Origin of the sequence: Salipiger mangrovisoli (genome assembly GCF_015223355.1) — a bacterium.
Taxonomy (GTDB): Bacteria; Pseudomonadota; Alphaproteobacteria; order Rhodobacterales; family Rhodobacteraceae; genus Salipiger; species Salipiger mangrovisoli.
In genome coordinates this window covers 1-111,415 of the sequence record NZ_JADFFK010000017.1, presented here as the reverse complement: position 1 = coordinate 111,415, position 111,415 = coordinate 1, and the positions used below count along the sequence as shown (strand labels likewise).

The following is a 111,415-nucleotide window of genomic DNA, read 5'->3' as shown; positions in this document are numbered from 1 at the left end:
GTCTGGATGGACCGGTAGAACGTCGCTTGAGGGATCGCGCCAACCAAAGGATGTCGTCGAAGGCCGTCGGATTTCACCGTGTTGCCGGTGCGCTGGCACAGGGCGTGGGCGGCGAGCAAGACATCCCGCTCGGTTCTTCGCAGCCCGTCAATGCCCACGTCAATCTCAAGAACACGCAGCATATCTCGCAACTTGAGTATCGCGCGAAGCTTCTGGTCCTTTGCGGAACGCGGCTTGGGTTGAATTTGTGGCATCTAGATCAAATTGTTAGAAGAATGCTGCGTAAAACTTATCACTTTGAGAACTTCTTGTCGCCTTGATTGAGATTTGCTACGGTCCGATTGGCTTCTTCCGTGAGTGGTGTAGCCGTCTTCTATTTGAGCAGCTTCTTCCCTGGTGGTGAGAGCCGCCAGGGAAATTTCTCAACGACGCGCCTGTGTTGGCAAAGAAATGAGGCGGAGGCTGAGAGGAGACCGGCGCGCGCTGCTGGTTCTAACATTCCTTGATCACCCTAGTCCTCCTGTGTGGCGGCGCTGAGGGCGACGTGGACCCTGACAGTCATTTGCCCGGGCGCGATCTCCCGATGAAAGGTTCCCCCGAGTGCCGCAAGCATGCGCTCGCACATCCGGGAGCCAAAGCCGGCCTCCCCCTCACTGGGTGTTGCCCCGAAGCTCCCGCTTTCCCGCCACGTGATTTCGAAACGGGGGCCGTCGATCTTAGACATCACCTGCAGTGTGCCGTCTTCCTGGCCGAGGGCGCCGTATTTCACTGAGTTTGTGCAAAGCTCGTAGAACACGAAGGCAAGAGGCGTCAGGGCCCTGTCGGACAGTGGGATGTCGTCGCCCTCAAGAACCACGAGGTCCGCCCGGAATGGCAGGAGGATGTCTCGCAGCAGGTCGCTTAACGGGACGCCGGACCGCATAGGCGCAAGGGGGTCGGTGACCGCGAGCGATTGTGCAGAGGAGAGTGCAACAAGGCGATTTTTCATCATCGCAGCCAACTCCTGTGCCGTGTCGACCCCGCGAGCAAAGACGCTGATCAGCCCGCTTGCTATGGCAAAACTGTTGCCCACGCGATGGCGCATTTCGGCCAGAAGGATGCGCTGCTGCTCCTCGAGCTGTTTTTGCAAGGTGATGTCACGGGCGATCTTGGAGGCTGCGACGATGTTTCCTGCCGTGTCCCTGACAGGGGAGATGGTCAGCGAAAGGTCGACGAGCTGGCCGTTCTTGCGGCAGCGGACGGTTTCGAAGTGTTCGATCCGCTCGCCGCGCGTCAGCCGCCGAATGATGTCGGCCTCCTCCTCCATGTGATCGTGGGGGATGATCATGGTGATCGATTGGCCAATCGCTTCCGCGGCGGTATAGCCTAGGAGGCGCTCGGCACTCGGGTTCCAACTCATGATGCGGCCATCAAGATGCTTGGTGATGATGGCGTCGTTCGAGCCCTCAACGATCGCCGCGAAGTGGCTTTCGAGCGCGCCTTTGATCTGCAAATTGAGTATGCCCTGCTTGGTCATCGCCCGGTCACCCTCATGCCTCCCGGTGTGGACTGTCGTCCCCGCTTACATGGTGGAGTATCGCGGCGCGCAGACCAAGGCAAATGGTCCATTTTTCGCTACGCTGGCGGATGCCTGCAGGGTTATCAGCGTCGTAAGATCGCCGATCAGACGCTCTCGACGCTCAAGACTGAATTCGCGCCAGGGATCGAAAAGCTGCCATCGGCGTTCGCGGTGACCTCTTGACCATTGCCGAGTACATAGCGTTCTTGCCTTCCGGAAGATTGCCGGAAGATCGTAATCGTTGAGCCGTCACCAGCTTCACACTCAATGATTTGAATGTTCTTCCAGTCCTTTGACATCGTTCCCTCCAGATCAACTTAGGGCTCGATCGATCTCTCACCTGTAGGTCTTGCGGCCTCGGTACTGAGCATGGTGGCGAGCAGACACATTTCAACAGTGGAATGAAATACACAGTACCATTGGCCAGATCTTGCCACCGAGCTCTCGTTGCTGGCAGCCTGACGCATTTGCCCACCTCTACCTCGGTAATCGCTTGGGGCGACGTATTTTTTCTGGCCATTGGAAAGCCGAAAAGACCGCGACGTTGGTGTATCGCTCACGTCAAGCAGCGCAGGTCCAAAACCCGCGATAGATCGCTTCGGGGCCAGGGTCGAGCCGGAAGGTGAGTTCGCTGTCGGAGCGTAGTGCGTCCACCGGCTCGACCGTCATCTCCAAACCGTCTGTCCCGTAGTGCCCCTCCCCGAGACCCTCGAGTTGCAGGATGATGCCGTTGAGGCGGGTTACTGCCGTGCTGCCATTGGCGGCAGCGATCAGCACCGGCTCCTCGGTGCGGGTGCGGCGGAAGGCGCAGGTCTCGCCCTCGGGCAACGCATCCCCTGCCTCTTCGGGGGTCAGCGGTGCCGGATCGAGCGTCGACAGGAGCGTGTTGCTGAGCGCGTCCTGCAGCGTGCCCTGCCGTACGGGCGGGTCTTCGTAGATCGAGGTCACCATGTTGCCGGCAGCGACATCGGCGATCAGCGCGCGCATCTCGGCGATCTCCTTCTTCTGGGCCGTGGCGATGCCGCCAGCGAGTTTACGCACCCTTGCGTCCTCGATGCCGGCCCGCTCGGAGGTCATGATGGCGATCGAATGGTGGGGGATCATCGCCCGCATGTAGCTTTCATCATCCACGGTCACCTGGCTGCGCACCAGCCAGAGCGCGCCGGCGAAGACGACGATGCTGCCCGCGAAGATGGCGATATTGACTGCCCGACTGGGATACATCGCGGCCATGAAGGCGAGCATCACGAACGCCATGGTCGCGCCCATGACGATCGCCATATAGACGCGGGTCTCGCTGAAGAAGACGTGCTCGAATGCGTAGGTGTTGAGATACATCAGCCCGAACATGATCACCGTTGAGGCGAGGATCATGAGGGCGAAGCGGGAGTAGGTCATCGGAATCTCCTTGTCGCTGAGATGGCTCAAGTTTCCACCGGGTAGCCCTGCGCTTGCCAGGCGCCGAAGCTGCCAGGCACATTGGTGATCTGCGAAAACCCGGCGCGATGCAGCAGGCTCGCGGCGATGCTGGCGCGAAAGCCGCTCTGGCAATAGGTGGCGTAGTCGGCATCCCGATCGAGTTGGTCCAGCTCGCCTTCGAGCGTACCGAGGAAGGCGTGGCGCGCCTTGGGGATGTGGCCGCTCTGCCATTCCTCATTCTTGCGTACGTCGAGCGGAAGGACATCGCTCTTCTGAAGTTCCTGCACCGTCAACTGGTGAATGTGTTCGAGCGGTCGGCCGCCTTCGCGCCACGCACCGATGCCGCCCGCGAGATAACCGGCGAAGCGCGTATATCCGACCCGCCAAAGCAACTGGACCGCCTCGGCCGCCTGTTCGTCGGTCTCGGTGACGAGCGCAATGGGGGCCTCGGGGTCGAGCAGCCAGCCGGCCCAGACCGAAAGCTCGGGCTGAAGGCCGATGTTCAGCGCGCCCTTGATGAAGCCGCCGCCGAAGGCGAGCATGTCGCGCACGTCCAAAAGCTGTACGTCTCCCGCCTCGAGCAGCGCCTCGAAAGCGTCAGGCGTCTTGCCAACGCAGCGAGGCAGCCCGTGCATGATCTCGGGCCCTGCGGCGTTGACCTTTTTCAGACGCGGGTAGTGCGTTGGGACGGGTGGTGCGTCCTGCGTCATCTCCGCCTTGAAGGACTCAAGATCGGTGATCTGCACATACTTGTTGTGCGCCTTCTCGTAGCCCATCGTGGTGGACATGCGGTCGCCGATGTCCGGCCCGCAGGCTGAGCCCGCGCCGTGGCAGGGGTAGACGATGACCCCCTCGGGCAGCGCCATGTAGAATTCCTGCGTGGTGCGGAACAGCGCCTCGGTCAGCTCGTCGGTCTTGTCGTCGCCCAGCAGGTCCGGTCGGCCCACTGAATCCACGAAGAAGGCGTCGCCACTGAGCACACCCCAAGGGTCGTCGTGACCCTCCTCGAACAGGAGAAACGAGACATGCTCGGGCGTGTGGCCGGGCGTGTGGCGAACCTCCAAGCGGAGTTTGCCGAACTCGAAACTGTCGCCATCTCGGATGCCCAAGTGGTCGAAGGCGTATTCGGCGCCGCCCTCGACGCTGACGCAAAGCGCGGGTGCGCCGTCAAGCCGGGCCACCAGCTCGCGGGCGCCCGAAAGGAAGTCGGCGTGGATATGGGTCTCAAACACATGGGTGATCGTCAGGCCGTGCGCCTTGGCGCGTTCGATGTAGATCTCGCAATCTGGTCTGGGGTCAACGATGGCTGCCGTCCCGCTGCCGGTATCACCCAAGAGGTAGGAGCATTGGGCGACCCCTTCGGCGAGGATCTGTTCGAAACGCATGGTCATGGCATCTTCCTCCGGTGGTTGAGCGGGCGCCGCGTTTCTGCAGCGCCTCATTGTGGAGTGAATGCACTCCGATGCTTTTGCGTTCCGAATTTTGAATATGATTTCTGCCCCTCGGGTGAAATCTTCAGGTCTTTACCCGCAGGCGATCGCTGGGAAGAGGGACGGTCGCGACCGCAGCGTTTCCCGTGCCAGAGGCGACCGACGCACCGTGCGCCAAATCTTGTCTCGTCCGTGGACCTTATGAAAACTTTAAGAATTTTCTAAGCGGGTCTTAAGAATCACCATTCAGACCGCTCGGCATGGGACGATCTCCGCTCTTCAGGCTTACTGCCTTTCTATGTCTGCTCGGCGCGATTGTGCCGGGTGTTTCGTTCGCGTCTGCGCCCGGCGCTCTGGAGCCAAGCGCAGCCTTTGACCTTTCGATCTCGCAGGGTGCCGAGGACACCTTGGTTCTGAATTGGAAGGTGGCCGAGGGGTACTATCTGTATCGCAGCCGCTTCGCTGCCAAGACCCAAGTCGGTCGATCACTTCCGCTGAATCTGCCGGACGGCGAGCCCTATGACGATCCAAATTTCGGTGATGAGCAAATATTCCGTGAAGACGTGTCCATCGCCATTGCGCCCGTGGTGCAGCCTTTGACCCTGACCTGGCAGGGATGCCAGCAGGATGGCATCTGCTATGCGCCGCAGACTGCCACACTCACGGCCCAAGGGACGCTGGAATGGCCGCAGCCCCCAATTGCGAAAGATCGCCTTGGATTTCTCCAAGCCCAAGCAACGCCTGAAACGGTCGCACGATCGGCTCCGGTGTCCACCGGGATTACAGTGAGCGAAGAGACCGGACTCATCGAGAGTCTTGCCAGCCGAGGTGGTTCAGCGTTCGCTATCCTTGCTTTCTTTGGATTCGGCCTGCTTCTGGCCTTCACACCTTGCGTCTTGCCGATGTTGCCGATCCTCACAGGGATGTTGGCCGGGCAGGGTGCCCCAATTAGAGCGCGCCGTGGCTTGGTGCTCACCGGCACCTACGTGTTGGCGATGGCGTCGGCTTTTGGGCTGCTCGGAGTGGTTGCGGCATGGTCCGGAGCGAACCTTCAGGTGGCGCTGCAATCGCCGGCTGCCATTGGTCTAGTATCAGCGCTTTTCTGTCTGCTCGCACTGTCTATGTTCGGAGCATTCGAACTGCAGATGCCTGCAGCGCTCCAGGCAAGACTCGGCCGGGCGCGAAGGCGCGACGGCTCTGTCGGTGCCGCCGCGGTGCTCGGCTTGACGTCGGCCCTTATCATCGGGCCGTGCGTGACCGCGCCACTTGCAGGGGCACTTCTCTACATAGCGCAAACCGGGGATGTCGCCCTTGGCGCGACGGCGCTCTTCGCATTGGGGCTTGGGCAGGGAATGCCGCTGCTTGCCGTTGGCATGTTCGGCCCGCGCATCCTGCCGCGCAGCGGCGCGTGGATGAAAGTGACCAAGCGGGTCTTCGGTGTCGTTTTCCTCGGCTTTGCCATCTGGCTGGCGGGGCGCGTCTTGCCGGGGCAAATAATTTTGACGCTATGGGCAGCGCTCTTAATCGGTACGGGCGTGGCAGTCTGGACAGCGGCTTGCATGCCCGCAATGCTTTACCGAAGTGCCACATTCACGTTGTCGATCCTGTTGGTGGTCACTGGTATACTTGAAGGTGTCGGGGCCGCCCTCGGTGGTAGTGACCCCACTCGCCCACTTGCTCCTTTGCGTGTCGCGGCCGACGTGGTCACGCGATCGTCAGAGGTGAATTTCAGCACGGTGACATCAGCCGCTGAGCTGAAGCGAACGCTTAGCGAAGACGGGAAAAGGCCTGCGCTCGTGTATGTCACGGCGGAATGGTGCGTGACGTGCCGCGTTATCGAGCGCGGGCCGCTTAGCGACCCGGGAGTGATCGCGGAGTTGGTAGAGATGAACTCTGTCAAGTTCGACGTGACCGAAATGACACCGAGCGCACGCGACACCCTGCGAGAGCTCGCGGTCGCCGGGCCGCCGACCATGCTGTTTCTCGATGCCTCCAGGACTGAAGTCGCGAGCAGTCGGCTGGTGGGGGACATCGACAGCGCCGAATTGCTGCGATCTCTCAGGATCGTTGGTCAATGAATGCAATCTCCCTTGGCCCTATTGCGTTCGACGGAGCGCGGTTTGCCGCCGTGTTGGCGATCGGCGTTTTTCTCGCGGCGACGAGGCTGATCGGAAGGAGCGCCTCAAAAAGGAACGAGCGATGGGCGACCTTGGTGGTACTGGCTTGGATTCTCGGTGCGCGAGCCGGCTTTGTTCTCAAGCACTGGGCCGATTATGAAACTGTGCCGCTCGATATATTCCGCGTCTGGCAGGGCGGCTTTCTCGCATCCGCTGGCTGGGGTGCCGCTGCGCTCGTGGTGGCTTCGATCGCGTTGCACATAGGGCTCAAAGCATCGCTACCGCTTTTCACCAGTGCCGCGCTGGCCTCTGCGGCGCAACTTGCGGCTCTCTCCCTTCATTCGGAAGGAGCCCCCGACCTGCCATCCGAATCCTTGCTGGCACTAGATGGCGACGTCCTGGAACTCGTCCCAGGACCGCCGTTGGTACTTAACCTCTGGGCGTCGTGGTGCCCGCCCTGCAGACGCGAGATGCCTATGATGCAGGATCTCGCCGCCACGCAGCCTGGGGTCGATTTCATCTTCGCCAATCAGGGCGAGTCCGCGTCTGAGATCGCCCGCTTCATCAAACGCGCCGGCCTCGACGCGGACGATATTTTTCGCGATCCATCCAGCGCGCTGATGCAGGAACTCAAAGCGGTGGGGCTGCCCAGTACCTTGGTTTTCAACACCCACGGGCAACTCGTCGCTTCACATACCGGAGAAATCTCGCGGGCCGGACTGCGGGGCATGATCCTCAAGGTAAAGAAAGGACTTCCATGATCCTAAATGATTTGAGACTGCCTTCAGCATTGCTGGCTGTGGCGGTCCTCTCGGCCTGTGTAAGGCCGCCTGACACAAATGCGCTGCCGAACCGGTTTGGTGAGGGCGCTGCGGATGTGGAGGCGGTTCCTGCGGCGGTTGAACAGTCTTCCGTCACGGCAGAGCAGCGCGCCATGTACAATGCGGTCGAAGACGATGGGATTCCCATTCCTGCGGTGCCAGCGCGGTTCCTGAACTCAGAGACGGTGCGACAGGAGGTCAACTACTGGAGCAGCGAAGCTCCGGGGACCATTATCGTCGATCCGCACGCCCGCTACCTCTATCAAATCAAACCAGATAATCGTGCGATGCGGTATACGGTAGCCGTCGGTGCGGCGGGCTATGGTTGGACGGGTGAGGCGCATGTGCCTTACAAGCGCGATTGGCCGCACTGGACGCCGACGCAGAATATGATCAAGCGCGAGCCCGATCTCTACGGGCCCATTCGCGACGGTCTGGACGGCGGCATAGAAAACCCGCTCGGCGCGCGCGCGCTCTATCTCCACGACGAAAGTGGCGACACCCTCTATCGCATCCACGGTACGCCGGAGCCTGAGTCCATCGGGCACGGCACGTCGTCGGGCTGCATCCGGCTCTTCAACCAGGACATCATCCACCTCGCGAGCAAGACGGACAGCATGACCAAGGTGATGGTCCTCACCGAGGCCCAGTCGGGTCGGGGCACTGTACCGCCGCTCGCGGAGGCGGCTGATGTGCGAAAACAATCGAAAGGAGAAGCAACATGACCATCACTCGGCGCAATCTTCTCACCGGCGGTGCGGGCGTAGCCCTTATTGCAAGTTCAAACGCGAGCCTGGCGCGGGCACAGGAGATTTCAGTCAACGATGTCCTGAACGATCCGGTCGGACCCGTCGAGGGCAATCCCTCAGGGGACGTGACGATCGTGGAGTATTTTGATTACCAGTGCCCGTTCTGCAAGAAAACGCACCCAACGGTCACGGACATCGTCGCCTCCGACGGCAATCTGCGGCTCGTGATGAAGGACTGGCCAATCTTCGGCGCACCTTCGGTCTATGCCAGTCAGCTTGCACTTGGCGCTGTCGAGCTCGGCCTCCATACAAGGGCGAAGGAGGCATTGATGGCGACCGAGGGGCGCTTTGACCATGCGCAGGTGGACGAGACATTGCGCGCCGCGGCGATCGATGTCGAAGCGGTGCAGAACGCCTATCTGGAAAACCGAGCAAAGTGGGATGGCCTTCTGGACCGCAACTCAATGCAGGCAGCGGCGATGGGCCTGAATGGCACGCCGGTCTTCATCATTGGGAGGACTCTCTATCCAGGCGCGTTGGACCGGGCTGGATTGGAGAAGGCGGTCGAACAGGCACGACAGGAGGGTTAAAAAGAAGGAGTTTCCCTCACGGTGTCGACCACCGTGGAATAGCCTGCCATAGGTGGTTCCCAAGGCAGGCCCTTGGTGCACTGGGAAATGCGCTGGTCAGTCTCAAGACTGATGCGGAATTCGATATCAAATTTGGTTCTGATGCCTTTATATGCATCATATAAGGGGCAGGCCCTCGATCAACTGAGCGGCCACGCCCTGATGATTGCCCTCAAGGCGCTTGGCTTTTCGGGCAGAGCACTTGTCGCTGGATGCGCAAAAGGCATCATGTTCACTTCTGGTTCCGGACCATTCCTGCGACCGAGCCAGCCAGCACTGCAATGCCACCAATGAGCACCGCCGCGATGCCGAGGGGGAAGAGGAGGGTTCTGGAGGAAACGAAGGTTCCGGTGATTTCGGCGCCGAAGGCCAGATGGTCGGTCGCGAGAATCGCGATACCGACGCCTACTAGAACGAACCCACCGAAGAAGACGATTTTCTCCATACCTACACTTCAACTCATGCTTTATTTGACCAAATATTCTTTTCAGCAGATACGAGGTAAAAAATGGCAACCAACAGCATCTGCTAAAGTCCGGTCTAAACCTCACGTCAAGTAGCTCACCATCCGCGCAAATGCTCGTAAAACGTGCAGGTCTGCACAATACTCGCCAATCTACCCGAAGGGGTGGCCGAGCGGTAGTAAATTTCTTCCTTGAACTCCTGCTGTCACGATGCGTGCGCCCCCGGCAGAAAAATCTCCGCAATCCCCCTTTTCCCATCCTCCCTTCCCAGCTGGATCACGACATCGATGCTGTGCGCGCAGTAGCGGCGCACCTCTTCGAAACTCATGTTGAGCCCGGTGCCGAGCACCATCATGGCCAGCCGATCGATGGCCTTGAGCGCGGTGTCCGCGTGGATGGTGGTGAAGGACCCACCATGGCCAGTGTTGATGGCCTCGAGGAAGGTGAGGGCCTCAAAGCCGCGAAGCTCGCCGAGAATGATCCGGTCGGGACGCATCCTCAGGCTGGATTCCAGGAGCTTTGCGGGGGATTTTTCAGACCCCGGCATCCGGTCCGATTTCATGGAGACAGTATTGGCGTGGCTCGGGAAGAGCTCGAAGGCATCCTCGATGGTGACCAGCCGTTCGCGCGTGTCGACCATCTCAAGGAGCGCGCGGGCGAAAGTGGTTTTGCCGGTGGAGGTGCCGCCGGAGATCACCACGTTCAGGCGGTCCTCGATGCAAAGCTGCATGGCCTCGTTGACCTGGCCCGCGCCAGTCAACTCGCGCACCTGCTGTGCCCGATCCCGACGCCGCTTGTCGAGATCGACGAGCTGACCATGCAGAAGCGTCATGTCTCCGATCTCGAGCTTGGACTGCGCATACCGCCGGAAGCAGATCGAGGGCGCGCCTTCGATCACCGGGGCCGCCACGACCTGCGCCCGCAGCGGCGAACCGCCATGTGCGATCTTGCCCGACACGATCGGCTTTTTCGCCGAGAGCGGCACGTCTACCTCAGAAGCGATCGCCTTGGCGAGGTCCGCGGCTTGCGCCGGCGCGACGCTCAGCCCTTCGGCCCGCTGCATGTGACTGTCACCCTGTCGCTCGATCCAGACGCCGCCATCGGGGTTGATCGCCACCTCCACCACGTGTGGATCACCAAGCCAGGGGCTCAGGGGCGCAAGGTAGCTTGCAAGGAAGGACGCGCGCGGCGGTGCTGCGGTCATCAGAAGAATTCCAGATCGCGGTCGACCATGACGGTGATGGCGCTGCCTTGCTCGACTGTGATGATCGGGGGCAGGGTGGCGTAGTCTGCCGCGGCCGATCTGGTGGAATCGCCAAGATCCTCGGTGATATCGCGGGCAATGTCGGAGGTGGTGTCATCGTCGATCTGCGCAGCGGCAATGCTCGGGCCCGCGCCGATGAGCGAGATCAGCGCTGCATTGCCGAAGCGCGTGCCAAAGCGCGTGTCGACCTGTCCGCTGATGCCCGAGCGGCCCATCTGATCCCCGCCAAACGCCGAGAGCTGCACCGATTGACCGTCGGGGGTCACGAGGCGGGTCCAGCCGATGAGGATGCGGCCCTGACCGATGTTGATGTCCGAGCTGTAGGAGCCGAAGAGGCGCGAGCCGGAAGGGATCAGCACCTGGCTCTGATCGAAGGACCAGACCGGGTAGTTGACCACGGCCGAGACGGCGCCGGGCAGGGAGGAGTCGACGGCGTTCTCGAGGCTCGCCTGGATCATCGTACCCTGAAGGACCGTGTAGGAGGGATTGGCAATCTCCGTCGCCTGCTCGGTCGGCGTGGCACCAGTGCTGCCGGTGACAAAGGCGCGCAGCGCGCTGTCGCGCGACTGCCCGCGCGGGCTCAGCTGCCCGGCTGTGTCCCCGGGTCCGCCGCTCGCCGGTTCTGCGCTGCCTGAGCTTGCGCCGCTGTCGTAGACCACTGCCTCGGACTCGACGCGGGCCTGCAGTTCCTCCTGCTGCTGGCGCCGACGTTCGGCCAGCTCGGCCTCGCGCTCAGCTTGACGCCGCCGCTCGGCTTCGGCGTCCTGGGCCTCCTGCGCGGCGTTATTGCTGGCGGTGGTGATTTCGGTCTGCAGCGCCAGGTTTTCGCGGCGCAGCGACTCCAGCGTCTCTTCCTGCTGGGTCATGCGCTCTTCATTGGCCGCCTGCAGCGATTTCAGCTGGTTGGCGAACTCCTCGCGCATCTGCTGCGCGATTTGCGCGTTCTGCTCCTGCGTCTCCTGCAGGGCACGGGAGAGGTCTGCGACGACGGCGCTGTCTTCGCTGCCCGCACGACCGGACAGATCGGCGAGGCTGCTCTGCAGTTGCTGCACCTGTTCCTGCAGGGAGGCATTGCGCGCCTCTAAGGCGCTGCGCTGACTGTCGAGCTGGTCCTGGATGAGACCGAAGTCAAAGCCCTCGTCCTCGGGCTCGGGCGTCGCGGCGGGGGCGATGTTGCCGAAGCCGCTGCCGCTCGCCCCGTCCTGGAACTCGGTGACGTTGGAGGTCTCAATGGGCGCGCTCTCGTCTTCGCCCGCGACCATAGCGTAGGCCAGCACCACGAGCAGGCAGCCCGCGATGAGGCCGGAGGCCAGTTTGCCGGCGAGCGAGTTCAGCCCCAGCGCCGCGCGGCGGGGCTTGCGCTCGACGTGGTAGGCTTTCTCCTGCGCGGTGCCGTCAGCCTCGAAGTCAGTCTCCTCGAAACCCTGATCGTCGGTGCCCTTGTGCTCGGCCATCTCAGAACTCCTTCCCGGCAAGGCTGCGGAGGATGAAGGGATCCACGGTCTTGCCGCCCGCCACGCGGCGAACGCAGATCACCTCGTCGCCGATCCGGATGGTGAAAGCCTCGGCTACGCCGCCGACGCGCACGACCCGGCCGCGGGTCTGCGAATTCACCGTCAGCTCAAAACCCTCGCCATCGACGGCGAAGATCGAGGGGCGGACCCCTTGGCGGAACTCGAAATACGTCGCCTGCCCGTCGTTCCAAACCGCCGTGGGCCGGGCCTGTCCGCCGCCGGCGTATTCATAGCCGGTGTCGCGGGTGCCGATCGCCTTGGGCGTGCTGGATGCCCGGGCCGGCTGGTCTTCAGGGTATTTGACCGCGACGCGGTAGGTCGGGGTCTTGCTGCGGCCTTCGGTCAGGACAAAGGCGATGGCGCGGCGGGAGGTGTAAATGGTCATGTTGCTGTGGGCACTGCCGATGACCGGTTTCACCGAGACCGTGTTGCGGTTCGACAGAACCTCGACATCGAAAGCCTCGGAATCCCCGAGAAGCACCTGCTCGATCCGCTCGCCACGGCCAAGTTCGAGCGCGGTGTTGGTCCGCAGGTTGGTGTCGACGCGGATCACATCCGAAGGGTTGTACCAAACCGAGCGCACGCGGGCGTCCTGACCCATGGTTTGCGGCGCGCGTTCGGCAAGCGCGGGCAGGGGAAGGAGGAGAAGGGCGGAAACCGTGAGAGCTTTGGCGTGTCGCATGATCAGCCTCCCAGCGTCTCGGCCGAGACATTGAAACTGGTCACCGTAAAGCCGAGCGGATTTTCCCAGACCCGCTCGAGGGCGCGTTCCTCGCGCGGCTGGAACTCGAAACCGATGACGGCGACGAAGGGACGGGTGACGCTGTCCTGGCGCGGCGTGCGCAGGGTCTTTTCATAGCGGACCTGGGCAACGGTCGGCTCGAGGAAGGTGATGGTTTTCACCCGCACTGTCACCTCCGCCCCCTGCCCATAGAGGCGGGGCGGGTAGGTCTCATTGTCGCTGTCATTGCTCCAGAGGGAAACCAGCGAGCGCCGGGCGCCGCCGGCCGAGCGGCGCTGCACGCTTTCGAGCCGCTCCTGGATGCCGGCCATGAGGAAGGACTCGCGATCCGAGACGTAGGAGACCAGCAGGCTTTCCTTCACCGCCTGCTCGTCTTCGATGCCGGTGGGCTGCACCTGCATGATGCGCTCGGCTGCGCCGGTGTCGCGATCCACCAACACGGTGAAGACCTCGGTTGTCTTGAGCGGCATCATCGTGGCGATGGAGAGGGCCATGAGGACCGAGACGCCGGTGGCAACGCACGCGACGATCCAGGCGCGCTTTTCGCTGCGGCGCGGGGCCATGATGATGTCGGTATCGAAACTGTGATCTTTCACCAAAATCTCCTTCACGGGCCGATTACTTGCCGCCCTTGGCGACGGATTTCTGCGCCAGGGACACGGCGAGCCGGGCGGCGGCGGCCGCGCTGCCAGGCGCGCCGCCCGCCGCACTTGCGATTGCCGAGCCGACCGCATGGCCCTCCCGGCGGGCGCCGGAGCTGATCCCGTATTTGGGTTCCTTGCGCCCGGTCATGCCCTCGGCCATGCCGCGGGCGCCGGCCACGGCGCCATAGCTATGGGACTTGGCCTGCTGGTAGGTGCCGGAGGCAGCCTGCCCGAGGCCGATGGCTGTCGAGCCGAGGGACTGCGCGATGGTCGGAACCATGAACATGAGCCCGGTGCCGAGCATCATGACCACCACAAAGCCGATGATGTCCCCGATGGTCTCGGCGCTCGCCGGATCGGGCGCGAGCATCTTGCTGGTGGCGATGGTGAAGCCGGCCATCGCGGCGGTCAGCAGGGGCACGAAGGCGAACCCCAGGGCCAGCTTGGTGTAGGTCTCGAAGATCGGCGCGGATTGCTTGAAGAGCGTGCAGGCAATCGCCAGCGGCCCCACCACGATCAGCACCGCGATCATCAGCTTCGCGGCACAAATGACGACGATGGAGATGGTCGCCATCAGGGCTGCGATGAGGAACATGAGCAGGCTGGCGAGAGCGCCGGAGATGTAGGAGCCGTTTTCCGAGACCGCTTGGCCCAGATCAAGCGCATCGCCATAGAGTTCGTCCAGCCCGCGATACAGGTCTGTCACGGTCGACCCTGTCGCTGCCGACAGTACGGTCCCGCCCAACTCGCTCGGGGTTTCTGTCAGAACGCCATAGACCGCGTCGAAGTTGGCGAAGGAGGACAGGAAGATCATGACCAGGGCGATCCGCGTGATGAGGCTGAGCCCATTGCGGACCGTCATCGGTACGGCCTGGATGGCAAGGTTGATCCCCGTCATCGCCACGAGGAGCACCGCGCCGATGCGGAGCACCGGGATGACCGAGCCAGCCACTTCGTTGTAGGCGGCGGCCCCGACAGACGCGGCCGTGGTATCCACCGCCGAGAGGACATCTGCAATGATGGCCATCAGGGCGCGTCCCGGCAGGTCTTATTGCGGAAGGACCGGTAGGCGTCGGACACGTCGTATTCGTTCGCGATGTTGTACTCGCGCAGCTTCTGCATCTCGGTCTCGGTGATGTCCTCGGGCATCACGCCAAGGAATTCGACCGAAAACTCCTCGAAGGACCGCGCCGCTTGCGGGCAGGTGCAGGTCTGCTCCTCGAGGCGTTGCACCTTGTTGAAGGTCTGATAGGCGGTGCGCGCCGTGCTGAAGTTGAACCCGGGCTTGGCGAGCAGGCCGACCTTCGGCGGCTCCCGGCGGCAGAGTGCCTCGTCGCCTTCGAAAAAATACATGCTGCGGCTCTGCATCTCCTGCATGATCGCCAGCAGCCCATCGGCATCTTCGGCGTCCACCGCCGCGATGGCCGCGGCGCTCAGCTCCGGTGCCGAGGCGGCGCTGTAGTCCACGGCCCAGGCGACACCGCCCGCACTGCACAGGACGAGGCTCGCCGTCAGGCCCGTGATCATCTTCGCAAACATGTGGGTCTCCTCTTTCAAATCGCGTGGGGGCGCCGCTCAGTCGGCGGTGCCCGAGTAATCAAAGAAGCTGCGTTCCTTGGCCTGCTCGGCGGCCCAGTTCACGCCGGTCTGGCCCTGAGCGAGGCCGGCAGCGGCGTTGAGCCGCCACATCTGGCCGAGCATGAAGTTGGTCTCGGCCGCCATGCGGGTGTTGAGATCGACGCTCTCCTTGAGCGTCTCCTGGTTGGCGATCTCACCCACCAGCCCGTTGACCCGCTCGAGGCTGGATTCCGCCTCCTCGTAGGACAGCTGCGCCGCGGCAATCGCCGTCGCGCTGGTGCCGGCGGTCTGGGCGATAACCTTGTCTTGGGGGTTCTCCGAGGAGGAGAGCTGCGAGAGCCGATCGGAGGTCAGCCCGGCCGAGGCTAGGGTCTCGCGCATCTGCTCGGCAGCGTGCTTTTCACCCATGGTGACATCGCCATCGAGGAGATTGTCCAGAAGGGCGTCAAAGTCCCCCATGGCCAGGTCATCGGCAAAGCCGCTGAGATCGGTGATCTTGGCGGCGCGGTCCCGCAGGTCTTCGGCGCTGTTGTAGAGCGTGGCGATGTCATTGAAGCCGGTCAGCGAGTCCCCGATGAACTCGAGGCTGGTGATCTGCTCCATCTGCAGCTCGATCTGTTTTTTCAGCTGCTGGATTTGCTCGATCTGGTTCTCGGCATCCTGCAGCGCCTGCTGCAGCTGCTCGACGTTCTTGGCAAGGTTCGACCCGTCGATGACCGGCACGCCCTGTGCGAGGGCGGGCGCAGCCAACGAGATCGCGGCCGCGCTGGCCGTGCCGAGGCGGATGGCAAAGCGGCGCAGGGCTGTCTGAGCGGTCTTTTCACTCATCGCGATACTCCCAGAAATTCGTGGCCTGCAGCCCCTGTGCGGCGTCCGACATGCCGCGGGCGGCTGCAACCTTCACCTGCGCGGCGCGCAGGCGCAGGGTCAGCGCCATGAGCCGGGCCCGCTCGGCCATCATGTAGGTGTTGTGATCGACGGCCTGCTTTTCGGTCTCGGGCCTGGCCTGCTGCAGGAGGCCATAGATGCGCTGCATCGCTTGATCGATCTGGCTGTTCACCTCCCCGGCGTAGCCCACGGAGGCATCCGACCAGTTGCCCCATTGCGCCGAGGCGCCATCGACCCCGGCGAGGGTGCCGGTCTGATCCTTGCCGGTGATGAGCGAGAGGTAGCTCTGGTAGTAGCCGCGGATCCGGCGGACGTAGTTTTGCGTCTCCTCGAAAGGCGGCACCCCGCCGTATTTGTCGACATTACCGGGCCCGGCGTTATAGGCGGCGAGGGCAAAATCGATCCGTCCGTAGGACTTGAGCTGGGCGAGGATGTAGCGCGCGCCGCCGTCGAGGTTCTGCCAGGGATCGCGTGGATCGACGCCAAGATCGGCGGCAGTGCCGGGCATCAGCTGGCAAAAGCCCATGGCGCCCACATGCGAGACCGCGGCGTTGTTGAAGCGGCTCTCCTGCTTGATGAGCGACTGGAAGAGGACGCGCCAGGTCAGCGGGGTCAGGCCCGCCGCGCCGACACCTGCGTGGGTTTCGTATTTCGCCGCCGTCTCGATGATCATCTGCTCGACACTGGCATCCTCGCCAAAGAGCTGCTGCGCATCGGCGCTGTCGTCTTCGGTGACCGGGTAGGTCTCAGCTGCGCTCGGAAAACCGCCCGCGCCGTCTTCGAAGCCGGAGACATCGGTCGCGCCCGTCGTCTGCTCGAGGAAGCGCGCGTAGGCCTCCAGCTGCTCCTGGTGCAGGTCCTGCTGCGCCTCGCGGCGGCCGAGCTTGTCCTGCTGCTTGGCAAAGTCACGCTCGCCTTCGGAGAGCCGAGAGATCGCATTGGCGAGGTTCGAGCCGTCGACGATCGGCACGCCCTGGGCCAGGGCGCAAGGGGCGGAGGCCGCAGCCAGCATCAGCCCGGCCACGCCCAGCCCTGCCGCTCCGGCGAGCGATGTCGTTGTCATCGGCATGCGCTCAGAGCGGGGCGAACTGACAATCATCCGCGCTCTCCGCAGCAAAACTCAACTGGGAAGGGGACGCGGCGCCCCGGCTCACGACGGCGCCGCGCGTTGCCGTGGCCGGGATGACCGCGTAGCTGCCCTCGGTCCGGAACATGCCGGCGCAGGGCGACTTGCGCCCGGTCGAGACGCCGGCGGCGCAGCCGGCGAGAGCCAGCATCAGGGCTGCGGTGGAGAGGAGCTTTGTCATGCCATGTCCTTCCAGAAGTCAGGGTTGCGGCGCCACTCGAAGGGCGCGCGGTCCTCGCCCTTGGCCCCGCCGCCGAGCACGGTGACGAGATCCGGGCCGAGGCCGGAGAGGTCGAAGTTGACGAAGAGGCTGTCGCCGGCCGAGCGCAGCAGCGCGAGACGCAGACCGCCGGTGCTTTGCGAGACAAACTCCGCCTCGCGGTCATTGAGCTTGAGGATGCGGTAATCCTCGGGATGGGCGGCAGGGTTCGGAAACAGGATCTGCGTCGAGACCATCTCGGAGATGATCGAGCCGACGCTGGATTGCGCGAGATGCCCCGGCGTCTGCGTCAGCATCATCACCACGCAGTTCTTCTTGCGCATGGTAACGAGCCATTCCTGCAGGCGCTTTACGAACATCTCGTCGTTCAGCATCTTCCAGGCTTCGTCGATGACCAGAATGGTGGGCCGCCGGTCCTCGATGACCCGCTCGATCCGGCGGAAGAGATAGGCCAGGAGGGCGGTGCGCTCGGTCCCGAGATCCAGAAGCTCGCTCATGTCGATGCCGACGACATCCTCGCCGATCTGAATGCCGGTCTCGGCCTCTTCATCAAAGAGCCACCCAAAACGGCCCGCCGCGGTCCACTCGCGTACCCGGGCGACGAGATCACCATCATCGTCGGTCTGGTTCACCGCCGAGGCCAGGGCCGAGAAGCTGCGCAGCTCGGGCTCGGCCGCCACCACGCGGCGGATGGCGTCATTCAGCGCCACGGTCTGGAAGGTCTCGAGCGGGCGGCCGCTCCGCGAGAGAATGTCGGCAGTCCAATCGGTGAGCCAGGCGGCGCCCCGGCTGTCCATCTCAGTGAGGAAGGGATTGAAGCCCGTGGGCTGTCCGATCCGCACCGTGCTGTAGGTGCCGCCCAAAGCGCGCACCGCCATCTCGAGGCCGAGGTCCTTGTCGAAGACCACGATGCGCGCTCCGACGCGGCGGGCCTGCGCCATCAGAAACGCGGTGCCGAGCGTCTTGCCCGAGCCCGGGCGCCCCAGCACCAGCGTGTGCCCGCCCGAGGGCTCGGCGGTCCGCGAGCCCGGTTCGTGGAAATTGAACCGGTACTGGCAGGAGGACACCGAGGGCAGGACGGTGATGGTCTCACCCCAGGGGGACTGCTCCTTGTCGCGCCCGGGCGCGCCGGCGTGGAAGGCGGCAAAATCGGCGAAATTGGTCGAGGTGGTCAGCGCCGCCCGGTGGCGGTAGCGCCAGTTGCCCGGCGCCTGGCTGAAGAACATGGCGCGGGCGGCAAAGCTCTCGCGCACCAGCGTGGCGCCGGATTCCTGCCCCGCGCGCCAAACCTCGGAGGCGGCCTCTTCCAGGGCCTTTTCGCTATTTGCCGTCACCATGACGGTGAGCTGGTGCTTGCCGAGAACGCCGTGCCCGGAGGCGATGTCGTCGAGCAACTCGTAGAGCCCCGCGCGCAGCGATTGCGCAGCATCCTCGGTCGCCCCCATCTGCCGCGCGGTGCGGGCGATCTTTTCTTCGGCCTCGTTGTTGCGGATCGGCGTGAAGCTGTTGGTGACGACGATGTCGTAGGGCAGCTCCAGCGCGTCGAGCACGGTCGGCAGCGATTTGTTCGGCCAGGCCTTCACCCCGAAGATCGCGCCGAAGCGGCGGCTCATGCCGTTGTCGATGGCAAAGCGCTTTCCCTTGAAGAGGTGTTGGGCGTTGGTCATGGAGGCCGAGAGAAACTGGCCGGGCTGGCCGTGCATCGGCTGGAACTCCTGGCCCTGCACCGTGCCGAGATAGCCCAGCCAATCGCCGTCCGAGACACGCAGGCGGCGGAACCCCACCGCGTGATACATCGCCTGCAGCAGACCCATGGCCTCGGCTATGCGCTCCTTGCGTACTGCGAGGTCGGCCTCGAAGGTGGATTTCACGGCCCGGCCCAGCCCCATCTTCTGGCTGGCGCTCGGGCGCATGGCGAGCGTGAGCAGCAGGACCCGACGCTTGAGGGATTTGGCCGCGATCGTCTCGCGCCAGCGCCGGTCAATCTCCGCGGCAAAACCGCCGTCGTCCATGGGGGCGAGGTCGAGATCCGCGGGGATGGTGATCTTGTTCACATAAAAGCCGAAGCGCTCGCCAAGCTGGCCGACAAGGCGGGCAAAGCCCTGCGTCAGCGCCTCGATCTCCGGGGCCTCGGCGGTGAAGCTGTCGATGCCGCCGATGACGGCCGAGGCCAGAAGATCGCCCTGTCGGGTCAGGATGAGATCATCCTCGGGGGCCGAGAGATAGGGCAGGTGGCGCGCCACCGGCTCTTCGGCAAAGAGGCTCTCCGGCAGCACCGAGCGCAGCAGGGCGCTGTCCTCGAAGAGGGCGGAGAGGCGGTTAAGAGACATAGTAATCGCCCCCGTTGCGCTTGTAGGTCCGGGTGCGGGGAGTGGTGGAGAGAACGCCCGCGACGATCTGGAAGAGATGTGGGTTCCGGTCGGCCACGAGCCAGAGGATTGGGTAGGCGACGAGGGCGATGCCGAGGAACCGCACATCATCAAAAGCGACAAAGGGGATCACCGAGCCGAGCGCCAGGCTGATGAAATAGCCCAGCGGCAGCCCGAAGAACTTGGGAGGACGTGTCAGCCCGAGAAACAGGGGGTGCTCTTGCATCGTCATGCGCTCCAACGAAGACAGCCTCCCGGCCCGAAGGGGGCGGGGAGGCTCATGGCGTCAGGTGGCCGTGAAACCGTCGATGATGGTTTCGGCGGAGAAGACGATGACAACGCCGACGAGGATGACGAGAAAGAGCGGCCAGTTGAGGCGGCCGGTGAACATCATATAGCCGGACCCCACGAGCGCGAGGATGGCGATCAGACGGCCGATCGGGCCGGTCAGCGCATCGACGATCGTGCCGAGCATGTTCTCGAGCGGGTCGAGGTTCTGCGCCAGCGCGGGCTCGGCGATGAGCGCGAAGATGGGCAAGAGGTAGAGCAGCCCCTTCCAGTTGAGGGAGGTGAGGCGGCCTATAAGCCCTTTCGTGATCGTGGTCATATGCGGTCCTTACCGATGGTTGCCAGGTAGACGTCGAGCACCTTGCGAACGTGCCCTTGTGTCTCCCGGTAGGGAGGAATGCCCTGGTACCGGGCGACGGCATCCGGACCGGCGTTGTAGGCGGCAAGCGCCAGGGGCACCGATCCAAATTCTTCGAGCTGCATGAGGAGGTAGCGGGCCGACCCGTCGAGGTTCTCGCGCGGGTCGTGCGGATCGACCCCGAGGACCTGCGCGGTCCCGGGCATGAGCTGGCCAAGACCGATCGCGCCCACATGCGAGCGGGCCGATTGCCGGAAATTGCTCTCGATGGCGATATTGGCCCTGAAGAGGGCGATCCATTCCACCGGGGAAATGCCCGCACGGCGCAGCCCCGGATGGCGGGCGTGGGCCTGCGCGATGCTCGAGATCAGGCGCTCGACCTCAGCAGTGCCGTGACGGCGGGCGCGGCCGGGACGGGAGGGGGCAACGGAAGCAGAGATCGCCTGCGTGCCCCCGGCTTCAGCAGAAAAATCCCTCGGCTTGCCGAAGTCGAGAACCGAGGCGGTGACCCGCCCCGCGTCTCGTGGGCCCCCGAGGTCGATGACCTCGGCCTGGGCCCAGGGTGCCATCGCCGCGAGTGCGGCGGAGGCACAAAACCGTCTAGTCTTTTGACGTGTCCTCATAGGTTTTCCAAACCGCGCGCTCTCCTACGTGACGCGGAACGGAAATGGGGGAGACGCCGAGATCCATGCCGAAGGACAGGAGACCTGTCAGGGTTCGGATGGTCCTCGTCTTGATATCCCTACCGTGGACAAGAAGCAGTCGGTGCGTTTGACCGTCAACCTCGGCAACAGCGTAGAACTTCCACGCGGCCTGGAATTGGTTGCTCACGCGCGCTGGCGCTTCGATGCACTCGACTTCAACTGTCCCACCGGCTTCCAGGGTTTCCCTCACTCCCGCAAGCGTAATCACTGGTGAAACTTCTCTCATTTTTCTGCCTCGTTCCTGGGGTCGTTCGATGTGTCGAGTGACATGGAGGAGGCATACACATTTTTTGGGTAGCGTGAAACAGAAGATGGTGCAATACGTAATTGCAAGATACTACAAACGGAAAAAGTGCCACATAGTGATGCCCAAGACATGATGCGGATGTTTGTGCATACCACCCGGTGCGCCGGAGGTGCTGCCTCCGGGGCGGCCTTGGTCGCGGCGAGCCTTGCAAACTCGGCCGTAGCGCAAGTGACGGCGCTGGACTGTGTGCCGCCGCCGGTCCCCAGTGCCGACCTGCCGCAGGACGTCATCGAGGAGTACCGCGATGAGCTTGGACTGGAGTTCTCGAATTACTTCACCGAGGCGCAGCACTACCTGCAGTGCCTGGAGATGGCGGGGGAGACGGCGCGGCAGGACATCGACGCCGCGCTCGAGGCCTACGCGCGCCTGCAAGTCCTTCATTCAGATGAGAAACATATTCAAGAATGATGGATCGAGCGCAAAACTCGCTGGACATCCAAAGAAGTGATGTGATTGGTTGCCGGCACACTTTTAACGGGAGTTCGGCGATGAAGCATCTCCTCGGCGCTGCCGCCACGGCAGTCCTGGCGTTCACAGGAAGCCTGACCGTGACATCACAGCCAGCGCGGGCCTATCAGATCGATTGTGCCATCCTGCTCTGTCTCTCCGGAGGCTGGCCCGCCTCGGTGCCCTGCGTTGCGGCGAAGACGGAGTTTATCCGCCGGATCACGCCGTCGCCGATCGAGCCGCCGCTGCAAATCTGGCGCTGCCCGATGCATGCCACCTATCCGGGAGCATTGGACCGAACGCCGGAGCAGCGCCTCTACGATGTGGCCTTTGACCGTGGCACGCACCCGGTCCCGTCGCCGTTGGCATCCAGCGGCAACAACGCTGGCATGGGTGAAGGTGCGGTGCCGCTGGACACGCTCATCTCTGCGGTGCTGAAAGAGGCTGCGGTAAGTGGCGCACCGAGGAGCGCCCTTGTGCAGCAGATCGCCGACTACACCTCCGAGAATGGCGTGGCCGACATCGACATCAGCGATCCGGTCTTCGATTTCGTGCGCTCGATCCGGGTCTACAGCGTCGAGGTCATGCGCCAGCGCGAGCGGGGCAGCGACAACGACCACTGTGAGCGGAAGAGCCGCGTGCGTGTCGGCCGCTATGGCCTCCAGGGAGATTTCTACTGGCGTGACAGCAGTCCCTCGGCGCTACCGGCTGCCTTTGTCGGCGATGAGGGCTGGGGTGAAAGCTGCCCTTACATCTCGCGCCGATCGGTCTTCGTGGACTGGTCGGACTACCAGGGCAACTACGGCTACGAGCAGGTGAATTACTAGCGGCCCGTATGCCGCGCGAGACCGCGGCTTGCAGGGCGGACCAAAAGAGGCAGGCGCGTCGCCGCACGCGGCGCTTGGAAAGAAAGGAGCAGATTCCCCACCCCCCAAATAAGAAACCCCGCGAAGGCGGCAACCTTCACGGGGGAGCTCTTAGAACAAGGGTCTGCAATCCCTTGGAAGCAAGCCTCATCACTTGCGACTCTATCAGCCTCCCCCATTGGCAGACAAGGAAAAACGCACCTGTGCGAACGGGTAAATCTTGTCTGGCGCCGCCTCGCCAATACCGGACGAGGAATACAGACCGATGCATATGGCTGAAGCCATTTTAGAGGCCCGACAACACATCTCCTTCCCCTCTTTGCCGCAGGGTATGGAGCGCGACGGCTTCGTTGCGCTGATTGACGCCGTGGCGCCGCTGCTCGGGGTCAGAAGCGCTGCGCTTGCGACCTTCCGCACCATGATCGGCGCCACCCGCCCCAGCGCCTTCAAGAGCGGCGAGGAGGAGCCCTGCTGTTATCTCGCGCAATCCGAGATCGCCAAGAAGCGGAAGGTCTCGCCGAGCCGGATCCGGGCGGACGAGGTGCAGTTGGTCGCGGCCGGGCTGATCGAGAAGCGCACCATGGGAAACGGCGCGCGCTCGGGCTTTGTCGGATGCGGCGTGTACTTCTCCGTGGCCATCAAGAGGTGCCAGGAGTTCCTGGCGCTCCGCGAGGGGATCGAAGAGGGGCGCCAGCAGCACGCGAAGCTGCGCGGGCTTCGCAGCATCCACAAGAAGCACCTGAAGAGTTGCCTCGCCGAGCTGATCGCGGAACACGGGCTGGCGGCCGAGGTTCAGGACATTGCCGACGCCTTCGAGGCCTGGCCAAGCGCGGACAAGCTGCACCGGATGTCGCTCGAGGAGCTGGAGGCGCATGTCGCCGAGGCCGACGCGCTCTGCACTGCGGCGCTGGATCTGCTGCAGGCGATGTCAGAAACGCACGGTGGACCGCACGAAAACGAGCGGTCCTATATACAAGATACAACTCAAGATTTTAACGAAGTACCTTGTAACGCCAGCGTTGATCAGCAGAGCGCGGGCAAGCCCGCGCCCTCGAATGTAGAGGACGCCGCGCCTAGCGGCGCGCCGTCTTGCCGAGAAGAAAAGGCTGGGGCGGGGGACGCCGAGCACAAGTCCAAAATCCTCACAAACATCCCGATCCAGACATTCATCCCACTCGCCTCCGAGGAGATGCGGTTCTACCTCGATGCCCGCCGGCTGGGCCGGGGCGGCTGGTCGAGTCTGCACCTCCATGATTTCACCGTCGCCGCGCTTTGCCGCCTGCCGGAGCTCGGCATCAACCGATCCGCCTGGGACGATGCGGTGCGAAAGATGGGCGTGGAAGGCGCGACCTGGTGCGTGTTCATCCTCGATGCCAAGGCCGGCGATCCCGACACGCCGATCGTCAGCCCCGGTGGATATCTGCGGGCCATGACACGGCGCCACGAGGAAGGCACGCTTAACATCGTTGGTGGGCTCATCGGGCTGTCGATGCGCCAGAATGCCGAGTAGCGGTGGGGCCGGTGCAATCCGACAGGTCGATTGTGGCGCCGTCCTTCCGAAAGGTTAGTGTCCGAGGAACTGGTGTAATTTCGACGCCGCTGACGGTGTGATCCCGGGTGGCCATCGAGGTGTAGGATTGAGGTGGAGTTTCGACGCTTCAACCCCAAGCCATACGGAGACCCCGATGACCACAGATGAGATTGACCAGCTATTTTTTCGTTTTCGTGATATTCTCCGCGAGCGGGTGACCACGCGGTGAAGGGCGGGGCGTGAGGTTCAAGCCCTGTCGCGCAGCCTGATCATAGTCGTTCCTCAGTTGTGGCGCCCGCACTCTTCTGTCGGCTCTTTCTTCGCCAACCCTCCATCATGCGCCGATACGCGATTTCTGACAGTTCTGCTCCAGCGCGGTCGGCACGTCGGCGATGTGGCAGATTGTAGTCTGCCGAGGCACCCTTCTTTCCGCGCTCAGAAGGCATCCCGGCAGCGAGTTCCATGGATCGACGCTTGCGCGCCATGAGCGCCGGGCTTGCCCAGGCGTAGTCCTCCTCCTTCGTCAGCAGGTGCCAAACGAGCACCGCCAGTTTGCGCGCGACCGCGACGGCGGCGATGTGGTTGCCGCGCCGTCCACGGACGCGTTCATAAAAGGCGCGTAGAGGACCGGGCGAACGGACGGTCTGCCAAGCGGCCTCGACCAAAAGGAAGCGCGCGTGAGAACGCCCGCGCTTGGTGATACGGCCATGGCGGGCGGGTCCGTCTCCCGACTGGAAGACGCTGGGATTGAGGCCGATATAGGCCACCAAGGCGTCTGGTGACCGGAATCGATCGATGCGGCCGATTGCCGCCATCACACCCACGGCAACGATCATGTCGATGCCCGGAATCGTCATCAGACGTGTGACGTTTCCATCTCCCAGCGCCGACTTGGCGATGTCCCGTTCGATGTCCTTCAAGGCAACGCTCAGACGGTCGTATTCGGCGACATGGCGTTCTACCGAGACGCGTTCATCGTCCGGCAATTGCTGAACTCCCAACCAAGTGCGCCCCTTGCCACCGAAGAGATCGGCATGAGGGCACCGCGGGACAAGATGCGCGTGCAGGATCGACTGAACGTAGGCTTTTAGCCGAACACGATGCTTTACCAGCTGTGTCCGACGCGCGACCTGCCGCCGCCGCGCCAGTGTCGCTTCGTCCGGGGTCCAGACCTCGGGCAAGAATCCCGCGCCGTAGAGTTTCGCCAGAACGCCTGCATCGATCTTGTCGGTCTTGGTCTTGGCCTTCGCGATCAGATGCACCTGAAGCGGGTTGGCTACCGCAACCCGGGCTACGTGGGGCGACAGGATTTCGACCACTGCCGTCGTGTTGCCCGTCGATTCCAACACGACATGGTCCGTGGCCTCCAGTTTCACGGCAAAGGCCGCGAGATTGTCGCGGGTCATTTTAACACGGCCCAGATGTGTCAACTCGGCGCCGTCCAGCGTCACGACCTCGGCAAACTCCCTGTGAATGTCCATTCCAATGATCCGCATGGGCTCTCCTTTTGTTGGCGTTCAAACCACAGGAGCCGGCGGGCACGCGGCAACTACAGATCCGCGCTCGCAGCGCATCCGGGCAAGCCGCAGGGGCAACCAGATAAAACCTCGGGCTCGCAGCCCATGTCATTAGCTCGGTCTGCCCGCACTCTCGTGCTCCCGGCGCCCCAAATCCCGGATGCTGCCATCCTAACCCCGATCCGCGCAGACCGGCAGGGTTTCAAGGCGCCGCCTTTAACATGCCGGATAAGACCAACATGGACCTGTCCGAGCTGCTGTCCAAGCACGATCAGGGTGACTTCCTGCGCACGATCGCCGAGGCCGTGCTGCAACTGATCATGGAGACCGATGTCGAGGGCCTGATCGGTGCCGGGCGTCATGAGCGCAGCGGCGAACGCACGACCTGGCGGAACGGCTACCGCGATCGCGCTCTCGATACCCGTCTCGGCACATTGAACCTTCGGGTGCCGAAGCTGCGGCAGGGCAGCTATTTCCCGGGCTTCCTCGAGGCTCGGAAGACGTCAGAGCAAGCCCTGGTCGCCGTCATCCAGGAAGCGTGGATCGGGGGCGTCTCGACCCGGCGCGTCGATGATCTGGTGCAGGCAATGGGGCTCAGCGGCATCTCCAAGAGCACGGTGTCCAAGCTCTGCAAGGACATAGACGAGCGCGTCGGCGAGTTCCTGAATCGCCCGCTCACCGGAGAGTGGCCCTATGTCTGGCTCGACGCCACCTACCTGAAGGTCCGCCAAGGCGGGCGCATCGTGCCCGTCGCGGCTATAATCGCCGTCGCAGCGAACACGGAGGGGCGGCGCGAGATCATCGGCCTCGGCATCGGCCCCTCGGAAGCCGAGACCTTCTGGACCGAGTTTCTGCGGTCCCTGAAGGCCCGGGGCCTCGGAGGCGTTCGGCTGGTGATCAGTGACGCGCATACCGGCCTCCGGGCGGCCATCTCGCGTGTGTTCGAGGCGACCTGGCAGCGCTGTCGCGTTCACTGGATGAGGAACGCCTTGGCACATGTCTCGCGCGGCCAGCATACCGTCGTCGCCGCCGCGATCCGGCAGGCTTTCGATCAGCCCGATCGCTCCCATGCCGGCGAGACCTGGCGCAAGGTGGCAGAGCAACTCCGCCCGCGGTGGCCCAAGCTGGCCGATCTCATGGATGCCAGCGAGCACGACGTGCTGGCCTACATGTCATTCCCTCGGCAACACCGCACCAAGTTGCACTCCACAAACCCTATTGAACGTCTGAACAAGGAGGTGAAGCGCCGCGCCGATGTCGTCGGCATCTTCCCGAACGAACCGTCGATCATGCGCCTGATCGGCGCTGTCCTGTTCGAGCAGAACGACGAATGGCAGACGGCAAGTCGCTACATGATGGTCGAGGCCTTCGCCCAGATCGACAAGGAGGAGATCGACCCCATTCTCAGCATCACAACGAAAGTCGCCTGATCATGCCCTCAGGCCATCCGGGAAATTACACCAGCTTGACGGACGCAACCTCCGAAAGGACCGCTCGCGCTCGAGAGAGTGGGCTCCGCGCACAGGGAAAAGGCGCGTAAGTGGCGGAAAACGCGCGCAATTGCGCCCGAGACGTGGAGGGGACAGTCGCACAATCGTCAAACTTCCCTAGGGTTAAGCAAATTCCCGCTCAGGTTGAGCTATTCGCATTGCAGTCAACGTGTAAGCTCCTGTTACTTCCCGTCATGGCGCGACCAGGTGCGCCGCAGAAGACGGTGGGCCGCGTGTTGGTGGGGTCCGCCGGGAAAGGGAAAGCAATGAACCAATTCAACCACTCCGCCTATGAACAGGAGATTGGATCGGTCGAGGAGGAACCTCGACAACGGACGCGACTTGAGACCCTCGGCAAGGCGGGCCTCCTATGGGCCGACCCCTTGGTGCCGAAGAAACAGGTGATCGCAGAGACCGGCCTCGACGCGCGGGAGTTGCGCCGCCTCTTCGGCAGGAGACGCCGCCCGCCTGTGTGCGACCTTTAGCCTGGCCTGCGTCCTCGATGCAGCTCCCTCGCGCGCCAGCTCGTCGCCAGAGCGCGCGAACGGTTTGCGAAACAGCGCTTCGAAAACCCTTCGGCTGTCGTCGATGTGGGGCGGGCCGGCAGGAGATAGCGGATTTTCCAAGGGGTCGGATTTTGGCACCCCCCTCTGGGGCTTCCAGGGTCGTGGCATCTGGGGAACATGCGACATGCAAAGAGTGATTTTGCCATGACTACCGAAACTCAGGACCTGCTGCGCGAGCTGGCCCAGAACGCCGAAAGCGTGTGCCGGCACTATCTCTCCGCCGGGAGGCGCGAAGGCGGGTATTGGCTGGTCGGGGACCTGCAGAACACGCCCGGACGCTCGCTCTACGTGCGCCTCACCGGTCCCGACGAAGGCAAGGGCGCCCGCGGTCGCTGGACCGATGGCGCGACCGGCGAATACGGCGACCTGCTCGACATCATCAAGGCGCGGACCGGGATCGCCCGGTTTCCTGACCTGCTGGCGGAGGTCCGGGCACATCTCGGGCGCCCCATGCCGGTGGCGCATCCTAGTAAATCTCGGACGCGCAAGACCACATCCGGCAAACGGACGTCCGCAAAGCGTCTCTATGAGGGGTCCCTTCCACTTCCCGGGACTCTCGCAGAAACTTACCTCCGGAGCCGCGGCATCACCCGCGCAGCATCCGCATCGGCGCTGCGCTTTCATCCTCGTTGCTGGCATCGCGATCACGACGAGGCCGCGTCCAAGCCGCGTCCCGCGCTGATCGCGGCGGTGACCGACAGGGCAGGGCGCCTGCGCGGCATACACCGCACCTGGTTGGCAGAGGATGGGTCGGACAAAGCGCCGGTCGAGGTGCAACGCCGGGCCATGGGCGAGCTTCTGGGCAATGCCGTGAAGATCGACGCCGCCAGCGAGTGCCTTGCGATCGGGGAAGGTCTCGAGACCATGCTGTCGCTGCGCGAGGCCCTCCCGGTCCTTCCGGTCTGGGCTGCGCTTTCGGCTGCGCACCTCGGCGCCGTCGATCTGCCCGAAGGGATCCGCCAGCTCTATGTTGCGCGAGATCTCGACAATGCCGGGCAGGCCGCGGCAGACAAGCTGAGCGCGCGAGCCAGGGACGCAGGCATCTCGGTTACGGTGATCGAGCCCCGCCGCGGGGATTTCAACGATGACCTGAGGGAGGATGGTGCAGCCGCGCTGCGGCAGCGGCTTCTTGGCCAGCTCGAACGCGCCGATCTGGTGCGGATGGCGCTCAAGAGTTGAGGACGTTCCCTCATGCCCCACACCTTATCTGTCGCCGGACATATGAAAATTGGTGGCGGGGCGATCTCCGGGGCGCGCGAGCGCACTGGGCAGTACAACGACGGAGAGCTCTTCGCCTCGGGGGCAGGTGTCGCCTAGCCAGGCATTGGCTGGCACCCGAGGGTGAGCGCGACGCGGGCATACGAGGTATGGGGCCCCTCCTCTCGGGCAACGGGTGCAAAGATCGCCTTGAGATTATGCTCCGAGCCGCGCTCGTGGGTATGTTGCGCAGGTTTTGACGCCATGTCGATGTCTACGAAGGGCGCGGGTCACGAGCTTGCCAGAGACCGCTGGGTTTCCTGCGCAGGCGAGCCCGAATACAGGGACACGCCTACGCACGCGGGTCGCCAAGCAGCCCCCGGTCGTTCAGGACCTCTTGCGCGGTAAATAGGCGGCCGGGAAGGGCGCTCACGACCATTCGCGGCGTCGAGCCGATCAACGCGCGACAATCCCACCATCGCATGGCGATGCCCATCACGGTGATTAGAGGGGTAACGCCGGGCCGAGCGCGTGGGCCGATGTCCGAAATATGCGGTAGTCTTCGGACATGATGGAATCGGGATCTCCTGCGACCTTGCCCAATCAGATCCTTGATCGGATCGGTGCCGAACCTGCCAAGACGTGGGTGACGTCCCGGGAGATTTCGTTGGAGCAATCCGGCTTTCTTAAAATGACGCCGGGCACGACGCCGGCGCTGTTCTAATCCTTCAGATCAGATCGTCCACGGTGACGGACAGCGCAGCGGCAAGCCTTTTGAGAGCATCTAGAGAGCCGTTCTTTCGGCCAGTTTCGATCTCGGCTACGGTCACGCGATGCACTTCCGCGCGAGACGCGAGCTCAGCTTGAGTCAGGCCACGGAGTTCGCGGAACACGCGCAAAGGGCTTTCGCCTTCGATGATGCGAGCAACAGCATCCGAAGGGATGCTCTCTCCGCCATCGGCCTTCGCGCGATCAAACGCCGCGATATCTTCAAGGTCGTCTCTGGCTTCGATGAGCGCTTCGTATTCTGCGCGGGGGATGGTGATCATCTCATTCATGTTAACCTCCGTCAGTCATACACGCCGCCGCGCGGCCCAATTTTTAGGACGTCTAGCACCTCGCCCTGATCGTCCAGGATCACTCTCCAGTCGCCCACCCGCAGCCGGATGCCTTCGCGGCCTTTCAGGGACTTGACGTTGTTCGACAACGCTTCGGGATCGGTCGCGTAGAGTTCCACCTTTTCGGTGATCCGCTTCGCCTCGTTGCGCGGCATTTTGCGGAGCGTGCGAAGGGCGGCGGTCCTGTAGGTGATCGTCTTCATGGATGTAGCTGTACGCTACATTTCGCCTTATTGCAAGGAGCATTGTAGCGCAAGGCTACAAGGGGATTCAGACCAACCCAGAAAATGGATCCAGCGCACTAGTCAGGGCGAAAGCTGGTATACGTCTAAGACCGCGAAATCGCAGCCCTCTTGGAGGCCGTGCTAGCTCGAATGTGCTCCGAGGGCAGCTCGCGGGCGGCCGGTCTTCTTCCAGAGGCAGCGCGGGCCGGCGCGGCTGACAGCGCAGATCGACGTCCCACGAGTTGGGGCCAGGGTGAGCACGGCACGCTGAAGGGCTCTGGGGAAAGCCGATATTGGACCGGCTTGCGGGACGGCTGCTGATCCAACCATTCGGTGCACGCCGTGCTCAAGAGCGACCTAGAGGCCAAATGTCGCAGCCTCCATGACGTATGGTGAGTGGGGTCCCGGGTGATGCGAGAATGCGACATATGTGGCGCATAATTGACACTCTCAACTCGCTTGGCCGGGATGGCCATTTGTGCTAGAAGCTTTCTTCCGCCGGCCGCTTCGCCGGCACCCCACACATGCAGAATGCTTTGCAGGACGATGATTTCGCCCCTGTGCGGAGCTTTGCGTGGGCGAACAAATAGGAGAACACCAACATGGGCATTTTTACCCGCGAACAATCTCAGGTGGTCGAAAAGCTTCTCGAGTGCGGCCTGTCCGATTTCGACATCGCTCGGAAGGTCTCTGCTAGAGGCGAAGACCCAGAAATCCTCATTGATGCGGTCGGCACTGTCCGTGAACGTCGACGGGCAAGCGCCTCTCTCTGAGTCTTCTCGCAAGACATCCGAAAGCCCGCCAGGTCTCGTCTGGCGGGCTTCTTTGTGTCTGCAGAGATGCGTGAATGCAGCCTTTATCTGATTGAAGGGTTCGGAAACTAGATAGTGCCCCCGCGCGTGGTGTAGGAGCGTCGACCTTCGGAGAGGTCCGGGTCTTATCAGGCCAGTGATCCAGCCGGACGCTTCTTCATGGTTAACACCGCCAGAAACGCCTCTCGTTCCTTGAACATGCTCAGGTTATACTTGGCGCACGCATGGCTATGTTGCTGCATGAAGGCGGAGAAACCCGCGGAGACCTGCACCACCTGACCCTCGGCGGTTGGGTCGGTCGAGCCCATCTCCTCCAGGAACGTCACGCCGAGTTCGAGAGGCATGCGCACACGTAGCGTCGTCCCAGGTTTGACTTTATCGAACCGCGCCCCGATCTTGTCGAAAACCCCCTCCTCATCGACTTCTGTTAGGGTCAGGATTTCTTCTGCCACGCGCCTCTCCATTGTTCTGCGGCACAACCTATAGGCGAATATCTCCCTGTCGTCGAAGTGCTGCTGGGAACCTTCGGCGGAAACCCGCAACATACCGGGATCAGAAGCTGGATCGCTCGATCTGGCTGCTGATCCCGCGATGTCGATTGGCAAGAATGAACTGGCTCAGCCCTGATCGAAGATGTTGGGATCGAGATGACGCCCTACAAGCGGGGCGATAGGCTGGTCTACCCGGATGCGGTGCACATCGCGTGGGGATACAGGTAGCCGGCAAGGTGCCGCGGATATCGACGGCCGTTTTGGGCTGCTACCGACGTTCGCCGCCACCCGCCCGAGCGGCTCATGTGCAGGACAAAACGGTCGTCCGTCACGCGCCAACTCTGAGCCCAACAAACGGTCAATGTCGGGCAATGCTAGGGCCATAGCTGACGGAATGTTCATTAAAGACAACGTGACCACGTCTTTTTAACTCATCAACTAACGCTTCCAGATTATCTTGGTCCAAGGTCTTCATGAAAAGCGCGTTCACGGTTCCTTTGAGGGTTTTGATCTTTCTTGGACGCGCAGTTCCTCTGGACCTCAAGCTGTCAACAATCGCTTCGATTTTTTGGTCCAGCGAGCTGGCGTTAGAGATTTTGACGAATGGGATCTCGAATAGGTCAACATGACGGAGAGCGTGGATCTTTCTTTCTCGCAAATGTTCAATCAGTGGGTCGAAGCCTTTGTCACGGGAAATCACGTGAAAGTATGCATTGGCATCCTTGGCTGCGATTTCTCCCATATAGAACGCGATATGAAAATCTAAGGCGTTAGCGCCAATCCCTGTTACCTTCTGATAACCAGCGTTTTCTCCCAAATCTTGGAGTGACTTGGCAAAGTCAAAAGGCACACTCTTTTGGTTGGCCCCTACGAATACCATCAATTTGAGGGGATGCCCTCGAAGTAACCCGAGGTTCTTGGGCTGAACATTCTCAAAGTCGACTAGGATGTAGTTGTTTTTCAAGGGGTATGCTCCAATTCGAACCCGATGCAAAACAGAACACGGGATTAAGTCAAGTCGGCTAGATCCTCTGCTAATTTATATGAAGCCGCTGTGCCGCTATGGGCTCGGTGCCGTCATGCGGCAGTGCAGCAGTCTGGGAAAACCTCCACGACAGGGCACATGGGGCGACCGGCCCGAAACAGCCATTCGCTTTATCCTATCGAACGCGCCGTTCCTCAATCGGCGGCAAGAACCAAACGGCAAGTCCCGCCAGCGGCAGAAACGCACAGAGCCGATAAACCGCTTCAACCCCGTAGCTGTCCGCCAGCATGCCGAGCAGCGCCGCCGCGATACCTCCGAGGCCGAAGTTCAGGCCGTAGAAGAGTCCTCCGATCAGCCCGATGCGGTTCGGCAGCAGGTCCATCGCGTAGATCAGGATCGAGGCAAAGGCGCTGGCCATGATCAGGTTGATCGCTATCGTCAGCACGCCGGTCCAGAACAGGTCGGCGTAAGGCAGGATCAGTGTCAGGGGCAGCGGTCCCAGCACCGAGATCCAGATGATCTGCCGCCGTCCGATTGCGTCGCCGACGACGCCGCCGATCAGCACGCCCACTGCTGCGGCCATGAGAAAGAGGAACAACATCATCTGCGAGGCGGGAATCGACAGGCCGAACTTTTCGATGAGGTAGAAGGTGTAGAAGGACCGGAAGCTCTCGCCATAAGTGTTCTTGGTGAACATCAGGAATGTGAGGACGAACAATCCCAAGGCGACTGTCGCGGCGCTTCGCTTCGATGCGGGGACTTCGGCCTGCCTGCGGGCCGAGCGGTGGGTGAACTCTGCCCGGATCCGGTGCTGCTGGCTGCCGATCCAGGTCAAGAGCAGCATCGCGAGCAGCGCGAGCACCGCAAACCAAGCGAGGCTTGGCTGCCCCCAGGGTACGATGATCAGTGCGGCAAGGACCGGTCCCAGTGCGCCGCCCGCCTGACCTCCCACCTGGAAAATCCCCTGCGCCAACCCCTGCCGGTCGCCCGCGGCATAGCGCGCTGTCCGGGTTGCCTCCGGGTGGAAGATCGAGGAGCCGATGCCGATCAGCGCGACCGCTACAAGGATCCCACAATAGCTTCCCGCGAAGGCGAGGCAGATCAGCCCCGAAAGGGTGAAGACCATGCCGACGACCGGCGAGTAGGGCGCCGGATAACGGTCGGTCACCATCCCCATGACCGGCTGCAGCAATGATCCGGCGATCTGGAAGGTCATCGTGATCAGCCCGATCTGCACGAAGTCGAGGCCGTATGCCTCCTTCAGGATCGGATAGGCCGCCGGGATCAGCGACTGCATCAGGTCGTTCAGAAGATGTGTGGCGCCGAGCGCGGTGAGGACGACGAGGTAGGTGCGGGCGGGTGTGGTGGTCACGGCAATCACTTGGTACTGGTGGCGGCGGAGTATGGCCCTAATTGCGAGCGCGACAAGGGTGGCGATGAAACGGCGGCCCTACGCAGTGTCGCTATCAGGATGTTCCGGCGTCCGCATTCGTCAGAAGATTGCTGAGTTTCAGAAAGCAGTAGCGGGCGCTGAGCCGGTGATCGAGACTTCGGCAATCGAGCACACCGCCGAGGTGCTGCAGGTAGACGAGACCTACCGTGTCGGCGGGCCGGAGGACTGGGCCTGGGCTCCTGGGCGCAGCGACCAGCGCGGCATCGCCCCGCCGAAGACCGTGGCGTGCACGAGGGCACATCTGGCGGTGCCGGTCCTCTGAGCATTTCTACAAGACGCCGACCCCGCAAGAGCTCCGGCAGTCTTGGCACCAAGAGAGAGGTCCAACGAAATAGCGCTTATGCGAATGCGAGAAACGTCGGGCGACCGCAAGGAGTACCACGCAACTGGCGGCCGGGTCTGCCCACGAGTGTGCTCGGCACAGGTAACGGTCGATCACCGCGCTGCACTGTTAAGGGAGAAAAGCGCAGATCGGTGACATCGACAGCGGCCACAGGCATGATCCATGCCGAGCAGGACATCCGGACAGTCTCTTCATCCGCCTGCCCCGGCAGGAAACGCTCCCGGCTAACAACGATGCCTTTTTAGCCCACAAAGCGTCAAGCATGTGGCTCCACTTCGATGCACCTGCGACATAGGTCCGCGTTCCGTCATCTGGCGGTCCTTGATAAGAAGAGCCTTGAGCAAATCTTCCCACTCACGGAACCGCTCATCGCCGGGGTTAGGCTCTTCAATTTTGGGAGGCGAGCCCCGGTCTCACCGCCATCTCCCGCAAAGCCCTTCGTCGATGAGCACGCGGCCCAAATCACGTCCGTCAGCCAGAGCACAGGTCCCGACTTCACGGTCATAGGACTGCCGGCCGCTCAGGCGGCAGCTCACGGCTTGGCCGCGAACCAATTCGCGCATCCGCTCGGTCGCGCGACTGCCAGCCGCCGTGCCGAGCTCCGCGCAGTCGAGGTTTGCGATCCGAACGGGAACGCGCGTCACCTCGATTGTGTCGCCATCCCGGACATGGGTCACTGTGCCCGAGAGCGGCCCCGCGCTCGCGTTGCTGCTTTCACCGCCATGGCGGATCACGCGCGGCAACTGAACGCCGCCGCCTTCCATGAGCTGCTCACCGAAATAAGCGATGCTCACGGCAACCGCCACGATGAGGAACGGCGCGATCGAGCGACCGCGCCTCGGGCGGCGGGACTTGGGTGTCCTCGCGGGGCGCCGCCGCCGCCCCTTGCCGATGTCGACAACATTCGAGCGGCCCCCCGACCGGCGACCTCGGCGGGTCATGCCGACTCCTGCACAAGCGCGCCGTCGGTCAGGGGGCGCTGCAGCGCCTTGGCGTCAGACCAATCCGCCGTCAGCCAGGCTTCCCACTCGTCCGGGTCAGTAAGGATCACCGGCATTGCCTTGGGATGGATCTCGGCGACCTCGGCATTCGGCTCGGTGGTCAGGAAGCCGTAGAGATCATCAGTGGTCTCTCCATCCTTGAGCTTCCGGATGCTGCTCCAGGCATGGACCCAAAGCCCGGCGAACATCGCGGGCCGATCCTCGGCGAGCCGGAACCAGGCGTTGCCCTTTCCAGTGCCTGCTGGCTCGGCGAAGGCGCTCAGTGGCACCAGGCAACGGTGCTCGGGCTTCAGCCAGCGCCGCCAGTGCGGCGAGCCGATGTTTCGGATGTTCGTCACGCCACGATCAATCCCGGACTTGCTGTGGAACTGCGGCGGGCTCGGCATGCCCCATCGGGCCATCTGTAGCACCGCGTCCTTGCCCTCGTTGCGCAGAATCATGCCCGTCTGGTCCGGGTAAATCCCGTCCCGCGGCTCGAAGTTCCCGATCCGGTCGATGACGGTCCTGTCGGGAAAGAGCCCCTTGATCAGGTCCTGAGGGGTTCGATTGGCATAGAGGTTGCACATGACAGGTCCCGTAGAGCTATGTCCATGCGCATGATGAGAGGGGACGGCGACCAGGACAAGCTTATCGCCAAACTCAAAAGCCGAACGTGGCACTCGCGGTGCGCAGTTCCGCCGCACTGAGGGCGCAATGCCCACGATCATGAACAGTTGATGTTGTGCCCTTGGCGCGTGTCGCGCATGCGTTTGGCCGTCTCCATCGCGAGATAGAAGGCGACGATCGAGAAGATCAGCAGCAGGTCGGCCGGCCCGTCGGTCAATTTCGCCGGCGATCCTCCCAGGCCCAACAGCCTGGGGGGTGGAGGAGAGCAAGGTCATCGCCAGAGCGGCATCGAAAATCTGGTCGAAACCGTATTCCGGCTCCCCGTTCGCCCCTTGCTGGCTGACCACCGCAACAACATCATGCCGGTCGAACATCGTGCGCCACAAAGGCTCTTTTGCTTCAACCGCTCCCAAGTGGTTGATTGGCGCCATGGTCAAGTCTGCTCTGCTTCCGGGTCCTCCTCAATGTGGAAGGCAGGGTCAGTCTCGAGGCGGAGTGTGCCGTAGCGGTCGCGTCTGAAGGTGCCGAGACTTGTCACGACATGGTTTTGGGCCCTTTCTGTTACCAGGATGTGAGCACCATGCCAAACATGCCCCTTCGGGCCGCAGACAAGGACAAAATCACCCATTGAGCCATGCCCTCAAGTCGTTCCGCGAAAATCTGCAGGCAGCAAAGGGACTGCTTCACCGTCGCGGCCGCCATTCATAATGACGCTGGACTTCGCTAAGGCGATGGTGAGACAGTGAAGGCGTCCCGGAAAGTGGCTGGTTCTTCACCGATGCCCCTGCTGCGGGCGGTCTTTCTATCACCATTGCGCTGCACTGCATCAATTACACGAAAAATGTTTTTCAGGTACTTATTCGACATCCTCCGAAAGCCGATTGCCTGGTTGCGAAGATATCCAGCTTCCATGGGTGCGGAAACTTCGGAGCTTATCGCGACCGGCCGCATTGCGGATGCGAAAACCGCTCCATTGCGCGCCTCTCACACGCACTCAGACGCGGCCTCAGTGTTCCCTGCGCGGCTGACTGCGTCACAGGGAGAAGACGGCGCACCCCGTGTTGGTGTGGTTGCCAGTGGCTCTGTTCGGGCCCATCGCAAAGCGGAGTCGCCAAGTCTCGACGTGTCCGTGGTCGCCTCCAAAGAGCTTGTGTCGCCACTGCGGGCTTGGCGCCGGGATCTCGCCATCGTCGATGGCATGGATGTGATGTGCAGGGAGGGTGGGGCCCCAAATCTGGAGGCACTGCGCACCGTGATCGATATGCTGCACGCGCAGCGGGTCACGCCGCATATCGTTCTGGCCCCTGACGCCTGCCGGACGTCGTTGGGCGAAGAGGGTGATCTCCGCGCATTCCGTCGGCTTCTGGACCGTGACGTGAATATCGACATCTGCCCGTCGGACAAGTTGGTCGCGGCGTGGATGATCGAGCTGGCGGACGATTTGGGGGCGCCGATCGTGTCGAAAGATCCTTACCACGCTTGGCCAAACGCTCGCGATTTTCCACGGCTATAGGCTATGTCGTAAAATCGCAATGAACGTGCGCCTACCTACTCCACTTGGGGCCTGAGAAGAGCGGCACCAGAGGATTCAACCCTATACCGATACCCTCAGTTCCACCGCGTTGGTGCGTGAACCGCGTTGCGCGCCGGATTGCCACTATACGGCCGAAAATTCGGCAAGAAATAGCGTCTTCGGTGCTAAGGTGAACAAACAGCAAGAAGCCAGCCGAACCATCTCCTGCAAAGACTTGTTGATCTGTCAGGAGGACCAAGACCATGAAAAAGTATTTTTATATCACTGCTATCGCTCTTCCCATCGTGACAGGTTCGGGCTGGGCTCAGGAAACGACCATCCAGCCAACGGACCAAGCCCCTGCCGAACAGACGGAGGGCGAAACTCCGGACGCTGGGATGGCGGGGCGCGCGCCCGCAGCCGGTGACATGGCGACCGAGTCCGCTCCGGCCGAAGGCATGGCCGCCGAAAGCGCAGACAGCGAAACAACGGTGCCACCCTCGGACGCTGTCGTACCGCAACAGGATAGCGCCGAGATGCTCGGCGATTGGCTGCTCAGCACGTCGGTGACCTCACCGGACGGGGAGACCATCGGCAGCATCAAGGATTTCATCATCACCGAGGACGGACAGATCACAGCCGTGATCCTAGGTGTCGGCGGCTTCCTGGGCATTGGCGAAAAGGACATCGCGGTCGACTATAGCCAGTTGGACATCCAGTACGACGGCAACGCCATTCAGCTCGCCATGACGCGAGAGGAAGCAGACGCCGCGCCCGAATACCAGTACCGTGACAAGGAGACCCCGCCCCCGGCAACGGGTGATGCGATGGGTGCAACCGGAACCGACATGAACAGCGAGACAGGTATGACGGGTGGCGAAGCCGGGACGATGGGCGCCGCACCTACAGAATGACGCGCTTCGCACGCCATTGAGATGCGGAACTTTGTCAGCGCCCGGCTGAAATCTCAGCCGGGCGCTTCGCCAATCTTCCACGGTTGGATCGTCCCGAGCCGGTAAGATGGCTGCATGTTCATGCGCTTGGTCTTCTCTTCCTGCGCTACTGATGGAGTCAACAGACGAGCCCTATACGGTCATGTTCCTGGTGGACGAGTTCGACCAGCTCGGCCGCCAGCCGCTGGTCGAGAGCAGCATCAAGACCATCCGCTCCTTCGGGGGGACGCTTCTTCATCATCACCCAGTCGATCGCCGGTCTCGACAACGCCTCGCTCTATGGCGAGGACGGACGCCGCGCGCTCATGGCGGGCGCTGCTCTCACCGGGAAAGCTGCTGCAGTTCCCGATCGACCAGGGGCTCATCCTGCCGGAAGGGCAATATCCCATCACAACGGATGCTCAGCTCGCTCAGGCAAAGCCTTTCACTGAAGCATTTCCGGCTGCGGCGCGACAAACAGGATGAGATTCCGCGTCAATCAGGATGAGACGCAGCGGGGTGTGACCGGTGGAGGACGGGCGTAGCCCGGCCGGAAGCGGTCACACCCCGCTGCGCAAATTCTTCGGTCTGTGATCGCGGCCGACCCGGTAGGCTGGGGGTTTTCATGATGGAGAACCACCTTTGTGCCGGGGCGCCATGTAACCGATCATCAAGCGAGGCTTTTTATGAAGCTGAGACGAGACCACCCGATTGATGTCGCCGCCGCAAAAGCCGGCATGAGCCGCGCGACGGGCTATTGCATTTCCGAAGACCCCACCCCGCCTTCTCAAAAGAAAGGGCCGCGCGGCCGTCGCAGACCCGATCCGCTCGAGGCGATCTTTGACAGCGAAGTGGTTCCGCTGTTGAGGACTGCCCCGGGCCTCCGGCCTGTCGCCATCTTTGAAGAGCTGTTGCGCCGGCACCCCGAGCTGTCATCCGGCATCCGGCGCACGTTGGAGCGGCGGATCCGTTCATGGCGGGCTCTGCACGGCGAAGAACAGGAAGTTATCTTCCGGCAGAGCCATGAGCCCGGTCGGATGGGGCTGTCTGACTTCACCAACATGGGAGCAGCGGGCGTCACGGTCCTTGGCCAGCCTCTACCGCATTTGCTCTACCACTTCCGCCTGCCATGGTCTGGCTTCGAGCACGCCCATGTCATTTTGGGTGGTGAGAGCTTCGTTGCACTGGCGGAGGGTTTGCAGAACGCACTGTGGTCCGTGGGCGGAGCCCCGGCCTTCCACCGCAGCGACAGCCTGTCGGCCGCCTTCCGCAATCTTGATGCCGAGGCCCGAACCGATCTCACCAAACGCTACGACGGGCTCTGCGCGCACTACCGGATGACCCCCACGCGGAACAACAAGGGAGTGGCGCATGAGAACGGCTCCATAGAAAGTGCTCACGGCCATCTCAAGAACGCGATCCGGGACGCGCTGCTGATGCGCGGGAGTGCCGACTTCGAAGACCTTGGCGCTTACCGCGCCTTCATCGATGAGATCGTCGGCCGTCACAATGCCGCCCGCGGCAAACGCATCGAGGCTGAGCGCGCGTATCTGCAGGAGTTGCCCGAGCGCCGGACCACGGACTACGAGGAAGTCATCGTCACCGTGACCAGCGCCGGCGGGTTCACCCTGCGCAAGGTATTCTACACAGTCCCCTCCCGCTTGATTGGGCACCGCCTGCGCGTGCGCCTCTATGACGAGCGGCTGGAGCTGTTCGTCGGCGGCACTCATCTGCTCAACCTGCCCAGGGGCCGCGGCCACCCGGACGGCAAGCATGACCAGGTGGTCAACTACCACCATGTCATCCACTCCCTACGCAAGAAGCCGATGGCCCTTCTGCACCTCGTCTATCGTGACAAACTCTTCCCCCGAGGCGAGTACCGACGCGCCTTCGAAGCCCTTACGGCGCGGCTGCCTGAGCGGCAGGCCTGCAAGGCGACCGTCGAGCTTTTGGCCTTGGCCCACGAGCGCAACTGCGAAGTGGCCCTGGCTGAAGACCTTGCCGCTCTGCTGGACGTGGGCGACCTGCCGGACCTTGCGGTCCTGCGGCGGAAGTTCTCGCCAGACCCCGCCAGCCTGCCGGTGGTCACGGTGCGCGCCACCTCCCTCAACAGCTACGAAGACCTTCTTGGGGCTGGCACAGATACGGGAGCATACGCATGAAGCGGATTTACTCCACCGACGAAGCACGTCTGGGCATCATGCTTGGCGAACTGCGCCTGCCAACCATAAAGACCCTGTGGCCCCAGTTCGCCGAACAGGCGGACAAGGAAGGCTGGCCGGCAGCGAGGTTCCTTGCCGCGATCGCAGAGCATGAACTCGCCGAGCGAGCACACCGCCGTACTGCCCGCCACCTGGCCGAAGCCCATATCCCGCCCGGCAAGACGCCGGACAGCTTTGACTTCGATGTCGTGCCGATGATCTCGAAGGCTCAGGTCATGGCGATGGCTGCCGGCGACAGCTGGCTGGCGAAAGGCGCGAATGTGCTCATGTTCGGCCCGCCGGGAGGCGGAAAGAGCCATCTGGCGGCAGCCATTGGCCTTGCCTTGATCGAGAACGGCTGGCGGGTCCTGTTCACGAGGACAACCGACCTCGTCCAAAAGCTTCAGGTCGCACGCCGGGAACTGCAGCTCGAGGCGGCCATCTCCAAGCTCGACAAGTACGACCTGCTCATCCTTGATGACCTCGCCTACGTCACCAAGGACCAGGCGGAAACAAGCGTTCTGTTCGAGCTCATCTCGGGCCGATACGAGCGGCGCTCGATCATGATCACGGCCAATCAGCCCTTCGGAGAATGGAACAAGGTCTTCCCCGATCCCGCGATGACGCTCGCGGCTGTGGACCGGCTCGTCCACCACGCGACCATCTTCGAAATGAACGTGGAGAGCTATCGACGGCGTTCGGCGCTTGAAGCCAAACGCAGGCGCGGACGCCCAGCATCATACGCGACAATCAAAAGCACTGGCCTGATTGACGCGGAGCGACAATCACCCGCCGACGAAAACCTTGCCAGCGGCAATCAAGGTGATACCGTCACCGATGTCGCGACATAGAATCTCATCTTGATTGTCGCTGCCGTCTCTCCCTGATTGTCGCGCTATATCCGGCGCTGGCCGAGAAGATGTGCAAGAGCGCAGGCGGGCGTCAGAAGTTAGAAAATCCGAAGGTCGCGGTCTCCTTGCGCCTGGATCCTGAAGTTGTGGCGCGCTTCAAGGCAGACAGCCCCGGGTGGCAGACGCGTATAAACGAGGCATTGCGGCACGCTGCTGGGCTGAGCTGAGCGTCGATATACCAACATAGGCATCCTTCTTGCCCCCCGGGACTGGAAGATACCGATCGCGCACGTCTCTGAACATGCACTCGTATACCATTGTGGGGGCCATGTGGATCAATACGGAAGAGGTCGAGCTCTCCGAGGTCGGCAATCCAGAAACGCGGATTGCTGACCGCCGCCGCGGTGTCGCGGATATTGTCGCTTTGGGCGATTCCGATCCGCCAATGTCGATTGCTTGCAGAGCGCAAAGCGGAGACAAGCCAACTCGCCATTTATCGTCACTTTGGGACGGGCTGTTGCCTTGCATCTACGCGTTCACGGCCTTCGGGCGAGGTGTTCGGGTCCACGCGTTCAAGAAAGTACAGCCGGGCCTTCTCGGAGAGCCCGTACCGGCTGATGTAATCCGCGAGCACGTCGCTCAAGGAGACTGCATTGTCCATACCGTTTGTCCTCCCTTTCGGTTGAGCATGCAGTAGAGGGATGAACAGAGAATTAAATGCCCGATAGGTGTCGAGGCATTTATGTGCCGTCTTCAGCGAGGCAACCCAAGATCACTCTCGTCGGCGTGCGCATCTGAGGCAGAACGGCGCTATTGAAACGGCGCGACTGTCAATGTGGAGATAGTAGCTGGATGCGGGAGTGCGGCACACGCATGGTGCTTGTTGTTGAGAAGTTTACATTTCGCCCATAGATAGGGCGCAGGGTTCGGATTTGAGCTGAAAAGCTCATCTTTCCCTACCTCCCTGTTGGACTTCGGCCGAGCTTGTCTCGGCCATTTTTTTGTCCGCACGTCTCTTCAGCGGTTTCTCAGGTCTCGCGGAGCGCCTGCCGCGCCAGCGCGGCGATCAGATCCGTGCGCGTGACGATGCCGACGATGCGTCCGCGCTCGAGCACCGGGATGGCCTCAACGTCGCCATCCGCCATCATCGGCAGCAGCGCGGCGACCGGCGAGGCGCGCGTGGCGCGCGGGCCGGCGACCTTCATGATGTCCGAGGCACTCACCGGGGTCTCGCGCCCCAGATCGACGAGCCGCCGGAAGGCGGGCAGGAAGCCGCGTTCAAGCCGCTCTGCATCCTCGCGGGCGCGGGTGATCAGATGGATCTGGAAGATCACCCCGAGAAACCTCTGCCCCGGCCCGACCACCGGCAGCGAGGCGAAGCGATGCCGCCGGAACAGCTCGGCGACCTCGGCGAGCGGGGTGTCGCTGCCGACGGTGACCAGATCGCGCGACATGATGTCTTCGGCCGTGAGCGGGCCTGCATGCTGGCTCGCGGCTTGCAGTTCGGCGGCGCCGATGAGCCGGGCGAGATCCTCGACCCCGAGGTTGAAGGACTGCCGGTAACGCTCCAGCAGCCCGGAAAGCTCTGTCTCCGAAAGCCCGAGACGCTCAGAGGGGCTGCGGTCCCCGGTGCCGTGCTGGCCGGGGGCATCGAACTGCCGGAACGGGTAGTGCCGCCCGGTCAGCCGGGCGTAGAGCGCGGCGAGCACGACCAGTGCGGCGGTGCCCGCGGCGATCGGGGTCAGGGCGAACCAGAAGCCGAGATGGTCGATCGCCTCGGGGCTCATGGCGGCGGTCATCGCCACCGCCCCCGCCGGCGGATGCACCGCGCGGCACAGGATCGTCGCGGTGATCGCCAGCCCCACGGCGAGCGCGATGCGCAGCGCCGGATCGGCGACCAGCAGGCAGGTCGCAACGCCCACCAGCGCCGCGACGGTATTGCCGACGATGGCGGACCAGGGCTGGGCAAGGGGGCTGTTGGGCACCGCGAAGAGCAGCACCGAGGTGGCGCCGAAGGGCGCGACGAGATAGAGCCCGAGGCTCAGGTCGATCTGCGGCGAGAGCAGGACCAGCCCGGTGACGCCGAGGCCGAGCAGCGCGCCGAAACCGGCCCGGAGCGCCTCGCCGAGGGAGACTCGCGCCACGGCTGGCCCGAGAGAACGGAGAATGTGCATGTTGGACTGCCTTCTGTGCCTGCCGCGCAAAAATTCAGCATTTTGCGAAAAATTCAACCATAGGCTTGAGTGAAGAAGACGATGGTGGTGACCAGCCCAACGGTGACGATGAAGGTCCGCAGCAGCGCGATGTCCTGCACCTTGCGGGCCATATGCGCCCCGACGTATCCGCCCGCAGTGCAGCCAAGGCCGGTCACGATCAGCGCGCTCCAGTCGATCAGCCCGGCAAGGCTGTAGGTGGCGACCGAGACAGCCGAGAGCACCAGCGAGGCCAACGTCTTCAGCCCGTTCATCCGGTGCAGGTCGCTCATGCCGATGAGCCCGAAGGCGGCCAGCAGCAGGATCCCGAGCCCGCCGTTGAAATAGCCGCCGTAGATCGAGACGAGCAGCAGCAGCGCTAGCGAGACGGCATCGGGTAGGCTGCGCCCCGAGGCGAGCAGCCCGCGCAGGAGCGCGGGACCGGCAGCAAAGGCCAGAGTGGCGATCAGCAGCAGCCAGGGAATGACGCCGGAAAACAGGTCCTCGGGGGTGACCAACAGCAGCAGCGCACCGAGGATCCCGCCAAGCAGCGCGGTGACGACGAGCGCGCGCAGGCTTGGCCCTTCGCCTGCCTGGATGTCTCGGCGATAGGCCCAGCTGCTTCCGGCATAGCCGGGCAGGGCGGCGAAAGTGGCGGTGGCATTGGCCATGATCGGCGGCACGCCGAGCCAGACCAGCGCGGGAAAGGTCAGGAATGTGCCTCCGCCCGCGATGGCGTTGAGCGCCCCTGCGCCGAAACCGGCAAGGGCAAGGATGGTCGTGGTCAGCATATGAGTCCTCCTCGAGAGAAGCGCGGTGTTGCATAGCATGGGATTGGTCTGCAAATTGGTCTGGGTTTGGCCCGGAGCGGGAGGCGCGGCATGACTTCGAAGCGGGGGCAGGTGGTCCTGTCGGAACTCCGCGGGCTGGTGGCCGATCTGGCCACCGAGGTTGGCGCGCGGCTGCCGCCCGAGCGCGAGCTTGCCCGCCTGCTCGGCTGCAGCCGCGAGACGCTGCGCGGCGCGTTGCAGGTGCTCGAGCGCGAGGGCGAGCTCTGGCGGCATGTTGGGCAGGGCACCTTCTGCGGCCCGCGGCCGCTCGGCTATCCGATCCGCGAGCAGATCCTCGTGCAGGGTGCGTCGCCGATGCAGCTCATGCAGGCGAGGCAGACCATCGAGCCCTCGGTGGCCGCCGAGGCAGCGCGGCTCGCCACCCCGGAGCAGGCGGCCTATCTGGCGGAGCTGGCGCAGCGCGGCCGCAGGGCGCGCACGCGGCCCGAAAGCGAGCAGCTCGACGCGGCCTTTCACCGCGGCATCGCCGAGGTGACCGGCAACCCGATCCTGCTGGGACTGCTTGACTATCTTGCGGGTGTGCGGCGTCACGCGGCCTGGCAGCGAGAGTGGGAGCTGACCTACCGGAGGCTCGGCGTCAGCGCGTTCACCGAGCGCCACAGCGCCCAGCACGAGGCCATTGCGTCGGCGATCTCGGGGTGCGACCCGGAGCGCGCGGCGGCGGCGATGCGGGGGCATCTCGAGACCATCTCGGAGGCGATGCGCGCGGCCGGGCTGCCGGGGGCGGGACAGTAGGGTTGGGCGCGTAGGTTCTGAGAATGCAGAAGCGCTGGCGGTGCGCTGGCGCCTTGGGGCGGCGCGCCTAGAGACCCGAAAGGCTTCAGGTATCGGGCGCGGTCAGACCGAACTCTGCGGGCGCGAGGGCAATGTCGGCGACGGAATACCGCGCGAGCGCGGCAAGGAAGGCGCGGCGTGCCTCCTCAAGGGGGGAGATCAGGCGGCAGTGCCGCGTGATTGTGCAGGCGTTGCCCGGGCGCATGCATTCCGCCAGGGCGAAATCGGTCTCCATATGCTCGACCAAGGCGCTCACGGGAATGTCGCCCGCGTCCCGTGCTAGCGTCAGTCCGCCTGAACGGCCGCGCTGCGCGCTGAGAAATCCCCCCTGTGTCAACGCATTGACCACCTTCATGACCGTGCTGCGCGGCAGGTGGTAGTGGGCGACGATCTGGTCGATCGTGATGCGGTGGCCGCCGGTCGAGGCGGCGTGGATCATGATCCGCAGCGCAATGTCGGTGCTGTCGTTGAGCCGCATGTTCCGGTCCTTTCCGTCGCGCCAGGAGTCTGCACCGGTCCGCTCAGGCCGGGACGCAATGACGCAGGGCTTTAAGATACGAACGGGTGGCATGTTTTTGAAGGGCGTGTATAGATGCCGATTATCGGAACCTTTTAGGAGAGCGTCATGTCGAGCCCGCTCAGCGAAGCAACCCTGCAGATCATCGAAGCGACCGCGCCGGTCGTGGCCCAGCATGTCGATCAGATCGTCCCTGCGATGTACCGGCGCCTGCTTGCGGACGAAGAAATCCGCGCGCTCTTCAACATGTCCAATCAGGAGGGCCAGGCACCACAGCACAAGGCCCTTGCGAATGCGCTGGTGGCCTATGCAACCCATATCCGCACGCCGAACGTATTGGCCGAGGCCGTCGAACGGATCGCACAGAAGCACGCGGGCTTGCAGATTCTCCCGGAGCATTATCCGCATGTCGCAGATGCGCTTCTGGGAGCGATCTCGGAGGTGCTGGGTGAGGCTGCAACGCCGGAGATCCTGAGTGCCTGGGGCGAGGCCTATTGGCAGCTCGCGCACATCTTGATCGGACGCGAAGAGGACATCTACCAGGGCACGGCAGAGGCGTCCGGTGGCTGGCGCGGCTGGCGCTCCTTCGAAATCGCGGAGAAGCGGCGCGAAGCGACGGATATCGTCTCCTTCGTTCTGCGTCCCGTGGACGGCGGCGCAGTCGTCCAGCACCTACCTGGCCAGTATCTCAGCTTCCGCTTCCATCTTGCCGATGGCGAGGAGCAGCGGCGGAACTATTCGATCTCCTCGGCGCCAAACGGTCAGACCTACCGCATCACCGTGAAGCGGGAGCCGCACGGGCGCGTGTCGAACTGGCTGCACGAGGTGGCCGAGGTGGGCCAGCGGATCGACGTCGCGCCGCCCGCGGGTGACTTCTTCCTCGACCCCCGTGACAAGCGGGAAGTGGTGCTGCTCTCGGGCGGTGTCGGACTGACGCCGATGATCTCGATGCTCGAAGCCTGTGGCGGGAAAGGTCTGCGCATGATCCATGTCCACGCGGCGCAGGATCCGGAGCGCCACGCCATGACCGGGATCTCTGGTAGGCTCGCCGACGCGACCTTTGCGTTTTATGAGGATCTTGGCGGGCGGGAGCGCAAGGAGGGGGTCTTGGAGGGACGCATCGACCCTGTCTGGCTGACCGAGAACACCGACATCGAGCAGGCCGACTATTTCATCTGCGGCCCGGTTGGTTTCATGCAGGCGATGGTGCGTGGGCTCAAGGCGGCGAATGTGCCCAATGCGCGCATTCACCATGAGTTCTTCGGACCAGCAGCGGAGGTATTGGGCTGAACGCTCCGGGCACCCGCCGCAGCAGACCATCGCGAGGAGAAAGGCCAATGGACCACGACTTCGGATTGCATGCGGGCACGGTCCAGCCCTGCGCTGTCATGCTACGGTGTCCGAACGTTCATCCAGGGGGGCGGGTCTCGCGTCGTCTGTGGACCAATTCGTCCCCCTGATTCCAAAGCTACTAAGGTTGCGCGGAGTTGCGCCCGGAGCTTTTTCTACCCAAGCGAGAACGCTCCGCTCTGCATTCTTTCTTTTGGCTGCGCTTTGCTCCGCGTTGAGGCTGAAAGATGCGAGTTCTCGGCTGAATCGAACCTGAACCTTGTGCTTGCGCAAAGTGACAAGGGTCCAATCGCAGTGTCCTCCTTCCGAACAACAATCATACCGGAAAGGAGACAAGAAATGCTGACGCGAAGAGCCGCCCTGATGGGCGCCGCAGGGATCGCCGCGACCCCCGTTCTGGCGAAGGCCGCCAAGGCCGAGGAAATCATGGATACGTCGATGGCGGAGCCTGTCGACCTCTCCAGCCTTCAGCGTATCAAGCGCCGGCTGGTCCGTCCGCCGATGGTGCACGAACACGAGCAGACCGCCCCAGGAGGGCCGCGTATCGTGGAATTCGAGATGCAGATCATCGAAAAGGAGGTCGAGGTCGACAGTGGCGCCTACCTGCAGGCGATGACCTTCAATGGCTCGATCCCTGGCCCGCTCATGGTGGTGCATGAGGGCGATTACGTCGAGCTGACGCTCTACAATTCGCCCGAAAACCTGATGCAGCACAATATTGACTTCCACTCCTCCACTGGGGCTCTGGGCGGCGGGTCACTGACCCTGGTGAACCCGGGTGAGAAGACCACGCTGCGGTGGAAGGCGACGCGCCCAGGCACCTTCGTTTATCACTGTGCTCCAGGCGGTCCCATGATCCCGTGGCACGTCGTCAGCGGCATGTCCGGTGCCATCATGGTTCTGCCGCGAGCCGGTCTGACGGATCACAAGGGCGATCCGGTGAAATATGACCGTGTATTTTACATCGGCGAGAACGATTTCTACATTCCGAAGGACGAGAAGGGCGAATACAAGCGCTTCGAGGATGTGGGCGAAAGCTATCCCGATACGCTCGAAGTCATGAACGGCTTGATCCCGACCCACGTCGTGTTCAACGGCAAGGTTGGTGCGTTGACGGGCGACAACGCGCTGCATGCGAGCCAGGGCGAGAAGGTTTTGTTCGTGCACAGCCAGGCCAACCGCGACACCCGTCCGCACCTGATTGGCGGTCACGGCGACCTTGTCTGGGAGACTGGTAAGTTCAACAACCCGCCAGAGCGGGATCTTGAAACTTGGTTCATCCGCGGCGGCTCTGCCGGGGCGATGCTCTACGAATTCCTGCAGCCAGGGGTCTACGCCTACGTGAACCATAATCTGATCGAGGCGGTGAACCTGGGCGCGACGGCCCACGTGGTCGTCGAGGGCGACTGGAACAATGACCTGATGGAACAAGTGCAGGCTCCGATCGAGTACGACGCGGTCTACGAGGGCAAGACCGCTCTGCCGTAAGCTCCGGTCGCGGCCCGGCAGAGGGCTGCCCAAACCGAGAGAAAAGTGGGGCGGTGGGGTCAGGCCGGCCGCCCCTTCTGGCTCAGGAGCCTCGCCATGAAACCTTCCCGCCTTGTTGCAGGTGTCGCCGCACTGACTTTTGCAACCGTTCCCTTGTTGCTGACCAAGCGTGACACGCCGAACGCGCCGTTCGACCCGGCCGCACTTGTCGAAGTGCCGGGTGGCACGGTTGAATACCGTCCGTTCGGAAGTTTTTCCCGAGGCGGCAGGGTTGGTGCTCCCGACCCGGTCTCGCTCGAGGTCCGGGCGTTCGAGATCATGAAGTACCAGGTCAGTCGGGAACAATACGGGGCCTGCGTCTCAGCCTCGGCCTGCTCGGAGGTTCCGGCGGCCGGCACTGGGGTGCCTCAGACCCAGGTAAACTGGCAGGATGCCACGGACTTCGCGCTTTGGTATTCCGGGGTCACCGGGCAGACTTGGCGCCTGCCGACAGCGATGGAATGGCAGCACGCCGCGGCCGAACGCTATGCCGATGCAAACGTCGATCCGGGCGACCTTGATCCTGGCGAGCGGATGCTGGCCAATTACAAAGCTGGTGTCCTGCTGCGTGGAACCGCCAGCCCGACCCTTCGACCAACGGGCAGTTTCGGCGTCAATTCCCGGGGGGTGGTCGACATGGCAGGCAATGTCTGGGAATGGACGGACAGTTGCATGGAACGCGGCTCGTTGAACGACGACGGCTCGATTGCCGAAAGCGAACCCTATTGCTGGGTGCGGATCGCTGGCGGGATGCACCGGGCCGCAATCGTGGACATTGTGCGTGACGCCAGTGTCGGCGGCTGCGCTGTCGGACTGCCGCCTGACCATCTGGGCTTCCGGCTGGTACGTTCCCTGGACTAGCAGTTCGGCGCTGACAGCGCCGGAATGGCCAACCCCGGGATGTGCAACCAGCTCGGCACCCGCGTATGTGTCACGATGCCTGGCTGTAGCGCGCACCTTCGGGCACGTGGGCATCAAAATGGCTGGCGATGATGCGGGTCAGGGCCCGCGCCTCGGGCCGGATCGACATTGTCGCGCCGCGGCCCTCGACCATCTCGCCGAAGCGGTCGCGCAGCAGGGCAATTTCGGAGCGCAGCTGGTCCACCGCGTCTCCATGGGCGTCCCGCAGGGTTTCCAGGTCCAATTTGAACGTGCACATGATCATCTCGATCGCGCGGGCGCGCATGAGGTCGTCATCGCTCATCATATGGCCCCGCGCGCCGGCCAGATGGCCGGCCTCGATCCGCTGGACGTAGGCAGGCGTGACGGCGGCGTTCTGGATGTAGCCCGTGGGAAGGCGTGAGATCGACGAGGCGCCAAGGCCGATGAGCGTTGCGCAGGCGTCATCAACATAGCCTTGGAAATTGCGGCGCAGGCGGCCGCTACTTGCGGCCAGAGCGAGCGCGTCGCCGGGGCGGGCGAAATGGTCGATGCCGATGCTTTCCAGCCCCGCTTCACCGAAGCGACGCGCTGCCAACTCGGACAACTGGTAGCGTTCCAACTCTTTCGGCAGCGCGTCCTCGTCGATCAGCTGCTGCCGCTTCGACATCCACGGCACATGGGCGTAGCCGAACAGGGCGATGCGGTCGGGCTTCAGGTCCAGCACCTTGCTCACGGTGTCATCCAGCCGCGCGAGGTCCTGATGCGGCAGGCCGTAGACGAGGTCCGCGTTTAGTGAACGGATGCCAGCGGCTCTAAGACCCTCAACGCAGGCGCGCGTGACGCCGAAGGGCTGCAGGCGGCCGATGGCCTTTTGCACGACGGGGTCGAAATCCTGGATGCCGATGCTAGCACGGTTCAAGCCTTCGTCGGCCAGAGCGGCGATCTTGTCGCGGTCCACCATGGTCGGGTCGATCTCGACCGAAAATTCCCAGTCGTCAGTATGCGGGATGACCGCCTTCACCGCCCGTGCCAGCCGGCGGATCAGTGCAGGCGGCAGGATTGTCGGTGTGCCGCCACCCCAGTGCATCCGGCCCATGCGCAGCCCCTCGGGAAGCGTGTCTGCGAGCAGGGCGAGTTCCTGTTCCAGAGTGCTGATATAGCTTTCCACAGGGCTCAGCGTTTTCGTGCCCTGGGTCCGGCATGCGCAGAACCAGCACAGCCGCTCGCAGAATGGTATGTGGATATAGACCGATACCGGTTCTGCCGGGTCCAGCGCCGCGAGGGCGCTCGCCTGCTGGGGCGCGCAGACGTCGGTCGAGAACACTGGTGCTGTCGGGTACGAGGTATAGCGGGGCACCCGGGCGTCGAAGAGGCCGAGGGTTCTGAGGCGGTCGATCTGTTTCATGTGCCCTGTATGAAGGTTTCCGGCGCGACGTTCTTTGCGCCGAAACAAGTTCAAATCGGGAAGGGCGAAACGCCGATGATCACCGAGTGAAGATGCAAGAGTGCGATCCAGAGGACAAGCCCGACACCTGCCCGGATCGCCGTCCCGCGCGCATTGGCGCGCATCCAGTCGCCGCGCACCAGAGGAGAGAGGGACAGGATAGCGGTATTTGCAAAGAATGCGCCGGAGTTGCCGTTAAGTGAGTGGCGGGCCCGCGCGTCGAAAGCGGGGATTGCGGCCAGTGCCATGACAAGGAAGCTGCCGAAAAGGATCACCATGGCCAAATCTCCGTTCGGCACCAGGTGCGCACCGGACCACAGTGCCAGTGCCAGAAACAGCGGATGGCGCGAGATGGCGGCGAATCCGGGCCGTGCGGGGTCGAACTCTGCGCCGCGCTCGCCGCCGAGTGTGAAGGGCTGGCGAAGCCCGTAGCCGCAGGTCACCAGGATCATGGCGATCGGCATGGCGATGTTCGGCACCCAGCGGGTCCAGGGCAGTTGCGACCAGAGATCGACATAGGGCGCGCGGATCGCGGCCGAGACCACCCAGACCAGCAGGATGGTGGACAACAGCCCGTAGACGGCGAAATACACCCGCCGGCCGACCACGCCGATCAGCCGTTCACGCAGGCCGCCGACGCGTGGCAGGAAATGGCTCGCCACGAACAGCGTCAGCGCGAGCCCGTATTCTGTCCAACCGGTCATGCATCCTCCGCCTTTTCCATCAGCCGCACGATGTGCCAGGCAAAGGCATAGGTGGCAGGCAGGCCGATGACCAGCCCTCCGGCGGCGGCCTGCCAGGGTGTCAGCACTGGCCAGCCGAGCCAAGACCCGATCAGCGCGGCGAAGAACAGGTTCACGCCCATCGCGCCCGCGCCGAACGGGTAGAGCGCGGAAAGCAACTTCCACGAGGGGCGATGTTCAGGTTTCATCGCCGGCTCACCAGCCATTGCACGGCCGCCAGCGCGGCGATCAGCGCGAGGGAGCCGACAAGGAACCAGAACTCGGCCACCTCGGTCTGCGGTTGCGGGATCGGCCGTTGGAAGGGCTCGGCCAGCGCCATGGCGGGAAGGGTCAGGGCGAGGGCAAGAATGCGTTTCACGTCAACTCTCCATTGTCAGGGTTTGATAGATGTTGGGGAGGGCACGGGGCAGGCGGGCGGGGTTTGGCAACAGCGTAAACCCGGCACGACCGAAGATATGGGCAAACCAATCCTGTCCGTCCTCATCCACGATCACACCATGCACTGCCTGTCCCAGCGCGCGGGCTTCGCGGACGGCCATGCGGCTGTCTTCGACCCCGTGCTGCCCTTCGTAGTGGTCCAGATCGTTGGGCTTGCCATCGGTCAGCACCAGGAGCAGGCGGCGCGTCGCGCCCTCTTCGGCCAGTTGTGCGGATACGTGCCGGATCGCGGCGCCGAGGCGGGTGTAGTGGCCCGGAGTGAGCCCGCCGATCCGTGCGGTTACCGCACGGCTCATCGGTTCCTTGAAGGCCTTGGCTCGGTGCACGAACACCCGATCGCGGCGCAGGGACGAGAAGCCCCAGATGCCCAACCGGTCGCCGGCAGTATCGATTCCTTCGGCGAGCGAGGACAACGCCTCGCGCGCGACCTCTATGACAGAGGTGTCGCCTATCGCCGCCTCCGTCGAGCGCGAGCAATCCATCAGGATCGCCACGGACAGATCTCGCGCCATTGGTCGGTTCGACTGCCACATGCGGTCGCTGCCCTCGTGGCCGCAGGCTATGTCGGTGCGGGATGTCACCACCGCGTCAAGGTCCAGGTCGTCACCGTCGATCTGCCGCGGCAGGACCACGCGCCTTGGATGCAGCGGAGCGAACTGACGTTTGACCCGGGCAACGAGCTTCGGATCCGGGGAGTACAGGTCGCGCGGGCTGGCTTCCGCTTCCAGCACCCGCGTGTGTCCGGGCATGTAGTCCCCCGTGCGGCGGTTCCATTCCGGGTAGGTGAACTTTCCTGCCAGGTGCTCGTGTTCGGCATCCTGCGGCGAAAGATCCAGAGACAGGCGCAGGCGCGTGGCAGCGCGTTTCAGGTTCTGGCTCAGGGTCAGGTACTCCTGATCCTCGGCGGCCTTGGCAGCGTTATCTTGGTCGTCATCGTCGACCATACGATTGAGGTTGAGGCTTTCCGCCCAGGACATGATCGTCTCGAAGCGGTGAATGATGAAGCTGTCGTTGCGGTTGGCCTGGTCGCGGTCCTCGCGGCGGGCATCCTTACGGGTGGGCACCGCCATCGCAGTTCCGGGGTTTTGCAACTCGTCCGACGCGGACTTGTCGACCCGGGTCGCGTTGCGCAACCGCAGCCAGACCGGGACGGGCGCATAGCTCCGATACCTTCGGGGGGCGGGGCAGACCCGGCATTCCTCGGTATCTGAGACGCCGCTCAGCTGGTCGAGGATCAGACGTTCAACACCGGCCTCGCAGCGCGGCAGACCGCCGCGGCTACGATACTGTACTATCAGCCGGCACAGACTGTCGTATGCTTGCCGCAGGCCGGGGCAGGCGGCATAGGTCCGGTCCGACGCGGCGGCCAGCGCGGCGATCTCGGCCCGGTCTGCGGCCAATGCGTCGGTCTTTGGCGACGGGACCTCGACATGTGCCGCCAACGCCGCCAGCCACAGGTAACAGGCCCTGTTCAGCTCGTGCGTGGGGAAAGCGTCGATCACCGGTGGCAGGCGCAGACGGTCACCGTCGAAATCAGCGACATGCACCCGTTCGCGCGGCGTTCCGATGCGGCGGATGCGGCCTGTCCGGTGATCGGAGCTCATGAGCGGGGCGTGCGCGATTTCCACGCCCGCTGCGCCACCGAGTGCTCGGAACAGCGTGGTGACGGATCGGCGCATATCCTCGAACGTCACTGCGCGGGCAGCGTCGCCGGTCGCAGCCCCCCAACGCGAGGCCATGTCGTGCCAGAGGTTGCCGACGGTCTCCTCGGGCTCCATCAGGTCGAGAACGTGCAGCATGGGTCTACCCGTAGATCACGGCGGCGAGGTCTCGCAGCGCCTGTTCCGTGTCCGGCTCGTCGCTGAGCGGTTCGATGATTGCGGCTTCGAGCGCGCGGTCCACTGGCATCCCCTTGGCAATCATGGTGGCAGCGTAGATCAGCAGGCGGGTGGAGACACCTTCCTCGAGGTCCATGCCTGAGAGCCCGCGGATCTTACCCCCCAGCCGCACCAGGGCGGCCGCTCGCGCGTCGTCCAAACCACTTTCGCGGACCACGACGGGCATCTCCACCTCCGGCGAGGGAAACGCGAACCCGATCGAGACGAAACGCTGCCGTGTCGATGGTTTCAGTTTTTTCAGGATATTCTGGTAGCCGGGGTTGTAGCTGGCCACGAGCATGAAGGAGTCGGGCGCTGCCAATTCCTCGCCCGTACGGTCTATGACCAGCCGGCGGCGGTCGTCGGTCAGCGGGTGCAGCACGACTGTGACGTCCTTGCGCGCCTCGACCACCTCGTCGAGATAGCAGATCCCGCCTTCGCGCACTGCCCGTGTCAATGGCCCATCGACCCAGACGGTCTCTCCCCCCTTCAGAAGGTAGCGTCCGATAAGGTCGGCGGCGGACAAGTCGTCATGGCAGGCCACGGTGTGCAGCGGCAGGCGGAGACGCGCCGCCATGTGTTCCACAAACCGCGTCTTGCCGCAGCCGGTGGGCCCCTTCAGAAGAAGGGGCAGACCGTTTTCATGGGCCGTCTCGAACACTGCGCATTCATCGCCGGCAGGTTGGTAGAACGGCAGGTCGGGTGTGTTCATGTCTTTCATCGCTCACTCTCCCGGAACGGCCACGGGGCCGGGTTTGATCACCTCGCGGCGCACCGCGAGCATGGAGTAGATAAACAGGAGCGCGCCCAGCACCACGGCCACGCCGGACCCGAAGCGCATCAGGTAGAACAGACCCAATTGGTCCTGCACGTCCATGTAGTAGTCACCTACGATCCGCTGCATGTGCGTCTGGATCGTGCCGGCAAAAGTCAGCGTGAAGGTCATGAAGGCCATCCCACCGGTCATCAGCCAGAAAGATGCCATGTTCAGCACCTGGTTGTAGGGCGCGCGATTCCGCAGGACCGGCATCGCATAGCTGAACATCGCGAGATTGAGGGCCACGTAGGCGCCGTAGAAGGCCAGGTGTCCGTGGGCGGCGGTGATCTGCGTGCCATGGGTATAGAAGTTCACCCCGTGTAGCGTGTGCAGGAAACCCCAAACGCCCGCACCGAAGAAGGCGACGGTGGAGGAGCCGAGCGACCACAACAGCGCGGCCTTGTTTGGGTGGTTCTTGCGGCCTTTCCAGACCATCACGAAGGCAAAGGACATCATGGCGAAGAAGGGCACCACCTCGAAGGTCGAGAAGATCGAGCCGATCCACTGCCAGTAGCCCGGCGTACCGATCCAGTAGAAGTGGTGTCCGGTGCCGAGAATGCCCGAGAACAGCGCAGTCGCAACAATCACATAGAGCCATTTCTCGATCACCTCGCGGTCCACGCCGGTGAGCTTCAGCATCAGGAATCCGAGGATCGCCGCCATGACCAGTTCCCACGTCGCCTCGACCCAAAGGTGCACGACCATCCACCAGTACATCTTGTCGAGTGACAAGTTGTCGGGGTTGATGAAGGCGAAGACCCAGAGCAGGCACAGCAGCCACAGCCCCATCATCAGGATGTTGGTGACCGCCGTCTTGCGCCCGGCGAGGAAGGTCAGCGACACGTTTACAAGGAAGATCACGGCGGCAACGAGGATCCCGAACTTGACCCAGAGCGGCTGTTCCAGGAACTCGCGCCCGCCGTGGATTCCGGCGAGGTAGGAGACCACGGCGCCAAGCGTGCCGATCACCAAGATGGCAAGCTGGATGTAGGCGAGCTTGACCGAGAAGATCTCACGCTCGCTCTCCTCCGGCACGAGGTAGTAGGCGGCACCGAAGAATCCCAGCAGAAGCCAGACGATCAGCGCGTTGGTATGGATCATGCGAACCACGTTGAAGGGCAGGACCTCTGACAGCGTGTTGGGCGCGACATAGATCCACCCGGCGAGCAGTCCGCCCAGCACCTGGATTCCGAACAGCGCCATGGCCACGAGAAAATAGGCGTAAGCCACCTTTTGCGATTGGTACTTCATTGCTTGTCTCCTGTCAGAGCATCAGCCGGCGTCGTTCGGCGGCCAGCCCTGGGTGTCGGTCTGATCCGCCCAGCGAAGGAACTCGGCAAGGGCGCGCATCTCTTCGTCGGTGATCTCGAAGAAGGGCATCTGGCGGCGCCCCTCGATGCCGGAGGGTTGTGCCTTCATCCAGCCGTCGAGGATCTCGTAGGCCAGCTCGGGATCTTCGGCCGCGCCCCAGCGGGTCATCACGTTGCCGAGTTCGGGGGCGAAATAGGCACCCTCGCCGTGCAGGGTATGGCAGTTGATGCAGGAATGACGTTCCCACACATGCTTGCCGTGGCGGACCTCATCGGTCAGTTCCATCCCGGCGGTCGCGGTCTGGGTGATGTGACGGTGGCTTTGCGCCGTCAGGGCCACGAACACGAGCACGAAGAAAATGGATCCCCCGTAGAACACGTTCCTGGCCCGCGATTTTGTAAGTATCTCTGACATTTCGCGGTCCCGGCAGTTTGTTTCGGATACGCGAGGTCTACGCGGCGGCAGGCGACCGTTTGTTGTGTAAGCGCAAAGAACCCGGTGAAAGGTGCTGGCAGGGTTCCGGAGGAAAGGACTTCTCCATGCGCCGCCGCCCGAACATTGATGATGTTGATCTGACGCTGGCGGACCTATTCGCGCTCTGGCCCGAGGCGGCACGTCCGTTCCTGGACCTAGGAATGCTTTGCCCCGGCTGCCCAATCGCGCCGTTTCATACGATCATGGATTCCTGCCGGGAGTACGGTCTGGACGAAGATACCTTCCGGAACGCGATTGTCGGCCAGCTGGGAGCGGGAAGGTAGCGTTACAGCTAGACAATGGAGTACGGGTTCAGCCGGTCTCGTTGCTGAGCACGACCAATCGATGCGGATCGGTGACGACGATGTGCTTTCGCGTAGATTGAACCATGCCTGCCTTTTCCCAAGCAGAAAGCAACCGGCTCACAGTATGCAGGGTGGTACCCGTCATATCTGAAATGTTCTGGCGCGTGACCGGAAAGGCGATCTCAATCCCCTTCTCGGTCTTTCGACCGCTTTGATTAACCATGCGAAGCACCGCGGCAGCGACGCGTTTCTCCACTGCCTGAGTCGCCATCTCGGTCAGGGTTTCCTGGATCTGGCCCAGCCTCGCACCCAGCGTCTTGTAGCTTTCGGTGGCGAAACCGTCGTATTTTGCCGTGAATTCGGGCCACAGCCGGACCGGCCAAGACAGCGCGATAGATTCCGCCGCCGCGACGGATGTGGCGGGGAAGGTGTCACGCTGCAGCGCCGGGGCGATGCCAAAGAGCTGACCGGGCGAGATGTGCAAGACGATGATCTGTTCGCCGCCGGGCGTGGTGCGGATCACCCGCAGATAGCCGTCCAGAAGCAGAAAGAAGCGATCGGCATCGTGGCCCTCGCGGAAAATGGCTACGCCTTCCTCGTAGCGGCGCGAGCTGGCCTGATCGAGGATTTCGCGGATCTGCGATCTGCTGAGCCGCGAGAAGGGTGGCAGGCCGCTCAGAAGGCTTTCGTCGAGCTTCAGCAAGTTTCGGTCCGCGAGTTTGATCAAGAGCAACGTTCAGGAAACTGTCTTAAACCAGAAATGTGGCAGGCGAAACAAGCGGACGAAGAAGAAAGGATGTTCCGATGTTTGCGAAAATGATGGTGGCTGCTACCCTTGCAGTGACCGCGACGATTGCCGGTGCCGAGACCATCGAGATTAAAATGCTGAACCGCGGTGAGGCCGGTGCCATGGTATTCGAACCGGCTTTCGTGAAGGCGGAAGCGGGCGACGTGATCAAGTTTGTTCCCACCGACAAAGGGCACAATGCGGAAAGTATCGATGGCATGCTTCCCGATGGCGTCGAGGCTTTCAAATCCGATATGAATAAAGAATTCGAACTCACCGCCGCGGCGGAAGGCGTTTATGGCATCAAGTGCACCCCGCATTACGCCATGGGAATGGTGGCCCTGATCCAGGTTGGTGATGCGGTGAACTTCGACGCGGCTGCAGGCGTGAAGCAGAAAGGGAAATCGAAAGACCGCATGGCGGAGCTGCTTGAACAGGTCGAATGATCACTCTTCCCTTTGAAGTTCGACCGATCCGGGCGGTGCCAGACGCACCGCCCGATTGTCTTTAGGCCTGGAGGAACCCCATGCCCCTTCGTGAGCGTTACCGTGGCCCGGCGCTGTTGTCCTATGGCTTCCGGCCCTTCTTTTTGTCAGCTGTGCTCTTCGCGCTTGTCGCGATCCCCGCATGGTTGTTGATCTGGCGCGGAGAGATCGCCCGCGCAGGCCATTTTCTTCCCACCGACTGGCATGTCCACGAGATGGTCTTCGGCTATGGTGCCGCCGTAGTGGCAGGGTTCCTGTTCACCGCGGTGCCGAACTGGACCGGACGATTGCCGACACGCGGCTGGCCGCTTGCGTTACTTTTGGCTGTATGGCTGGCCGGTCGCGTGGCGGTGGCCGGAGGACTAGGGCTGAGCCCGACGGCGGTGGCATTCGTCGACCAGATGTTCCTCCTGGCAGTCGCAGCCATGATCGCGCGAGAAATCGTTGCCGGAAAGAACTGGCGCAATCTCAAAGTTCTGGTGCCTGTGTCGCTGCTCTGGCTCGCCAACCTACTGTTTCATTTCGAGGCGATGATGGAGGGGAGCGCGGACCTCGGTCGCCGACTGGGAATCGCCCTGCTGATCTTTCTGATTCTGTTGATCGGCGGACGGGTTGTCCCCAGCTTCACGCGCAATTGGTTGGTACAGCGCGGCGCGACCCGGTTGCCTGTCGCCTTTGATCGCTTTGACGGGTTCTGCCTGCTATCCGGCGCGGCGGCGCTGATCACCTGGGTAGTCGCCCCCTACGGCATGGCTTGCTCGGTGTTCAACGCGGTGGCGGCCATTTTGCACATAGCCCGGCTTTTCCGCTGGCGCGGCGCGGAGACATGGCGCTCGCCGCTTTTGCTGATGCTGCATCTCGCCTACCTGATGGTTCCGCTCGGTTTCGCATCAGTGGCGGCGGCGGCGCTCGACCTTGCCGGGCCGGCTGGCGCGGCGCACATCTTCGGGATCGGGGCCGTGGGCGGAATGACCGTGGCGGTGATGATGCGAGCGACGATGGGGCACACCGGCCGGCCGCTGGTGGCTGGCCCGGTTCTGACGGCCGCCTTCGTGCTTGTCGTCGCGGCCTGCGCTGCCCGCGTGGCCGGCACTCATTTGTGGCTGGACCCGCTAGACGGGATCGACCTTTCTGCCGCGCTCTGGACTGCCGGTTTCGCCCTGCTTGCGTGGCGGATCGGTCCGTGGCTTGCCCGACCGCGGGTGGCGCGGAAGATGCCCAGTTCACCGCCTGACAAACAGGAAGCTGCCACATCGGACGCTCGGGCAACAACTTGACTCAGTTAGTTCCATGAATGTTCGCCCTGGAGGCCGGGTGCCGAAATCACCGGCGAATACTGGAGCGTCCTCTGACGCGTCGAACCTGCCTGTTGCGAAACATTATCAAGACTTATCAACGCTGGCGCAGTCGAGGCGACGTTCAACGCTCCGGCTCGGTCGAGCAAACTTCTTCCCTACGCCGCAATACTCGCTGCGGGGCTGAAGATGGAGGTCACGAAGTGCCAGAAGAAGCGCCGGACGCTGATGCAGTTGCAGGGCGCTCTCGTGGCTCTCGAGCATTCGCGGATTTGCGGCCTGGTGGGGTGTTGATCATTTGGCCAGGGGCGCTGATTTGCTGATCCTGAATAGGTTTGGTCACCACGTTTAGGCGGGTTGCGGATTCCCTCCGGTCTCTGTCACTGCGCTGGACATTGACATGCCAGTCGTTGTTTCCGCCAGCCCTCGCTACCTTGACGGCTTTTCGCTTTCGCCGGTGGGCTTGAGACCCGGCTCGAACTGGACCCGGTCAGTCTCCAGGCTTGGGCGAGTTCGCTTCCGTTGGTGTAGGCCATGATCCGATCACGTTGCCTTGATGATACTCGAGTCAAACCATGGCGCCTTTGCGCCGGATGGCGCATCCCACAAGCCCGGCGATGATGCCAATGACCGTCGAGACGCTGTATTCGAGTGTGGTGATCGGCACGTGCGCAGAATGATGTCCCCCGAGAATGATTGGGCTAAGGACCCCGATCACCCCGCCCAGGATCATCGCGATGATCCAGTTCCGGGTCGTCATCCCGAGCGTGACGCCGAGGATGCCGGGCAGGCCGAGGATGCTCCCTCCGATGGTGCCGAGTAGGTCAAGCAGGCTCAGCATGGTCTGGTCTCCGTGAGTTGCTGGCGCGGGGCCGGCCGGACATCGCCCCGGCGCCGCTTGGCTCGGTAGGCGGTCAGTCCGCCGAGATGCCGAGGTACGAGCGGATTGAGGCGACATCGACGCGGCCCGACGTCTCGGGCATGCGGCTCTGCGCCAGGGTTTCGACGACGTGCTGGTATTCCTCGAGGTAACCCGGAGCGAGATCATGCGCGATGCCCTGATGGCAGTCGATGCAGGTCATGTTCTCGTCGACCGCGCGCTGATGGTTTTGTGCCGCCCGCGTCTCCTGGATGGTGAAATCCATGTACTCGAAGGCGTGGCAGTTGCGGCACTCTCGGCTGTCGGTCGCCTTCATCTTCTTCCACACCGCCGCGGCCATCTCGAGCCGTCGATCCTCGTATTTCTCCGAGGTGTTTATGGTGCCCAGCACCTCGTGATAGACATCCTTCACGGCCATGATCTTCGCCTTCATCTTGTATTGCCACTCGTGCGGCACATGGCAGTCCGAGCAGATCGCCCGCACGCCGGAGTGGTTGTTATAGTGGACAGTCTGGCGGTACTCGCCGAGGTTCGTCTCCATCGAGTGGCAGGAGGTGCAGAACTCCTCGGTGTTGGTCATCTCCAGCGACCAGTGGAAGCCACCCCAGAAGAGGATGCCGCCCAAAAAACCCGCGATCAGGAGGAAGCCGGTGCTGAACAGCCCGGTGGGGCTCCAGAACTTGTCCCAGCTCCGAAGCAGGATATTGCGGCGACCGTGCTTTTTGTTGTCCGGCATGTCGTCTCTCCCCGTTCAGTCCAGTGTCAGCGCGACGTGCTGGAGGCTTCGAAGTCGTTGCCGACAAGTGCGGGCGCATCCGCCTGCGGCACGTGGCACTGATTACAGAACCATCGAGTGCCGGCGACGGTGTCGAGTTGATTGCCGCTACGGTCGAGGTAATGGGTCATCGACAGCGTCGGCGCGCCCCGGTCGCCGGCGTTGGTCCAGTCGTGGCAGCTCAGGCACTGGTTGGTGCGCAGGTCGATTTGATATTGGGTCATGGAATGCGGGATCACCGGCGGCTGCTGGCGGTAGTTGCGCACCTCGCGACCCTCTTGCTGTTGGTAGATCTCGGGCGGCTGGAGTTCCTGATCGACCGAGGCGCCGCGCAGCGACTGGATGCCTCCGGATGTCTGCGCCACGACCAGCCCCGCGATGAGCAGGGGCGTTGCGAAGGCGGCGATCTTCGCGATGACCGGCAGTTTCATGGGCGCTCTCCGTAGTTGATTGCTGTCACGCAGGGTGGGTCACTCAGGCGGCGGAGTGTCAGGATCGTTCGGGCGGGGAGGAGGGGGCCTCGACATGGGTGTCGAAGTGATAAGTGAAGGCAAAAACGTCGACCGAGAAGACGTCGACGCAGCGCTTGTAACCGGTGCAATCGAGCGAAATGATGAGCGATGTATCGCCATCCTTGAAGCGCGCCGCCGCCGGCCATCCGCACGGTATCCTTCAGGAACCTGCGGCGTTGCGGCGAAAACGGCGTGGCGGCAGGCATGGTCGGCCTCCTCTAGCCTCTCCTCGGGCGTGGGCGGCCCAGTTCACACCCGCTCGACCTTGCAGGCGCATTTCTTGAAGTCGGTCTGCTTGGACAGCGGACAGGTGGCATCCAGCGTGAGCTTGTTGATCAGCTGCCCCTCGTCGAACCACGGCACGAAAACCAGCCCCTTGGGCACCTTGTTGCGGCCGCGGGTCTCGACCCGACTGAGCATTTCGCCGCGCCGGGTCGAGATGTTGATTTCCTGTCCGCGCCGCAGGCCGCGTTCCTCGGCGTCCTCGGGGTGCATGAAGACCACGGCGGCGGGGAAGGCGCGGTGCAGCTCGGGCACCCTGCGGGTCATCGAACCCGAGTGCCAGTGCTCCAGAACCCGTCCGGTCGAGAGCCAGAGGTCGTATTCCTCGTCCGGCGATTCAGCCGGGGGCTCATAGGGGGCGAAGATGATCTTCGCCTTGCCGTCCGGGTAGCCGTAGAAGGTCACCTCCGTGCCCTCGGGCACGTAGGGATCGTAGCCCTCGCGGAAGCGGTAGAGCGTTTCCTGCCCGTCGACCACCGGCCAGCGCAGCCCGCGCGCCTGATGATACTGCTCGAAGGGCGCGAGGTCGTGGCCGTGGCCGCGTCCGAAGGAGGCGTACTCCTCGAAGAGCCCCTTCTGCACGTAGTAGCCGAAGTGCTGGGCCTCGACATTGTCGAACCCCTCCGCGGTCTCTTCCAGCGGGTAGGCGTTCACCTGGCCGTTCTCGTAGAGCACCTCGTAGAGCGTCTTGCCCGCCAGTTCGGGCATCTTGGCTACCAGTTCGTCGCCCCAGGTCTCCTCGACGGTAAAGCGCTTGGCAAACTCCATCAGCTGCCAGAGGTCTGACTTCGCATCGCCCGGCGCCATCACCTGCTGGTGCCAGAACTGGGTGCGGCGCTCGGCGTTGCCGTAGGCGCCCTCCTTTTCAACCCACATGGCGGCGGGGAGAATGAGGTCGGCGGACATGGCGGTCACCGTGGGGTAGGCATCCGACACCGTGATGAAATTGTCAGAGTTCCGGTACCCGGGCCAACCCTCTTCGTTGATGTTTGGGGCCGCCTGCATGTTGTTGTTGCACTGCACCCAATAGGCGTTGAGGTTTCCATCCCGCAGCGCGCGGTTCTGTTCCACCGCGTGCAAGCCCGGCTTATCGGGGATGGTGCCCTCGGGCAATTTCCAGATCTCCTCCGCATGGGCACGGTGCTCGGGGTTGGTCACCACCATGTCGGCGGGAAGCCGGTGCGAAAAGGTGCCCACCTCGCGGGCGGTGCCGCAGGCCGAGGGTTGACCGGTCAGCGAGAAGGGCGAGTTGCCCGGCTCCGAGATCTTCCCGGTCAGCAGGTGGACGTTGTAGCACAGGCCGTTCGCCCAGGAGCCGCGCGTGTGCTGGTTGAAGCCCATGGTCCAGAGCGACATGACCTTGCGGCTGGGATCGGCGTATTGCTCGGCCAGCCGTTCGAGCTGATGCGCCGGCACGCCGGACATCTCGGAAACCTTCTCCAGCGTGTATTCCGAAACGGCGGCGGCATATTCGTCGAAGTCGATCGGGGTCAGATCGCCCGAATTGGGGTTGGCCGCGGCTTCCTGCAACGGGTTGGTGTCGCGCAGGCCATAGCCGATGTCCGTGGCCGTGCGGGTGATGTTGACGTGCTTTTCCAGAAAGTCCCAGTTCACCGCGTCGTTCTGGATGATGTAATTGGCGATGTAGTTGAGGATCGCCAAATCGGTCTGCGGCGTGAATACCATGCCGTTGTCCGCCAGCTCGAAGCTGCGGTGCTCGAAGGTCGACAGAACATGCACCTGCGCCCCGGGTTTGGTCAGCCGCGTGTCGGTCAGCCGCGACCAGAGGATCGGGTGCATCTCGGCCATGTTCGAACCCCAGAGCACGAAGGTGTCGGCGTGCTCGAAATCGTCGTAGCAGCCCATTGGCTCGTCGATGCCGAAGGCGCGCATGAAGCCGACCACCGCCGAGGCCATGCAGTGCCGGGCGTTGGGGTCGATATTGTTCGATCGAAAGCCCGCCTTCATCAGCTTGGAGGCAGCGTAGCCCTCCCAGACCGTCCATTGCCCCGAGCCGAACATACCGACAGAGGTCGGCCCCTTCGCGGCCAGCGCCGACTTCCATTTCTCGGCCATGACGTCGAAGGCCTCGTCCCAGCTCACCGGTTCGAACTCGCCGTTCTTGTCGTAGACGCCGCCCGACTTGCGCAGCATCGGCGTGGTGAGCCGGTCGGCGCCGTACATGATCTTCGACAGGAAATAGCCTTTGATGCAGTTCAGGCCGCGGTTCACCGGCGCCTCGGGATCGCCCTGGGTGGCGACGACACGTCCCGCCTTGGTGCCCACCAGCACCGAGCAGCCTGTTCCGCAGAAGCGGCAGGGCGCCTTGTCCCAGCGGATGTCCGAATTGCCCGGGGTCTGTGCCAGCGCGCCGGGGGCGAGCGAGATGCCCGCCGCGGCGGCGGTACTGGCGGCGGCGGTGGCCTTGAGGAAAGTCCTGCGCGAGTCCGAGATGGTCATGGGTCAGGTCTCCGGATGAGGGGCGGCGGCGGATGGGCGCTGCGGGAGGTCTTCGAAATGGTGGTAGTTGATGGTCAGCGAGATCACGCCGCGGATCTGGTGCAGCGACATGATGATGTCCGAGGCGAAGGCGGTGTCGGTGTCCTCGACCACCACCACCAGCCGCCCGTCGTCGCTCTGGGCATGGACCTCGACGCCGTCGAGTGCTTCCATCTGCGCGCGGGCATCAAGCAGCGCATCCTGCGCGACGTGGACCAGGCAGCCGCAGATGTTCATCGGACGGCCTCCGTGAGCGGGTCACGCTGCTCGAAGGACACGGCACCGGCGGGACATGTGAAGGCACATTCGCCACAACCGGTGCATTGCGCGGGATCGAGCGTTGGTGCGGCGCGGCCGCCGGTCATCAGCCGAAAGCGGATGGCGCGGGGCTCGCAGGCGTCTTCGCAGGCCTGGCAGGCAATGCCACTGAGCGACAGGCAGGTGTCGGTGATGGTGGCGCTCCACGGCCAGTCGGGCACGGCTTCGGGACATAGTGCACCGGTCTCGCAGGCCTCGGCGCAGGCCCTGCAGAACGTGCAGGCACCGAGCGTGAAGTCGACCAGTGGCAGGGCAGGGCCAGGCGCATCGGGCTGTCGGATGAGGATTGCCTCGGGGCAGGCAAGCAGGCAGTCGCCGCAGCCGCTACAGATCTGCGAGAAGCGGGCCTGAGCCCCCGGGGGCCTCATCAGAGGTGCCTCGGGGCGCGACAATTGCCCGCGAAGGAAGTTGCGTCTGCTGTGCTGGGTCGTCATTGACGTCCTGGCCTTTCGCTGACTCTATGAAAATATAGCAAAATTAAACTATGAGTTGCAGACTGCCACAGGTTGTGAACTCTGAAAAGCCCTGCGTCTCACTTAGCGTAAAGTGGTGTTGTACGTTGTCCAATTGTGAGAGACCTAGCTGTGAAATCTCGTAAGGTTGTTCAATCACAAATCCCGCGTTTCGATCGGACGCCGTGTCTGGCCCAGCCGTTCGCGCAGTAGGACGTGGTGGTCGCCTGCCGCGAAACGACGGGGTGAGCGACTAGCCCACTCAAGCCCCGAGGGACAGTTAGGCGTTCTAAAGCGGTATACTGGCCCTCCGGTCGCCGGCGCGCCTTGGGTTCTGCGGGACGCGAGTTGTGACTGCAAGACTTCGGTGCCAAACATGTTCGGTTTCGCTAAAGGACAAAATTTTGAATGTGTTCCAAGCAATCGATGTGGAATTTCTGGTGAGAGCATGGCGCCAACTCGAGCAGTCTTGCTAAAAGTGCGAGCAACCATCCAGGGAGGGCGCGAGGTGCGGCAATCGAAAGTCTCGATCGGGATGCTGATGATGTGCGTCGGGGTCGCGTGTCTGAGCGTCAATGACGCCTTTGCCAAGCACCTGACGTCTGACTATTCCCCTTTTCAGGTTCTCTTCCTGAGAAATCTCATTGCGCTGCCTTTCGCAATTGTGATCGCGTTGTTCAGCGGTGGAACTGGTGCCTTGCGATCATACCGACCCGCCGCCCATCTCGTCCGCGGTGTTGTCTGGGTGGGTGCCGCCTTCATGTTCTTCTCAAGTTTGAAGCAGATGCCCATCGCTGAAGCGACAGCGTTGGTGTTCGTGGCGCCGCTCTTCATCACTGCGATCTCGGCCATGTTCCTTGGCGAGCACGTCGGATGGAAAAGGTGGCTCGCAGTCTTGGCGGGGTTTCTCGGCGTCGTCATAGCGATACGCCCAGGGGCGGCCAGCTTTCAGCTGGTATCGCTGCTGCCCATCGGAACTGCACTTTTCTACGCTCTCCTCATGGTCAGCGCCAGATGGGTAGACGAGCGTGAGAGCGTTTGGACGCTCCTTCTATATCTTACCGGGGCAGGGGCTCTATTGAGCGCATTCATTGCACCATTCGTATGGCATCCCGTGCCGCTGAGTGACCTGTGGAGGTTCGTGGCTATCGCATTTTTTGGGACAGTTGGGATGACGCTGATCACCCAAGCCTTCCGAATGGCGCCCGCGGTTGTCATTGCGCCTCTCGACTACACGGCTCTGATCTGGGCAACGTTGGCAGGATGGCTCGTTTGGAACGAAATCCCGGAAATGCCCGTATTCGCTGGCGCCGCCATCATCATTGGTAGCGGTATCTTCACAGTGTGGAGAGAGCACAACCGGGAACGACAGTTTGCTCAAGCTGCGCACGCAAACACAGCGGCGTAGGGGTTTGACTTGGCCCCTTGGCGGCACGAAGCCAATACATGTGGCGATTCAGCGCTAAGTCGAAGGCTAACCTATTGGCGCTTATGCGATTTCGGCGCGGGCCCGACGGCGGGGGGCAGGTCATTTCCTGTAGGCTCGAGCGCGCGCCCCGACATTTGAGAAATCACTGCTTTACTGGAGACAATGCAGATCGTTCGAATTCGATTTGTTCTAGGCGAAGGTCCAGCGGGAGCGCCCCGCTACTTCCAAAGCGGGAGATCATCGTGCCGAAAACGGGTCTTTCTCGAAATCGAGATAGCGACCTGCCAGGCCAGCATCGGCAGCGCCCCGAGGCCGAGCACGAGCGCCCACATGCCGGCGTCCGGCGGCACCACGCCCAGCACCCCGGCGAGCGGTGGGATGTAGGGCGGCAGCGCCAGCAGCGCGAGGCAGAGCGCCAGCGCCGCCCAGATCCACGGGTTGCGGGTGATCTCGTTGGAAAGGATACCCGACGCCCCCGCGCGCATGTTGAACACCTGCCAGAGCTGCGTCACCGCCAGCGTCAGGAAGGTGACGGTCACGGTCTCGTCCGGCGAGAGGCCCATCCCGCCCGAGGCCCACATCGCGAGGAAGACGCCCGCGGTCATCAGCAGGCCCTGCGCCAGCAGCCGTAGCCATTGCGGGCGGCCGAGGATCGGCTCGCGCGGATCGCGCGGTGGGCGGGCGAGCACGTTGCCCTCGCCCTCGCCGAGCGCCAGCGCGAAGGCCGGGAAGACGTCGGTGATGAGGTTGAGGTAGAGGATCTGCAGCGGCAGGATCGGCAGCGGCAGCGAGGAGAGCACCGCGAGCCCGACCACCAGCACCTCGCTCAGGTTGCAGGCGAGCAGGTAGGCGGCGAAGCGGCGGATGTTGCCAAAGATCACCCGGCCCTCTCGGATCGCCGCGACGATGGTGGGGAAGGCGTCGTCGAGCAGGATCATCGCCGCCGCCTCGCGCGCCACGTCGGTGCCGCGCCGCCCCATCGCCACGCCGATGTCGGCCTGCCGCAGCGCGGGCGCGTCGTTCACCCCGTCGCCGGTCATAGCGACGATCTCGCCCGCGGACTGGAAGGCGCGGACGATCGCGAGCTTCTCCTGCGGGCTGACGCGGGCAAAGACGCCGATCCGGTCGAGCGCGCCTATTCCGGCGGCGAGATGCGCGGCGTCGACCCCCTCGGCCACGCCCTCCTCGCCGACCTGCAGCCCGATGGTGCGGCTGATGCTGAGCGCGGTGGTGGCATGATCGCCGGTGACCATGACCACGCGGATGCCGGCGCGGTGGCAGGCCTCGATCGCCTGCGGCACGTCGCTGCGGGCCGGGTCCTCGAGCCCGATCAGGCCGAGGAACGTCAGCCCGGCGTAGGGCGCGGCGTCCGGGCGGGGGTCGGTGCGTTCGGCGCAGGCGAGGACGCGCAGCCCCGCCTCCGCCATGGCCTCGACCCGGCGCAGCCATTCCGCGCGCCCCGCGGCGCCGAGCGGGGTGGCGCCGTCGCGGGCATCAAAGCTGCAGGCCTGCAGCACCGCCTCGGGCGCGCCCTTGATCGCGTAGCGGAAGGCATCGCCCGCCGCGTGGACCGTCGCCATCATCCGCGTGGCGGTGTCGAAGGCGACCTGCCGGACGAGCGGGAAGCGCTGCAGCAGCGCCTCGCGGGAGCGGCCCGCCTCGAGCCCGGCGCGCAGCAGCGCGCGTTCCATCGGATCGCCGGCGCCCTCGGCCCGCGCGTCGTCGAGCGCCGCGCCGTTGCAGAGCACCGCGACCTCGACCAGCGCGGCAAGCCCGGCGGCGTCGGCGGCGGAGGGCGGCTCACCCGCGCCCGCATCGTGCTGCCTGCCCGAGGCCGGCCAGTAGCTGCGCACCGCCATGCGGTTCTCGGTCAGCGTGCCGGTCTTGTCGGTCAGGATCAGCGTCGTGGCGCCAAGCGTCTCGACCGCCGAGAGGTGCTCGACCAGCGCATTCTGCCGCGCCATGCGCCACATGCCTCGCGCCAGCGTGAGCGTGGCGACGATCGGCAGCCCCTCGGGGATGGCCGCGACGGCGAGGGCGATCGCCGCCTCGACCATCAGCAGCGGGTCCTTGCCGGTCAGGAGGCCGACCCCCGAGAGCACCACCGCCAGCGCCGTCACTGCCCAGACCAGCTGTGCCGAGAGCCGGGCGAGCTTGCGCTCGAGCGGCGAGCTGCCGGCGCCCGCCTCGGCCACCAGACGCGAGACCTTGCCGATCTCGGTGGCGAGCCCGGTGCCGGTGACGATGCCGAGCGCGAGGCCGCGGGTCAGCGCGGTGCCGCGGAACAGCATCGCGTGGCGGTCGCCGAGCCGTGCCGCCTCGGGCACCGGGGCGGCGGACTTGGCGACCGCCACGGATTCCCCGGTGAGGGTCGACTCGTCGACCTGCAGGTTCGAGCATTCGAGCAGCCGCATGTCGGCGGGGACCGCGTCGCCCGCGTCGAGCACCACGATGTCGCCGGGCACCAGCAGCTCGGCCGAGACCTGCCGCTCGTGGCCGTCGCGGCGCACCCGGGCGCTGCGCGTGTCGAGCGCGCGCAGGCTCTCGATCGAGCGCGCTGCCTTGATCTCGGTGAAAACGCCGATGAGCGCGTTGAGAAGCAGGATCGCAGCGATGGCGGCGGCATCGCCGATCTCGCCGAAGACGAGGGCGAGGACCGCCGCGCCGCCGAGCAGGAAGACCACCGGGCTGCGCAACTGCCGCAGAACCACGGTGAGCGCGCCGAGCCGCTGCTTCGCGGCGATCGAGTTGCGGCCGAAGCGGGCGAGGCGGGTTGCCGCTTCCGCCTCGGAGAGCCCGCCCGCCACCGAGCCGCCGAGCCGCGCCAGCACCGCCTCGCGGGAGAGCGCGTGATAGGGCGTGTCGGGCGCGGGTTCGGTGCTCACCTGGCGGGGTCCTGATCGCGGTCTGTGGAGAATTGCATGTTCTTCTTCGCAAGCTCCAACAATCTTGGACGTCTGCGAGACCGTGAGCAGCGCCCGCCAAACGCGGTTCTTCGCCCGCCAGATCTTCCTGACTCAAAACCTGAGATTATTCGGCGCGGAGCCAGAGAATATGTGAAAGCCAAAATTTCCAGCCAGGGACCTGCCTTCGATCACTTTGACATCAAGACAGGCAAAGGGGCGAATTCCAGAAGGTCACGCGTAACGGCACCCACTACGAAGTCATACAGTTGCGAATGCCCGAACGCCCCGGTCACGAGCAATTTGGAGCCGAATTCCTGGGCGGCGGAAATCAACGTTTCTGCTCGGTGCTCAACGGCGGCACTGCGCTCGGTCACTGTTACACGGTAGCCGAGACGATCGAGTGAGGTTGCGAAATCCGCTCTTCCATCGATGCCTGGAACGGTGCTTTGCGCGCGCGACACGACTGTTACGAGTTCGATCTCGGCGCCGTCCTTTGCAAGGTTCAGCGCGTCGTGGGCAGCCCGGGTTGCCTCGCGCGTATCACTCCAGCCGATGGTCAGTCTGTCAAGAGGGCCGGTCAAAGCTGCCTTCGGTGTCAGGACGAGAACCGGACGTCCGAGGTTTCGGATAATCCGTTCAATCAAATTGCGATCGTCTGGTGAGCGGTTGAGCACGCCATTAGTCCCGACCAAGACCAAATCCGCGCCGCGGGCACCAGAAAGCAAGAATGCCTCGGCACCGTAGAGCGTTGTCTGCGGCCGGTACTCGCCAAGAATTCCGGCAGATTTCACTTCCTTCTCGACTGCCGCCTTGATTTTTTCGGAGTCCTCCTCTTCCCACTGTTGGATGCTCGAATAGATGAGCGGTTCTGCCCCAATACCACCCGTGAAGAGCATGGGGTTGTAAGGGTGCAGTACGCTCAGATGCGCGTCAAAGGCTGATGCCAACGTGGCCGCCTGTGGGAGTGCCCATTCGGCCTCATCGGTATCAAAGAGCACCAGTGTAATCGTTTTTATCGCCATTTTGCGCCACCATGATGAAAAGGTAGAAGAGGAGATATTACAAAAAAATTAGAAGAAACCTCATTGGAAAGAAGTGTTCAGGTCCCTCGATTGAACACATTCTATCCCTGCCGCAGAGTCGCCTGATCGTATTCGCTGTGCAAGCCTTTTCAAGGCTGCGGCAGGGCAATCGCGTCTGGCTCAATGGGCTGTCAGCGCCGTACGAATGCTGCGCAAGAAAATGTCGTCCCAGCCCGCGCGCCGTCGCCTCATGGAGAGTGAGCCCTTGAGCGCATCGGCGCGAGGTGATCACTGACAGCAAGGGATTGCGCCGAGGAGAGTGCCACCAGCCGATCCTTCATCACCGCGGCGAGCTCCTGTGCCGTGTCGACCCCACGCGCGCAGACACTGATCAAGCCGCTGGCGATAGCGAAACTATTGCCGACCCGGTGGCGCATCTCGGCAAGAAGGATCCGTGGCTGCTCCTCAACCAGCTTTCGCAGGCTGATGTCTCGCGTGCGATCTTGCCGGAACCTTGTAGCCGGCCTCACGGCGATCGTATCCCCAGTCCTCTCGCCAAGTCAGGCGCACCGTGCGTCCGCCAAATCTGCGACGCGCGCGCCGATCCGGCGTGCATCCAGATGCTGGAAATGCGGGGCGACCTGAACCCAGCGAACGCGACTGCGATCCTCTGCCAGGTCGATGTCGGGCGCCTCGCCTCGCAGGAGGCGCCCTGAAGATCAGGCTGCTTGGTCCTCAAGCCTGGCGCCCTCGGCGTTTGCCTTCACCGAAGCGATGCCCGCCTCGCGAGCTTGCTCACTGCTGTATGCTTCGCTGGTGCCGATGACTTGGCCATTGCTGGCCTTGAGATTGAACATGGGTCTGCCAGACGCGTTGGCCTTGCGTTCGTAGCGTTCATCAAGCGGCGCGTTTCGACGAACCGATGCGACCCCATTCTCCGCGCTGGCCTTTTGCTTATAGCCCTCGCTGACGAGGATGATTTCCCCGTTGCCGGCTTTCAAGCGGAACCGGAACTCTCCGGCCTTATCCTTATAGAGCTCGAACTTCCCTGCCATTTCTTCAAGTCCCTCGTTACATCTTTCGGTGTCCCCATCGTGCAACCAGTGCCTCCCGGTTGGCAAGTCTTTGACATCTCTTCTGAAGCTAGCGTTTTCACGGACCATATTGATAAATGACGCGGAGGTTCTTTCGCTACAGGGATGCCACAAACGCGAACGTCACCCGTCTGAGAGGCTCAGATTCTGCGCCGCGCCCTGTATTTGTTCGCCAGACCAGAGCCAAGTACAATGATGGGCGCAAGCCGTACGTGGCATGGCGAGGTGCTCAGGCACCGATGACGATCACTGGCGTTAATAGAGCTACGGCGCAACGGGGCAGGTCAGGCGCAGGACTGTGGGGGCAAAAGTTTCGGGCTCGGGTGGCGCAGGTTGCACGACGTGAGGGACGCCGGGACTGCAAACAATCCGAAGTAGCGATCGGTCTGCCGTGAGGCCCTGAGACGAACTACGCTCTTGCGGGTTACGACCTTGCACTGTGGGTGCTGACCCTTTCAATCTCATGGCTTGCGCTCGCGGCGAGGTAGATTTCTGCGACCGCGGCAGAAAACGCCTCAACAGAATGTTTCTGTGCTTTCTCGAGTCCAGCGCGGGCCAGTTCGCGGCGGTCACGCGCGTTGACCAGAAGCCCATGGACGGCATCTGCCCATTGTTCGGTATCTTCATCGGTGAGGATGCCAGTGTTTCGGTTTTGCACGAAGGCGTCCACGCCGGTCGCATTTACGGCGACGACAGGGAGGCCGGCGGCCATCGCTTCGAGGATGACCATGCCCTGCGTCTCGGAGACAGATGCGAAAACGAAGATGTCTGCGATGCCGAGGTAATTCGGTATCTCATCTCCCGAAACCGCGCCTACGATCCGGACCTCCGAGGTGAGGTCCTTGTCTCTAATGATGTCCGTCAAATGGCGTCGCTCGTCGCCTTCGCCAATGATCAAGAGGCGAAATGCCGGAGCCCCTCGGTCTTTCAGCTTCCGCATCGCGGCGATCATGAAATCGAGGTTCTTCTCCCGGGAAAGGCGTGAGACGGTGACCAGGATCTTGCGGCCGTCCGGATTGAATCGGTCGCGAAGCTCTTCAAGCTGGCCCTTGTCAGAGGCCTGGAATCGGGCTGTTTCGACGCCGGTCGGTTGGACATGCACGGGGCGGTCGACACCAATCAGCCTGATATAGTCTCGTGTGACGGGCGTGGGCACGATGATTTCGTCGCATTGATTGGCAAACCGCCGCACAAGCCAATGCGCGATCACGTTCCTGAACAGGGCGCCGGGCAATGGGATGGCATGTGCGAACTGCTCGAGCCGCGTGTGATATGTGAACACTGCGGGGACCTTGAGACTGCGGGCCATTCTGAGCCCAAGAGAACCCAGCCAGAACGGGTGGTGAATATGAATGACATCGGGCTCGAAGTCGCGAACCGTTCGCCAGGTGCCTGAGTGGATGGGATTGGCAACGCGGATCAGATTGCTCCTGCCGCCCAGCGTCGGGACGCGCAGCACACCTTGCTCGTCGGTTTGACCGTCATAGGTCGGGGCGACCACCAGAACTTCATGACCCAGACGTTCCAGTCCGGTCTTCAGGCGCTCCACCGAGATCGCCACGCCCCCGACAAAAGGCAAGTAGGTATTGGTGAACATCACGATCCGGAGCGGGCGGTGGGGCAGCTTCGAAGTCCGCAGGGCGTAGTCGGGATAGTACCGTCGTGCCCGGAACAGCCGATTGTACAGATACAAGCAGGTGACAACGAGTATGGACACGATCAAGAGAAAGTTGAGCCAGCCGACATAGAAGAGGGAGTAGATAAAGAACCAGATCCCCTCGATGCGTCTTGCGAGACCCGTTGGGGCAGTGTTGATCCGACGCATTTCGGCTGAGAGGTCGCCTTTGTCCACTGCTAGATCGAGATAGTGGTAGAAGCTTGCCTCATCGTTCACGACGAGGCCGCCTGCGCCCCCAGTCAGAATGTGGCGCACCCCCCCTATCATCTGGTCGGAGAAAGTCGCTGCGCCGGCCGAAACGACCATGTCGACGCCGAGCTTAGTGATCAGCGCGAGCAGGCGATCCCGACTCTCGGGCTCCGACCAGGCACCCTCGTCAGGAGGAAAAAGTGTCTCCTGCGCCGGCGGGACAAGCGGATGGCCAAGAAAAATGATGACTGGGGTGTCATCGTCAGGCTTCAGGATATCGCGCAGCCATCTTTCCTGCCAGTCGGTGGGTGTCCGGCCCGTCGCATCGAGAAACACGAGGCGGACCTGGGGCAGGGAGAGCGAATAGAAATGAGGCCCGAAACGCTGGTAGAACCTCGTGCTCCCAAACTCTTCATGTTCGTTTTCCCCGAAGGTCAGCAGGTAGGGAACCTTGAGGTGCGACAGAGTGCCAAGCAGAGCGCGGTATTTGTCTTCGCCGCCTCCGCTGACGATATTTCCGGCTGAGACGAGGAATTGGGCACCCGAGGCATTGATCGAGGGAATGATCTGTTGCTCCAGAACGCCGATGGAGTTGTTGCCTTCTCCGATCACCGCGAGGGCCAAGGGCGCGCCGGGTTTCGCCTCTGCAACTCTCTCGATCTCTTCGATTTGTTTGACGAGAAGAGCGCTCGCGTTAGGAGCGCTGATGAGGAGATAGAGGCGATAGCTGGCGATCACCAGGATGACTGCAAGATTTGCGTAGAAGACGAAGGCAAGAAGCTTTCGAGTCATCCTGCGAGCGCCTTCGGGCGAAACGCGAAGAATGACACGATCACACCAATGGCCATCCCGATGTAGATCGTCAGAAACCGCCAGGCGAACACGACAAGAAGGAGCTCGTCGGCTTCCATCTGGGCTGCCATGAACCCTGCGAACGCGAGTTCTGCAAAGCCAGCGCCACCGGGGGTCGGTGCGAAATACATCAGGAAGGTTACGACCGAAAGCGTCCCGATCACCTTGAGCCAATCCACCTCCTGCCCGAGGGCCTCGAGAAGAAGAGCGGGAAAGGCGAAGAGCGTCAGCAGGAAGATCAGGGTCGCGAGCACCGCAGCCAGAGCGAACATGCGCGAGCCTCGGGCGAACCTTGCGAAGCTTGCGGAAAACTCTTGCGTCTCACGCTGCACTGCCACGGTCCAGCGAATACATCGCTGCCGGCCAATGAGACCGATACGAGCCGCAAATCCGAGTACCCGGCTCAGGAGGGCGGCGATCCAGAATGGCCGGAAGAGGACGATCAGGAAACCGGCCAGATAGATCAAGATGATCCCGGAGAGCGACTGTGTCGTGATACGCGCAACACCCTCAGACGACGCGTTGGGGTGGAGAAACTGAATCAACGGCGCGGCGGTGAAGATCAGCAACATGGCGAGGACGGTGCGGATCGTAGTTGCGGCGACCGACGCGCCGACGGCGACGCCGTGGCGGCGCAGATACCAGACTTGGGCGAAGCCGCCGCCGGTCGCGAGCGGTGTCACATTCGAAACCAGGATATTGATGAAAACCAATGGGAAAATTTCATGGACCCTGATCCTCGCCCCAATCGTACGTAGGACGAAGTAGAGACGAAGGCCGTCGGCTAGGAAGTAGACGATCAGAAATCCGAGGATTGCCACGACGGTCTGTGGCTGAACCAGCCTATTATCAAAACTCGGGATCCTCCCTCCAAAGATCGACGACACCGCGGTGAGGCCGACGGCTGTCAATCCAACGAAGAGCAACACGGAGACGATCCAGGCGCTCGGCCGTCCCCAGAGCCGCCCCTCTTCCGCGGAGCGCGGTTTCTCGTCGTGTTGCACTGAAACTTCCTTGTATCGATCTCGTGCAGATATTCCGGCACCTTGTCGATGGCAACGCCGCGCCCTTGCAATTGCGTGGGCCGGCTCCCTATTTCCTGACACATGCAAGGCGCTCGTACGCTTTTCATGTTGCGAGGGAGGGGGACGTTAAGCGTGCTCACGATAGACGGAGCCTAGGTGGCAAGGATGTCTTTGTCGAAGGCAGAACTCACGGGAGCGCTACGCGTTTCTGCGAGGGGTTTTGCGGCTACCCAGACACCCGCGCGGCGCAACAGCAGCTTCATCGACGCGCTCCAGTCGTGCGAACCCGCGGGCACGTGGCCCTCGCAGTATGCCTTCCCCAATTGGCTCCCACGGAGAGTGCGCCGGACTTGCGGGACAGAAACTTCGAGCGCCCCAGCAGGCGCTAATCAAGGAAAACGAATGACACATGACTTGCTCCTGGTGGCCGCTGGCCTCGTACTTCTATTCGTTGGCGGCGAAGGGCTGGTCCGCGGCTCAGTGGCGCTTGCCGAGAGATTCGGGATCTCGAAACTACTCATCGGACTTGTCATTGTCGGTTTCGGGACCTCAACGCCGGAGCTGCTGGTGTCGGTCAATGCCGCGCTCGACGGCGCCCCGGAGATTGCGTTTGGCAACGTCGTCGGCTCGAACATCGCCAATATTCTCTTGATCGTGGGCGTCGCGGCGTTGATCCTGCCCATTTCCGGATGGCAACGCACGGCGGTCAGGGAAGCCTTGATTGCGACCTTGGTTGCACTCGTGGTGGTTGGGCTCACACAGGGCGAGGTTATCAACCGGGTGGAAGGCCTGGCCATGCTGGTGGTGCTCGCCGGTTACCTGGCGTCCAGCGTGTGGCTGGAACGGCGCGACCGCGAGGCCAAGACATTTGAACATGAAGCTGAGGAGTTCGAAGACATCCCTCTGTCACGCCCCTGGCTTCCTCCTGTTCTGGCACTTGGTGGGATCGGCGCCCTCGTCTATGGCGCGGATCTTCTCGTTGAAGGCTCGGTCAACATCGCGCGCTCCTTTGGCGTGCCTGACGCAGTGATCGGCCTTTCCCTGGTTGCGGTCGGGACCTCCTTGCCGGAGTTGGCGACTGCCATTGTTGCTGCGGTCCGCAAGCACACCGATGTCGTTCTTGGCAACGTGATTGGCTCGAACATCTTTAACATCCTTGCCATCTTGGGCGTCACCGTCGTGATCCAGCCTATAGAGGTCACCGCCAGGTTTCGCGAAATCGACACGCCGGTGATGCTCGGCGCCAGCCTACTGCTCCTTGCGCTTCTCTTCGCGACCACGCGGATTTCGCGGCTTTGGGGCGCAACGATGTTGGTGGCCTACGCCGCATATATGGTCTTCCTCTTCTCCAGCGGGATAACAAGTTGATCCAAGGTCTTAGTCCCGCGGAGCTCAGGATTTTCGAAGAGCACCTTGTGATCCGCGCAGGCGTGCCGCTAGTCTACAGAAGACGCAGGGCCTGTTCCTGCTGTCGTCTTCACAGCACCCAACGGGACCACCCGTAGCGACCAATGGCCGGCCTATGTGCCGGGCATTTTCTTGCCTCAGTCATCCAGCGTCGCATCGATTTCGATCATCGCTCGGTTCTTCTGGCCCCGGTTCGGGACAGCGATCTGGGCATTGTTGATGCCTTTTCCGGAGAATGAGAGCTGGAGAAGACCCAGATTTTCGTCGGGCTCACGCACGGAGTAGCCCGCCGCCAGCAACGCGATCCGCCAAGCGCCGAGGAGTTCGCCCGCGTCTTGGGTTGTCGCGAGCCGAAGCAGCCGCATCGAAGAGCCAATCTCGCGCGATGTCACAACTTCCATGTCTTTCGGGAGTTGGAGCACCTGGGGCAGCCAGTCTGGTCCGGAAACCTCGGCGTGAACCGCAGCCGCAGCGGAAGACATAAGTACCCAAGCCGCTAGTGGTGCCGTGAGTTTAGACATCTCAGCTCCGATGACTCGCGTTGAGCACGTTTACGAAATGATACACCAGCTAGGATCGAAGAAACGAGAGTCGGGATGTTGAAATGCGCGGCGTTCCCGGCGGCGCGACAAATCTAGGCAGAAGGGAGGGCTGCTCGGGCATCGCCTTAGCCAATCGAGTGCCGCCGTCCGTGCGCGTCCGACATTGTCTGGCTCTACAGGGTAGCGCCACCGCTACGGCTACCTCCCTGACCAACAGCGCGAGGAGCTGGGCGCCACGAAAGGTCTCGGCATCAATGCCGGATTACTCTGCCCGAACGCGATTGCGAGTCTTCTTTAGCTGCAGAACATGCTCGGCGTATTTGTCCACGAGACCTTTGATGGTTTCGGACGAAGGCTGCGGTGCTGCCTGGTCCCATGGACATCCATCCTGAATTTCCCGCAACACGCGCTCGGTGCGAGAGATTTCCTCGTAGACCCAGGTCTCGAAATCTTTTGTCGCGGTAATCTTCTGCCCTCGTGAGCTCTGCATGCCAATGTGCGCGGCGATATTAGCTCGCTAGGTCATTCGATTGGAACGCGGTAGGATGGCGCGTGGGCTTGCTGCCTCAGGTCGGAAGTCTCGCGATTTGCGTCATTGAGGAAACCGGCGCGTCGTCAAATGCCAATCGTGGCAGCTCGCCTCGGCGTTGCTCAGGTCGCGAAGCCAAAGGCCACCAGGGCAGCAACGACGATGAGGAGACCACCGAAATAGACGAGGGCGGCTTGGCGGAGCGTGAGGCCGACCGGTCCTTGATCAGCGTCTGTGTCCGCGCGCTCTCTCGGGTCGTCCAGCTGCGTGGTGCCGGTGTCTGCCATGTTGCTGCCGCTTGGGTTCATTTCCAGTCCCTGCCACCTGAGGTGCCCGTTTACAGGCGCGCCGCGTGCAATCCCTGCGCCGACATGGGGAGCGCGCCCGGCCAAGACAAGGAGCCCGCATCGCCTTTTTTGGAAGCCGCCCAAAAGGCTGCCCTTGGGATAGGGCAGGGCGGCAGCTGTCGACCATATGTGCCGAGAATGGTGCCGATTAGCGGAGCTGGCGCGCCTGCTTGCGGAATTTCTTTGAAACCCTATCTTCCCGCCACTGCAAGCTTTGCGGTGTCAGGGGAGGGGGCCTTGAACGTGGGTTCGGATTTTTCGACATGCCGACTGGAGGAGACGCCCTATCGGCGTGCGTCCCGAGTGGACCCCAAGTTCCGCCGGGACGGTTACGAGAGCGCTTTTGATGCAACCACGCTCTGGTTCGATGCCGTCTGGCACGACGGTTGTGTTACGCTCGTCTGCCCGCGCCTGAACAACCTTGCCGCCCTCTTCAAGCGCGGCAAGGTCATGCTCGACGCGGAGGAGGCAAAGCCCAACGTCAGGACGTTCTACCGCCATAGCACGGTGTCCTTGAAATGCCCTTTGCCTCCCGTGCGGATCAGCTTGGACATCGACGGATTCCGGCTCGAAACGCCGGTCCGGATCGCGACGCCTGAGAGGTTTCGCGGCAGAAACACGATCGTCACCATGTCCAAGGACAATGACCTTCGTTGGATTGAAGACTTCGCGGGTTTTCATGCCCGTACCCAAGGCGCTGAGAGCATCCTTTTCATCGACAATGGCTCCACGACTTACACGGTGAGCGAGATCCAAGGCGTGCTGGAGCACGCCGGGCTCGATGCGCTCGTGCTGAGGACTGAGTTGCCCTTTGGTCCGAGAGGTTTCAAGCCCTACAGCAACAGTGAACTCTACCTGCAAACCTGCGCGCTAAATGCCGTGCGGCTGCGTTACCTGCAGGAAGCGCGTGCGGTGCTGTTTTGCGATATCGACGAATTGGTCTTGTCGCGAGGTGCGGAGACAGTTTTCGATGCCGCGGCGCGGGCACCGTTTGGCTACACGCGGTTCAGCGGGACGTGGCGGTACGCCGTCGAGGAACGCGACACCTCCCTCGTGCGCCATGCCGATCACGTCTTTCGAAAACCTGGGGAAACATCCTGCCCGCACAAGTGGTGCGTTCGGCCTGGCGGCCCGGTCGGTCAGGCACAGTGGCGACCGCATACGCTTGAGGGCTTCCCGTTCAATTGGATGTTTGACAGCAAGGACTTCACCTTCCACCACTGCCGGCAGATCACGACCGGCTGGAAACGAAACACGGCCCTCAGCGAGGAGCTCCATCTCGTCGAGGACGTTTCGGCCGCAGACCTCGCGGGGCGCCGACGGCAAGATGTCATCCACCCGCGCGCGAGCGACGCGCCTTTGCGGCGCCTGCTTGGAAGGGCCGTCGAGACCGCTTCGCGATATTTCTTCGGCCTGTCGGTGGTCCGGCAGCTGGCAACGGCGGCGTTCATGCTGTGCTGCTTCAGCATCGTGCTCGAAGAGGCTCTGGACAATGACCCCCCTGGGCGCGAGATCGCGGCCCTCTTGGCGACCGTGCAGCGGGTTTCCGAGATCGATCCATTTTAGGGCCGCGTCAGAATGCGGATTTCCATAGGCACCGACGTCCGTCCAGGGGGTGATCTGGAGGCGAAAGGGCCTTTTCGATCATGTGCCGAAAGGCCCTAAGAAAGAGGCCCGGCAGTTGGCCGGGCCAGTTCAGAAGCAAACGGGGAGCCTGCTTCCAAGAGCTTTGACAGGGTGTGTCTCGGCGTTGACGTTAGGTGCGCGAGGGGGCCGATGTCCATACGCGGATTTCGCAAAGACCATCATTTAAGGACTGAGAGGTCTCCGATCAAATCCTCCACCGGGTCGAGAAGGTCGAGGTTCCGCACGCCACAATATCGCCATCAGGGTATGGTGAAGGGGCGCTGCAACTTGGAGGCATGTAGGCCATGCTGAACGCTGATCATGACCTTGGCGCGTACCGTCAATTCGCGACCGATCTTGGGACGCCTTGCGTCGCCTTTGGAGGACGTCGCCAAGCTTTACCTGTGCACCCCCAAGGTGCATGGGATAGAGCCGCTGGACGCACACGTGAATGAATTGACGACAATGCTCCAGCAGGTGAAAGCGCTGGAACGCGCGGCGGCAGCGCGACGTCGAACTCTTCAATTCTCGGGCACGAACCACAAATAGCTGCATGAAGACAGACAACTTTGTCATTCTCGCAGCGCTCTTCCTTGTCTTGATGGGCGCAGCGATCGGGTTCGCCTGGGATGCGACGCGAGACACCACGCGGGCGGCAGCGCTTTACCTTGATCAATGCGCCTCTTGTCATGGCAGCGCCCTCGAGGGGCAAAGCGGCTGGCGGCAAGCAGTGTTCGACAGTCGCTCGGCTGCGCCACCCCTGAACGGAACCGGGCACGCGTCTCTTCACTCGGATGACATGCTCCTGCGCACGATGATGCGCAAGGCGTGGCCGGGGGTGGGGCACACTGGGCCCGACCTTGGCGCGAAATACCCAGACGGGGAATTCGAGGACCTTCTTGCGTGGATCAAGACCCACTGGCCGAAGCGAGAACTGAGCTACCAGCAGAACTTGACGGAGTGGGCAGAAGAGCGAACCGGCCCCCGTTAGATGCTGAGCAGCTAGGCTGCCGTCGCAATGCGGAGGAGATGGGACAAACTGCACATGGAAACAACGCGCTTCTGCCATTGGGGTCGTCTGTTGACCCTGCTGATCCAGGCGATCGTTTCCAAGTCGCCGTTCAACAGATGCACCGCCGTTGCACCGCACCCTTCTCCGCGGCGTTACTTGTATTCGATAAGACAGGGCTTACGACGCATTACACGACGCAGCAGGTAGGTCAGCGCTCCATGCGCTTCCGGGATTTTCGCGAGGGCGTTGAACAGGGCCACCTCCGGATCGTCGCCCAAGAAAATTCTGCGCCCCACCTGTGCGGGCCACGCCAGCAAGAGCAGCATCGCCCAAGGCGTCTCCAGCCAAGCCAGACCCAAGGCGACTGGAAGTGTTGTGGTCCACGCCAAGCTGCGGAGCAGTCCTCTTATGCCGTGGAATTCCGGAGCTCGCCCGTGGAGCGCGGCCCCTTCGGCGTACGCGTAACCACCACGTCGGCCGCGCTGCCACCATTGCCGCAAGCTACGGATGTCTGCGTCATGGAGCGTCATTTCCTGGTCGAGCCGCCAGATGCTCCAGCCTCGGGTCCGAAGCCTGACGCAGAGTTCTGGCTCTTCCCCGGCGATGAGATCTGCATTGAACCCGCCCACCGACGCGACCGCGGTGGCTCTGACCAATGCGTCCCCGCCGCAAGCCTTGGCGCGGCCCGGGCGTGTGGCCCATTCGGCATCCATGAGCCGATTGTAGACCGAGATTTCCGGGAAGCGTTCGCGCCGTCGGCCGCACACCACTGCGCAGTGGGGGGTCGCCGCCAGAAACCGGGTGGCGGTCTCAATCCATCCGGGCTGCAAAACGCAGTCGCCATCAATGAATTGAACATATGGTGGGCAGGTGCCTGTCGCCGCCTGGGCGAAGCCGACATTACGGGCGCGCGCGGCGGTAAAGGGCAGATGCATCGGCAAGTCGACCAGTTCCACGCCCATGGCTACCGCAAGCGCCTGACTACCGTCGTCGGAACCGCTGTCGACATAGATCACGCGAGCGACTTCACTCTGCACAGAGGCAAGGCACGCCCGCAGGCGCTCACCTTCGTTTCGGCCAATTACCACCGCAACAACATCATGCCGGTCGAACATCGTGCGAGTCACACACCAAAAATCACTGCGTGCTTTTCGTAAAGCATAGCGGCGGCAATATGGCGAAGAGCAGTACGCCGGGCGGCACCTTCCGGCCCGTGCGCTCCGGTGGTATCGTCTGAGGAATGGAGGCACATACGCGTGCCGGACCAGCCGCCAATGAGAAGATGATGAAATACTCTCCCGGAACGCGCTGTCGCGCGTCTCTGTCGCTGCCGATCATTCGCGCGTCAAGGAGTCAGCACCAATCCGGGAGGCTGACTGTCGGCAGCTTGTTGTCGGGTCTCGGTGAAGCGTCCTTCGGCTGGGCGCTTGTGGTGCTCTCGTTGGTCAATCTTCTGCCCTTGCCGCCGGGGTTCACCCTTCTGACCGCGATCCCCTTGCTGGTGGCGAGTGCCCAAGTGTGCCTCGGGTACCCATCGATCCGCCTCCCGCGCAAGTTTGCGGATCTGCACCTGGATCACGACAAGCTGCGCCGGACAGTGCTGCGCCTTCGACCCTTGACGCGTCGCCTCGAGCGCCTCCTCCAAAAGCGCCATCGCTACGTATTCAAGCGTAAGCGGCGTCTGCTCCCCACCGGAGTTCAGCTTGACGGCGTGAAGTTCCACGGCAGGAGCTCGTCGATCCGGTGCGCAGGATGGCCTGCCGCGATCGCCTCGAGCGTCGTCTTGAGGTAGGCGAAGGGCTCCACGCCGTTGATCTTTGCGGTGGCGATGAGCGAGGCGATGCGGCCCCAGGTGCGTCCGCCTTCATCGTGCCCAGCAAAGAGTGCGTTCTTCCGTGTCAGGGCGATCGGCCTGATGAGGTTCTCCACGGCATTGGAGTCGATCTCGACGCGGCCGTCCTGCAGGAAGGTCTGCAGCCCGTCCCACTGCCGGTGGATGTAGGCGAGTTTCTCTCCGAGGCGGGACTTGGCGGAGACCCGGCGGCGCTGGAACTGCAACCATTCGCCGAACTCGGCCACCAGCGGCGCGGTGCGTGTCTGTCTCGCCGACAGGCGCTGTCCCGGTCCCATGCCGCGGATCTCGGTCTCGATACGGTAGAACTCGGCGATCCGGCGCAGCCCCTCGGCGGCGACCTCCGATCCGTCGCGGTCAAAGACTTCCTTCAGCTTTCGGCGCGCATGTGCCCAACAGTGTGCAACCGTGATCGGCGCCCCGCCCGTGCGCGAGGGGCGCGTCAGCCGATCGTAGCCGGCATAGCCGTCCAGCTGCAGGATGCCGTCAAAGCCCAGCAGGATCTGCTCCGCGTTCACGCCGGCGCGGCTCGGGTGATACGTGAAGACCACGCCGGGCGGGTCATCGCCGCCCCAACCCCGATCGTCTCGGGCCAGCGCCCAGAGGAAGCCGGTCTTCGTTCGGCCCCGCCCGGGTTCCAGAACCGGCGCCGTGGTTTCGTCCATGAAGAGCTTTCCCGAGCTCTTCAAATGCTCGGCGAGCCGATCGACCACCGGGGCAAGGTGGAAGGCCGCGGTGCCGACCCAATCGGCGAGCGTGCTGCGCTGGAGCTCGATCCCAGAGCGCGCGAGGACCTGGCTCTGGCGATACAAGGGCAGATGGTCGGCGAACTTGGCGACGAGCACATGCGCGATGGCGCCCTCGGTCGGTAGCCCGCCCTCGATCAGGTGGGCGGGGGCCGGAGCCTGGGTGATCCCTTCGGCGCAGGCACGACAGGCATACTTTGGCCGGACCGTCACGATGACGCGGAGCTGGGCCGGCACGATGTCCAGCCGCTCGCTGCGGTCCTCGCCGATCCGGTGCATCGTGCCGCAGCCGCACGGACAGTCCAGGCTGGCCGGCTCGATCACCTGCTCGGTCCGGGGGAGTCCTTCGGGCAGATTGCCTCGGTTGCGCCGGACGGTCTTGGCTCGCCGCGGACCGGACGAGGCCGGGGCGTCTTCATCCTGCTGCGCCTCGACCTCGGCAACGGCAGTTTCCAGGTCCTCGAAGGCCAGCTGCCGCTCGTCCTCGCTGAGCCTCTCGGACTTCTTGCCATGTACGACCTGGTTCAGCTCGGCGACGAGATGCTCGAGGCGCTTGTTGGCTTCCCTGAGTGCATCGCGCTCACGCAGCACGGCCAGAACAGCTTCACGCTGGTCTTCCGGAATGGCCGACAGGTCGAGGGGTGGGGCGCTGGACATGGCGGGATCATACCCTGCTCCCGTCTTCGGCAGGCAGGCTTTCCCGCCCCTGAGTCATTCTGCCACAGCCGGGCGGCGCGCTTCCAGGGACCGCACCCGCCGCCAATCCAGCCCGGCGAACAGCGCCTCGAACTGGGCGCGGTTCAGCGTCATCGCCCCATTCCGGATCGCGGGCCAGGTGAAGGTGCTCTCTTCCAGCCGCTTGTAGGCCATGACGAGGCCGCTGCCGTCCCAGAACAGGATCTTCATCCGGTCCGCGCGCTTCGCCCGGAAGACGAAGACCGTCCCGGTGAACGGATCCTCGGCCAGGGTCGACTGCACCAGGGCGGCCAGGCCATCATGTCCCTTGCGGAAGTCTACCGGCTTCGTCGCCACCAGGATGCGGACGCCTTGGGACGGCATCAGCATGTCGGTGCTTCCAGAGCATGCACGATCGCGGCGATCCGATCTGCCGGCGTGTCGGGCGACAGCTCGATCTGCATCGCTCCCCTGATGATCCGGATCATATGCTCGGGCGTCGCGCTCGTCGGCTCGTTCCTCTCGGCCGGATCGCAAACGACCAGCGGCGCGAAGACCGGCTCGCCGATCTCCTCGGCGGGGAGAACCAGCTGTCCGTGCTTTGCCAGGCGCCGCCAAGCCGAGAGCTGGTTCGGGCGGATGCCATACCGACCGGCCACAGCATACACTGTCGCCCCCGGCTCCAAGGTCTCTGCCACAGCGCGAGCCTTAGCATCGTCCGGCCAGCGCCGGTGACCCGACGCGTAGATCTCGACGCCCAGAGATTTGAGAAACGAATTTGTGGCGCACATTGCGAAACGCACTCCCCATCATGAGATGGGTATCACCTCGCAGCGCCAGAGCTCATCTACAACGTGGGCCGCAGACGCCGCTTACATTCAAGCAAGGGAATGCACGCCCTCTTGGGGGATTGCTCTTCGCAATATCTTTTGCGCTCTTCCTGCCTCTGCCACTCAGCGGCTGGTTTCCGGCGATCTCACTCTTTGTGGTCGGTGTGGGATTGGTCGAAGAAGATGGTCTGGTGGCGATAGCTGGGCTTATCTTCGGGACGCTATCGATAGGGCTTACCGGGCTCATGCTGTTCTGGATCGCCTCCGGCGCCGAGGCCGCCCTAAGCTGAACCCGACCAGCGCGTGCTGCGATGCTTTGTTGTGCCCCCTCCTGGAGGAGCGAGGTGAGGGCCTGAGCGATGTAGCCGGCGCCGAGCAGATCCATCGTGGGGTCGCGAAAAGTGTCGATGCGTGGGTGAAGACAGCCGCGCCTCAGATAGCGGCTTCTGGCGAAACCAAAACGTCTTCGTTTCTGAAAGCTGCGCGCTATCCCCGGAACGGAATGCAGAAATCAAGTGTTCCCAACGCGACTTCCGACAGTCGCAAGTTGTTACTTGCCTTGGGAGGTTCGAATTAAAGGGACTTAGACACTCGCGTCCCGGCGGAGTTCGACCTGACAGGCCGTCAGCCAGCACTGACGGTCGTTCAAGAGCCGGAGACACGAACAAATTCCTTGCATCCCATAGGCATCTCTTTCAACCTCACAGGGGGTATTCAACCTGAGCCATGCTGAGCACAATGTGGCGATTGCGAAGAATACGCGAGACGTAGCGTACAAAAACCATTAGCGACGACGTGAAACTTTCCAAGAAACCTAATCCAATATTGGTTCCTAATTTCATGCCCACTAAGATTTTTATTTGAGGATTCGATATGAATGGCGGGGGCATTGATGAACGTTTGATTTTGGCCATCGCGCTCTCCGTTGTGTCTGCGGGTGTATGGTTCTTATTCATAGGAGACATAAGATACCGCCACGTTGAGAGATTAGAGGTGAAATTCGAGGCGGCAATGAATAACGGTAGGGTGGAAAGTGCCTGTACTCTGGCGAGCATGCTTGCGACTGGCTATCTTAGGCTGGATGACTACGAGGGTTATAGTGACTGGGTCAGGCAGAAGGCTGAGGTCTGCTCTTACGTAACAGCGGGTGATTGATTGCGTAAATCTCTAAAAGTCTTGCGACCTTCTGGATTTATGGACTGAATCGCACAAGGGTGGATGTGAGTTATATCGGATATATAGCGTTGTAAATGTCCGAAAAATTCCGAGCAAATGAGCGGCACGCATTTTCGCTGGCGGCGAGCCCGCCTCCCAAGCAGTGCGCCACGCCAGAGGACTTGCCTTCTTGCCCTGCATGGCGTTTTGCTGCCGCCATCTGCAACAGCCGAAAGGCAGGACCCTTGAAAACCCGCAGCTTCGCCGTCATCGGCCTCGGAACGTTTGGCAGCACAGTCGCGAGCGAACTCGCGCGCTTTGGCAACCCTGTGCTGGGGGTCGATATCGAAGGGCGCTATGTCACGAGGCTAGCGGAGACCCTGACAGAGGCCGTAATCGCCGATGGCAAGGACGAGGCGGCGCTTCGGGAGGCGGGTGTCGGCAATTACGACGTTGCTGTTGTAGCGATTGGTGAAGACCTCGAGGCCAACGTGCTTTGCACAATGAACGTCAAGATGCTGGGCGTCGAGACCATCTGGGTCAAAGCTCTCAATCGCACGCACCACCGGATACTGACGAAGCTGGGAGCAGATCGCGTCATCCAACCGGAGCAGGAGGTTGGCCAGCACATCGCTCAGATGCTGCACAATCCCCTTGTGCGGGACTATGTTAGCCTCGGGAATGGCTATCACGTGGTCGACCTGAATGTTCCGGCCAAGCTCGATGGCAAGATGGTCGGCAGCGCAGCCATTTTCGAGAAATACAACCTTAGGGCCCTCGGAGCCATGCGCGAGAACCAGTATTTGTCGTGCGAGAATGGCGGACTGACGCTCCAGGAAGGTGACAAGCTTCTACTGCTCGGGAAGCGGACCGACCTGCGGCATTTCGGAGATGACCTGCGCGACGGGAAATGACCAATGGCCCGTATTTATTCCAAGCGTCAGGCCACGCATCTGGCGCCACCCTTGGTCCTGATCCTCATCTACGCCGGATTTATCGTGCTCGGCGCGGTCGCACTGAAGTTGCCCATTGCCACCACAACGCCGATAACCTGGTCTGACGCGACCTTCACTGCCACCTCAGCAGTAACCGTGACTGGTTTGGCAGTGGTTGATACCGGCAGCGTCTATACAGTCTTCGGCCAAATTGTGGTGATGCTGCTGATCCAGCTCGGCGGCCTGGGGCTGATGACCTTTGCCGTGCTGATACTGTCGATGTTTGGCTTGCCGGTCGGCTTCACCCATCGGCTCTATCTGAAGGAAGACCTCAACCAGACCTCTGCGACGGACTTGCTGGCCCTGAGCCGCATGATCCTCAAGGTGGTCTTCGTCTGCGAATTCGTCGGCGCTGTGCTTCTGGCACTCGTTTTCGTGCCCGAAGCGGGCTGGCGCGCCGGTCTCTGGCAAGCGGTCTTCCACTCTGTGTCCGCTTTCAATAACGCCGGCTTCGCACTTTTCCCGGACAGCTTGAGCCAATGGGTCGGCAACCCGATTATCAATCTCACGATTCCAGCGCTCTTCATCCTGGGCGGTCTTGGCTTCACGGTCGCCGCCGATGTTTGGCGGGTCCGAAACTGGCATCGCTTTTCGTTACATACCAAGCTGATGCTGGTTGGCACGCTTGCCTTGCTAATTTGGTCCACCGTGGCATTCGCGGTGATGGAATGGACAAACCCGGGGACGCTGGGAAATCTCGCGTGGTCAGAGCGCCTCTGGGCCAGTTGGTTCCAGGGAGCCACGACGAGAACCGCGGGTTTCAACACCGTGGAGATCGGCAATCTCACCGATGGCACGTCACTCATGTTCATGACGCTGATGGTGATCGGAGCGGGCAGCACGTCCACTGGCGGCGGCATCAAGGTTACCACCTTCATCGTTCTCCTGCTCGCTACGGTCGCCTTCTTCAAGCAACGCGCCAGCATCCATGTCTTCGGGCGAGAACTCGGTCTCGACCAGGTCATGAAAGTCCTCGCCCTCGCGATGATCAGTGTTCTACTGATCCTGTGCGCGCTCTTCGTGCTCCTTCTTTTGCACGAAGGCGATTTCCTCGACCTTGCCTTCGAAACCACCTCGGCCTTTGGTACCGTGGGCTTGTCGCGCGGCATCACCGCGGATTTCGACGGTGTTGGACGCGCAATCATCATGGTGATCATGTTCGTGGGACGCGTAGGCCCTCTGACTCTCGGTTTTCTGCTCGCGACCCGAAGGCCACGTCGGATCGGCTACCCGGTCGGTACGGTGTATCTCGGCTAGGACAAAATCATGAACTTCGTAGTCTTCATCAACGGGCTGGTTCTCGTCTTCTTCGCCGCTCTGATGGTGATCGACGCGCTCATCTTTCCTGATACAGCCAAGGTGTTTGCGCTCTCTGGCGCACTGCTAGGAACATTGGGCGCCATGGTCAGTGTCGCCTCCTCGTCGTCCTTTCTCGGCTTGGGGCGACTTCACACCTTCCTTTTGACCTCCTCGGTCTGGATGACCGCGGCAATTGCCGGAGCGGTACCACTTGCGATGTGGTCTCTCACCCCCGTCGACGCGCTGTTCGAGGCGATGTCGGGGATCACCACCACTGGTTCTACCGTGATGAGCGGCCTCGATACGACACCTCGCGGCATCATCATGTGGCGCGCCGTCTTGCAGGGCGTCGGTGGAGTTGGCTTCATCGTCACCGGCATCGCCTTGCTGCCGATCCTGAAGGTGGGCGGCATGCAACTCTTCCGGACCGAAAGCTCCGATAAAGGGGACAAAGAGTTGAGCAACGCTGCGATGTTTGCCTCCGCGACGCTGAAAATTTACGGCGCACTCATGGGGCTTTGTGCGCTCGTCTATCTCGCCGGCGGCATGAGCCTTTTCGATGCTGTGACACATGCGCTGACCACTTTATCGACTGGGGGATACTCAGGCTACGATGCGTCCTTCGGGCACTTTGAGAGCGCCTTCCTGCAATGGGCGGCAACCCTCTTCATGTTGCTCGGGGCGTTTCCATTTGCGTGGTACATCCGCGGCATCCACCGCCGAACAGTTCGCAGCGAGCAGGTCGAGGCCATGCTGATCACTTTGGCACTCGTCATTATCGGGTTGACTGTCTGGCTCGTCTGGACGAGCGGCGAGGCGCCGCTGATAGCCTTGCGCATGGTGGCTTTCAACGTCGTCTCGGTCGTCACGACAACGGGCTACGCCACCACCGATTACACAGCCTGGGGACCGTTTGCGGTGGTCGCCTTCTTCATTCTCACCGCGGTGGGCGGCTGCACCGGTTCAACCGCCGGAGGGGCCAAGGCCATGCGTTGGGTTGTCTTCAGCAAAGCAGCGCGTGCGCAGCTTAAGATGATCAGATCTCCACACCGTGTTATCTCAATGAAGTACGAGGGGCGTCGCATTGAGGATGACGTGCTTGCGGGTGTCATCACCTTCTTCGTCATCTACATGGGAACCTTTCTGGGGCTCACCACGCTTCTGGCGTTCCACGATCTCGATCTTGCAACCGCAAGCAGCGGGGCACTGACCGCTCTGGCAAATGTGGGGCCTGGTGTGGGGTCAATCATTGGCCCAGCGGGGAATTTCTCGTCCCTAAGTGACTCCGTAAAGGTCATTCTGACCTTCGGGATGTACCTCGGCCGCCTGGAAATCCTCACCGTTTTCGTCCTCTTCACGCCGGTTTTCTGGCGTGAGATCGTGATTCCGGAAGCCCGCTAGAGTGGTTCAGCGCGAATTTTCACAAGACTCGACGCTGCACCACACATTCTGCATCGCGAGAGCGCCGCCGCGCTTCGGCTCGCTGCCATCGTGCTGCTACCGCGATGATCTGGCGCGATCTGGGATGCTTCTCATCTGAGAACGAACGTTGCGCCTCATGCTGCATGCACCCTCGGCTCGACCCAGTCACAAATCCGTCGGGCAAGGCAACTCTTGGGTCGTGGTCATGGCCGAAGGGCAAGTGGGTCCTATGTTCCGAAGCGAATGGAAATAACAGGAATAGGGGCTGGGGAGGGCCTCAGCCATGGCGCGCAGACTGGTGAATCTCGGCAACGGCTTCTGGAATATTCGCTGCACCATGAAGTTCGCCGGGTTGATCAACCTCGGCACGCAGGTCTCGATCGTCCGGCTGAATAGCGGGCGGTTCGTCTTTCTGGACAGCTACGCCTTGCATGGAGAGATCCGGGACCTCGTTATGGCGTTGACGAAAGACGGGTCTTTGGTCGAGGCTGTCCTCAACCTGCACCCGTTCCACACACTTCACTGCGAAGCCATGGCCCGCGACTTCCCCAAGGCGCGGTTCTATGGATCAGAGCGGCACCACAGACAATGTCCGGCAGTGTTTTGGCAGACGGAAACAGTGGAAAGCGACACTGTGGCTGAGATATTCGGCGACGATCTCCAATTTTCTTTGCCAGCGGGCATCGATTATATCTCCGAGGATGAGAAAGTACACGCAGGATCCTTGCTGGCGTTTCATCCAGCCAGTGGGTCGATCCACGTCGACGACACATTGAACATACTGCCGGTACCGCACTTCATGCGTGGCCGGATCCAACGCCTCACATTGCACCCCAGCCTTCAGAAGGCGCTGACATCCGATGACGGGGCGGCCGAGGATTTCTGTGCTTGGCTGGAGGTACTCGGGCGCCGTTGGTCGAACGCGCGGACGCTTTGCGCCGCGCACAACGGGGTGCTTCGTTTCGGCGAAGGTGAGTTCGAACAGCTTGCGCGCACCATCGCCGCGCGCGCCCGCGCCAAGCTGATAGAATAACTATCAAACGCGATTTCGCCGGAGGAGGGTCTTGAGCGCTCAGACGCCCATCACATTCAGAACCGCTGCGGTTTCTGGAATCGCGAAGGTCCCATCCGGGTTCTGAAAAACCTCGCGACCATTTCCCAAAACGAACCGCTGTCGATCTCCGTTTGACTGCCTAAAAACCGTGACGGTCGCGCCGCCTGAGTCTTCGCACTCTATGATCTGAATGTTGATCCAATCGGCTGACATGTCTTCCTCCAGCGCAGTGGTGCCGTCGCTCGATGTCTTGCCTAGCCCAGTGTTTTCCTTAGGGCGATCCTCTGCGAAACGGTCTGGCTAGCGCAAGCGCTGATTTCAACCTTGAGGGTATTGCGCAACCCTTTGCCAGAAGTGTCAATCAAATTATACCGACTGCAATCGTTCCTAGTCGTCACCTGATCGCAGAAAGACCCTGGCAGGCGACGGTTGTGGAAATAGAACCAGCAAGAAGATCGCGCTGATCTTGTACGAGAAAAGCGGCGTTCTGAAAAGGACGCGGTGCTCGACGCCGGCGTTGTTCTAATCCTCAGATCAGATCATCCACGGTGACGGACAGCGCAGCGGCAAGCCTTTTAATAGATTCTAGCCCATGATCTGGATCAATCGGGCACCGCTGTGTTTGGCTCGAAAACGGAGGATCCTGAGCGCCACGCTCGGCAAATCAGAGCATGCCACGCGGTTCAGATGGTATTCCGATGGTCGAGCCCGAACTGTCTGATGGGACCGTCGGTTTCGAGAACCTTAGCAAGGGACTCCTCTGGGCACCCAACCCGATCCCGATCGAGACCGGCCTTGGGCTCTGGACCGATGCCGAAGTTTCAGAAGTGAGTCGGAATGGGGTGCGCTCCAACGGTCGCGCTCTGGCGCCCGCCATGACATGGCAGACCTACGCATCTGAGCGATGCGGACACCGAGGCGCTGATCGCCTACCTCCTTGCGCAGGTTCCGGTGGCGGGTGTCCGTCTCGGTCCTGTTACGGACGCCGACGCGCCGCCAGCGTCTTTCTACCGGGTGACGGTTCCGGGCGGCTGACGTGATGCTGGCTCCGCCAGCAAAGCCTGCTGGCGGAGCCTAAGAGCCCTTACCGCGCGGCCGGGCCGGTATTGCGGCCTACCTCAGTGCCGTCGCATGCCATCTCCTGCCTTCGCAAGGGTGGCAGGGCTGCCACTACGAGGAGCCGCACTCGAGCGAATATGGGGGAGGGTTCGGGTGTCGAGCCAGCTTCGCCTCTCTCAATCCACCCGATACTTGGAACTCAATGCTCACCGCACACATTTCCCTTGTAGATGGGAGCGGCAAAAAAGGCGTCGCTCCCGCTGAGATAAGAGGAGAGAAACATTGCGTATTCTAAAATCCCGTGATCTCGCACGTCGCTCGCATCTGCTTTGGCTCCGCCGCAAATGTGTCATCACGCATCCGGCAGATTCCCCAGTATGATGATAGCGGCGCGGCCGTAAGCGACGCGTCCCACAGTCGCTAAGCTCCAATTAAGTTAAGGCTATTAGTCCTCTCAGGCCGACCAACCTCGGGCCGCTGAAGGAAAGGAACATCTATGAATGCCCTGACGACCCGCCGTACCGCTCTGAAGCTCGGCCTCGCCTCCGCAGCCGGCCTAGCGGTGTCCGGACTTCTACGCGCACAGACCTCAGCGCCGGTCCCCGGTGTGATACCACCGCAACTCATTCGACTTGCCACGCCTCTTCCAGCGAACGAAGTCCATGTCTTTCCAGACGCCTACCGTCTTTTCTGGTCGCTTCCAGATGGACAGGCTTGGATCTATGCCATCCGTGTGGGCCGAGATGGCCTTTACGAGCCGGGAGAATACTACGTTGGCGCCAAAAAGGAGTGGCCCTCTTGGACGCCGACCCCCGGCATGATCGAGCGGGAACCCGAAAAATATGAGAAGTACGCCGATGGCGGCATGCCCGGTGGTCCCGGAAATCCGCTCGGTGCACGCGCACTTTATCTCTTCACTCCAGAACGCGGTGACACATTTCTCCGCATTCACGGGACGGACGATCCTGCCAGCATTGGGCGTGCGGTTTCGAACGGTTGCGCTGGCCTGATAAACGACCAGATCACCCAACTTTATAACCAGGTTCCGATGGACGCACGCGTCGTGCTGCATCCCAAGCGGCTTGACTGAGGTGAACCCCATTTTCCGGACAGGTTTGCGGCGCTCCTAAGCTTGCCTGTTCAACAGGTGCCGCCTGTAGGTCTGGGCTCTGATGGGCCTAGACCGGTGTTCTGCCGTCGAATGCGGCTAGTCAATCTGCTTGGGCGGGAAACCGTAGAGATCGTCGCAGGGCGGCTCCTCGCCATCACCGCTGCCGATGAGGCCGGCGGAGAGCCCCGCGCTCTCTCGCGCGGCCAACTCCTGTGCAAGGCAGCCGCCCTGGCTGAAGCCGGCGAGGCTGATTGCGCTGAGCACGAAGCTCTCTGCCTCCAAAGCTTCGACGCACTCCGGTCCCGCACCGCGGTGAGCCCATGGTCGGTCAAAGATGAAGCTTCTACTCCGATCATATTCAACTCATTGGCGCTTATGCGACTCCGCCAGCAGGGAAGCGCGGTGTCGAATGGCTCTAAGCTGTAGGTGAGGGCACTCCTGCCAGGATAAATTCAGCGCAGCGCACCGCGTCCATTGCGACCCTGACGTCCAGCGCGCACAGGCCTTCTGCAGTGCCGGCGCAGGCCAATTTGGCGGCGTGCGGCGATCTATTCCATGACATAGCCGAGTGCCCGATAGCCTGTGCTTCGTTTTGCGGCCATCCTAGCCAAGACTGGGACCGAACTGTCGACATAGCCGACAACCGCACGTCCCTCTTGCCGTCGTGACGCCGGTGCAGCCTGCCTACATATTGAGCGAGGGGCCTTTCCAGGCGATTGGCATTGTCAGGAACAGTGTATCGAGCCAAGCGTCATCGAAGCCTTCGCCTACATGCTGCTTCACGCCACTCAGATTCCCGATGACCGTGGCCGCAGGATAAGTGTGCCCGGGAAAGGGGGATCGCGCTCCTCACCTGATCAACCGCTCCGGTGCGAGCGAAGGGCGGCCGAAATCGACATAATGATCATCGAAATCCCTATCGAGGCTGGCCAGCGCGTCGTTCACTACCTGCCGGATCTTCCGCAGGGGATGCGCTCTTCAAGGTCCACATAGCTGAACAGCGACCGGCTCTTCTTGTCCGTTCCCCGCATGATCGCGCCGACAAAGTCCTGTCGGCGATGAATCACGTTCTGCAATCCGCATCGAAGGCAGACTATTTCAGCAGGCTGTTATGCGCCAAAATAAGCGAAAGATATTTAGAAGAATACATGGATGAGTAATGGCGAGAAGGCGAGCAGGAGCAATAGGATTCAGGGTGGCAATATATAATCTAGTTGAGCCCCTCCCCGGCTGTAGTCAATACAAACAGGATCCACCCCTTCGGGACATGCACTTCCTTTCACGAAAATCGCGAGTGAAAAACAGGCCAAAAGCGGCCTCAATTTCATCGAATATCCCAAACTTAATGGGGCATTGACACAAAACCATTACGGACCAGAGTAATAGCTAATGAGCGGTGGGTTATTCTCATCTCCAGCGACGAGCATGCGAGATATAGCCTCCCCATCATTGAATCCAATAAATGGACTAAAGGTTTGATCAACAATAATACACTGCCACCCGGATAGTTCGTTATTTAAGAGCCTGTAAAGCTCCCTATAGAAGTTCCTGAACACATCGCGATTTATGTCAGGGGTAATGTTCTTCATGGTTGAGTCCACAATGAACCACTTGGGCATGAAAAGCCCATTTTCAGCAGCCGTTTTGTGGATCGCGAGCCCGTAACATATCTTGAACAAGACCATCTTGCCGCCACTTCCTACGTCCTCAAAAGTCCAAGGATCGGCTTCACGCCCCTTAGAGTAGATATACGGCATCCACGTTTTCGTATTAACTTGCGCCCGATCCCCCTCACCGACCTCAGGGAAATGAATAGCACGCAAAATATCAATGAAATTTCTTTCCAAATCTCGAACGTTCTTCCTCCCTTGTTCAAACTTCCCCTCTTCATCTGCGATATAGCGTTGCAGCTTCGAAATCTCAGCGTTTAACTTATCGGCTTGCTTTTGTCTTTGCTCAAGGTCGGAGGGCATTTCTCGCACCTTGATAAGAAATCGCCGCCGCTCATTCAGCTTTCCGAGTTCGGATTCTATCTTCCTGGCTCTTTGTAGATATTCAGACTCCTTGCTCTTTCGCACCTCTAAAACCTCCTTGGCGACACTTTGACGGCGTTGCTGAATAGCATCTAGCGACCGCGCTTGATTGCGACGCGAGTTTTCTAACCGCCGCAGGCTAAGCTTTAGATCTTCTATTCTGTCTGACAAATCTTGCTCGATAACAGATACCTGAATTCCTGTTGCATCTTCGTCAGTGAGATCCGACTTGCACAAGGCGCAGTGGTGGGGGTCCTTAGGAGGCTCAACGGCCTTTCCGCAACTCGGACATGATACAAACCCAGAGCTATTAAGTATCGACGTCGCGTTGCTCGCGCGCGCCGCCCTCATCTTTAGCGTAATAAGTTCCGACTGAAGGGACTTTTGTTCATTTATCCTAGCGTCCAGGTCAGTCAAAGCACTGAGCTTGTCAGCGTATGCCTGTTCAAGTGCACGAGATTGTTCGCGAAGCTCGTCAGCCAGAAATACTTCTACGTCCCCAAGCTTTTGCTTGCTCCGCTCAGCTTCTAGAGAGTCTTCCAATGAGTTTATTCTATTGACTTGCTGATCAATTTCAGATTCAGAATCGAACCCGTATTTTCTGAGGAAGATAGAAACTTGTTCGGCAGCCTCTCTGAGAGAACGCTGCTTTTGCCGCGTCTCTTGAAGTTGTTGCTGCAGTGAAACAAGTTTATCGCTCTGGAATCCAAGAGAATATTTGAGAACGTCTTTTGACTTCTCTCCCAGAATAGGGGCTTCAAGGTGGAATAGGCTGGAATCTAACTCGGGCTGGTCGAGATAGCAGAAGCGATAAAAATCTCTGAAGCTCAACCTGTGAAGGTCTGAGTTGTCATCACCTTTTCTTTTCCTTACCTTGATGGGCTTAAGTTTGAAAAGATTAAGAATGAAGTCACTCAGATTATAGATATCGTCACCGATAATAGGCTCAGATCCCGCCTGTAGAGGCAGGGTGTCATAGCGCACCCCGCCTTCTTCATTCCAACTAACATCAACCGACGAAGATGAAATGCCGCGCTCGAAAAGAACAACGTTTCCGGAGAAGTCCACCGTAAGCTGAACCTTCAATACCTCCGATGCAATTGCTGGTGTCTTCACCAGCTTTCCACCGAAGCAAAAGTTTACCATCTCCACGATTGTGGACTTCCCGCTAGACATTGCTCCGTGAAAGAAGGAAACGCGAGAACCAAACTCAACAAGCTCTTCAGATTCTTTGCAAATCAGCTTCAGAGACAGGAATTTACACATTAGATATCAGGCCTTGCGCGTTTATTTCATCGTTGAACTCCATATTATGAAGCTCTGGGAAGGTCTCATATATGAAGTTCATGAGGTTAGTGGCGGTCAAATTTAACTCTCTGGATAGCAAGTCTGCTCTCACAGCCATTGCCTTAAAGTCTGGATCGGAAGCGATCTGCCCAGCGACCTCCAAACCTACGTCTGTAAGATCTATGGATATTTTTCGACCTGACGTTCTGAGAGTAACAAGCCCTTTTGAAGCTAAGATGTTTAAGAACTTTCGATATCTATGATCCCAGGGACCAAATCGGTATCGAACCATGCTCGACTCAATAGTGTTTCTTTCCGCTTCAAGAATTCCTATTCTTTCTTTCCGAACCCCGCGAGCGATCAATGCCATTTCGAAATAGGCAGGATATCTGAGCAGAAAGTCTAGCTTCGCAAGTTTTGTGATGCCTTCTATTGCGCTGCTATCCTCTTTGACGAAGGCTCGCAAAAGAACCAAAAGTCTAGCGAGATGAAGAGGCTCATTGTCTTCAAGATATACAACGACATCCACAAGATCCAAGCTCATGGCTTTATTTCCTGCAAGTCGAACTTATCCGACCACCAGTTCTTGCAGTTCTCGGTAAGAATACCAGCAGCACCCATAAGGTGATCGATCTTGCAGCCATAGAGCTTAGCCTTCTCGGTACTCAGCCTGTTCTCTAAGCGCAGTCTAGTCAGTCTATATTGCTCTGACCCATAGGGCTTACCGAGCTTCTCAGCCTCTATCTGAGCCTCAACGCAATCGTGCAGAATCCGCGAGAGCAAATCATTGTACATCTCTTTGGCCTTCACCGCGCCGAACTTCATCACCCACCGGATTTTCAGAACTTCGAGAGAACGCACAGAATCGGCCATAACGTCAATTCTTCGTGCCTCCACCTCGCCCTCCGCCATCTTTTGGAACATCTTTTCGAGGCCTTTAGGAAGTCCTCGTGCGCTGCTATAATCAAACATCTCGACAGGTTCGTCTTGCGGGGCAAGGTATCTGTCAATTAGTTCGTTTATTATGGGTAAGCTGAGAGTTTTTCCTCGCAGCGCAACTTCAGTAAAAACGTCCTCGTAGGGGAGATCCGAGGTATAGAGCTTGGCCTCGAATGCCAAGCGACCTTTACATGAAGCGCGATGAGCTGCAGCTACTATGTCCTCGGAAAGCTTTACCACTGTCTTATATGGTAGATCTTCACACTGTCGGCACTCACCAACCGCGTTCTGAACTGCTCGATCTATGGAAGTGACGTCCTCACGGCGCGTAATGCAAATGGTCTTTGATAGGGTCAAAACCACAGTTTCAGGTGAAACTTCAGCGCGACGTGCAATATTTTCTATAGCAATCCGCTTTGGGCTTGTCGACCTGAGACGTTTTATCGTCGGCTTCTTTTCAATCTCTTGGAGAATCCAAGCGAGGTTTTGTCCGTTTTCCTTTCCTTCCCATAGCTCGTGATTGGTAAGGAATTTGTACTGCAAGAACTTCCCAGGAAATCTGGCTTCTAGCTTAGCAAAGCGAGTCAGGGATTTTTCAACTGCGTCGTCAGTCAGCTTAAATGCAGGGTGCTTACGGTCCCTTGTCTTCACCTGAATCGCTTCAAAGCTGTCGTCGTCCTTTTGGACGATGAGATCTTCAAAATTTTCGCAAATTATTGACTTTGCATAGGACGGGTCGAGGGCCATTTTGAGCAAATAGATGGCAGCAATTGAGAACTGATAATTGAACCGAGCAATCGTATCATCGCCTGGATCATCGACATCGAGCGTCGTCGCGGGAGTGGCAATAGTCAAAAAACAACCCTAGCATACATACGTTTATATAGTGCGAAGCTATCAAAGCGCCATGGGGAAGGCATCAATGCACCATTACCAACAGTCCGCCCCTGGATCGACACCATACTCGCTTTTCGTCGTGAACCTGAACCTAGACATACAGAACTCATCGCTTCATTTATCAAAACAGCACCCCCACATACTACAAAGGTCTCTCCAATCAACGCTGTCTTCTGTCGCCCTTCTTCATTGCTCAAGAGCCTTAGTAAGTTTGTTGATCAACTTCCAGATTTTTCCACGCCAAACGAAGCAAATGATCGGCGTTGTTGCAGAACTCATCAGCTTCCGGGATTCACGGCGTGAATCCGGTGGGCTAAGAGCCTGCCATGAGCATGCCCGAACCTGCCCGCTTCCGTACGACCAACTGGAAATCCTATAACGACGCGCTGAAGCGGCGCGGATCGCTGCTCTTCTGGCTGGACCGGGACATGGACTGGCTTGCGCCGAAGGCAGGCAAGCTCGGACGTCCACCGGTCTTCTCCGACGCCGCCATCCAGTTCTGCCTGATGATCAAGGCGCTCTTTGGCCTGCCGCTTCGGCAAACGACCGGAATGGTCGCCAGCATCCTCGAGATGCCTGGTCTGGACTGGCCGGTCCCGGACTTCTCCACGCTCAGCCGCCGCCAGAAGACAATCGCGGTCCAGCTTTCGTCGCGCCGGGCTCTGGGTCCTCGGAACCTGCTGGTGGATAGCACCGGGATCAAGTTCCTGGGCGACGGAGAGTGGCTGGCGAGGAAGCATGGCACCCACCGCCGCCGCCAGTACCGCAAGGTCCATCTGGCGATGGATACGGCGCCTTCGACACCCGCCGTTGCCATTCGGCGATCCTTGCGGGAGGTGGCACAGGGATCATTCCCATCCGCAGAAACGGCCGCCTCTGGAAAGAAGATTGCCCGGCCGCTTTGGCCCGCACCGACATCCTGAGGGCAACCCGGCGCCTCGGCCGGACGATCTGGAAAAGGTGGTCCGGATATCATGTCCGCAACCGGGTCGAGGCCCGGAAGAGGAATCTGAAATCCTTCGGCGAGCGGATCGCCTCGAGGGCCCCCGACCGCCAGACAGCCGAGATCCACATGCGCGTGGCCCTGATGAACCGCTTCAACGCCCTCGGCACCGCCGAGATCGAACGAGTGGCCTGACCTCAGCTGGGGAAAGGGCCATCATGTCCTGAAGTCGACTTCTGCAACAATGCCCCGGCCAGCGAGTCTCTGCACGTTGACGACACGCTGAATGTTCTGCCTGTGCCAGGAGCTCTGCGGGGGTACGTTCCGCGGCTCCTCCTGCATCCCAAGCTAGGGGCGGCGATGAATGCCGACGAGGACGGTGCAGAAGAGAAGTTCTGCCGCCAGCTCGAGGAAATCGGCGCGCGATGGCGCGGGACGAAGTCGGTCTGTGCCGCCCACAATGGGGGTCGCACGCTTTGCAGACGGCGATTTCGAGCAGGTCATGCGCGGCCTCGCAGCACGAGCTCGGAAAAAGCTAGCTGCTTAGCCTTGTTCCAGGTCTGTGCAGCAGACCTTGCTAGATGCCCATGACCCGCAATTCCGTGGCGGACTCCGGGATGACGAAGGTGCCGTCCGCGTTCGCCTCGACCTTGCGCCCGTTCTCGAGCACGTAGCGTTGGTGAGCTCCATCAGATTGCCTGAACACGGTGACAGAGCGACCGACCATATCCTCGCATTCCAAGATTTGAAGGTTGATCCATTCGGCTGACATGTCTTCCTCCAGCGCGGTGATGCCGTCGCTCGATGTCTTGCCTGCAGCAGTGTTCTGCTTTCTTCCACCGTCGGCGATAAGACGCGATCTCGGCAAGTGGAGATTTCAACCTAAGGTAGATTGCGCTAGCTTCTGCTCGACGTATGACCTTTGAGTAAATGCCCAAAGTGGGCATGGCAACCTCATTGTTCTTCTTTTGTTCTTGTGCGTGTAAGGATAATTATGTATTTTGTTGGGCTCTAATTTGGCCCAATCTCACCCCCGTGCAGATACGCTAACGCAGCGGGAGCTCTACTACGCCACCGCTGCTCCGGCGACGTCACGCCCCGACAGCACAGCACAGAGTGCCGCGTCGCCTCTTCTAGCTTCGCATCTGGGACCGTCAGGGCTACCTGATACCTTGCCCGCTTAGATTGATCGATCAAGTGGTAGCGTGCGACCTCGGCGTTTTCGCTCGGAGCATCAATGGCGTCGCATCGAAATACATCCGGAGTTTTTCCGACTTCATTGTCCAGGCGGCAGCTCAGCCGTTCTTGCCGAGCTGCGCGCGGAGAGAACTACGTATGGTCAATTTGCGCGGTGAGGCCAAGCCGCCCCGGCTCGTCTTGCGGCGGCGGCCCTCGGGGCCGCTTTGATCGTCGTCGCTACCCGGCCGCCTCGACGGGGATCACGTCCCCTGTTCAGAGTACATCGGCGCACCATGCACATCCAGTTCCTCGGGAAACTCCGCCTTGAGAATCGTGCCGCTGTCGGATTCGGTGATGTAGAGCGTCCGTCCTTCCGGACCGCCGAAGGCACAGTTCGTGGTACCGAGGCCACGGGGTGAGCGTACGACCGCGATGGGTCGCCCGAGTGCATCGTGAACCCAGACCAGCCCCATGCCCGTCTGACACACCACCACCCCATTGTTCGAGGTCAGCGCCAGCCCATCGGGACCGGCCCGTCCCCCCGAGAACTGCAGAAACAACCCGGCTTTCTGCACGCCACCACTTTGTGCAAGAGGCAGGCGCCAGACCGCATTGGCCCGTGTGACCGCGACAAAGAGCACGTGCTCGTTGACGTCGAGGACCAGCCCGTTCGGGCTCGGCGCCGTGTCGATCAGGCAGGTCAGCTCGCCGCTGTCGGGCCGCCAGCGGTAGACGCGCCCGCTGGGATCCTGCACCCCGGTCTGGCCCTGGTCGGTGAAATAGAGCGCGCCGTCGCGCCCGAAGTGCAGGTCGTTGCAGCCCTTGAAACCCTCGGTGTCTCGGTCGCGCAGCGCCGCGCTCACGGAGCCGCTCTCGGGGTCGAGCAGCATGATCCCGTTCTGGTAGTCGGCCAAGAAGATGCGTCCGTCAGCATGGATCTTCAGGCCATTGGGCTGGCCATCGTACTCGGCGACCTGTGAGACCGCGCCGCTCGGATCGGCACGGAACACCCGGCCGAAGGGAATGTCGACGAAGTAAAGGTTGCCGTCGCTGTCGAATGACGGCCCCTCGATGAAACTGTCCACCGCATTGCCGCGCCGGTTGCGTTCCGCCCAGTAGGAGGACACTCCCGGACGGCGCAAGTGGGCGGGAAGCTCGGTGAACACCTCGGCGTCGATCACCACGGGGTCAGGGAAGGGATAGGTCACTTGTGTCATCCGAATGTCAGCTCCGGCAGGAACAGGGCGATTTCCGGGAAGGCCACCATCAGAGCAAGGAACAGCAGGATGATGGCGAAGAACGGCATCGTGCCCTTAACCACCTCCTCGACCTTCACCTCGGAGGTGGCGCTGGCCACGACGAAGAGAATGATACCGAGCGGCGGCGTCAGTTGGCCAAGCTCCACGAGGATCACCACGAAGACGCCGAACCAGATCGGATCGATGCCGAGCGCCAGCAGCGCCGGGAAGATCACCGGCACGATGATCGCGATCATTCCCAGCCCCTCCATGAAGCAGCCGAGAATGGCGAAGAGCACCACGATGATGAGCAGGAAGGTCAGCCGCGAGACATTGGCCTCTTCGAGCATGGTCACCAGGCTCTCGCCCGCGCCGGACAGCGCGGTAGCATAGGCGAAGATCATCGAGGCGAAGACGATGAACAGGATATTGCCGCTCATCGAGACCGTGCGCCGCATTGCGGACTTCAACAGATCGCCGCTAAGTCGGCCATACATGCCGGCAATCAGCAGCGCGCCCAGAACGCCGACAGCACCGGCTTCCGTCGGGGTGGCGAAGCCGCCGTAGATGCTGCCCAGCACGATGGTGATCAGCAGCAGGAACGGCAGAATGTCGAACAGCGAGCGCAGCAGTTCGCCGGTTGTCGTCTTCTCGGTCGACTTCGGCGCCAGCTCGGGGCGCAGCAGCACCCGGATGATGATGAAGCCCATGTAGAGCAGCGCCAGCACGATCCCGGGCACCAGGCCGGCGGCGAAGAGCCGCGCGATCGAGGTGTCGGTGAAGGTGGCGTAGATGATCATGGTAATGGACGGCGGGATCAGGATTCCCAGCGTGCCGCCTGCGGCGAGCGAGCCCGCGACGAGGCGCTTGTCATAGCCGCGCCGCGACAATTCGGGAATGGCGACGGTGGACATGGCGGCGGCGGTCGGCGCGCTGCCGCCGGAGATCGCCGCGAAGACACCACTGCCGGCGATATTGGTGTGCAGCAGCCCACCCGGCAGACGCCGCATGAAAGGCGCGACACCGTTGTAGAGCCGCGCACTTAGCCCCGAGCCCAGCAGGATCTCGGCCATCAGCACGAAGAGCGGAATGGCCGCGAGGGTGAAGCTGTTGGCCGAGCCCCAGCTGACGATCCCAAGCGCCTTCCAGCCGGCGAAGCCCTTGATCATCCAGATGTAGAAGAGCCCCGCGCCGGCAACGGCGAATTGCACCCACATGCCTGCCACGATGAACAGGACAAGGACTCCGAATGCGAGAAAAACTTCCATCAGGTGTCGGCCTCCGGGCCGTCATCGCCTGCGGCGGTCGAGCGCCGTCCGCAGAGCAGGAATTGTTCGACAAGGAAGATGCCGAGCACGGAGAACCCGAGCGGCATCAGGAGTTGCGGGATCCACAACGGCGTGCGCAGCACTGTCGGCGCGAACTTACCGCGCGAGAAGGAGCTGTCGACGAGACCGAAGGTCTGCCATGCCAGCACGGCGCAGACCCCGATGGAAAGCACGATGAAGGCGCGCATGATGAGGGCTCGGGCGCCGGCAGGCAGCTGGTCAAACAGGAAATTCACCTGGAACAAGGCCTGGCTGCGCAGCGTGAGGGCGGCCCCGAAGAAGGTCAGCGCCACGACCAGATAGCCCGAGACCTCCTCGGCGAAGCCCAGCGAGTAATTCGCCATGCCGCGCAGGAAAGCCTCGCCCGCAACCAGCAGCACCAGTGCCGCCAGCGCGATCCCGGTCAGCCATTGCGTCGCGCAGGCGATCCAGTCGAAGAGGGCGCCGGCCGAAGCCGGCCCCCCAGGGTGGGTCGTTTCGCTCATCTCACTTCCCGATCGCTTCGCGAACACGCGCCAGCGCGTCCTCGTATTCCGGGCCGTTCTGCGCGGCCCAGCTCTCCCAGAACGGGGCCAGCTTCTCGCGCGCGATGGCAGCATCACCTTCGGCGGGCTGAACGATGGTCATGCCCGCGCCTTGCTGCTTTTCCATCTGGGTCTGCTCGTCGATCAGGAAGTTCGCGGTGATTGCCGCACCCTCTTCGGCGACGATGTTGCGCAGCGCTTCCTGGCTGGCCTCGTCGAGGTCCTCGAAGGCATCGACGTTGGCGATGATCGCGGAGTTGCCGTAATTAACCGGGAAACGCAGGTTGTAGGGCAGGAACTCGCCCCAGTTTTTCGCGCCCCCGGCACTGGCGGTCAGCACACCATCGATCACACCGCGTTCGAGAGAGGTCGGCACGTCGCTGCCGGACAAGGTGATCGGCGCGCCGCCAAAGGCAGAGACGAACTCGCCCTGCTCCGGCGAGGTGACGCGGATCTTGTGGCCCTCAAGGTCATCGAGGCTGTCGAGCTCGAAGGTGGTGAAGATCACCTGCTGCGGGTAGCGGTAGCCGCCCAGCAGCACCACGCCCTGCCCGGCAAAGGCGTCCTCAAGCACCGGCTCGATGGCGGCATAGGCGGCGTTCCATTCTTCCTCGTTCTCGATCAGCATCGGCAGGTTCAGCACCCGCGCGATGGGCACGTTGCCGGAGAAGAAGTAGTCGGCCGCGAAATCGAGAATGCCGTCACCGACCGCCTGGGTGATGTCAGACGAGGCGATCTGCAGCGTTTTGCCCAGGTGCAGGGTGATGTCGACGCCCGCTTCCTCGGCGGCGCGCTCGGTGATCCGCTCCATGCCCTGCACGGCGGCGGTGGTGGGAACCGCGGAGTAGGTGTAACCGGTCCAGTCCGCGGCCTGTGCTGCGGCGGTGGTGCTGACGAGGGCGGCAAGCGCCGTGATGACAGTGTGCTTCATTGATCGGGCCTTTCCTTTGGCCAGGAGTTGCATCGCTTGTCGCGCAGGATGGCGGTTAGTGCCACCCCCGCGCAGATCTGATGTCACAGGTCCGCGGGAACCTGATCGGGGGCGAAGGTTGCCAGATGCGCCGCCACGCAGTGCTCCAGCGCGGTGCCGATGCGGCGCACGCCTTCGGTGCCGGTGACGAAGGGGTTCGGCTCGCCCTCGGCGCGGGTCTCAAGCGCATCGAACTTGGCGAAGGTATCGTCCAGTGACGCGTGGTTCGACAGGAAGACATCGACGTTGTCGCTCTCGCCAAGCGCGCCGATCTTGTCGGCGGAGTCCATCATCTGCAGGAAGCGGTCAGGCTTGGCGCCAAAGTTGAGACCATTGCCGCCCCAGATCACCGCCTTGTGCTGCTCGCCGCCATCCTGCACGGGCACGATGAGCGCGATGGTCCCAGGGGTGTGGCCCGGCGTCGTGACGATGCCGACGTTGGTCCCGCCGAGCGATACCGTATCGCCATCAGCGACCGAGGTCTCGCGCGCCGGTGGGCGACCCCAGAGTTCGTCATCCGGCAGGTCGGGTTTGGCGATTTCTTCCCAGTCCGCCTCGGACATGATGATCTCGGCCCCGTATTTTTCCTTGAGGTAGGTCGCGCCGCCGTAGTGGTCGCCGTGCCCATGCGACACGATGATCTTCTTGATGTCGGCCGGATCGAGTCCGAGCGCCACGAGACCATCCTCGATGTAGCGCTGCGCCTCCTCCGCGTTGTTCAGCGCGTCAAGCAGAATGATGCCGTCGTCGGTCGTGACGGCCCAAGCGGTCACCCAGCCGGTCCCAAGGAAGTGCAAATTGTCGAAGGCCGAGGCCGGACGCGGATCGCCCTTGTTGATCAGCTTGCCCAGCACGTCGTGCATCGAATGCGGGTCCATGTCGTAGGACTTGCCAATGTTGTTGCAGTTGTTCAGCACGTAGGACAGCTCGTCCCCCGCCGCCTCGGTGGCCAACGCGAGGTGACGCTCCGACAGCTCGGCGTCACTCGCGGCCATCGCCGGGCCGGCCAGGAGGCTGGCGCCGAGCAGCGCGCTTTTCAATCCGGTTTTCATCTGTTTCTCCTCTTCACAGATACTCGGTCGGGTGTCGGTGTCAGGTCGCGTCTTGCGTCTTGGGCCGCGCGAACTTCTTCTTCAGGATCGGGCCGACGATGACGGCGACGGTCAGCGCGACGATGACAAGGCTGGTCACGTTGCTGAACAGGACCATCCAATCACCGCGTCCGATACGCAGGGCGAGGCGCAGGTTCTCTTCCGCAAAGCCACCAAGGATGAGCCCGAGCACCACCGGCGGCAGCGGAAACTTCAGCTTGTCCATGACCCAGCCGACGGCACCGAAGCCCAGCATCATGTAGACGTCGAACATGCGACCATGGATCGAATAGACCCCGATCAGCATGAGCACGATGATGATCGAGCCGAGCAGCGGCCGCGGCAGGTTCAGCAGCCGCGCGAAGCTGTTCGTCGCCAGCGAGCCGCCCAGCAGCACCAGAAGAATGGCGCCGAACAGGAACTGCCACATGAAGCCGAAGACGATGTCGGGATTGTCGCGGAACAGCATGGGACCGGGTTGCAGGCCGTGCACCAGAAGGCCGCCCAGCATGACCGCCGCAACGGCGGTGCCCGGGATGCCCAGCGTCAGCGCCGGGATCAGGGCCGAGGCTGTGTCGGCATTGTTGGCGGTCTCAGCGGCGGCGACACCCTCGGGCTCGCCCTCGCCCCAGGCTTCGGGGTTCTTCGAGGCGCGGCGCGCTTCGTTGTAGGACATGAAGGCCGCCATGGACCCTCCCGCACCGGGCAGGATGCCGATCCAGATGCCGATGAAGGACGAGCGCAGCCAGGTCTTCCAGAAGTGCTTCATCCTCGGCAGCGTTTTCCAGATCGGCTCGGTGCCGAGTTGGCTCTTGCCAATTCCATCGGTCTTCAGCGGTGTCTCGAGCAAGTCGATGACCGGCGGCAGCGCGTAGAGGCCAACCAGCAGGATCACCATGTTGATGCCGTCCAGAAGTTCGAGCTGGCCGAAGGTGAAGCGGTCGTTGCCATAGATCGGGTCCGAGCCGATCACCGAGACAAAGACGCCAAAGCAGGCACTGATCAGCCCTTTGATCGGGTTGCCACCAAGCAGGAAGATGATCGAAGCCAGGCCGAAGACCGCGACCCAGAACACCTCGGACGGGCCGAAGAGCAGCGTCACCTTGGACAGCGGCGGCGCCAGCAGCATAAGGGCAAAGGCCGAGGCGATGCCGCCGATCGACGAGGAGACCACGGCGACCTGCAGCGCGAAACCTCCCTGCCCCTTCTGTGCCATCGGGTACCCGTCGAAGGTGGTTGCCACTGCCGCCGGGGTGCCGGGGATGCGCAGCAGCACCGCAGGGATCGCGCCGCCGTACATGGCGCCATTGTAGATGCCGGCCATCAGGCCAAGCGCCACCAGCGGCTCGAGGCCGAAGGTGAAGGGCACGAGAACAGAGATCGCCATGGTGGCCGAAAGCCCGGGCATGGCGCCGACGACGATCCCGGCGACCACGCCGATGATCACCGCGAAGAAGTTCGTCAGGCCGAAGACTTCGGGAAGTGCGTGGAGAAGATCGGAATACATGGCGGCCTCAGTTCTGCCAGAGACGGCCGGCAGGAAAATCCTGCGACATGCCGAAGTCGAAGATCAGGTAGACGGCTCCGACCACGATCACGGTCGCGGCGAGCAGGCCAAGCGGATTGCGGAAGCCGAAGAGCGCGGACACCAGCGGGATAATCGCGATGGTGCTCGGGTAGAAACCGATGAAATCGGTGGCCAGCGCGTAGCCGACGATCAGCGCAAATGCCCCGATGACGCGCATGGGCGCACGGCTCAATTGAACCGGAGGTTCTCCGTCGGAGGCTTTGCGCTGGTCCCGGACCAGAAGCGCAACGGCCAGAACGACAAGGCCGCTCAGCATCGCCCCCGGAAGCAGGGCGGAAATCGGTCGCAAATCGGTCGTGGCAAGAAGGAAGAAGGCGGCCACGACGATGATGCCAATGGCGGTCAGCGTTTCGGGGCGCAGCAGGCGGGATGTGTGTCGGTCGGACATGGGTCGGCTCCCTGCGTCTGAAGCTGCGGCGGCGGTACTTTGCCCTGCCACCGCGCTCTATAAGGAAAAGAGAGAAAAGGCGGGGACGCGGCTGGCGCTGCATGCACCGGGCAGGGCCCCCTGGGAGGAACTCAGTTCCAGGGGGTCTCGTCCCAGACAGCCTTGGCAAGATCCCACAGCTCCTGGGTCAGAACCTGGAAGTCATCGCCTGTGACCACTTCGACCGGGTTCGAGGTCGCGGCCATCGCTGCGAGGAACTCCTCGTCGCCGTTGAGCTGCTCGAAGGCGGCAACAAGCTTGGCCTCGACATCCTCGGGCAGGCCCTTGGGCGCGACGAAGCCGCGCATCGAGCCGTTCACCAGCTCGTAGCCCTGCTCGGAGAAGGTCGGCAGGTCGGGCGCAAAGTCCGAACGCTCGGTGGTGGCGATGCCCAGCACGTTCAGGTCATCCTGAAAGCTGGCGACCTCGGAGATGTTGAGGATGCCCATGGCCACGTGGCCGCCCATCAGCGCGGTGCGCGCCGGGGCCGAGCCGCGGAACGGCACGATGGTGAACTCGGACTCGGTGAGGTTCTGCAGCTTGATCAGCATGAAGTGGTCGTCACCGCCGAGGCTCGACATGCCGACGGTCACCGCACCGGGGTTCGCGCGCGCCTCTTCGACGAGCTGGTCCATGGTTTCGATGCCGCTGCGCTTGGAGGTGACGATCACGTTGGGGTCGTTCACCACGTTCGCCAGATAGGTGAAGCTTTCGGCCGAGTAGTCGGCTTCGCGGTCGATGGTGCGCGCCATCATGCCCGGCAAATTGAAGGTGCCGAGGGTGTAACCATCGGGGTCTGCGTTGGCGACTTCGGTCACACCGATCTGGCCCGAGGCACCCGGCACGTTCTTGACCACGAGGCTCGCGCCGTCACCGAGGTATTTCTCGATGAAGGGCGCGGCAGTGCGCGCCATGACATCGGTGCCGCCGCCGGCGGAGTAGCCGACGATAACCTCGATCGGCTTCTCCGGGTAGTCCTGCGCCATGGCGGCGCCGGCGATCAGCGTGGCCCCGATCACGGTGGCGTACTTGATGGAATTGAACATCTTTTTCCTCCCTTGGTTCAACTCGTTGTTCAGTCGGTCGGCAGAGCACAGCCCAGCTTCTTGAGCGCTGCGTCCACCCACGTCCGGTCGTTCGTGCCTTCTGCGATGGCCTTCATCTGGCGCACCTCGGCGTCCTGCTTGGCCTCGGTCTTGGCCAGCACCTCCTCTGCGTCCGCCAGCGGCACGGACAGCACGCCGTCGGCATCGCCGATCACGATGTCACCGGGGTTGATCACCATGCCTCCAAGGCAGATCGGCACATTGATCTCGCCGGGCCCGTCCTTGTACGGGCCGCGGTGCGTGACGCCGACGGCAAAGGTCGGCAGATTGGTTTCCACGAAGGCGTCGAGGTCGCGGATCGCTCCGTTGAGCACGAAGCCCACGACACCGCGCTTGATGGCGTAGGCCAGCATCAGCTCACCCATCAGCGCATTGGTGGTCTCGCCACCGGCGTCCACCACGATCACGTCACCCGGCACGGCCATGTCGATGGCCTTGTGCAGCATGAGGTTGTCGCCGGGGCGGCATTTCACCGTGATCGCGACACCGGCCATGCCACCCGAGGCATGCATCGGACGCAGTGTTGGGCCTGCGGCGCTGAGGCGCGACATGGAGTCCGAAACGTTGGCGACGGGCAGCTTGGAGAAGGCCTCGACAAGCTCTTTGGATGCGACGTTCTCGCGGGTGCAGATACGGAAACCGATCGACATGGATTAGTCCTCTACCTTGGAAAGGGTGGCGCGCGCGCTGTCCAGCAGGGCGCGGTTGATGATGCGTTGCGGCGGGAGCTGCTCGCCGGCGAGATAGCTGATGATGCCGCTGACCGCGTCGACGCCGACCCGGGCGTTCGCCTCGGCGGTCACCCCGCCGATGTGCGGCGTGACGACAATCCGCGGCTCGTCCCAGAACTGGTGGTCCGCGGCGGGCGGCTCGACAGCGAAACTGTCGAGGCCCGCACCAGCCAGCTTGCCGGAGCGCACTGCCTCGAGCAGCGCGGCCTCGTCAATCAGCCCGCCGCGGGCGGTGTTGATGACGTAAGCCCCGTCGCGAATTTTCGAGAAAGCCTCCGCGTCCAGAAGGCCGCGGGTCTGGTCAGTGAGCGGGCAGTGCAGGCTAAGGAAATCGGACCCGGCAAGCAGCTCCTCGAAGCTGTCGCATCGGGTGGCTCCGATCGCGGCAAAGGCCTCGTCGCTCGCATAAGGGTCATAGCCGATGATCTTCATGTCGAGGCCGACGGCGATCTTGCCGGTGGCGCGGGCAATGGCGCCCATGCCCATCAGGCCCAGCGTCGCGCCGGCGATCTCGCGGCCCTTGAAACCGGGCTTCTCCCAACGGCCCTCGCGCAAGCTGGTGTCGAGCGGCAGGACCCGCTTCACGCAGGTCATCAGCAGGGCGATGGCATGCTCGGCGACCGAAACCGCGTTGGCGCCTGTGGCAACGAGCACCGGGATGCCGCGGTCCGCCGCGGCCTGCAGGTCGATGTTGTCGACCCCGACGCCGTGCTTGGAAATCACCTTGAGCGAACCGGCATCGGCGAGCACGCTGGCATCGATCCGGCCCATGCGAGACACGATCCCCACAGCACCGGTCTTGTGGATGTATTCCTTGATCACCGCGCTGTCGGCATAGGGAGGCGTGTGCACCGTCTCGTAGCCATGGTCGCGCACGTATCGCGCTGCGCTCGGATGCAGATCCGGTCCGGTAACGAGAATGGTTTTGCTCATCGCGTAGGTCTCCACATCCTCCGCGGCAGGGCGGAAGGCATTCGGTCTCATGTTTTCGATTGGAGCCGCGCCCTCTCCTAGGGGCGCCGCTTCCTCCTGCCGAAACGGGATATTGGAAAGTTTTACTTCACAACAGCGAATAATTCTGCTTTGCAGATTAAGCAAAACTGGATAAATTCATGGACACCCGCCAACTCAAGACCGTTGTGGCCATTGCCGCCCATGGCACCTTCGCGCGTGCTGCAGACGTCGTCGGGCTGACCCCCTCTGCCGTCAGCCAGCAAATTCAGACCCTCGAACAAGAACTCGGAGTCCGCATCTTCGAGCGCGCTTCGCGGCCCCCGCGCCCAACCGCTGAGGGAATGCAAGTTATTGAAATGGCGCGCAACATGTTGCGCCTCGAGGATGACACGAAGGCCAGCCTGCGGGGGGATCGGATTTCGGGAACACTCATGCTCGGGTCGGTGCGTTCAAGCGCGCTGAACCTCCTGCCGAAAGCCATCGTGCGGATGCGCCGCGATTACCCCGAGCTGAAGCTGAACCTGCGTGTCTCCCTTTCTTCGACACTCATTGCCGACGTCGCAGCAGGACGGCTCGACGCTGCGGTGGTTGCCGAGCACGTCGGGTTTCCCTCGTCACTCCGGTGGAGCACATTCCTGAAAGAGCCGCTCTGGCTGATCGCCCCGCGGGGAAGCGATCTGCGCGATCCCGTTCAGGCGCTGACCTCACTGCCCTATGTCCGATTCCGCAGCGCGGTGCCCCTGGCCAACGTGATCGACACCGAGCTGTCGCGCATGGGCGTGGTCGCCAACGACATCGCCGAGATCGACACCATCGGCTCGATCGTGACCTGCGTGCGCCAGGGGCTCGGCATCTCCGTCGTGCCCCACGCAGCGCTCACCGAACCCGAGGACAGCGACCTTGAACAGGTACCTTTCGGCACCCCGCAGATTTCGCGTCACATCGGTATCGTCGAGCGCGTGGTCTCACCGCGTGCGGAGATCATTGCGCGGCTGCACGAGGTCCTTGCCGATCTCTCCGAAGAGCACGGAGTCCATCGCAACACCTGAGCCGGCGACGCGCTGCGGCGGCCCTCAGCGAGGCAACTGCGCTGCCTCGAGCACGGCGCCCGACACTTCGCCCGGCGACATCAGCCCCAGCAGCCCGATGTCGCGGTGAAGCTCCCGCTTGAGGATGCCGATTGCCTTGCTCACGCCCGCCTCGC

General features: G+C 62.1%; 112 protein-coding genes and 2 pseudogenes. 39 read left to right on the top strand and 75 right to left on the bottom strand.

The window, feature by feature from the left end; all coding sequences use genetic code 11:
* Positions 1-26 precede the first annotated feature (26 nt).
* Complete coding sequence (locus IQ782_RS20530) at positions 27-320, top strand: hypothetical protein (RefSeq protein WP_194136540.1); 294 nt, start codon at positions 27-29, stop codon at positions 318-320.
* A gap of 191 nt (positions 321-511) precedes the next feature.
* Here the strand turns inward: IQ782_RS20530 and IQ782_RS20525 are convergent, their stop codons facing one another.
* The 4 genes from IQ782_RS20525 to IQ782_RS20510 form a co-directional block, all read right to left on the bottom strand.
* Positions 512-1,516: a sensor histidine kinase gene (locus tag IQ782_RS20525; protein WP_194136539.1), complete on the bottom strand. Its 1,005-nt coding sequence runs from the start codon at positions 1,514-1,516 to the stop codon at positions 512-514.
* 146 nt (positions 1,517-1,662) lie between these two features.
* Entirely contained in the window at positions 1,663-1,857 is a 195-nt protein-coding gene (locus IQ782_RS20520; protein WP_194136538.1) for an MHC class I heavy chain, read from the bottom strand.
* 262 nt (positions 1,858-2,119) lie between these two features.
* Positions 2,120-2,956: a DUF305 domain-containing protein gene (locus IQ782_RS20515; protein WP_194136537.1), complete on the bottom strand. Its 837-nt coding sequence runs from the start codon at positions 2,954-2,956 to the stop codon at positions 2,120-2,122.
* Between the two features lie 26 nt (positions 2,957-2,982).
* The gene (locus IQ782_RS20510; protein WP_194136536.1) at positions 2,983-4,368 is read right to left on the bottom strand and encodes an MBL fold metallo-hydrolase; all 1,386 of its coding nucleotides are present in this window, start codon (positions 4,366-4,368) and stop codon (positions 2,983-2,985) included.
* A 299-nt stretch (positions 4,369-4,667) separates the two neighbouring features.
* On the opposite strand from IQ782_RS20510, the gene dsbD reads away from it, so the two are divergent.
* Genes dsbD through IQ782_RS20490 form a run of 4 tightly spaced genes read left to right on the top strand, consistent with a single transcriptional unit; the run spans position 4,668 to position 8,684 of the window.
* Positions 4,668-6,485: a protein-disulfide reductase DsbD gene (gene dsbD / locus IQ782_RS20505; protein WP_194136535.1), complete on the top strand. Its 1,818-nt coding sequence runs from the start codon at positions 4,668-4,670 to the stop codon at positions 6,483-6,485.
* Positions 6,482-7,285 carry a TlpA disulfide reductase family protein gene (locus IQ782_RS20500; protein WP_194136534.1) on the top strand — a complete coding sequence of 268 codons (804 nt, stop codon included), beginning with the start codon at positions 6,482-6,484 and terminating at the stop codon, positions 7,283-7,285. Before dsbD ends, IQ782_RS20500 begins: the two co-directional genes overlap by 4 nt.
* Positions 7,282-8,070, top strand: a complete 789-nt coding sequence (locus tag IQ782_RS20495; protein ID WP_194136533.1) for a L,D-transpeptidase — start codon at positions 7,282-7,284, stop codon at positions 8,068-8,070. The genes IQ782_RS20500 and IQ782_RS20495 overlap by 4 nt, the downstream gene beginning before the upstream one ends.
* Positions 8,067-8,684 carry a DsbA family protein gene (locus IQ782_RS20490; protein WP_194136532.1) on the top strand — a complete coding sequence of 206 codons (618 nt, stop codon included), beginning with the start codon at positions 8,067-8,069 and terminating at the stop codon, positions 8,682-8,684. The genes IQ782_RS20495 and IQ782_RS20490 overlap by 4 nt, the downstream gene beginning before the upstream one ends.
* Before the next feature lie 271 nt (positions 8,685-8,955).
* On the opposite strand, the gene IQ782_RS20485 is transcribed toward IQ782_RS20490, so the two are convergent.
* The 14 genes from IQ782_RS20485 to IQ782_RS20420 all read right to left on the bottom strand — a co-directional run bounded on the left by IQ782_RS20485 (position 8,956) and on the right by IQ782_RS20420 (position 20,747).
* A complete protein-coding gene (locus IQ782_RS20485) occupies positions 8,956-9,168 on the bottom strand; it encodes a hypothetical protein (RefSeq protein ID WP_194136531.1) in 213 nt (70 codons plus the stop codon).
* Positions 9,169-9,392: 224 nt separating this feature from the next.
* Positions 9,393-10,391 carry a P-type DNA transfer ATPase VirB11 gene (virB11, locus tag IQ782_RS20480; protein ID WP_194136530.1) on the bottom strand — a complete coding sequence of 333 codons (999 nt, stop codon included), beginning with the start codon at positions 10,389-10,391 and terminating at the stop codon, positions 9,393-9,395.
* Complete coding sequence (locus IQ782_RS20475; RefSeq protein WP_194136529.1) at positions 10,391-11,905, bottom strand: TraB/TrbI/VirB10 family type IV secretion system protein; 1,515 nt, start codon at positions 11,903-11,905, stop codon at positions 10,391-10,393. The genes virB11 and IQ782_RS20475 overlap by 1 nt, the downstream gene beginning before the upstream one ends.
* Before the next feature lies 1 nt (position 11,906).
* Positions 11,907-12,647, bottom strand: coding sequence for a TrbG/VirB9 family P-type conjugative transfer protein (locus tag IQ782_RS20470; RefSeq protein WP_194136528.1), 741 nt, complete (start codon positions 12,645-12,647; stop codon positions 11,907-11,909).
* A 2-nt stretch (positions 12,648-12,649) separates the two neighbouring features.
* Positions 12,650-13,303 (bottom strand): VirB8/TrbF family protein, encoded by a 654-nt coding sequence (locus IQ782_RS20465; protein ID WP_194136527.1) that lies wholly within the window; start codon positions 13,301-13,303, stop codon positions 12,650-12,652.
* 22 nt (positions 13,304-13,325) lie between these two features.
* Entirely contained in the window at positions 13,326-14,378 is a 1,053-nt protein-coding gene (locus tag IQ782_RS20460; protein ID WP_194136526.1) for a TrbL/VirB6 family protein, read from the bottom strand.
* The gene (locus tag IQ782_RS20455) at positions 14,378-14,890 is read right to left on the bottom strand and encodes a hypothetical protein (protein ID WP_194136525.1); all 513 of its coding nucleotides are present in this window, start codon (positions 14,888-14,890) and stop codon (positions 14,378-14,380) included. Before IQ782_RS20455 ends, IQ782_RS20460 begins: the two co-directional genes overlap by 1 nt.
* A gap of 36 nt (positions 14,891-14,926) precedes the next feature.
* The gene (locus IQ782_RS20450) at positions 14,927-15,757 is read right to left on the bottom strand and encodes a type IV secretion system protein (protein WP_194136524.1); all 831 of its coding nucleotides are present in this window, start codon (positions 15,755-15,757) and stop codon (positions 14,927-14,929) included.
* The gene (locus tag IQ782_RS20445; protein WP_194136523.1) at positions 15,750-16,880 is read right to left on the bottom strand and encodes a lytic transglycosylase domain-containing protein; all 1,131 of its coding nucleotides are present in this window, start codon (positions 16,878-16,880) and stop codon (positions 15,750-15,752) included. Before IQ782_RS20445 ends, IQ782_RS20450 begins: the two co-directional genes overlap by 8 nt.
* Positions 16,881-16,890: 10 nt before the next feature.
* Complete coding sequence (locus tag IQ782_RS20440) at positions 16,891-17,124, bottom strand: hypothetical protein (RefSeq protein WP_194136522.1); 234 nt, start codon at positions 17,122-17,124, stop codon at positions 16,891-16,893.
* Entirely contained in the window at positions 17,121-19,493 is a 2,373-nt protein-coding gene (locus IQ782_RS20435; RefSeq protein WP_194136521.1) for a VirB4 family type IV secretion system protein, read from the bottom strand. The genes IQ782_RS20440 and IQ782_RS20435 overlap by 4 nt, the downstream gene beginning before the upstream one ends.
* Positions 19,483-19,758, bottom strand: a complete 276-nt coding sequence (locus IQ782_RS20430; protein WP_194136520.1) for a VirB3 family type IV secretion system protein — start codon at positions 19,756-19,758, stop codon at positions 19,483-19,485. The genes IQ782_RS20435 and IQ782_RS20430 overlap by 11 nt, the downstream gene beginning before the upstream one ends.
* Before the next feature lie 60 nt (positions 19,759-19,818).
* Positions 19,819-20,139 carry a TrbC/VirB2 family protein gene (locus IQ782_RS20425; protein ID WP_164197531.1) on the bottom strand — a complete coding sequence of 107 codons (321 nt, stop codon included), beginning with the start codon at positions 20,137-20,139 and terminating at the stop codon, positions 19,819-19,821.
* A complete protein-coding gene (locus IQ782_RS20420; RefSeq protein ID WP_194136519.1) occupies positions 20,136-20,747 on the bottom strand; it encodes a lytic transglycosylase domain-containing protein in 612 nt (203 codons plus the stop codon). Before IQ782_RS20420 ends, IQ782_RS20425 begins: the two co-directional genes overlap by 4 nt.
* Positions 20,748-20,925: 178 nt before the next feature.
* Here IQ782_RS20420 and IQ782_RS20415 point away from each other — a divergent pair, with 178 nt between their 5' ends.
* From IQ782_RS20415 to repC, 4 genes are all read left to right on the top strand, one after another.
* On the top strand, positions 20,926-21,096 hold the full coding sequence (locus IQ782_RS20415; RefSeq protein WP_164197529.1) for a hypothetical protein: 171 nt from the start codon (positions 20,926-20,928) through the stop codon (positions 21,094-21,096).
* 171 nt (positions 21,097-21,267) lie between these two features.
* A complete protein-coding gene (locus IQ782_RS20410; protein ID WP_194136518.1) occupies positions 21,268-21,597 on the top strand; it encodes a hypothetical protein in 330 nt (109 codons plus the stop codon).
* Positions 21,598-21,677: 80 nt separating this feature from the next.
* Positions 21,678-22,463, top strand: coding sequence for a hypothetical protein (locus IQ782_RS20405; RefSeq protein WP_194136517.1), 786 nt, complete (start codon positions 21,678-21,680; stop codon positions 22,461-22,463).
* Positions 22,464-22,767: 304 nt separating this feature from the next.
* Positions 22,768-24,012 carry a replication initiation protein RepC gene (repC, locus tag IQ782_RS20400; protein WP_194136516.1) on the top strand — a complete coding sequence of 415 codons (1,245 nt, stop codon included), beginning with the start codon at positions 22,768-22,770 and terminating at the stop codon, positions 24,010-24,012.
* Positions 24,013-24,302: 290 nt separating this feature from the next.
* On the opposite strand, the gene IQ782_RS20395 is transcribed toward repC, so the two are convergent.
* The gene (locus IQ782_RS20395; protein ID WP_194136515.1) at positions 24,303-25,529 is read right to left on the bottom strand and encodes an IS110 family RNA-guided transposase; all 1,227 of its coding nucleotides are present in this window, start codon (positions 25,527-25,529) and stop codon (positions 24,303-24,305) included.
* A 242-nt stretch (positions 25,530-25,771) separates the two neighbouring features.
* Here IQ782_RS20395 and IQ782_RS20390 point away from each other — a divergent pair, with 242 nt between their 5' ends.
* The 3 genes from IQ782_RS20390 to IQ782_RS20380 all read left to right on the top strand — a co-directional run bounded on the left by IQ782_RS20390 (position 25,772) and on the right by IQ782_RS20380 (position 28,785).
* A complete protein-coding gene (locus IQ782_RS20390; RefSeq protein WP_194136514.1) occupies positions 25,772-26,980 on the top strand; it encodes an IS256 family transposase in 1,209 nt (402 codons plus the stop codon).
* 326 nt (positions 26,981-27,306) lie between these two features.
* Positions 27,307-27,525 (top strand): hypothetical protein, encoded by a 219-nt coding sequence (locus IQ782_RS20385; RefSeq protein ID WP_194136513.1) that lies wholly within the window; start codon positions 27,307-27,309, stop codon positions 27,523-27,525.
* Positions 27,526-27,750: 225 nt separating this feature from the next.
* The gene (locus tag IQ782_RS20380) at positions 27,751-28,785 is read left to right on the top strand and encodes a DUF7146 domain-containing protein (protein WP_194136512.1); all 1,035 of its coding nucleotides are present in this window, start codon (positions 27,751-27,753) and stop codon (positions 28,783-28,785) included.
* Positions 28,786-29,531: 746 nt separating this feature from the next.
* Here IQ782_RS20380 and IQ782_RS20375 read toward each other — a convergent pair.
* Both IQ782_RS20375 and IQ782_RS20370 read right to left on the bottom strand, forming a co-directional pair.
* Positions 29,532-29,861, bottom strand: a complete 330-nt coding sequence (locus tag IQ782_RS20375) for a helix-turn-helix transcriptional regulator (protein WP_194136511.1) — start codon at positions 29,859-29,861, stop codon at positions 29,532-29,534.
* A gap of 11 nt (positions 29,862-29,872) precedes the next feature.
* Positions 29,873-30,124 carry a type II toxin-antitoxin system RelE family toxin gene (locus tag IQ782_RS20370; RefSeq protein ID WP_194136510.1) on the bottom strand — a complete coding sequence of 84 codons (252 nt, stop codon included), beginning with the start codon at positions 30,122-30,124 and terminating at the stop codon, positions 29,873-29,875.
* A gap of 623 nt (positions 30,125-30,747) precedes the next feature.
* Here IQ782_RS20370 and IQ782_RS20365 point away from each other — a divergent pair.
* The gene (locus tag IQ782_RS20365; protein ID WP_194136509.1) at positions 30,748-30,918 is read left to right on the top strand and encodes a hypothetical protein; all 171 of its coding nucleotides are present in this window, start codon (positions 30,748-30,750) and stop codon (positions 30,916-30,918) included.
* A gap of 167 nt (positions 30,919-31,085) precedes the next feature.
* Here the strand turns inward: IQ782_RS20365 and IQ782_RS20360 are convergent, their stop codons facing one another.
* From IQ782_RS20360 to IQ782_RS20350, 3 genes are all read right to left on the bottom strand, one after another.
* The gene (locus tag IQ782_RS20360) at positions 31,086-31,409 is read right to left on the bottom strand and encodes a hypothetical protein (RefSeq protein ID WP_194136508.1); all 324 of its coding nucleotides are present in this window, start codon (positions 31,407-31,409) and stop codon (positions 31,086-31,088) included.
* Positions 31,410-31,806: 397 nt separating this feature from the next.
* Positions 31,807-32,412 (bottom strand): PIN domain-containing protein, encoded by a 606-nt coding sequence (locus IQ782_RS20355; protein WP_194136507.1) that lies wholly within the window; start codon positions 32,410-32,412, stop codon positions 31,807-31,809.
* Positions 32,413-32,608: 196 nt separating this feature from the next.
* A complete protein-coding gene (locus IQ782_RS20350; RefSeq protein ID WP_338092617.1) occupies positions 32,609-33,805 on the bottom strand; it encodes an MFS transporter in 1,197 nt (398 codons plus the stop codon).
* A 166-nt stretch (positions 33,806-33,971) separates the two neighbouring features.
* Between IQ782_RS20350 and IQ782_RS20345 the strand changes: the two genes are divergently transcribed.
* Positions 33,972-34,148: a hypothetical protein gene (locus IQ782_RS20345; protein WP_240989436.1), complete on the top strand. Its 177-nt coding sequence runs from the start codon at positions 33,972-33,974 to the stop codon at positions 34,146-34,148.
* A 494-nt stretch (positions 34,149-34,642) separates the two neighbouring features.
* On the opposite strand, the gene IQ782_RS20340 is transcribed toward IQ782_RS20345, so the two are convergent.
* Entirely contained in the window at positions 34,643-35,170 is a 528-nt protein-coding gene (locus tag IQ782_RS20340) for a thermonuclease family protein (RefSeq protein WP_194136506.1), read from the bottom strand.
* Positions 35,167-35,796, bottom strand: coding sequence for an SOS response-associated peptidase (locus IQ782_RS20335; RefSeq protein WP_194136505.1), 630 nt, complete (start codon positions 35,794-35,796; stop codon positions 35,167-35,169). Before IQ782_RS20335 ends, IQ782_RS20340 begins: the two co-directional genes overlap by 4 nt.
* A gap of 1,163 nt (positions 35,797-36,959) precedes the next feature.
* On the opposite strand from IQ782_RS20335, the gene IQ782_RS20330 reads away from it, so the two are divergent.
* From IQ782_RS20330 to IQ782_RS20310, 5 genes are all read left to right on the top strand, one after another.
* Positions 36,960-37,349 (top strand): hypothetical protein, encoded by a 390-nt coding sequence (locus IQ782_RS20330; RefSeq protein WP_194136504.1) that lies wholly within the window; start codon positions 36,960-36,962, stop codon positions 37,347-37,349.
* A gap of 263 nt (positions 37,350-37,612) precedes the next feature.
* Complete coding sequence (locus IQ782_RS20325) at positions 37,613-38,263, top strand: PRC-barrel domain-containing protein (RefSeq protein ID WP_194136503.1); 651 nt, start codon at positions 37,613-37,615, stop codon at positions 38,261-38,263.
* A 662-nt stretch (positions 38,264-38,925) separates the two neighbouring features.
* Positions 38,926-40,443, top strand: a complete 1,518-nt coding sequence (istA, locus tag IQ782_RS20320; protein WP_194136502.1) for an IS21 family transposase — start codon at positions 38,926-38,928, stop codon at positions 40,441-40,443.
* Positions 40,440-41,333, top strand: coding sequence for an IS21-like element helper ATPase IstB (gene istB / locus IQ782_RS20315; protein WP_194136501.1), 894 nt, complete (start codon positions 40,440-40,442; stop codon positions 41,331-41,333). The genes istA and istB overlap by 4 nt, the downstream gene beginning before the upstream one ends.
* 68 nt (positions 41,334-41,401) lie before the next feature.
* A complete protein-coding gene (locus tag IQ782_RS20310; RefSeq protein WP_194136500.1) occupies positions 41,402-41,560 on the top strand; it encodes a BrnA antitoxin family protein in 159 nt (52 codons plus the stop codon).
* A gap of 272 nt (positions 41,561-41,832) precedes the next feature.
* Here IQ782_RS20310 and IQ782_RS20305 read toward each other — a convergent pair whose 3' ends face one another.
* The 3 genes from IQ782_RS20305 to IQ782_RS20295 all read right to left on the bottom strand — a co-directional run bounded on the left by IQ782_RS20305 (position 41,833) and on the right by IQ782_RS20295 (position 44,316).
* The gene (locus tag IQ782_RS20305; protein ID WP_194136499.1) at positions 41,833-41,994 is read right to left on the bottom strand and encodes a hypothetical protein; all 162 of its coding nucleotides are present in this window, start codon (positions 41,992-41,994) and stop codon (positions 41,833-41,835) included.
* Between the two features lie 367 nt (positions 41,995-42,361).
* Positions 42,362-43,507, bottom strand: a complete 1,146-nt coding sequence (locus IQ782_RS20300; protein WP_194136498.1) for an HPP family protein — start codon at positions 43,505-43,507, stop codon at positions 42,362-42,364.
* 53 nt (positions 43,508-43,560) lie between these two features.
* A complete protein-coding gene (locus tag IQ782_RS20295) occupies positions 43,561-44,316 on the bottom strand; it encodes a sulfite exporter TauE/SafE family protein (protein WP_164213638.1) in 756 nt (251 codons plus the stop codon).
* 90 nt (positions 44,317-44,406) lie between these two features.
* Between IQ782_RS20295 and IQ782_RS20290 the strand changes: the two genes are divergently transcribed.
* Positions 44,407-45,111 (top strand): FadR/GntR family transcriptional regulator, encoded by a 705-nt coding sequence (locus tag IQ782_RS20290; RefSeq protein WP_194136497.1) that lies wholly within the window; start codon positions 44,407-44,409, stop codon positions 45,109-45,111.
* Between the two features lie 85 nt (positions 45,112-45,196).
* On the opposite strand, the gene IQ782_RS20285 is transcribed toward IQ782_RS20290, so the two are convergent.
* Positions 45,197-45,628: an RrF2 family transcriptional regulator gene (locus IQ782_RS20285; protein ID WP_164213636.1), complete on the bottom strand. Its 432-nt coding sequence runs from the start codon at positions 45,626-45,628 to the stop codon at positions 45,197-45,199.
* Between the two features lie 147 nt (positions 45,629-45,775).
* Between IQ782_RS20285 and hmpA the strand changes: the two genes are divergently transcribed.
* The 3 genes from hmpA (at position 45,776) to IQ782_RS20270 (ending at position 49,405) form a co-directional block, all read left to right on the top strand.
* On the top strand, positions 45,776-46,957 hold the full coding sequence (gene hmpA / locus IQ782_RS20280) for an NO-inducible flavohemoprotein (protein ID WP_194136496.1): 1,182 nt from the start codon (positions 45,776-45,778) through the stop codon (positions 46,955-46,957).
* A gap of 399 nt (positions 46,958-47,356) precedes the next feature.
* A complete protein-coding gene (gene nirK / locus IQ782_RS20275) occupies positions 47,357-48,505 on the top strand; it encodes a copper-containing nitrite reductase (RefSeq protein WP_194136495.1) in 1,149 nt (382 codons plus the stop codon).
* A gap of 96 nt (positions 48,506-48,601) precedes the next feature.
* Positions 48,602-49,405 carry a formylglycine-generating enzyme family protein gene (locus IQ782_RS20270; protein ID WP_092567504.1) on the top strand — a complete coding sequence of 268 codons (804 nt, stop codon included), beginning with the start codon at positions 48,602-48,604 and terminating at the stop codon, positions 49,403-49,405.
* A 70-nt stretch (positions 49,406-49,475) separates the two neighbouring features.
* Here IQ782_RS20270 and hemN read toward each other — a convergent pair whose 3' ends face one another.
* Genes hemN through IQ782_RS20230 form a run of 8 tightly spaced genes read right to left on the bottom strand, consistent with a single transcriptional unit; the run spans position 49,476 to position 56,470 of the window.
* The gene (gene hemN / locus IQ782_RS20265) at positions 49,476-50,831 is read right to left on the bottom strand and encodes an oxygen-independent coproporphyrinogen III oxidase (RefSeq protein ID WP_194136494.1); all 1,356 of its coding nucleotides are present in this window, start codon (positions 50,829-50,831) and stop codon (positions 49,476-49,478) included.
* Positions 50,832-50,881: 50 nt separating this feature from the next.
* Positions 50,882-51,574: an NnrU family protein gene (locus tag IQ782_RS20260; RefSeq protein WP_194136493.1), complete on the bottom strand. Its 693-nt coding sequence runs from the start codon at positions 51,572-51,574 to the stop codon at positions 50,882-50,884.
* Positions 51,571-51,801, bottom strand: coding sequence for an NnrT protein (locus IQ782_RS20255; protein ID WP_194136492.1), 231 nt, complete (start codon positions 51,799-51,801; stop codon positions 51,571-51,573). Before IQ782_RS20255 ends, IQ782_RS20260 begins: the two co-directional genes overlap by 4 nt.
* Positions 51,798-51,971: a hypothetical protein gene (locus IQ782_RS20250; RefSeq protein ID WP_194136491.1), complete on the bottom strand. Its 174-nt coding sequence runs from the start codon at positions 51,969-51,971 to the stop codon at positions 51,798-51,800. The genes IQ782_RS20255 and IQ782_RS20250 overlap by 4 nt, the downstream gene beginning before the upstream one ends.
* 1 nt (position 51,972) lies before the next feature.
* A complete protein-coding gene (locus IQ782_RS20245; protein ID WP_194136490.1) occupies positions 51,973-53,850 on the bottom strand; it encodes a nitric oxide reductase activation protein NorD in 1,878 nt (625 codons plus the stop codon).
* A 4-nt stretch (positions 53,851-53,854) separates the two neighbouring features.
* Positions 53,855-54,649 (bottom strand): CbbQ/NirQ/NorQ/GpvN family protein, encoded by a 795-nt coding sequence (locus IQ782_RS20240; RefSeq protein ID WP_194136489.1) that lies wholly within the window; start codon positions 54,647-54,649, stop codon positions 53,855-53,857.
* A 3-nt stretch (positions 54,650-54,652) separates the two neighbouring features.
* Positions 54,653-55,996 (bottom strand): cbb3-type cytochrome c oxidase subunit I, encoded by a 1,344-nt coding sequence (locus IQ782_RS20235; RefSeq protein WP_194136488.1) that lies wholly within the window; start codon positions 55,994-55,996, stop codon positions 54,653-54,655.
* A 21-nt stretch (positions 55,997-56,017) separates the two neighbouring features.
* Positions 56,018-56,470: a c-type cytochrome gene (locus tag IQ782_RS20230; RefSeq protein ID WP_092431218.1), complete on the bottom strand. Its 453-nt coding sequence runs from the start codon at positions 56,468-56,470 to the stop codon at positions 56,018-56,020.
* A 125-nt stretch (positions 56,471-56,595) separates the two neighbouring features.
* On the opposite strand from IQ782_RS20230, the gene IQ782_RS20225 reads away from it, so the two are divergent.
* On the top strand, positions 56,596-56,814 hold the full coding sequence (locus tag IQ782_RS20225; RefSeq protein WP_164213629.1) for a DUF1858 domain-containing protein: 219 nt from the start codon (positions 56,596-56,598) through the stop codon (positions 56,812-56,814).
* 28 nt (positions 56,815-56,842) lie between these two features.
* Here IQ782_RS20225 and IQ782_RS20220 read toward each other — a convergent pair whose 3' ends face one another.
* Positions 56,843-57,538, bottom strand: a complete 696-nt coding sequence (locus tag IQ782_RS20220; protein WP_092431243.1) for a Crp/Fnr family transcriptional regulator — start codon at positions 57,536-57,538, stop codon at positions 56,843-56,845.
* A 101-nt stretch (positions 57,539-57,639) separates the two neighbouring features.
* Between IQ782_RS20220 and IQ782_RS20215 the strand changes: the two genes are divergently transcribed.
* Both IQ782_RS20215 and IQ782_RS20210 read left to right on the top strand, forming a co-directional pair.
* Positions 57,640-58,068, top strand: a complete 429-nt coding sequence (locus IQ782_RS20215; RefSeq protein ID WP_092431216.1) for a pseudoazurin — start codon at positions 57,640-57,642, stop codon at positions 58,066-58,068.
* Between the two features lie 80 nt (positions 58,069-58,148).
* Positions 58,149-59,384 (top strand): NnrS family protein, encoded by a 1,236-nt coding sequence (locus IQ782_RS20210; RefSeq protein ID WP_194136487.1) that lies wholly within the window; start codon positions 58,149-58,151, stop codon positions 59,382-59,384.
* Between the two features lie 586 nt (positions 59,385-59,970).
* Here the strand turns inward: IQ782_RS20210 and IQ782_RS20205 are convergent.
* The 6 genes from IQ782_RS20205 to IQ782_RS20180 form a co-directional block, all read right to left on the bottom strand.
* Positions 59,971-60,243, bottom strand: a complete 273-nt coding sequence (locus tag IQ782_RS20205) for a hypothetical protein (RefSeq protein ID WP_240989434.1) — start codon at positions 60,241-60,243, stop codon at positions 59,971-59,973.
* Positions 60,244-60,316: 73 nt separating this feature from the next.
* Positions 60,317-61,018 carry a NapC/NirT family cytochrome c gene (locus IQ782_RS20200; RefSeq protein ID WP_194136486.1) on the bottom strand — a complete coding sequence of 234 codons (702 nt, stop codon included), beginning with the start codon at positions 61,016-61,018 and terminating at the stop codon, positions 60,317-60,319.
* 26 nt (positions 61,019-61,044) lie between these two features.
* Positions 61,045-61,488 (bottom strand): nitrate reductase cytochrome c-type subunit, encoded by a 444-nt coding sequence (locus IQ782_RS20195; protein WP_194136485.1) that lies wholly within the window; start codon positions 61,486-61,488, stop codon positions 61,045-61,047.
* Between the two features lie 330 nt (positions 61,489-61,818).
* Positions 61,819-64,311 (bottom strand): nitrate reductase catalytic subunit NapA, encoded by a 2,493-nt coding sequence (gene napA / locus IQ782_RS20190; protein ID WP_240989433.1) that lies wholly within the window; start codon positions 64,309-64,311, stop codon positions 61,819-61,821.
* Positions 64,312-64,314: 3 nt separating this feature from the next.
* On the bottom strand, positions 64,315-64,587 hold the full coding sequence (locus IQ782_RS20185; protein ID WP_194136484.1) for a chaperone NapD: 273 nt from the start codon (positions 64,585-64,587) through the stop codon (positions 64,315-64,317).
* Positions 64,584-65,036 (bottom strand): ferredoxin-type protein NapF, encoded by a 453-nt coding sequence (locus IQ782_RS20180; protein ID WP_240989432.1) that lies wholly within the window; start codon positions 65,034-65,036, stop codon positions 64,584-64,586. Before IQ782_RS20180 ends, IQ782_RS20185 begins: the two co-directional genes overlap by 4 nt.
* A 460-nt stretch (positions 65,037-65,496) precedes the next feature.
* Between IQ782_RS20180 and IQ782_RS20175 the strand changes: the two genes are divergently transcribed.
* Entirely contained in the window at positions 65,497-66,528 is a 1,032-nt protein-coding gene (locus IQ782_RS20175; RefSeq protein WP_240989431.1) for a DMT family transporter, read from the top strand.
* A 239-nt stretch (positions 66,529-66,767) separates the two neighbouring features.
* On the opposite strand, the gene IQ782_RS20170 is transcribed toward IQ782_RS20175, so the two are convergent.
* The 6 genes from IQ782_RS20170 to IQ782_RS20145 form a co-directional block, all read right to left on the bottom strand.
* A complete protein-coding gene (locus IQ782_RS20170) occupies positions 66,768-69,434 on the bottom strand; it encodes an HAD-IC family P-type ATPase (RefSeq protein ID WP_194136482.1) in 2,667 nt (888 codons plus the stop codon).
* 209 nt (positions 69,435-69,643) lie between these two features.
* Positions 69,644-70,477 (bottom strand): universal stress protein, encoded by an 834-nt coding sequence (locus IQ782_RS20165; RefSeq protein WP_194136481.1) that lies wholly within the window; start codon positions 70,475-70,477, stop codon positions 69,644-69,646.
* A gap of 248 nt (positions 70,478-70,725) precedes the next feature.
* Positions 70,726-70,914, bottom strand: coding sequence for an HWE histidine kinase domain-containing protein (locus IQ782_RS30410; protein ID WP_194136480.1), 189 nt, complete (start codon positions 70,912-70,914; stop codon positions 70,726-70,728).
* A gap of 282 nt (positions 70,915-71,196) precedes the next feature.
* Entirely contained in the window at positions 71,197-71,532 is a 336-nt protein-coding gene (locus IQ782_RS20155) for a YegP family protein (protein WP_194136479.1), read from the bottom strand.
* Positions 71,533-71,995: 463 nt separating this feature from the next.
* Positions 71,996-74,230 (bottom strand): glycosyltransferase, encoded by a 2,235-nt coding sequence (locus IQ782_RS20150; RefSeq protein WP_194136478.1) that lies wholly within the window; start codon positions 74,228-74,230, stop codon positions 71,996-71,998.
* Positions 74,227-75,294, bottom strand: a complete 1,068-nt coding sequence (locus tag IQ782_RS20145) for a flippase-like domain-containing protein (protein ID WP_194136477.1) — start codon at positions 75,292-75,294, stop codon at positions 74,227-74,229. The genes IQ782_RS20150 and IQ782_RS20145 overlap by 4 nt, the downstream gene beginning before the upstream one ends.
* Before the next feature lie 423 nt (positions 75,295-75,717).
* Between IQ782_RS20145 and IQ782_RS20140 the strand changes: the two genes are divergently transcribed.
* Positions 75,718-76,683 carry a calcium/sodium antiporter gene (locus IQ782_RS20140; RefSeq protein ID WP_194136476.1) on the top strand — a complete coding sequence of 322 codons (966 nt, stop codon included), beginning with the start codon at positions 75,718-75,720 and terminating at the stop codon, positions 76,681-76,683.
* 176 nt (positions 76,684-76,859) lie between these two features.
* Here the strand turns inward: IQ782_RS20140 and IQ782_RS20135 are convergent, their stop codons facing one another.
* Both IQ782_RS20135 and IQ782_RS20130 read right to left on the bottom strand, forming a co-directional pair.
* On the bottom strand, positions 76,860-77,243 hold the full coding sequence (locus IQ782_RS20135) for a hypothetical protein (RefSeq protein ID WP_194136475.1): 384 nt from the start codon (positions 77,241-77,243) through the stop codon (positions 76,860-76,862).
* A 672-nt stretch (positions 77,244-77,915) separates the two neighbouring features.
* Entirely contained in the window at positions 77,916-78,080 is a 165-nt protein-coding gene (locus tag IQ782_RS20130) for a hypothetical protein (protein WP_194136474.1), read from the bottom strand.
* Positions 78,081-78,377: 297 nt separating this feature from the next.
* Between IQ782_RS20130 and IQ782_RS20125 the strand changes: the two genes are divergently transcribed.
* Positions 78,378-79,706 carry a glycosyltransferase family protein gene (locus IQ782_RS20125; RefSeq protein WP_194136473.1) on the top strand — a complete coding sequence of 443 codons (1,329 nt, stop codon included), beginning with the start codon at positions 78,378-78,380 and terminating at the stop codon, positions 79,704-79,706.
* A 613-nt stretch (positions 79,707-80,319) separates the two neighbouring features.
* Complete coding sequence (locus IQ782_RS20120) at positions 80,320-80,757, top strand: c-type cytochrome (protein ID WP_194136472.1); 438 nt, start codon at positions 80,320-80,322, stop codon at positions 80,755-80,757.
* A 173-nt stretch (positions 80,758-80,930) separates the two neighbouring features.
* Here IQ782_RS20120 and IQ782_RS20115 read toward each other — a convergent pair whose 3' ends face one another.
* A complete protein-coding gene (locus IQ782_RS20115) occupies positions 80,931-81,893 on the bottom strand; it encodes a glycosyltransferase family 2 protein (protein WP_194136471.1) in 963 nt (320 codons plus the stop codon).
* A gap of 125 nt (positions 81,894-82,018) precedes the next feature.
* On the opposite strand from IQ782_RS20115, the gene IQ782_RS20110 reads away from it, so the two are divergent.
* Entirely contained in the window at positions 82,019-82,570 is a 552-nt protein-coding gene (locus IQ782_RS20110; protein WP_338092616.1) for an exopolysaccharide biosynthesis protein, read from the top strand.
* Here IQ782_RS20110 and tnpC read toward each other — a convergent pair.
* Genes tnpC through tnpA form a run of 3 tightly spaced genes read right to left on the bottom strand, consistent with a single transcriptional unit; the run spans position 82,477 to position 84,842 of the window.
* A complete protein-coding gene (gene tnpC / locus IQ782_RS20105; RefSeq protein ID WP_194136469.1) occupies positions 82,477-84,033 on the bottom strand; it encodes an IS66 family transposase in 1,557 nt (518 codons plus the stop codon). The two genes, IQ782_RS20110 and tnpC, sit on opposite strands and share 94 nt — an antisense overlap.
* Before the next feature lie 54 nt (positions 84,034-84,087).
* Positions 84,088-84,441 (bottom strand): IS66 family insertion sequence element accessory protein TnpB, encoded by a 354-nt coding sequence (gene tnpB / locus IQ782_RS20100; protein ID WP_043868169.1) that lies wholly within the window; start codon positions 84,439-84,441, stop codon positions 84,088-84,090.
* Complete coding sequence (gene tnpA / locus IQ782_RS30220; protein ID WP_277347882.1) at positions 84,435-84,842, bottom strand: IS66-like element accessory protein TnpA; 408 nt, start codon at positions 84,840-84,842, stop codon at positions 84,435-84,437. The genes tnpB and tnpA overlap by 7 nt, the downstream gene beginning before the upstream one ends.
* A gap of 20 nt (positions 84,843-84,862) precedes the next feature.
* Here tnpA and IQ782_RS20090 point away from each other — a divergent pair, with 20 nt between their 5' ends.
* A complete protein-coding gene (locus tag IQ782_RS20090; protein WP_194136468.1) occupies positions 84,863-85,171 on the top strand; it encodes an exopolysaccharide biosynthesis protein in 309 nt (102 codons plus the stop codon).
* A gap of 411 nt (positions 85,172-85,582) precedes the next feature.
* Here the strand turns inward: IQ782_RS20090 and IQ782_RS20085 are convergent, their stop codons facing one another.
* Positions 85,583-85,795: a hypothetical protein gene (locus IQ782_RS20085; RefSeq protein WP_194136467.1), complete on the bottom strand. Its 213-nt coding sequence runs from the start codon at positions 85,793-85,795 to the stop codon at positions 85,583-85,585.
* Between the two features lie 336 nt (positions 85,796-86,131).
* Between IQ782_RS20085 and IQ782_RS20080 the strand changes: the two genes are divergently transcribed.
* From IQ782_RS20080 to IQ782_RS20065, 4 genes are all read left to right on the top strand, one after another.
* Positions 86,132-86,950: a potassium channel family protein gene (locus tag IQ782_RS20080; RefSeq protein ID WP_194136466.1), complete on the top strand. Its 819-nt coding sequence runs from the start codon at positions 86,132-86,134 to the stop codon at positions 86,948-86,950.
* 3 nt (positions 86,951-86,953) lie between these two features.
* Positions 86,954-88,288 carry a TrkH family potassium uptake protein gene (locus IQ782_RS20075; RefSeq protein WP_194136465.1) on the top strand — a complete coding sequence of 445 codons (1,335 nt, stop codon included), beginning with the start codon at positions 86,954-86,956 and terminating at the stop codon, positions 88,286-88,288.
* A 9-nt stretch (positions 88,289-88,297) separates the two neighbouring features.
* Positions 88,298-89,731, top strand: a complete 1,434-nt coding sequence (locus IQ782_RS20070) for a TrkH family potassium uptake protein (RefSeq protein WP_194136464.1) — start codon at positions 88,298-88,300, stop codon at positions 89,729-89,731.
* Positions 89,732-90,035: 304 nt separating this feature from the next.
* Positions 90,036-90,785 (top strand): hypothetical protein, encoded by a 750-nt coding sequence (locus IQ782_RS20065; protein ID WP_194136463.1) that lies wholly within the window; start codon positions 90,036-90,038, stop codon positions 90,783-90,785.
* Between the two features lie 39 nt (positions 90,786-90,824).
* Here the strand turns inward: IQ782_RS20065 and IQ782_RS20060 are convergent, their stop codons facing one another.
* Positions 90,825-91,019 carry an MHC class I heavy chain gene (locus IQ782_RS20060; protein ID WP_194136462.1) on the bottom strand — a complete coding sequence of 65 codons (195 nt, stop codon included), beginning with the start codon at positions 91,017-91,019 and terminating at the stop codon, positions 90,825-90,827.
* Between the two features lie 1,342 nt (positions 91,020-92,361).
* Here IQ782_RS20060 and IQ782_RS20055 point away from each other — a divergent pair.
* Positions 92,362-92,955 carry a L,D-transpeptidase gene (locus IQ782_RS20055; protein ID WP_194136461.1) on the top strand — a complete coding sequence of 198 codons (594 nt, stop codon included), beginning with the start codon at positions 92,362-92,364 and terminating at the stop codon, positions 92,953-92,955.
* A gap of 117 nt (positions 92,956-93,072) precedes the next feature.
* Here IQ782_RS20055 and IQ782_RS20050 read toward each other — a convergent pair whose 3' ends face one another.
* From IQ782_RS20050 to IQ782_RS20030, 5 genes and pseudogenes are all read right to left on the bottom strand, one after another.
* Positions 93,073-93,240 (bottom strand): hypothetical protein, encoded by a 168-nt coding sequence (locus IQ782_RS20050; RefSeq protein ID WP_194136460.1) that lies wholly within the window; start codon positions 93,238-93,240, stop codon positions 93,073-93,075.
* Positions 93,241-93,828: 588 nt separating this feature from the next.
* Positions 93,829-94,007, bottom strand: a pseudogene (locus tag IQ782_RS20045) (transposase); the annotation flags it as partial.
* 336 nt (positions 94,008-94,343) lie between these two features.
* A complete protein-coding gene (locus IQ782_RS20040) occupies positions 94,344-96,275 on the bottom strand; it encodes an AAA family ATPase (protein ID WP_194136459.1) in 1,932 nt (643 codons plus the stop codon).
* On the bottom strand, positions 96,268-96,840 hold the full coding sequence (locus IQ782_RS20035; protein ID WP_194136458.1) for a hypothetical protein: 573 nt from the start codon (positions 96,838-96,840) through the stop codon (positions 96,268-96,270). Before IQ782_RS20035 ends, IQ782_RS20040 begins: the two co-directional genes overlap by 8 nt.
* A complete protein-coding gene (locus tag IQ782_RS20030; RefSeq protein ID WP_194136457.1) occupies positions 96,837-98,090 on the bottom strand; it encodes a dsDNA nuclease domain-containing protein in 1,254 nt (417 codons plus the stop codon). Before IQ782_RS20030 ends, IQ782_RS20035 begins: the two co-directional genes overlap by 4 nt.
* 368 nt (positions 98,091-98,458) lie before the next feature.
* On the opposite strand from IQ782_RS20030, the pseudogene IQ782_RS20025 reads away from it, so the two are divergent.
* Positions 98,459-99,270 (top strand): annotated as a pseudogene (locus IQ782_RS20025) (IS5 family transposase).
* 382 nt (positions 99,271-99,652) lie between these two features.
* On the opposite strand, the gene IQ782_RS20020 reads toward IQ782_RS20025, so the two are convergent.
* The 11 genes from IQ782_RS20020 to IQ782_RS19970 all read right to left on the bottom strand — a co-directional run bounded on the left by IQ782_RS20020 (position 99,653) and on the right by IQ782_RS19970 (position 110,190).
* On the bottom strand, positions 99,653-99,943 hold the full coding sequence (locus tag IQ782_RS20020) for a hypothetical protein (protein ID WP_240989429.1): 291 nt from the start codon (positions 99,941-99,943) through the stop codon (positions 99,653-99,655).
* 571 nt (positions 99,944-100,514) lie between these two features.
* Positions 100,515-101,471 (bottom strand): SMP-30/gluconolactonase/LRE family protein, encoded by a 957-nt coding sequence (locus IQ782_RS20015; protein ID WP_194136456.1) that lies wholly within the window; start codon positions 101,469-101,471, stop codon positions 100,515-100,517.
* A complete protein-coding gene (locus IQ782_RS20010; RefSeq protein WP_194136455.1) occupies positions 101,468-102,760 on the bottom strand; it encodes a TRAP transporter large permease in 1,293 nt (430 codons plus the stop codon). The genes IQ782_RS20015 and IQ782_RS20010 overlap by 4 nt, the downstream gene beginning before the upstream one ends.
* Entirely contained in the window at positions 102,760-103,305 is a 546-nt protein-coding gene (locus tag IQ782_RS20005) for a TRAP transporter small permease (RefSeq protein WP_194136454.1), read from the bottom strand. The genes IQ782_RS20010 and IQ782_RS20005 overlap by 1 nt, the downstream gene beginning before the upstream one ends.
* A gap of 1 nt (position 103,306) precedes the next feature.
* Positions 103,307-104,275 carry a TRAP transporter substrate-binding protein DctP gene (gene dctP / locus IQ782_RS20000; RefSeq protein WP_194136453.1) on the bottom strand — a complete coding sequence of 323 codons (969 nt, stop codon included), beginning with the start codon at positions 104,273-104,275 and terminating at the stop codon, positions 103,307-103,309.
* Between the two features lie 83 nt (positions 104,276-104,358).
* A complete protein-coding gene (locus tag IQ782_RS19995; RefSeq protein ID WP_194136452.1) occupies positions 104,359-105,366 on the bottom strand; it encodes an MBL fold metallo-hydrolase in 1,008 nt (335 codons plus the stop codon).
* A gap of 40 nt (positions 105,367-105,406) precedes the next feature.
* Positions 105,407-106,912, bottom strand: a complete 1,506-nt coding sequence (locus tag IQ782_RS19990; RefSeq protein ID WP_194136451.1) for a tripartite tricarboxylate transporter permease — start codon at positions 106,910-106,912, stop codon at positions 105,407-105,409.
* Between the two features lie 7 nt (positions 106,913-106,919).
* Entirely contained in the window at positions 106,920-107,381 is a 462-nt protein-coding gene (locus tag IQ782_RS19985) for a tripartite tricarboxylate transporter TctB family protein (RefSeq protein ID WP_194136450.1), read from the bottom strand.
* 131 nt (positions 107,382-107,512) lie between these two features.
* Positions 107,513-108,466 carry a Bug family tripartite tricarboxylate transporter substrate binding protein gene (locus tag IQ782_RS19980; RefSeq protein WP_194136449.1) on the bottom strand — a complete coding sequence of 318 codons (954 nt, stop codon included), beginning with the start codon at positions 108,464-108,466 and terminating at the stop codon, positions 107,513-107,515.
* Positions 108,467-108,495: 29 nt separating this feature from the next.
* Positions 108,496-109,176 carry an RraA family protein gene (locus IQ782_RS19975; protein ID WP_194136448.1) on the bottom strand — a complete coding sequence of 227 codons (681 nt, stop codon included), beginning with the start codon at positions 109,174-109,176 and terminating at the stop codon, positions 108,496-108,498.
* 3 nt (positions 109,177-109,179) lie between these two features.
* Complete coding sequence (locus IQ782_RS19970) at positions 109,180-110,190, bottom strand: hydroxyacid dehydrogenase (RefSeq protein ID WP_194136447.1); 1,011 nt, start codon at positions 110,188-110,190, stop codon at positions 109,180-109,182.
* Positions 110,191-110,369: 179 nt separating this feature from the next.
* Between IQ782_RS19970 and IQ782_RS19965 the strand changes: the two genes are divergently transcribed.
* The gene (locus IQ782_RS19965) at positions 110,370-111,260 is read left to right on the top strand and encodes a LysR substrate-binding domain-containing protein (protein WP_194136446.1); all 891 of its coding nucleotides are present in this window, start codon (positions 110,370-110,372) and stop codon (positions 111,258-111,260) included.
* Positions 111,261-111,415 lie beyond the last annotated feature (155 nt).

Excerpts from the sequence above, each read along its gene's own strand:
- nirK (WP_194136495.1), top strand. The coding sequence starts at position 47,357 with ATGCTGACGCGAAGAGCCGCCCTGATGGGCGCCGCAGGGATCGCCGCG.
- IQ782_RS20460 (WP_194136526.1), bottom strand. The coding sequence starts at position 14,378 with ATGGCCATCATTGCAGATGTCCTCTCGGCGGTGGATACCACGGCCGCG.
- IQ782_RS20375 (WP_194136511.1), bottom strand. The coding sequence starts at position 29,861 with ATGAATGAGATGATCACCATCCCCCGCGCAGAATACGAAGCGCTCATC.
- IQ782_RS20410 (WP_194136518.1), top strand. The coding sequence starts at position 21,268 with ATGTTTGTGCATACCACCCGGTGCGCCGGAGGTGCTGCCTCCGGGGCG.
- IQ782_RS19985 (WP_194136450.1), bottom strand. The coding sequence starts at position 107,381 with ATGTCCGACCGACACACATCCCGCCTGCTGCGCCCCGAAACGCTGACC.
- tnpC (WP_194136469.1), bottom strand. The coding sequence starts at position 84,033 with ATGTCCAGCGCCCCACCCCTCGACCTGTCGGCCATTCCGGAAGACCAG.
- repC (WP_194136516.1), top strand. The coding sequence starts at position 22,768 with ATGCATATGGCTGAAGCCATTTTAGAGGCCCGACAACACATCTCCTTC.
- napA (WP_240989433.1), bottom strand. The coding sequence starts at position 64,311 with ATGACCATCTCGGACTCGCGCAGGACTTTCCTCAAGGCCACCGCCGCC.
- IQ782_RS20005 (WP_194136454.1), bottom strand. The coding sequence starts at position 103,305 with ATGAGCGAAACGACCCACCCTGGGGGGCCGGCTTCGGCCGGCGCCCTC.
- IQ782_RS20325 (WP_194136503.1), top strand. The coding sequence starts at position 37,613 with ATGAAAAAGTATTTTTATATCACTGCTATCGCTCTTCCCATCGTGACA.
- IQ782_RS20440 (WP_194136522.1), bottom strand. The coding sequence starts at position 17,124 with ATGACAAAGCTCCTCTCCACCGCAGCCCTGATGCTGGCTCTCGCCGGC.
- IQ782_RS20035 (WP_194136458.1), bottom strand. The coding sequence starts at position 96,840 with ATGAGCTTGGATCTTGTGGATGTCGTTGTATATCTTGAAGACAATGAG.
- IQ782_RS20115 (WP_194136471.1), bottom strand. The coding sequence starts at position 81,893 with ATGTTCGACCGGCATGATGTTGTTGCGGTGGTAATTGGCCGAAACGAA.
- IQ782_RS20135 (WP_194136475.1), bottom strand. The coding sequence starts at position 77,243 with ATGTCTAAACTCACGGCACCACTAGCGGCTTGGGTACTTATGTCTTCC.
- virB11 (WP_194136530.1), bottom strand. The coding sequence starts at position 10,391 with ATGACCGCAGCACCGCCGCGCGCGTCCTTCCTTGCAAGCTACCTTGCG.
- IQ782_RS20055 (WP_194136461.1), top strand. The coding sequence starts at position 92,362 with ATGAATGCCCTGACGACCCGCCGTACCGCTCTGAAGCTCGGCCTCGCC.
- IQ782_RS19980 (WP_194136449.1), bottom strand. The coding sequence starts at position 108,466 with ATGTTCAATTCCATCAAGTACGCCACCGTGATCGGGGCCACGCTGATC.
- IQ782_RS20090 (WP_194136468.1), top strand. The coding sequence starts at position 84,863 with ATGAGATGGGTATCACCTCGCAGCGCCAGAGCTCATCTACAACGTGGG.
- IQ782_RS19965 (WP_194136446.1), top strand. The coding sequence starts at position 110,370 with ATGGACACCCGCCAACTCAAGACCGTTGTGGCCATTGCCGCCCATGGC.
- IQ782_RS20295 (WP_164213638.1), bottom strand. The coding sequence starts at position 44,316 with ATGCTGACCACGACCATCCTTGCCCTTGCCGGTTTCGGCGCAGGGGCG.
- IQ782_RS20385 (WP_194136513.1), top strand. The coding sequence starts at position 27,307 with ATGAACCAATTCAACCACTCCGCCTATGAACAGGAGATTGGATCGGTC.
- hmpA (WP_194136496.1), top strand. The coding sequence starts at position 45,776 with ATGTCGAGCCCGCTCAGCGAAGCAACCCTGCAGATCATCGAAGCGACC.
- IQ782_RS20435 (WP_194136521.1), bottom strand. The coding sequence starts at position 19,493 with ATGTCTCTTAACCGCCTCTCCGCCCTCTTCGAGGACAGCGCCCTGCTG.
- IQ782_RS20370 (WP_194136510.1), bottom strand. The coding sequence starts at position 30,124 with ATGAAGACGATCACCTACAGGACCGCCGCCCTTCGCACGCTCCGCAAA.
- IQ782_RS20485 (WP_194136531.1), bottom strand. The coding sequence starts at position 9,168 with ATGGAGAAAATCGTCTTCTTCGGTGGGTTCGTTCTAGTAGGCGTCGGT.
- IQ782_RS20475 (WP_194136529.1), bottom strand. The coding sequence starts at position 11,905 with ATGGCCGAGCACAAGGGCACCGACGATCAGGGTTTCGAGGAGACTGAC.
- IQ782_RS20185 (WP_194136484.1), bottom strand. The coding sequence starts at position 64,587 with ATGAACATCTGCGGCTGCCTGGTCCACGTCGCGCAGGATGCGCTGCTT.
- IQ782_RS20490 (WP_194136532.1), top strand. The coding sequence starts at position 8,067 with ATGACCATCACTCGGCGCAATCTTCTCACCGGCGGTGCGGGCGTAGCC.
- IQ782_RS20310 (WP_194136500.1), top strand. The coding sequence starts at position 41,402 with ATGTGCAAGAGCGCAGGCGGGCGTCAGAAGTTAGAAAATCCGAAGGTC.
- dctP (WP_194136453.1), bottom strand. The coding sequence starts at position 104,275 with ATGAAGCACACTGTCATCACGGCGCTTGCCGCCCTCGTCAGCACCACC.
- IQ782_RS20300 (WP_194136498.1), bottom strand. The coding sequence starts at position 43,507 with ATGCACATTCTCCGTTCTCTCGGGCCAGCCGTGGCGCGAGTCTCCCTC.
- IQ782_RS20445 (WP_194136523.1), bottom strand. The coding sequence starts at position 16,880 with ATGACAACGACATCGCTCGCCGGAGCGGCAGGGCTGGGCGTGGCCGGG.
- IQ782_RS20525 (WP_194136539.1), bottom strand. The coding sequence starts at position 1,516 with ATGACCAAGCAGGGCATACTCAATTTGCAGATCAAAGGCGCGCTCGAA.
- IQ782_RS20155 (WP_194136479.1), bottom strand. The coding sequence starts at position 71,532 with ATGGCAGGGAAGTTCGAGCTCTATAAGGATAAGGCCGGAGAGTTCCGG.
- IQ782_RS20290 (WP_194136497.1), top strand. The coding sequence starts at position 44,407 with ATGACTTCGAAGCGGGGGCAGGTGGTCCTGTCGGAACTCCGCGGGCTG.
- IQ782_RS20510 (WP_194136536.1), bottom strand. The coding sequence starts at position 4,368 with ATGACCATGCGTTTCGAACAGATCCTCGCCGAAGGGGTCGCCCAATGC.
- tnpB (WP_043868169.1), bottom strand. The coding sequence starts at position 84,441 with ATGCTGATGCCGTCCCAAGGCGTCCGCATCCTGGTGGCGACGAAGCCG.
- IQ782_RS20500 (WP_194136534.1), top strand. The coding sequence starts at position 6,482 with ATGAATGCAATCTCCCTTGGCCCTATTGCGTTCGACGGAGCGCGGTTT.
- IQ782_RS20010 (WP_194136455.1), bottom strand. The coding sequence starts at position 102,760 with ATGGAAGTTTTTCTCGCATTCGGAGTCCTTGTCCTGTTCATCGTGGCA.
- dsbD (WP_194136535.1), top strand. The coding sequence starts at position 4,668 with ATGGGACGATCTCCGCTCTTCAGGCTTACTGCCTTTCTATGTCTGCTC.
- IQ782_RS20495 (WP_194136533.1), top strand. The coding sequence starts at position 7,282 with ATGATCCTAAATGATTTGAGACTGCCTTCAGCATTGCTGGCTGTGGCG.
- IQ782_RS20120 (WP_194136472.1), top strand. The coding sequence starts at position 80,320 with ATGAAGACAGACAACTTTGTCATTCTCGCAGCGCTCTTCCTTGTCTTG.
- IQ782_RS20425 (WP_164197531.1), bottom strand. The coding sequence starts at position 20,139 with ATGACCACGATCACGAAAGGGCTTATAGGCCGCCTCACCTCCCTCAAC.
- IQ782_RS20380 (WP_194136512.1), top strand. The coding sequence starts at position 27,751 with ATGACTACCGAAACTCAGGACCTGCTGCGCGAGCTGGCCCAGAACGCC.
- IQ782_RS19975 (WP_194136448.1), bottom strand. The coding sequence starts at position 109,176 with ATGTCGATCGGTTTCCGTATCTGCACCCGCGAGAACGTCGCATCCAAA.
- IQ782_RS20175 (WP_240989431.1), top strand. The coding sequence starts at position 65,497 with ATGTTCGGTTTCGCTAAAGGACAAAATTTTGAATGTGTTCCAAGCAAT.
- IQ782_RS20015 (WP_194136456.1), bottom strand. The coding sequence starts at position 101,471 with ATGACACAAGTGACCTATCCCTTCCCTGACCCCGTGGTGATCGACGCC.
- IQ782_RS20365 (WP_194136509.1), top strand. The coding sequence starts at position 30,748 with ATGGGCATTTTTACCCGCGAACAATCTCAGGTGGTCGAAAAGCTTCTC.
- IQ782_RS20340 (WP_194136506.1), bottom strand. The coding sequence starts at position 35,170 with ATGACCCGCCGAGGTCGCCGGTCGGGGGGCCGCTCGAATGTTGTCGAC.
- IQ782_RS20110 (WP_338092616.1), top strand. The coding sequence starts at position 82,019 with ATGGAGGCACATACGCGTGCCGGACCAGCCGCCAATGAGAAGATGATG.
- IQ782_RS20215 (WP_092431216.1), top strand. The coding sequence starts at position 57,640 with ATGTTTGCGAAAATGATGGTGGCTGCTACCCTTGCAGTGACCGCGACG.
- IQ782_RS20405 (WP_194136517.1), top strand. The coding sequence starts at position 21,678 with ATGAAGCATCTCCTCGGCGCTGCCGCCACGGCAGTCCTGGCGTTCACA.
- IQ782_RS20070 (WP_194136464.1), top strand. The coding sequence starts at position 88,298 with ATGAACTTCGTAGTCTTCATCAACGGGCTGGTTCTCGTCTTCTTCGCC.
- IQ782_RS20130 (WP_194136474.1), bottom strand. The coding sequence starts at position 78,080 with ATGGCAGACACCGGCACCACGCAGCTGGACGACCCGAGAGAGCGCGCG.
- IQ782_RS20450 (WP_194136524.1), bottom strand. The coding sequence starts at position 15,757 with ATGAGTGAAAAGACCGCTCAGACAGCCCTGCGCCGCTTTGCCATCCGC.
- IQ782_RS20150 (WP_194136478.1), bottom strand. The coding sequence starts at position 74,230 with ATGACTCGAAAGCTTCTTGCCTTCGTCTTCTACGCAAATCTTGCAGTC.
- IQ782_RS20165 (WP_194136481.1), bottom strand. The coding sequence starts at position 70,477 with ATGGCGATAAAAACGATTACACTGGTGCTCTTTGATACCGATGAGGCC.
- IQ782_RS20210 (WP_194136487.1), top strand. The coding sequence starts at position 58,149 with ATGCCCCTTCGTGAGCGTTACCGTGGCCCGGCGCTGTTGTCCTATGGC.
- IQ782_RS20390 (WP_194136514.1), top strand. The coding sequence starts at position 25,772 with ATGCCGGATAAGACCAACATGGACCTGTCCGAGCTGCTGTCCAAGCAC.
- IQ782_RS20195 (WP_194136485.1), bottom strand. The coding sequence starts at position 61,488 with ATGAAACTGCCGGTCATCGCGAAGATCGCCGCCTTCGCAACGCCCCTG.
- IQ782_RS20455 (WP_194136525.1), bottom strand. The coding sequence starts at position 14,890 with ATGTTTGCGAAGATGATCACGGGCCTGACGGCGAGCCTCGTCCTGTGC.
- IQ782_RS20065 (WP_194136463.1), top strand. The coding sequence starts at position 90,036 with ATGGCGCGCAGACTGGTGAATCTCGGCAACGGCTTCTGGAATATTCGC.
- IQ782_RS20420 (WP_194136519.1), bottom strand. The coding sequence starts at position 20,747 with ATGGCACCCTGGGCCCAGGCCGAGGTCATCGACCTCGGGGGCCCACGA.
- IQ782_RS20225 (WP_164213629.1), top strand. The coding sequence starts at position 56,596 with ATGCGCCGCCGCCCGAACATTGATGATGTTGATCTGACGCTGGCGGAC.
- IQ782_RS20230 (WP_092431218.1), bottom strand. The coding sequence starts at position 56,470 with ATGTCAGAGATACTTACAAAATCGCGGGCCAGGAACGTGTTCTACGGG.
- IQ782_RS20205 (WP_240989434.1), bottom strand. The coding sequence starts at position 60,243 with ATGCTGAGCCTGCTTGACCTACTCGGCACCATCGGAGGGAGCATCCTC.
- IQ782_RS20075 (WP_194136465.1), top strand. The coding sequence starts at position 86,954 with ATGGCCCGTATTTATTCCAAGCGTCAGGCCACGCATCTGGCGCCACCC.
- IQ782_RS20200 (WP_194136486.1), bottom strand. The coding sequence starts at position 61,018 with ATGCCGGACAACAAAAAGCACGGTCGCCGCAATATCCTGCTTCGGAGC.
- IQ782_RS19970 (WP_194136447.1), bottom strand. The coding sequence starts at position 110,190 with ATGAGCAAAACCATTCTCGTTACCGGACCGGATCTGCATCCGAGCGCA.
- tnpA (WP_277347882.1), bottom strand. The coding sequence starts at position 84,842 with ATGTGCGCCACAAATTCGTTTCTCAAATCTCTGGGCGTCGAGATCTAC.
- IQ782_RS20140 (WP_194136476.1), top strand. The coding sequence starts at position 75,718 with ATGACACATGACTTGCTCCTGGTGGCCGCTGGCCTCGTACTTCTATTC.
- IQ782_RS20305 (WP_194136499.1), bottom strand. The coding sequence starts at position 41,994 with ATGGACAATGCAGTCTCCTTGAGCGACGTGCTCGCGGATTACATCAGC.
- IQ782_RS20085 (WP_194136467.1), bottom strand. The coding sequence starts at position 85,795 with ATGGCCAAAATCAAACGTTCATCAATGCCCCCGCCATTCATATCGAAT.
- IQ782_RS20430 (WP_194136520.1), bottom strand. The coding sequence starts at position 19,758 with ATGCAAGAGCACCCCCTGTTTCTCGGGCTGACACGTCCTCCCAAGTTC.
- IQ782_RS19995 (WP_194136452.1), bottom strand. The coding sequence starts at position 105,366 with ATGAAAACCGGATTGAAAAGCGCGCTGCTCGGCGCCAGCCTCCTGGCC.
- IQ782_RS20260 (WP_194136493.1), bottom strand. The coding sequence starts at position 51,574 with ATGACCGGTTGGACAGAATACGGGCTCGCGCTGACGCTGTTCGTGGCG.
- IQ782_RS20255 (WP_194136492.1), bottom strand. The coding sequence starts at position 51,801 with ATGAAACCTGAACATCGCCCCTCGTGGAAGTTGCTTTCCGCGCTCTAC.
- IQ782_RS20520 (WP_194136538.1), bottom strand. The coding sequence starts at position 1,857 with ATGTCAAAGGACTGGAAGAACATTCAAATCATTGAGTGTGAAGCTGGT.
- IQ782_RS20395 (WP_194136515.1), bottom strand. The coding sequence starts at position 25,529 with ATGCGGATCATTGGAATGGACATTCACAGGGAGTTTGCCGAGGTCGTG.
- IQ782_RS30410 (WP_194136480.1), bottom strand. The coding sequence starts at position 70,914 with ATGCGCCACCGGGTCGGCAATAGTTTCGCTATCGCCAGCGGCTTGATC.
- IQ782_RS20060 (WP_194136462.1), bottom strand. The coding sequence starts at position 91,019 with ATGTCAGCCGATTGGATCAACATTCAGATCATAGAGTGCGAAGACTCA.
- IQ782_RS20240 (WP_194136489.1), bottom strand. The coding sequence starts at position 54,649 with ATGAAAGACATGAACACACCCGACCTGCCGTTCTACCAACCTGCCGGC.
- IQ782_RS19990 (WP_194136451.1), bottom strand. The coding sequence starts at position 106,912 with ATGTATTCCGATCTTCTCCACGCACTTCCCGAAGTCTTCGGCCTGACG.
- hemN (WP_194136494.1), bottom strand. The coding sequence starts at position 50,831 with ATGAAACAGATCGACCGCCTCAGAACCCTCGGCCTCTTCGACGCCCGG.
- IQ782_RS20515 (WP_194136537.1), bottom strand. The coding sequence starts at position 2,956 with ATGACCTACTCCCGCTTCGCCCTCATGATCCTCGCCTCAACGGTGATC.
- IQ782_RS20180 (WP_240989432.1), bottom strand. The coding sequence starts at position 65,036 with ATGAGGCCCCCGGGGGCTCAGGCCCGCTTCTCGCAGATCTGTAGCGGC.
- IQ782_RS20040 (WP_194136459.1), bottom strand. The coding sequence starts at position 96,275 with ATGTGTAAATTCCTGTCTCTGAAGCTGATTTGCAAAGAATCTGAAGAG.
- IQ782_RS20080 (WP_194136466.1), top strand. The coding sequence starts at position 86,132 with ATGTCCGAAAAATTCCGAGCAAATGAGCGGCACGCATTTTCGCTGGCG.
- IQ782_RS20235 (WP_194136488.1), bottom strand. The coding sequence starts at position 55,996 with ATGAAGTACCAATCGCAAAAGGTGGCTTACGCCTATTTTCTCGTGGCC.
- IQ782_RS20245 (WP_194136490.1), bottom strand. The coding sequence starts at position 53,850 with ATGCTGCACGTTCTCGACCTGATGGAGCCCGAGGAGACCGTCGGCAAC.
- IQ782_RS20335 (WP_194136505.1), bottom strand. The coding sequence starts at position 35,796 with ATGTGCAACCTCTATGCCAATCGAACCCCTCAGGACCTGATCAAGGGG.
- istB (WP_194136501.1), top strand. The coding sequence starts at position 40,440 with ATGAAGCGGATTTACTCCACCGACGAAGCACGTCTGGGCATCATGCTT.
- IQ782_RS20285 (WP_164213636.1), bottom strand. The coding sequence starts at position 45,628 with ATGCGGCTCAACGACAGCACCGACATTGCGCTGCGGATCATGATCCAC.
- IQ782_RS20270 (WP_092567504.1), top strand. The coding sequence starts at position 48,602 with ATGAAACCTTCCCGCCTTGTTGCAGGTGTCGCCGCACTGACTTTTGCA.
- IQ782_RS20470 (WP_194136528.1), bottom strand. The coding sequence starts at position 12,647 with ATGCGACACGCCAAAGCTCTCACGGTTTCCGCCCTTCTCCTCCTTCCC.